At 47.8% G+C, this 109,960-nt stretch carries 124 protein-coding genes and 4 tRNA genes (2 of these 128 cut by a window edge); 84 read left to right on the top strand and 44 right to left on the bottom strand.

Annotated elements, in window-relative coordinates; translation table 11 throughout:
* On the top strand, positions 1 to 505 hold the final stretch of the coding sequence (locus BLT32_RS05195; RefSeq protein WP_053953223.1) for a YifB family Mg chelatase-like AAA ATPase. The gene continues 1,034 nt to the left of window position 1, outside the view; 505 of the gene's 1,539 nt are visible here — the last part of the coding sequence; its start codon lies beyond the left edge, outside the window; it ends in the stop codon at positions 503 to 505.
* On the opposite strand, the gene BLT32_RS05190 is transcribed toward BLT32_RS05195, so the two are convergent.
* The 4 genes from BLT32_RS05190 to ltaE all read right to left on the bottom strand — a co-directional run bounded on the left by BLT32_RS05190 (position 487) and on the right by ltaE (position 3,527).
* Positions 487 to 1,248 carry an HvfC family RiPP maturation protein gene (locus tag BLT32_RS05190; RefSeq protein ID WP_053953222.1) on the bottom strand — a complete coding sequence of 254 codons (762 nt, stop codon included), beginning with the start codon at positions 1,246 to 1,248 and terminating at the stop codon, positions 487 to 489. The genes BLT32_RS05195 and BLT32_RS05190 overlap by 19 nt on opposite strands.
* Positions 1,232 to 2,062 carry an HvfB family MNIO-type RiPP peptide maturase gene (locus tag BLT32_RS05185; protein ID WP_074668903.1) on the bottom strand — a complete coding sequence of 277 codons (831 nt, stop codon included), beginning with the start codon at positions 2,060 to 2,062 and terminating at the stop codon, positions 1,232 to 1,234. The genes BLT32_RS05190 and BLT32_RS05185 overlap by 17 nt, the downstream gene beginning before the upstream one ends.
* Positions 2,052 to 2,477: an HvfA family oxazolone/thioamide-modified RiPP metallophore gene (locus BLT32_RS05180; protein WP_053953221.1), complete on the bottom strand. Its 426-nt coding sequence runs from the start codon at positions 2,475 to 2,477 to the stop codon at positions 2,052 to 2,054. The genes BLT32_RS05185 and BLT32_RS05180 overlap by 11 nt, the downstream gene beginning before the upstream one ends.
* Positions 2,478 to 2,552: 75 nt before the next feature.
* Positions 2,553 to 3,527 (bottom strand): low-specificity L-threonine aldolase, encoded by a 975-nt coding sequence (gene ltaE, locus BLT32_RS05175; RefSeq protein ID WP_053953258.1) that lies wholly within the window; start codon positions 3,525 to 3,527, stop codon positions 2,553 to 2,555.
* Positions 3,528 to 3,707: 180 nt separating this feature from the next.
* Here ltaE and BLT32_RS05170 point away from each other — a divergent pair, with 180 nt between their 5' ends.
* From BLT32_RS05170 to BLT32_RS05150, 5 genes are all read left to right on the top strand, one after another.
* Complete coding sequence (locus BLT32_RS05170; protein WP_053953220.1) at positions 3,708 to 4,673, top strand: cysteine synthase A; 966 nt, start codon at positions 3,708 to 3,710, stop codon at positions 4,671 to 4,673.
* Between the two features lie 29 nt (positions 4,674 to 4,702).
* A complete protein-coding gene (locus BLT32_RS05165; RefSeq protein ID WP_053953219.1) occupies positions 4,703 to 5,875 on the top strand; it encodes a cystathionine gamma-synthase in 1,173 nt (390 codons plus the stop codon).
* 199 nt (positions 5,876 to 6,074) lie between these two features.
* The gene (locus BLT32_RS05160; protein ID WP_053953218.1) at positions 6,075 to 6,293 is read left to right on the top strand and encodes a hypothetical protein; all 219 of its coding nucleotides are present in this window, start codon (positions 6,075 to 6,077) and stop codon (positions 6,291 to 6,293) included.
* A 21-nt stretch (positions 6,294 to 6,314) separates the two neighbouring features.
* On the top strand, positions 6,315 to 6,746 hold the full coding sequence (locus BLT32_RS05155; RefSeq protein WP_053953217.1) for a VOC family protein: 432 nt from the start codon (positions 6,315 to 6,317) through the stop codon (positions 6,744 to 6,746).
* Between the two features lie 33 nt (positions 6,747 to 6,779).
* Complete coding sequence (locus BLT32_RS05150; protein ID WP_053953216.1) at positions 6,780 to 7,388, top strand: YjaG family protein; 609 nt, start codon at positions 6,780 to 6,782, stop codon at positions 7,386 to 7,388.
* Here the strand turns inward: BLT32_RS05150 and BLT32_RS05145 are convergent.
* Positions 7,354 to 7,638 carry a hypothetical protein gene (locus BLT32_RS05145; RefSeq protein WP_053953215.1) on the bottom strand — a complete coding sequence of 95 codons (285 nt, stop codon included), beginning with the start codon at positions 7,636 to 7,638 and terminating at the stop codon, positions 7,354 to 7,356. The genes BLT32_RS05150 and BLT32_RS05145 overlap by 35 nt on opposite strands.
* The gene (rsmD, locus tag BLT32_RS05140) at positions 7,635 to 8,231 is read right to left on the bottom strand and encodes a 16S rRNA (guanine(966)-N(2))-methyltransferase RsmD (protein ID WP_200906799.1); all 597 of its coding nucleotides are present in this window, start codon (positions 8,229 to 8,231) and stop codon (positions 7,635 to 7,637) included. The genes BLT32_RS05145 and rsmD overlap by 4 nt, the downstream gene beginning before the upstream one ends.
* 101 nt (positions 8,232 to 8,332) lie before the next feature.
* Here rsmD and ftsY point away from each other — a divergent pair, with 101 nt between their 5' ends.
* The 5 genes from ftsY to BLT32_RS05115 all read left to right on the top strand — a co-directional run bounded on the left by ftsY (position 8,333) and on the right by BLT32_RS05115 (position 12,444).
* On the top strand, positions 8,333 to 9,517 hold the full coding sequence (gene ftsY, locus BLT32_RS05135; RefSeq protein ID WP_053953213.1) for a signal recognition particle-docking protein FtsY: 1,185 nt from the start codon (positions 8,333 to 8,335) through the stop codon (positions 9,515 to 9,517).
* Position 9,518: 1 nt separating this feature from the next.
* The gene (gene ftsE / locus BLT32_RS05130; protein WP_053953212.1) at positions 9,519 to 10,196 is read left to right on the top strand and encodes a cell division ATP-binding protein FtsE; all 678 of its coding nucleotides are present in this window, start codon (positions 9,519 to 9,521) and stop codon (positions 10,194 to 10,196) included.
* Positions 10,193 to 11,182 carry a permease-like cell division protein FtsX gene (ftsX, locus tag BLT32_RS05125; protein ID WP_053953211.1) on the top strand — a complete coding sequence of 330 codons (990 nt, stop codon included), beginning with the start codon at positions 10,193 to 10,195 and terminating at the stop codon, positions 11,180 to 11,182. The genes ftsE and ftsX overlap by 4 nt, the downstream gene beginning before the upstream one ends.
* Before the next feature lie 143 nt (positions 11,183 to 11,325).
* Positions 11,326 to 12,186, top strand: coding sequence for an RNA polymerase sigma factor RpoH (rpoH, locus tag BLT32_RS05120; protein ID WP_053953210.1), 861 nt, complete (start codon positions 11,326 to 11,328; stop codon positions 12,184 to 12,186).
* A complete protein-coding gene (locus BLT32_RS05115) occupies positions 12,187 to 12,444 on the top strand; it encodes a YkgJ family cysteine cluster protein (RefSeq protein ID WP_074668899.1) in 258 nt (85 codons plus the stop codon).
* Here BLT32_RS05115 and BLT32_RS05110 read toward each other — a convergent pair.
* The 3 genes from BLT32_RS05110 to gpmI are packed head-to-tail and all read right to left on the bottom strand — an operon-like array spanning position 12,401 to position 15,836.
* On the bottom strand, positions 12,401 to 13,156 hold the full coding sequence (locus BLT32_RS05110; RefSeq protein ID WP_053953209.1) for a divergent polysaccharide deacetylase family protein: 756 nt from the start codon (positions 13,154 to 13,156) through the stop codon (positions 12,401 to 12,403). The two genes, BLT32_RS05115 and BLT32_RS05110, sit on opposite strands and share 44 nt — an antisense overlap.
* On the bottom strand, positions 13,156 to 14,304 hold the full coding sequence (locus tag BLT32_RS05105; RefSeq protein ID WP_053953208.1) for a murein hydrolase activator EnvC family protein: 1,149 nt from the start codon (positions 14,302 to 14,304) through the stop codon (positions 13,156 to 13,158). The genes BLT32_RS05110 and BLT32_RS05105 overlap by 1 nt, the downstream gene beginning before the upstream one ends.
* Positions 14,301 to 15,836, bottom strand: a complete 1,536-nt coding sequence (gene gpmI, locus BLT32_RS05100) for a 2,3-bisphosphoglycerate-independent phosphoglycerate mutase (protein ID WP_053953207.1) — start codon at positions 15,834 to 15,836, stop codon at positions 14,301 to 14,303. The genes BLT32_RS05105 and gpmI overlap by 4 nt, the downstream gene beginning before the upstream one ends.
* A 164-nt stretch (positions 15,837 to 16,000) precedes the next feature.
* Here gpmI and BLT32_RS05095 point away from each other — a divergent pair, with 164 nt between their 5' ends.
* From BLT32_RS05095 to gpsA, 3 genes are read left to right on the top strand one after another with little or no spacing between them, the layout of a single operon-like run.
* Positions 16,001 to 16,429: a rhodanese-like domain-containing protein gene (locus BLT32_RS05095; protein ID WP_053953206.1), complete on the top strand. Its 429-nt coding sequence runs from the start codon at positions 16,001 to 16,003 to the stop codon at positions 16,427 to 16,429.
* Positions 16,430 to 16,471: 42 nt separating this feature from the next.
* The gene (gene secB, locus BLT32_RS05090) at positions 16,472 to 16,975 is read left to right on the top strand and encodes a protein-export chaperone SecB (RefSeq protein ID WP_053953205.1); all 504 of its coding nucleotides are present in this window, start codon (positions 16,472 to 16,474) and stop codon (positions 16,973 to 16,975) included.
* A 12-nt stretch (positions 16,976 to 16,987) separates the two neighbouring features.
* Positions 16,988 to 17,989: an NAD(P)H-dependent glycerol-3-phosphate dehydrogenase gene (gene gpsA / locus BLT32_RS05085; RefSeq protein ID WP_053953204.1), complete on the top strand. Its 1,002-nt coding sequence runs from the start codon at positions 16,988 to 16,990 to the stop codon at positions 17,987 to 17,989.
* Between the two features lie 27 nt (positions 17,990 to 18,016).
* Here gpsA and slmA read toward each other — a convergent pair whose 3' ends face one another.
* From slmA to coaBC, 3 genes are read right to left on the bottom strand one after another with little or no spacing between them, the layout of a single operon-like run.
* Positions 18,017 to 18,607 (bottom strand): nucleoid occlusion factor SlmA, encoded by a 591-nt coding sequence (gene slmA, locus BLT32_RS05080; RefSeq protein ID WP_053953203.1) that lies wholly within the window; start codon positions 18,605 to 18,607, stop codon positions 18,017 to 18,019.
* Between the two features lie 28 nt (positions 18,608 to 18,635).
* Positions 18,636 to 19,091, bottom strand: a complete 456-nt coding sequence (gene dut / locus BLT32_RS05075; RefSeq protein ID WP_053953202.1) for a dUTP diphosphatase — start codon at positions 19,089 to 19,091, stop codon at positions 18,636 to 18,638.
* 11 nt (positions 19,092 to 19,102) lie between these two features.
* Positions 19,103 to 20,341, bottom strand: a complete 1,239-nt coding sequence (gene coaBC, locus BLT32_RS05070; protein ID WP_053953201.1) for a bifunctional phosphopantothenoylcysteine decarboxylase/phosphopantothenate--cysteine ligase CoaBC — start codon at positions 20,339 to 20,341, stop codon at positions 19,103 to 19,105.
* Positions 20,342 to 20,441: 100 nt separating this feature from the next.
* Between coaBC and radC the strand changes: the two genes are divergently transcribed.
* From radC to rpmG, 3 genes are all read left to right on the top strand, one after another.
* Complete coding sequence (gene radC / locus BLT32_RS05065) at positions 20,442 to 21,116, top strand: RadC family protein (RefSeq protein WP_053953200.1); 675 nt, start codon at positions 20,442 to 20,444, stop codon at positions 21,114 to 21,116.
* 181 nt (positions 21,117 to 21,297) lie between these two features.
* On the top strand, positions 21,298 to 21,534 hold the full coding sequence (gene rpmB, locus BLT32_RS05060; RefSeq protein ID WP_053953199.1) for a 50S ribosomal protein L28: 237 nt from the start codon (positions 21,298 to 21,300) through the stop codon (positions 21,532 to 21,534).
* Between the two features lie 12 nt (positions 21,535 to 21,546).
* Positions 21,547 to 21,702 carry a 50S ribosomal protein L33 gene (gene rpmG, locus BLT32_RS05055; protein ID WP_008489399.1) on the top strand — a complete coding sequence of 52 codons (156 nt, stop codon included), beginning with the start codon at positions 21,547 to 21,549 and terminating at the stop codon, positions 21,700 to 21,702.
* A gap of 65 nt (positions 21,703 to 21,767) precedes the next feature.
* On the opposite strand, the gene BLT32_RS05050 is transcribed toward rpmG, so the two are convergent.
* Positions 21,768 to 22,385 (bottom strand): 2OG-Fe(II) oxygenase, encoded by a 618-nt coding sequence (locus BLT32_RS05050; RefSeq protein ID WP_053953198.1) that lies wholly within the window; start codon positions 22,383 to 22,385, stop codon positions 21,768 to 21,770.
* A gap of 93 nt (positions 22,386 to 22,478) precedes the next feature.
* Between BLT32_RS05050 and BLT32_RS05045 the strand changes: the two genes are divergently transcribed.
* The gene (locus BLT32_RS05045) at positions 22,479 to 22,973 is read left to right on the top strand and encodes a hypothetical protein (RefSeq protein WP_053953197.1); all 495 of its coding nucleotides are present in this window, start codon (positions 22,479 to 22,481) and stop codon (positions 22,971 to 22,973) included.
* A 3-nt stretch (positions 22,974 to 22,976) separates the two neighbouring features.
* Positions 22,977 to 23,789 carry a bifunctional DNA-formamidopyrimidine glycosylase/DNA-(apurinic or apyrimidinic site) lyase gene (gene mutM / locus BLT32_RS05040; protein ID WP_053953196.1) on the top strand — a complete coding sequence of 271 codons (813 nt, stop codon included), beginning with the start codon at positions 22,977 to 22,979 and terminating at the stop codon, positions 23,787 to 23,789.
* Here mutM and bioH read toward each other — a convergent pair.
* Positions 23,786 to 24,553 carry a pimeloyl-ACP methyl ester esterase BioH gene (gene bioH, locus BLT32_RS05035; protein ID WP_053953195.1) on the bottom strand — a complete coding sequence of 256 codons (768 nt, stop codon included), beginning with the start codon at positions 24,551 to 24,553 and terminating at the stop codon, positions 23,786 to 23,788. The genes mutM and bioH overlap by 4 nt on opposite strands.
* Positions 24,554 to 24,594: 41 nt before the next feature.
* Between bioH and BLT32_RS05030 the strand changes: the two genes are divergently transcribed.
* Positions 24,595 to 25,278: a ComF family protein gene (locus tag BLT32_RS05030; protein ID WP_053953194.1), complete on the top strand. Its 684-nt coding sequence runs from the start codon at positions 24,595 to 24,597 to the stop codon at positions 25,276 to 25,278.
* A gap of 72 nt (positions 25,279 to 25,350) precedes the next feature.
* Positions 25,351 to 25,929, top strand: a complete 579-nt coding sequence (gene nfuA / locus BLT32_RS05025; protein WP_053953193.1) for a Fe-S biogenesis protein NfuA — start codon at positions 25,351 to 25,353, stop codon at positions 25,927 to 25,929.
* Here the strand turns inward: nfuA and BLT32_RS05020 are convergent.
* Positions 25,892 to 27,229 carry an MATE family efflux transporter gene (locus BLT32_RS05020; RefSeq protein WP_053953192.1) on the bottom strand — a complete coding sequence of 446 codons (1,338 nt, stop codon included), beginning with the start codon at positions 27,227 to 27,229 and terminating at the stop codon, positions 25,892 to 25,894. The genes nfuA and BLT32_RS05020 overlap by 38 nt on opposite strands.
* Before the next feature lie 60 nt (positions 27,230 to 27,289).
* Here BLT32_RS05020 and BLT32_RS05015 point away from each other — a divergent pair, with 60 nt between their 5' ends.
* Complete coding sequence (locus BLT32_RS05015; protein WP_053953191.1) at positions 27,290 to 28,372, top strand: polysaccharide deacetylase family protein; 1,083 nt, start codon at positions 27,290 to 27,292, stop codon at positions 28,370 to 28,372.
* A 10-nt stretch (positions 28,373 to 28,382) separates the two neighbouring features.
* On the opposite strand, the gene BLT32_RS05010 is transcribed toward BLT32_RS05015, so the two are convergent.
* From BLT32_RS05010 to BLT32_RS04990, 5 genes are read right to left on the bottom strand one after another with little or no spacing between them, the layout of a single operon-like run.
* Positions 28,383 to 28,997: an SCO family protein gene (locus BLT32_RS05010; protein WP_053953190.1), complete on the bottom strand. Its 615-nt coding sequence runs from the start codon at positions 28,995 to 28,997 to the stop codon at positions 28,383 to 28,385.
* A gap of 8 nt (positions 28,998 to 29,005) precedes the next feature.
* Positions 29,006 to 29,902 (bottom strand): heme o synthase, encoded by an 897-nt coding sequence (gene cyoE, locus BLT32_RS05005; RefSeq protein WP_053953189.1) that lies wholly within the window; start codon positions 29,900 to 29,902, stop codon positions 29,006 to 29,008.
* Positions 29,903 to 29,914: 12 nt separating this feature from the next.
* On the bottom strand, positions 29,915 to 30,904 hold the full coding sequence (locus BLT32_RS05000) for a COX15/CtaA family protein (RefSeq protein ID WP_053953188.1): 990 nt from the start codon (positions 30,902 to 30,904) through the stop codon (positions 29,915 to 29,917).
* 12 nt (positions 30,905 to 30,916) lie between these two features.
* Positions 30,917 to 31,462 (bottom strand): redox-active disulfide-containing membrane protein, encoded by a 546-nt coding sequence (locus BLT32_RS04995; RefSeq protein ID WP_053953187.1) that lies wholly within the window; start codon positions 31,460 to 31,462, stop codon positions 30,917 to 30,919.
* Positions 31,459 to 32,214, bottom strand: coding sequence for an SURF1 family protein (locus BLT32_RS04990; RefSeq protein WP_053953186.1), 756 nt, complete (start codon positions 32,212 to 32,214; stop codon positions 31,459 to 31,461). The genes BLT32_RS04995 and BLT32_RS04990 overlap by 4 nt, the downstream gene beginning before the upstream one ends.
* On the opposite strand from BLT32_RS04990, the gene BLT32_RS04985 reads away from it, so the two are divergent.
* On the top strand, positions 32,192 to 32,407 hold the full coding sequence (locus BLT32_RS04985) for a DUF2909 domain-containing protein (protein ID WP_074668897.1): 216 nt from the start codon (positions 32,192 to 32,194) through the stop codon (positions 32,405 to 32,407). The genes BLT32_RS04990 and BLT32_RS04985 overlap by 23 nt on opposite strands.
* Before the next feature lie 14 nt (positions 32,408 to 32,421).
* Here BLT32_RS04985 and BLT32_RS04980 read toward each other — a convergent pair whose 3' ends face one another.
* The 6 genes from BLT32_RS04980 to lexA all read right to left on the bottom strand — a co-directional run bounded on the left by BLT32_RS04980 (position 32,422) and on the right by lexA (position 37,947).
* Positions 32,422 to 33,297 carry a cytochrome c oxidase subunit 3 gene (locus BLT32_RS04980; RefSeq protein ID WP_053953185.1) on the bottom strand — a complete coding sequence of 292 codons (876 nt, stop codon included), beginning with the start codon at positions 33,295 to 33,297 and terminating at the stop codon, positions 32,422 to 32,424.
* A gap of 11 nt (positions 33,298 to 33,308) precedes the next feature.
* Positions 33,309 to 33,878 (bottom strand): cytochrome c oxidase assembly protein, encoded by a 570-nt coding sequence (locus BLT32_RS04975; protein ID WP_053953184.1) that lies wholly within the window; start codon positions 33,876 to 33,878, stop codon positions 33,309 to 33,311.
* Positions 33,879 to 33,883: 5 nt separating this feature from the next.
* The gene (gene ctaD, locus BLT32_RS04970; RefSeq protein ID WP_053953183.1) at positions 33,884 to 35,470 is read right to left on the bottom strand and encodes a cytochrome c oxidase subunit I; all 1,587 of its coding nucleotides are present in this window, start codon (positions 35,468 to 35,470) and stop codon (positions 33,884 to 33,886) included.
* A gap of 10 nt (positions 35,471 to 35,480) precedes the next feature.
* A complete protein-coding gene (gene coxB / locus BLT32_RS04965; RefSeq protein WP_053953182.1) occupies positions 35,481 to 36,602 on the bottom strand; it encodes a cytochrome c oxidase subunit II in 1,122 nt (373 codons plus the stop codon).
* Between the two features lie 299 nt (positions 36,603 to 36,901).
* On the bottom strand, positions 36,902 to 37,333 hold the full coding sequence (locus tag BLT32_RS04960) for a hypothetical protein (RefSeq protein WP_053953181.1): 432 nt from the start codon (positions 37,331 to 37,333) through the stop codon (positions 36,902 to 36,904).
* Positions 37,330 to 37,947 (bottom strand): transcriptional repressor LexA, encoded by a 618-nt coding sequence (lexA, locus tag BLT32_RS04955; RefSeq protein WP_053953180.1) that lies wholly within the window; start codon positions 37,945 to 37,947, stop codon positions 37,330 to 37,332. Before lexA ends, BLT32_RS04960 begins: the two co-directional genes overlap by 4 nt.
* Before the next feature lie 132 nt (positions 37,948 to 38,079).
* On the opposite strand from lexA, the gene plsB reads away from it, so the two are divergent.
* A complete protein-coding gene (plsB, locus tag BLT32_RS04950) occupies positions 38,080 to 40,533 on the top strand; it encodes a glycerol-3-phosphate 1-O-acyltransferase PlsB (protein WP_053953179.1) in 2,454 nt (817 codons plus the stop codon).
* Between the two features lie 14 nt (positions 40,534 to 40,547).
* Here the strand turns inward: plsB and ubiA are convergent, their stop codons facing one another.
* The gene (gene ubiA, locus BLT32_RS04945; RefSeq protein ID WP_053953257.1) at positions 40,548 to 41,369 is read right to left on the bottom strand and encodes a 4-hydroxybenzoate octaprenyltransferase; all 822 of its coding nucleotides are present in this window, start codon (positions 41,367 to 41,369) and stop codon (positions 40,548 to 40,550) included.
* A 32-nt stretch (positions 41,370 to 41,401) separates the two neighbouring features.
* Positions 41,402 to 41,989 (bottom strand): chorismate--pyruvate lyase family protein, encoded by a 588-nt coding sequence (locus BLT32_RS04940; RefSeq protein ID WP_053953178.1) that lies wholly within the window; start codon positions 41,987 to 41,989, stop codon positions 41,402 to 41,404.
* Between the two features lie 76 nt (positions 41,990 to 42,065).
* Between BLT32_RS04940 and BLT32_RS04935 the strand changes: the two genes are divergently transcribed.
* Positions 42,066 to 42,464, top strand: coding sequence for a flagellar basal body-associated protein FliL (locus BLT32_RS04935; protein WP_053953177.1), 399 nt, complete (start codon positions 42,066 to 42,068; stop codon positions 42,462 to 42,464).
* On the opposite strand, the gene BLT32_RS04930 is transcribed toward BLT32_RS04935, so the two are convergent.
* Genes BLT32_RS04930 through BLT32_RS04915 form a run of 4 tightly spaced genes read right to left on the bottom strand, consistent with a single transcriptional unit; the run spans position 42,458 to position 45,881 of the window.
* The gene (locus tag BLT32_RS04930; RefSeq protein WP_053953176.1) at positions 42,458 to 43,309 is read right to left on the bottom strand and encodes a rhomboid family intramembrane serine protease; all 852 of its coding nucleotides are present in this window, start codon (positions 43,307 to 43,309) and stop codon (positions 42,458 to 42,460) included. The two genes, BLT32_RS04935 and BLT32_RS04930, sit on opposite strands and share 7 nt — an antisense overlap.
* Positions 43,310 to 43,312: 3 nt before the next feature.
* Positions 43,313 to 43,648 (bottom strand): thiosulfate sulfurtransferase GlpE, encoded by a 336-nt coding sequence (gene glpE, locus BLT32_RS04925; protein WP_082343175.1) that lies wholly within the window; start codon positions 43,646 to 43,648, stop codon positions 43,313 to 43,315.
* 5 nt (positions 43,649 to 43,653) lie between these two features.
* Positions 43,654 to 44,679 (bottom strand): L-threonine 3-dehydrogenase, encoded by a 1,026-nt coding sequence (gene tdh / locus BLT32_RS04920; protein ID WP_053953175.1) that lies wholly within the window; start codon positions 44,677 to 44,679, stop codon positions 43,654 to 43,656.
* A gap of 11 nt (positions 44,680 to 44,690) precedes the next feature.
* Positions 44,691 to 45,881 (bottom strand): glycine C-acetyltransferase, encoded by a 1,191-nt coding sequence (locus BLT32_RS04915; RefSeq protein WP_053953174.1) that lies wholly within the window; start codon positions 45,879 to 45,881, stop codon positions 44,691 to 44,693.
* Positions 45,882 to 46,038: 157 nt separating this feature from the next.
* On the opposite strand from BLT32_RS04915, the gene coaD reads away from it, so the two are divergent.
* Positions 46,039 to 46,536, top strand: a complete 498-nt coding sequence (coaD, locus tag BLT32_RS04910) for a pantetheine-phosphate adenylyltransferase (protein ID WP_053953173.1) — start codon at positions 46,039 to 46,041, stop codon at positions 46,534 to 46,536.
* A gap of 17 nt (positions 46,537 to 46,553) precedes the next feature.
* Here coaD and BLT32_RS04905 read toward each other — a convergent pair whose 3' ends face one another.
* The gene (locus BLT32_RS04905; RefSeq protein ID WP_053953172.1) at positions 46,554 to 47,873 is read right to left on the bottom strand and encodes a sodium-dependent transporter; all 1,320 of its coding nucleotides are present in this window, start codon (positions 47,871 to 47,873) and stop codon (positions 46,554 to 46,556) included.
* A 210-nt stretch (positions 47,874 to 48,083) separates the two neighbouring features.
* On the opposite strand from BLT32_RS04905, the gene pckA reads away from it, so the two are divergent.
* Positions 48,084 to 49,685 carry a phosphoenolpyruvate carboxykinase (ATP) gene (pckA, locus tag BLT32_RS04900; protein WP_053953171.1) on the top strand — a complete coding sequence of 534 codons (1,602 nt, stop codon included), beginning with the start codon at positions 48,084 to 48,086 and terminating at the stop codon, positions 49,683 to 49,685.
* 90 nt (positions 49,686 to 49,775) lie between these two features.
* On the opposite strand, the gene BLT32_RS04895 is transcribed toward pckA, so the two are convergent.
* Positions 49,776 to 51,794, bottom strand: coding sequence for a S9 family peptidase (locus BLT32_RS04895; RefSeq protein WP_053953170.1), 2,019 nt, complete (start codon positions 51,792 to 51,794; stop codon positions 49,776 to 49,778).
* Positions 51,795 to 51,826: 32 nt separating this feature from the next.
* On the bottom strand, positions 51,827 to 52,438 hold the full coding sequence (gene fabR, locus BLT32_RS04890; RefSeq protein ID WP_053953255.1) for an HTH-type transcriptional repressor FabR: 612 nt from the start codon (positions 52,436 to 52,438) through the stop codon (positions 51,827 to 51,829).
* Between the two features lie 152 nt (positions 52,439 to 52,590).
* Here fabR and BLT32_RS04885 point away from each other — a divergent pair, with 152 nt between their 5' ends.
* From BLT32_RS04885 to BLT32_RS04875, 3 genes are all read left to right on the top strand, one after another.
* Complete coding sequence (locus BLT32_RS04885) at positions 52,591 to 53,730, top strand: fatty acid desaturase (RefSeq protein ID WP_053953169.1); 1,140 nt, start codon at positions 52,591 to 52,593, stop codon at positions 53,728 to 53,730.
* A 106-nt stretch (positions 53,731 to 53,836) separates the two neighbouring features.
* Positions 53,837 to 54,148: a flagellar basal body rod C-terminal domain-containing protein gene (locus BLT32_RS04880; RefSeq protein WP_053953168.1), complete on the top strand. Its 312-nt coding sequence runs from the start codon at positions 53,837 to 53,839 to the stop codon at positions 54,146 to 54,148.
* A gap of 15 nt (positions 54,149 to 54,163) precedes the next feature.
* A complete protein-coding gene (locus BLT32_RS04875) occupies positions 54,164 to 55,027 on the top strand; it encodes a putative metalloprotease CJM1_0395 family protein (protein ID WP_235443960.1) in 864 nt (287 codons plus the stop codon).
* Positions 55,028 to 55,040: 13 nt separating this feature from the next.
* Here BLT32_RS04875 and BLT32_RS04870 read toward each other — a convergent pair whose 3' ends face one another.
* Together BLT32_RS04870 and greB are read right to left on the bottom strand one after the other, a co-directional pair.
* On the bottom strand, positions 55,041 to 57,368 hold the full coding sequence (locus BLT32_RS04870) for a Tex family protein (RefSeq protein ID WP_053953166.1): 2,328 nt from the start codon (positions 57,366 to 57,368) through the stop codon (positions 55,041 to 55,043).
* A 63-nt stretch (positions 57,369 to 57,431) separates the two neighbouring features.
* Positions 57,432 to 57,911, bottom strand: coding sequence for a transcription elongation factor GreB (greB, locus tag BLT32_RS04865; protein ID WP_053953165.1), 480 nt, complete (start codon positions 57,909 to 57,911; stop codon positions 57,432 to 57,434).
* 272 nt (positions 57,912 to 58,183) lie between these two features.
* On the opposite strand from greB, the gene BLT32_RS04860 reads away from it, so the two are divergent.
* The 8 genes from BLT32_RS04860 to BLT32_RS04825 all read left to right on the top strand — a co-directional run bounded on the left by BLT32_RS04860 (position 58,184) and on the right by BLT32_RS04825 (position 62,302).
* Complete coding sequence (locus tag BLT32_RS04860) at positions 58,184 to 58,720, top strand: hypothetical protein (protein ID WP_053953164.1); 537 nt, start codon at positions 58,184 to 58,186, stop codon at positions 58,718 to 58,720.
* Between the two features lie 56 nt (positions 58,721 to 58,776).
* The gene (locus BLT32_RS04855) at positions 58,777 to 59,148 is read left to right on the top strand and encodes a hypothetical protein (protein WP_053953163.1); all 372 of its coding nucleotides are present in this window, start codon (positions 58,777 to 58,779) and stop codon (positions 59,146 to 59,148) included.
* 71 nt (positions 59,149 to 59,219) lie between these two features.
* Complete coding sequence (locus BLT32_RS04850; RefSeq protein WP_053953162.1) at positions 59,220 to 59,675, top strand: hypothetical protein; 456 nt, start codon at positions 59,220 to 59,222, stop codon at positions 59,673 to 59,675.
* 69 nt (positions 59,676 to 59,744) lie between these two features.
* Entirely contained in the window at positions 59,745 to 60,110 is a 366-nt protein-coding gene (locus BLT32_RS04845) for a hypothetical protein (RefSeq protein WP_053953161.1), read from the top strand.
* Between the two features lie 33 nt (positions 60,111 to 60,143).
* The gene (locus BLT32_RS04840; protein ID WP_053953160.1) at positions 60,144 to 60,470 is read left to right on the top strand and encodes a hypothetical protein; all 327 of its coding nucleotides are present in this window, start codon (positions 60,144 to 60,146) and stop codon (positions 60,468 to 60,470) included.
* Positions 60,471 to 60,571: 101 nt separating this feature from the next.
* On the top strand, positions 60,572 to 61,081 hold the full coding sequence (locus tag BLT32_RS04835) for a hypothetical protein (RefSeq protein ID WP_053953159.1): 510 nt from the start codon (positions 60,572 to 60,574) through the stop codon (positions 61,079 to 61,081).
* A gap of 111 nt (positions 61,082 to 61,192) precedes the next feature.
* On the top strand, positions 61,193 to 61,567 hold the full coding sequence (locus BLT32_RS04830) for a hypothetical protein (RefSeq protein ID WP_053953158.1): 375 nt from the start codon (positions 61,193 to 61,195) through the stop codon (positions 61,565 to 61,567).
* A 63-nt stretch (positions 61,568 to 61,630) separates the two neighbouring features.
* Positions 61,631 to 62,302 (top strand): HAD family hydrolase, encoded by a 672-nt coding sequence (locus tag BLT32_RS04825; protein ID WP_074668893.1) that lies wholly within the window; start codon positions 61,631 to 61,633, stop codon positions 62,300 to 62,302.
* Here the strand turns inward: BLT32_RS04825 and BLT32_RS04820 are convergent.
* On the bottom strand, positions 62,247 to 62,537 hold the full coding sequence (locus BLT32_RS04820) for a type II toxin-antitoxin system RelE/ParE family toxin (protein ID WP_053953157.1): 291 nt from the start codon (positions 62,535 to 62,537) through the stop codon (positions 62,247 to 62,249). The genes BLT32_RS04825 and BLT32_RS04820 overlap by 56 nt on opposite strands.
* A complete protein-coding gene (locus tag BLT32_RS04815) occupies positions 62,530 to 62,751 on the bottom strand; it encodes a TA system antitoxin ParD family protein (RefSeq protein ID WP_053953156.1) in 222 nt (73 codons plus the stop codon). The genes BLT32_RS04820 and BLT32_RS04815 overlap by 8 nt, the downstream gene beginning before the upstream one ends.
* A gap of 108 nt (positions 62,752 to 62,859) precedes the next feature.
* Here BLT32_RS04815 and BLT32_RS04810 point away from each other — a divergent pair, with 108 nt between their 5' ends.
* The 4 genes from BLT32_RS04810 to sugE all read left to right on the top strand — a co-directional run bounded on the left by BLT32_RS04810 (position 62,860) and on the right by sugE (position 64,233).
* Positions 62,860 to 63,249 carry a GNAT family N-acetyltransferase gene (locus BLT32_RS04810; protein ID WP_235443959.1) on the top strand — a complete coding sequence of 130 codons (390 nt, stop codon included), beginning with the start codon at positions 62,860 to 62,862 and terminating at the stop codon, positions 63,247 to 63,249.
* Positions 63,250 to 63,372: 123 nt separating this feature from the next.
* The gene (locus BLT32_RS04805) at positions 63,373 to 63,627 is read left to right on the top strand and encodes a type II toxin-antitoxin system Phd/YefM family antitoxin (RefSeq protein ID WP_053953154.1); all 255 of its coding nucleotides are present in this window, start codon (positions 63,373 to 63,375) and stop codon (positions 63,625 to 63,627) included.
* A complete protein-coding gene (locus BLT32_RS04800; RefSeq protein ID WP_053953153.1) occupies positions 63,620 to 63,883 on the top strand; it encodes a Txe/YoeB family addiction module toxin in 264 nt (87 codons plus the stop codon). The genes BLT32_RS04805 and BLT32_RS04800 overlap by 8 nt, the downstream gene beginning before the upstream one ends.
* A gap of 32 nt (positions 63,884 to 63,915) precedes the next feature.
* The gene (sugE, locus tag BLT32_RS04795) at positions 63,916 to 64,233 is read left to right on the top strand and encodes a quaternary ammonium compound efflux SMR transporter SugE (protein WP_053953152.1); all 318 of its coding nucleotides are present in this window, start codon (positions 63,916 to 63,918) and stop codon (positions 64,231 to 64,233) included.
* Here sugE and BLT32_RS04790 read toward each other — a convergent pair.
* Positions 64,224 to 64,508 carry a type II toxin-antitoxin system RelB/DinJ family antitoxin gene (locus BLT32_RS04790; protein WP_053953254.1) on the bottom strand — a complete coding sequence of 95 codons (285 nt, stop codon included), beginning with the start codon at positions 64,506 to 64,508 and terminating at the stop codon, positions 64,224 to 64,226. The two genes, sugE and BLT32_RS04790, sit on opposite strands and share 10 nt — an antisense overlap.
* A 240-nt stretch (positions 64,509 to 64,748) precedes the next feature.
* On the opposite strand from BLT32_RS04790, the gene BLT32_RS04785 reads away from it, so the two are divergent.
* The 13 genes from BLT32_RS04785 to envZ all read left to right on the top strand — a co-directional run bounded on the left by BLT32_RS04785 (position 64,749) and on the right by envZ (position 76,580).
* Positions 64,749 to 65,111: a DUF6404 family protein gene (locus BLT32_RS04785; RefSeq protein ID WP_053953151.1), complete on the top strand. Its 363-nt coding sequence runs from the start codon at positions 64,749 to 64,751 to the stop codon at positions 65,109 to 65,111.
* A gap of 61 nt (positions 65,112 to 65,172) precedes the next feature.
* Positions 65,173 to 65,463, top strand: coding sequence for a hypothetical protein (locus tag BLT32_RS04780; protein WP_053953253.1), 291 nt, complete (start codon positions 65,173 to 65,175; stop codon positions 65,461 to 65,463).
* Positions 65,464 to 65,627: 164 nt separating this feature from the next.
* Positions 65,628 to 66,527 carry a lipid kinase gene (locus BLT32_RS04775; protein ID WP_053953150.1) on the top strand — a complete coding sequence of 300 codons (900 nt, stop codon included), beginning with the start codon at positions 65,628 to 65,630 and terminating at the stop codon, positions 66,525 to 66,527.
* A 1-nt stretch (position 66,528) separates the two neighbouring features.
* Positions 66,529 to 66,969 (top strand): ferritin family protein, encoded by a 441-nt coding sequence (locus BLT32_RS04770; protein ID WP_053953149.1) that lies wholly within the window; start codon positions 66,529 to 66,531, stop codon positions 66,967 to 66,969.
* Between the two features lie 105 nt (positions 66,970 to 67,074).
* Complete coding sequence (locus BLT32_RS04765) at positions 67,075 to 68,259, top strand: GGDEF domain-containing protein (RefSeq protein ID WP_053953148.1); 1,185 nt, start codon at positions 67,075 to 67,077, stop codon at positions 68,257 to 68,259.
* A gap of 67 nt (positions 68,260 to 68,326) precedes the next feature.
* Positions 68,327 to 68,752 carry a helix-turn-helix domain-containing protein gene (locus tag BLT32_RS04760; RefSeq protein ID WP_053953147.1) on the top strand — a complete coding sequence of 142 codons (426 nt, stop codon included), beginning with the start codon at positions 68,327 to 68,329 and terminating at the stop codon, positions 68,750 to 68,752.
* Positions 68,753 to 68,828: 76 nt separating this feature from the next.
* Positions 68,829 to 69,074: a HigA family addiction module antitoxin gene (locus BLT32_RS04755; protein WP_053953146.1), complete on the top strand. Its 246-nt coding sequence runs from the start codon at positions 68,829 to 68,831 to the stop codon at positions 69,072 to 69,074.
* A gap of 227 nt (positions 69,075 to 69,301) precedes the next feature.
* Positions 69,302 to 70,432, top strand: coding sequence for a Fic family protein (locus tag BLT32_RS04750; RefSeq protein WP_053953145.1), 1,131 nt, complete (start codon positions 69,302 to 69,304; stop codon positions 70,430 to 70,432).
* A 132-nt stretch (positions 70,433 to 70,564) separates the two neighbouring features.
* Positions 70,565 to 71,335, top strand: a complete 771-nt coding sequence (locus BLT32_RS04745) for an SDR family NAD(P)-dependent oxidoreductase (RefSeq protein WP_053953144.1) — start codon at positions 70,565 to 70,567, stop codon at positions 71,333 to 71,335.
* Between the two features lie 152 nt (positions 71,336 to 71,487).
* Positions 71,488 to 74,004 (top strand): EAL domain-containing protein, encoded by a 2,517-nt coding sequence (locus BLT32_RS04740; RefSeq protein WP_235443958.1) that lies wholly within the window; start codon positions 71,488 to 71,490, stop codon positions 74,002 to 74,004.
* Positions 74,004 to 74,426: a potassium channel family protein gene (locus BLT32_RS04735; protein ID WP_053953142.1), complete on the top strand. Its 423-nt coding sequence runs from the start codon at positions 74,004 to 74,006 to the stop codon at positions 74,424 to 74,426. The genes BLT32_RS04740 and BLT32_RS04735 overlap by 1 nt, the downstream gene beginning before the upstream one ends.
* Positions 74,427 to 74,529: 103 nt before the next feature.
* Positions 74,530 to 75,255 (top strand): osmolarity response regulator transcription factor OmpR, encoded by a 726-nt coding sequence (gene ompR, locus BLT32_RS04730; protein WP_143020940.1) that lies wholly within the window; start codon positions 74,530 to 74,532, stop codon positions 75,253 to 75,255.
* Entirely contained in the window at positions 75,255 to 76,580 is a 1,326-nt protein-coding gene (envZ, locus tag BLT32_RS04725; RefSeq protein WP_053953140.1) for a two-component system sensor histidine kinase EnvZ, read from the top strand. Before ompR ends, envZ begins: the two co-directional genes overlap by 1 nt.
* On the opposite strand, the gene sthA is transcribed toward envZ, so the two are convergent.
* On the bottom strand, positions 76,561 to 77,979 hold the full coding sequence (gene sthA / locus BLT32_RS04720) for a Si-specific NAD(P)(+) transhydrogenase (RefSeq protein ID WP_053953252.1): 1,419 nt from the start codon (positions 77,977 to 77,979) through the stop codon (positions 76,561 to 76,563). The two genes, envZ and sthA, sit on opposite strands and share 20 nt — an antisense overlap.
* A 126-nt stretch (positions 77,980 to 78,105) precedes the next feature.
* Between sthA and nudE the strand changes: the two genes are divergently transcribed.
* Both nudE and cysQ read left to right on the top strand, forming a co-directional pair.
* Entirely contained in the window at positions 78,106 to 78,666 is a 561-nt protein-coding gene (gene nudE / locus BLT32_RS04715) for an ADP compounds hydrolase NudE (protein ID WP_053953139.1), read from the top strand.
* Positions 78,659 to 79,471 carry a 3'(2'),5'-bisphosphate nucleotidase CysQ gene (gene cysQ / locus BLT32_RS04710; RefSeq protein WP_053953138.1) on the top strand — a complete coding sequence of 271 codons (813 nt, stop codon included), beginning with the start codon at positions 78,659 to 78,661 and terminating at the stop codon, positions 79,469 to 79,471. The genes nudE and cysQ overlap by 8 nt, the downstream gene beginning before the upstream one ends.
* On the opposite strand, the gene BLT32_RS04705 is transcribed toward cysQ, so the two are convergent.
* Together BLT32_RS04705 and BLT32_RS04700 are read right to left on the bottom strand one after the other, a co-directional pair.
* Positions 79,443 to 79,679, bottom strand: a complete 237-nt coding sequence (locus BLT32_RS04705) for a YheU family protein (RefSeq protein ID WP_053953137.1) — start codon at positions 79,677 to 79,679, stop codon at positions 79,443 to 79,445. The genes cysQ and BLT32_RS04705 overlap by 29 nt on opposite strands.
* A 12-nt stretch (positions 79,680 to 79,691) precedes the next feature.
* A complete protein-coding gene (locus BLT32_RS04700; RefSeq protein WP_053953136.1) occupies positions 79,692 to 81,605 on the bottom strand; it encodes an ATP-binding cassette domain-containing protein in 1,914 nt (637 codons plus the stop codon).
* Positions 81,606 to 81,662: 57 nt separating this feature from the next.
* Here BLT32_RS04700 and BLT32_RS04695 point away from each other — a divergent pair, with 57 nt between their 5' ends.
* Positions 81,663 to 81,866 carry a YheV family putative zinc ribbon protein gene (locus BLT32_RS04695; protein WP_053953135.1) on the top strand — a complete coding sequence of 68 codons (204 nt, stop codon included), beginning with the start codon at positions 81,663 to 81,665 and terminating at the stop codon, positions 81,864 to 81,866.
* On the opposite strand, the gene queG is transcribed toward BLT32_RS04695, so the two are convergent.
* On the bottom strand, positions 81,863 to 82,990 hold the full coding sequence (queG, locus tag BLT32_RS04690) for a tRNA epoxyqueuosine(34) reductase QueG (RefSeq protein WP_053953134.1): 1,128 nt from the start codon (positions 82,988 to 82,990) through the stop codon (positions 81,863 to 81,865). The two genes, BLT32_RS04695 and queG, sit on opposite strands and share 4 nt — an antisense overlap.
* A gap of 14 nt (positions 82,991 to 83,004) precedes the next feature.
* On the opposite strand from queG, the gene BLT32_RS04685 reads away from it, so the two are divergent.
* The 26 genes from BLT32_RS04685 to fusA all read left to right on the top strand — a co-directional run.
* Positions 83,005 to 84,537: an NAD(P)H-hydrate dehydratase gene (locus BLT32_RS04685; RefSeq protein WP_053953133.1), complete on the top strand. Its 1,533-nt coding sequence runs from the start codon at positions 83,005 to 83,007 to the stop codon at positions 84,535 to 84,537.
* 1 nt (position 84,538) lies between these two features.
* Complete coding sequence (gene tsaE, locus BLT32_RS04680; RefSeq protein ID WP_053953132.1) at positions 84,539 to 84,997, top strand: tRNA (adenosine(37)-N6)-threonylcarbamoyltransferase complex ATPase subunit type 1 TsaE; 459 nt, start codon at positions 84,539 to 84,541, stop codon at positions 84,995 to 84,997.
* Entirely contained in the window at positions 84,994 to 86,304 is a 1,311-nt protein-coding gene (locus BLT32_RS04675; RefSeq protein WP_053953131.1) for an N-acetylmuramoyl-L-alanine amidase, read from the top strand. The genes tsaE and BLT32_RS04675 overlap by 4 nt, the downstream gene beginning before the upstream one ends.
* The gene (gene mutL, locus BLT32_RS04670) at positions 86,304 to 88,097 is read left to right on the top strand and encodes a DNA mismatch repair endonuclease MutL (RefSeq protein ID WP_053953130.1); all 1,794 of its coding nucleotides are present in this window, start codon (positions 86,304 to 86,306) and stop codon (positions 88,095 to 88,097) included. Before BLT32_RS04675 ends, mutL begins: the two co-directional genes overlap by 1 nt.
* Entirely contained in the window at positions 88,084 to 89,034 is a 951-nt protein-coding gene (miaA, locus tag BLT32_RS04665) for a tRNA (adenosine(37)-N6)-dimethylallyltransferase MiaA (RefSeq protein WP_053953129.1), read from the top strand. The genes mutL and miaA overlap by 14 nt, the downstream gene beginning before the upstream one ends.
* A 180-nt stretch (positions 89,035 to 89,214) precedes the next feature.
* Positions 89,215 to 89,472, top strand: coding sequence for an RNA chaperone Hfq (gene hfq, locus BLT32_RS04660; RefSeq protein ID WP_053953128.1), 258 nt, complete (start codon positions 89,215 to 89,217; stop codon positions 89,470 to 89,472).
* Positions 89,473 to 89,500: 28 nt separating this feature from the next.
* Positions 89,501 to 90,793, top strand: coding sequence for a ribosome rescue GTPase HflX (hflX, locus tag BLT32_RS04655; protein ID WP_053953127.1), 1,293 nt, complete (start codon positions 89,501 to 89,503; stop codon positions 90,791 to 90,793).
* A 30-nt stretch (positions 90,794 to 90,823) separates the two neighbouring features.
* Entirely contained in the window at positions 90,824 to 91,975 is a 1,152-nt protein-coding gene (gene hflK, locus BLT32_RS04650) for an FtsH protease activity modulator HflK (protein WP_053953126.1), read from the top strand.
* The gene (hflC, locus tag BLT32_RS04645) at positions 91,975 to 92,868 is read left to right on the top strand and encodes a protease modulator HflC (RefSeq protein WP_053953125.1); all 894 of its coding nucleotides are present in this window, start codon (positions 91,975 to 91,977) and stop codon (positions 92,866 to 92,868) included. Before hflK ends, hflC begins: the two co-directional genes overlap by 1 nt.
* 104 nt (positions 92,869 to 92,972) lie before the next feature.
* On the top strand, positions 92,973 to 94,268 hold the full coding sequence (locus BLT32_RS04640; RefSeq protein WP_053953124.1) for an adenylosuccinate synthase: 1,296 nt from the start codon (positions 92,973 to 92,975) through the stop codon (positions 94,266 to 94,268).
* 133 nt (positions 94,269 to 94,401) lie between these two features.
* Positions 94,402 to 94,477: transfer RNA gene (locus tag BLT32_RS04635), tRNA-Thr, on the top strand.
* 149 nt (positions 94,478 to 94,626) lie between these two features.
* Positions 94,627 to 94,701 (top strand) — tRNA-Gly (locus BLT32_RS04630).
* A gap of 12 nt (positions 94,702 to 94,713) precedes the next feature.
* Positions 94,714 to 94,789: transfer RNA gene (locus tag BLT32_RS04625), tRNA-Thr, on the top strand.
* Between the two features lie 87 nt (positions 94,790 to 94,876).
* A complete protein-coding gene (gene tuf / locus BLT32_RS04620; protein ID WP_074668891.1) occupies positions 94,877 to 96,061 on the top strand; it encodes an elongation factor Tu in 1,185 nt (394 codons plus the stop codon).
* A 133-nt stretch (positions 96,062 to 96,194) separates the two neighbouring features.
* Positions 96,195 to 96,271, top strand: a tRNA-Trp gene (locus tag BLT32_RS04615).
* Between the two features lie 45 nt (positions 96,272 to 96,316).
* Positions 96,317 to 96,697 (top strand): preprotein translocase subunit SecE, encoded by a 381-nt coding sequence (secE, locus tag BLT32_RS04610; protein WP_053953122.1) that lies wholly within the window; start codon positions 96,317 to 96,319, stop codon positions 96,695 to 96,697.
* Between the two features lie 3 nt (positions 96,698 to 96,700).
* On the top strand, positions 96,701 to 97,240 hold the full coding sequence (nusG, locus tag BLT32_RS04605) for a transcription termination/antitermination protein NusG (RefSeq protein ID WP_053953121.1): 540 nt from the start codon (positions 96,701 to 96,703) through the stop codon (positions 97,238 to 97,240).
* 137 nt (positions 97,241 to 97,377) lie between these two features.
* Positions 97,378 to 97,806: a 50S ribosomal protein L11 gene (gene rplK / locus BLT32_RS04600; protein ID WP_011233603.1), complete on the top strand. Its 429-nt coding sequence runs from the start codon at positions 97,378 to 97,380 to the stop codon at positions 97,804 to 97,806.
* A 3-nt stretch (positions 97,807 to 97,809) separates the two neighbouring features.
* On the top strand, positions 97,810 to 98,505 hold the full coding sequence (gene rplA, locus BLT32_RS04595; protein ID WP_053953120.1) for a 50S ribosomal protein L1: 696 nt from the start codon (positions 97,810 to 97,812) through the stop codon (positions 98,503 to 98,505).
* Between the two features lie 248 nt (positions 98,506 to 98,753).
* A complete protein-coding gene (gene rplJ, locus BLT32_RS04590; RefSeq protein ID WP_053953119.1) occupies positions 98,754 to 99,272 on the top strand; it encodes a 50S ribosomal protein L10 in 519 nt (172 codons plus the stop codon).
* Positions 99,273 to 99,325: 53 nt separating this feature from the next.
* Positions 99,326 to 99,703 (top strand): 50S ribosomal protein L7/L12, encoded by a 378-nt coding sequence (gene rplL / locus BLT32_RS04585; protein WP_053953118.1) that lies wholly within the window; start codon positions 99,326 to 99,328, stop codon positions 99,701 to 99,703.
* Between the two features lie 216 nt (positions 99,704 to 99,919).
* Positions 99,920 to 103,948, top strand: a complete 4,029-nt coding sequence (gene rpoB / locus BLT32_RS04580) for a DNA-directed RNA polymerase subunit beta (protein ID WP_053953117.1) — start codon at positions 99,920 to 99,922, stop codon at positions 103,946 to 103,948.
* Positions 103,949 to 104,020: 72 nt separating this feature from the next.
* Positions 104,021 to 108,256 carry a DNA-directed RNA polymerase subunit beta' gene (gene rpoC / locus BLT32_RS04575; protein ID WP_053953116.1) on the top strand — a complete coding sequence of 1,412 codons (4,236 nt, stop codon included), beginning with the start codon at positions 104,021 to 104,023 and terminating at the stop codon, positions 108,254 to 108,256.
* 206 nt (positions 108,257 to 108,462) lie between these two features.
* Positions 108,463 to 108,837: a 30S ribosomal protein S12 gene (rpsL, locus tag BLT32_RS04570; RefSeq protein ID WP_006956845.1), complete on the top strand. Its 375-nt coding sequence runs from the start codon at positions 108,463 to 108,465 to the stop codon at positions 108,835 to 108,837.
* Between the two features lie 76 nt (positions 108,838 to 108,913).
* On the top strand, positions 108,914 to 109,384 hold the full coding sequence (gene rpsG, locus BLT32_RS04565; protein ID WP_053953115.1) for a 30S ribosomal protein S7: 471 nt from the start codon (positions 108,914 to 108,916) through the stop codon (positions 109,382 to 109,384).
* Positions 109,385 to 109,414: 30 nt separating this feature from the next.
* Positions 109,415 to 109,960 carry the start of an elongation factor G gene (fusA, locus tag BLT32_RS04560; protein WP_053953114.1) on the top strand. It continues 1,584 nt past the right edge of the window, so the window shows 546 of its 2,130 coding nt (coding positions 1–546); its start codon is at positions 109,415 to 109,417; the stop codon falls past the right edge of the window.

Below are 109,960 nucleotides of genomic sequence, written 5' to 3'. Positions count from 1 at the left end.
TGTTTGCGCATTGAACCCTTCCCCCTGTGGTCAGTTCGATGGCTCGTTAGCTAATTGCCGCTCTACACCCGACCAAATTCTCAAATACCTAAATAAGCTGTCGGGTCCATTGTTAGATCGTATCGACATTCAGGTGGCGGTACCCCGCGAAACATCGAGCCTGCGGTTAGATGGAACTCAGGTTACGGGAGAGACTAGCGAACAAATGAAGCAACGGGTTATTGCAGCAAGGCAGCAGCAATATCGACGCCAGGGATGTCTTAACAGCGAGCTAAAAGCAAGCGAAGTTGTGTCTCATTGTATGCTAACTGACGCTGACCACGAGTTTCTTATCACTGCGATTGAAAAACTAAAACTGTCGCACCGGGCGTATCACCGAACATTGCGGTTGGCACGCAGTATTGCCGATCTGGATAATCAGAAAAAGGTGCAAAAACCTCATTTAGCCGAAGCGATGGGCTATAGAGCATTGGATCAGCTAATTGATCAAGTGCGTTCGTTATGAGCACCCAAAATGGCGCCCCATTCGAACAGTTCCTGTAGCGCTTGCTGTGCGTGGTGATGGAAGCTGGTATCAGCGTTTATACCAAGCTGCATGGCCAATTGCTCGATGGCATCCTGCCCTGAACTAATGTCTTTTTGCTGTAATTGCTGCCAAAGCAGACCAAATATGGGGGTCATGAGACGAAAACCGATGCTCAGATCAGGCTTACGATAAACCAGTACCAGTGTATCCTTTTTTTCCTGCAAAGTGGGCTGCCGTTCAATACTGATCTCATGCACCGGGTATTCGTAACTTAACAGCCAGGCGGCGTCGGATAACACCGGTTTACCATTAACAAGGTCATCGCTAAGCTGTTGTCGCACCGCTAAGGTATCTTGTGGAATGTTGTCTAGTGCCAACTCTACCCATTCGTAATGCATCAGTTCGAGCAGAAAGTCGGGCTCGGTGGTGGTAACTGCGTCACTTTCTCTTAGAAAAGACAAAAACTCGGCGGCAATCTCATTAAAATAAGGGGACTGGCTGCGGTGGTGAATTAGAAACTGGCGCACAGCATGCTGCCACCAATCACTACTCATAATTGAGCATGCGACTGGAAAAGCGGACCGGGTAAAATTGATGAGATTATTAAAAACCAGTTCCTGGTACACGCTCATCCGTCGTGGTTCAATACCAAGCGTGTTATGGTCACTTGGGTTTCTGACCGCGGCAGTAAACTGTTGCTGGATATTACGAAACGATGGCATGCTGCGTTGCCTGCGTCTTGCGAATAGTTGCAAGTTCGTTGCTAAGCGTATCAAGCGATGGAATATTAAAATCGCGCTCAAGCAACGTCGGATGACATCCAGCGTATTGATAACTGGTCTTTAATAATTGCCAGACCGGATCGATAACATCGGCGCCATGGGTATCTATAATTAAATCCGCTTGCTGCTGATAGTGTCCGGCAATATGCATATAGCGTATCCGTTCAGCGGGCAGTCCAGTAATAAACTGAACCGGGTCATAGCAATGGTTGATGCTGTTAACATACACATTGTTTACGTCTAGCAACAAATCACAGTCGGCTTCAGCCAATACCGCATTAATAAACTCAAGCTCGTTCATATCTCCGTCGGGCATCGCATAAAAAGAGACATTTTCAAGCACCAAAGGGCGTTCCAATACGTCGCTGACGGTGCGGATACGCTCGCTCACGTGTCCGATTGCATCGGCTGTAAACGGGATTGGCATAAGGTCGTACAAATGCCCCTCGTCCGAACAGTAGCTTAAGTGTTCGGAATACAGTTCTATGTCGTAATCATCCAGAAAGGCTTTCAGGCGCCTCAAAAAAGGAAGATCGAGCGGCGCGAAACCGCCGATAGATAACGATAGGCCATGCGTAGTGAACGGCACGCGCTCACGTAGCGCCCTTAATTGGTGTTGTAAGCGCGGTCCACTGTTCATCCAGTTTTCGGGCGCAATCTCGAGAAAGTCGAAGGGGAACTGATCACACTGGATCAGCTCCTGATACATCGAACGACGATAGCCTAAACCAACAGTATCGCTGTTAAGCGGCACCGCACTTGCCTTCTTTGGACTTCTCTTTTGCTTCTTTGGCTTTATCTGACATTTTTTCCTTTGCTTTGTCAGCCATCATGGCTTCACCGCACTTGCCTTCACCGCATTTTCCTTCTTTGGCTTTTTCCGCCATTTTTTCTTTTGCTTTGTCAGACATCATGGCTTCACCGCACTTACCTTCGCCGCATTTTCCTTCTTTGGCTTTTTCCGCCATTTTTTCTTTTGCTTTGTCGGACATCATGGCTTCACCGCACTTGCCTTCGCCACACTTACCCTCTTGCTGTGCGGTAAACGCATAGCCGGAGGTTAACTCTGTGGAAGCAAAAGGATTTTCCGCACTGGTTGCGGGTAAGGATGCACCCAGCGCCATAGCAGCGCCCACAGATGCAATTAGGGTTTTATTTGCGTAACTCATGTTGTTAATTCCTCTTTGGCAATAGCTACAATGGCTATTCACTCAATTAGCTTAGCAAATAGCAGCGTGCTTGACCTAATTGTTTGCGTAAAATTTTTGCAAATGTGTCACGAATTTTTCTAGTTCGGCGCGTTCGACATCCATATGTGTTACTAATCGCAGCGTCTTGCCGGCCGGCACAATGATATTTTCTGCGGCCATATAGCGTTGTAATGAAGCGCCGACTTCTGCAGAGGGCAAATCAAGATAAACCATGTTGGTTTGCACCGGCCGCACCGAAAAGTCGTGAGCCTGGCCAATTTCCGCGAGAGCTGCCGCAAGCCAGGCAGCATTATCATGGTCGACCTTAATACGTTCAATGTGATTATCCAGCGCATGGTCAATAGCAGCTGCGATAACGCCCGCCTGACGCATACCTCCGCCCAACATTTTGCGCCAGCGTCTTGCCTTTGCTATCAATGCGTTCGATCCGACCAGTAGCGACCCAACTGGTGCACCAAGACCTTTAGAACAACAGATTGAGACACTATCGAATGGCGCAGCAAGTTCACTAAAGCTACGATCGGACGCTACCACTGCGTTAACCAAGCGAGCGCCGTCTAAGTGCATCGACAAGCCATGTTGATCAGCGATGCGGCGCGCCTTATTCAAGTAGTCCTGGTCGATGACCTGACCGGCATGGGTATTCTCAAATGCCAATAACCGCGTGATTGGAAAGTGCGGGTCGTCGGGTTTGATGCGACTAACTAATAAGTCTAGATCCAGCGTTCCCGTTGCCTGTACTTCGAGTGGTTGCGGCACGATACCGCCGACAACGGCAGCGCCGCCGCCCTCATAGCGATAAGTATGGTACTCCTGACCAACAATATATTCTTCGCCGTTACGGCAGTGTGCCAGCAAACCACATAAGTTACTTTGTGTTCCCGAGGCGCAGAGTAACGCGGATTCTTTGCCCAGCATTTCAGCAACCCGTTGTTCGAGTGCATTGATAGACGGATCTTCTCCATAGACATCGTCACCAACCGGGGCATTGGCCATAGCCTCCCGCATTGCGGATGTCGGCTGGGTTACGGTATCACTGCGTAAATCGAGGCGCTTCACTCTGTCTCTCCATTAGTCTATTCGTTATAACCTCAAGCAAAGCATTCTAAGCCTGTGGTTGTTATGCAAGCCAAGTATAGGGATAATGAGTACAATTCAAACAGACACTTAATAAAAAAGCGACCGCATATGAAAGTTTTCGATAACGTTTTGGAAATGATTGGCAACACGCCACTAGTGCGTGTGAATAATTTAGACACCGGCCCGTGTGAGTTGTATTTAAAATTAGAGCTACAAAACCCGGGTGGCTCGATAAAAGATCGTATCGCGGTGGAGATGATTAACGCTGCTGAGCGCGACGGTAAATTAAAAGCCGGCGATACCATCATCGAAGCGACGGCTGGCAATACCGGACTTGGGTTGGCGCTGGTAGCGGCCAGCAAAGGTTATCCGTTAAAAATTGTGATGCCCGACAAAATGAGCCAGGAGAAAGTCAACAATCTGCGCGCGATGGGCGCCGAAGTCGTGCAAACGCGCTCTGACGTGCAAAAAGGCCACCCAGAATATTATCAGGACATGGCAGCGCGCATGGCGGAAGAAAACGGTTACTACTATGTGAACCAGTTTGAGAACCCGGCAAACGTTGATGCTCACTATAAAACCACCGGTCCTGAAATTTGGCAGCAAATGGATGGCAAGTTAGACGCCTTTGTTTGTGGTGTCGGCTCGGGCGGCACGTTGACTGGCATTGGCCGTTATTTGCGTGAGCAGAACAGTGACGTGGATCTGGTACTGGCTGACCCGGAAGGCTCTATTCTGGAGCCGCTTGTGAACCGCAACGAAGAAGTGGAAGCAGGAAGTTGGCTGGCAGAAGGCATCGGTGAAGACTTTGTACCGAAAATCTGTGACATCAAATTGGCGAACACGGCATTTGCTATATCGGACAAAGAGGGTCTGACAACCGCACGTAAATTACTGGAAAAAGAAGGTGTTATGGTGGGCTCTTCAAGTGGCTACTTAATTGCCGCGGCGCTGCGCTATTGCCAACAACAAACCGAACCTAAACGCGTTGTAACGCTAGCTTGCGATACGGGTAACCGTTACTTGTCCAAGCTGTTCAACGACGACTGGATGCGTTCTCAAAACTTGCTGTAACCCTTGCTGTAAATTAAGGAACCTGAATCATGGCAAATGAAAAAACAATGAAATTCGCGACGCGCGCCATTCATGGTGGGCAGTCTCCTGAGCCGGTAACAGGCGCGGTTATGCCGCCAATTTTTACCAGCTCAACTTACGCACAGGAAAGCCCGGGTCAGCATAAAGGTTTTGAATATTCGCGTTCACATAACCCAACGCGTTTTGCCTGGGAGCGTTCTGTTGCCTCTTTGGAAGGTGGCAAGCAAGGTCTGGCTTTTGCCTCAGGTATGGCAGCAACCTCGACTATTCTTGAGCTGCTGGACAGTGGCGACCACGTGGTTGCAATGGACGACTTGTACGGCGGCAGCTTCCGTTTATTCGATAAAGTGCGCGGACGCTCTGCTGGTCTGAAGTTCTCTTATGTCGACTTAGCCGACTTAAGCGCAGTGGAAGCCAGCATTCAGGACAACACCCGCATGATTTGGGTGGAAACGCCAAGCAACCCCATGCTGAAGTTGGTCGATATTGAAGCCATTGTGAAGCTGGCTAAGAAAAAGAATCCGGATATTATTGTGGTGGTGGATAACACCTTCGCGACTCCGTTTAACCAGCGTCCGCTGGAAATGGGCGCAGATATGGTGATGCACTCGGCTACCAAATACCTTAACGGTCACTCTGATATGGTCGGCGGTATCGCGGTTGTTGGCGACAATGACGACCTGGTTGAGCGCATGCTGTTCTTACAGAACTCTGCAGGTGCTATTGCCGGTCCGTTTGACTCGTACTTAGCGTTGCGAGGCGTGAAAACACTGGCCTTGCGTATGCGTCACCACAACGAAGCGGCAATGGAACTGGCCAAGTGGCTTGAGCAACACCCGAAAGTGGAAAAAGTCATTTATCCGGGACTGGAGAGCCACCCGCAGCATGAGCTGGCTAAAAAGCAAATGCAGGGTTTTGGCGGCATGATTTCTATTTTGCTGAAAGGCGATTTAGAATCTGCGCGCAAATTCCTGGAGTCGGTAGAAGTGTTCGCATTAGCGGAAAGCTTAGGCGGTGTCGAGTCGTTAATTGAGCACCCGGCTATTATGACGCATGCGTCAGTGCCGAAAGAAAACCGCGAGAAGTTAGGCATTTTAGATAACTTTGTTCGCGTATCAGTTGGTATTGAAGATCTGGATGATCTGAAAGCCGATTTAGACAAGGCGCTCAACGCATTTTAATCGCCACCAACGATTAAAAGTATAACGTTTAATAAATAAAACCGGCTATCGAGCCGGTTTTTTGCTTTTTAATTCAACAATTTATACAAAATTTTACACTTTCGTCATAATTCAGTAGAGTTATCTCAGCCGGAAAAACGTCGGCAATAAATAAGAAAAACGCAAAAAGCGTTACATACATAACGAGAAGGAAAGACTTATGCTATTGAGCCTAATGGTACTCCAGGGACTCGTAGCCGCATTGTTGTTTTACGTATTAGTGGGCCAACACCAGAAGAAGCCTTTGTGGAATTTACTTGCCGTGCTTACCGCCGGTTTCATTCCACCATTAAATTGGGCGCTACTGGTATTGTCGATTGGTGTCAGAATGTGGCGCCGGTCTCCCGATACAGTTGCGGCGGCAAAACTCAGTCACTAACCGGTAAGGCAAGTTAGCAGTATGTCAGACACTACCAACGTACGACCTTTTCATTTAGCCATTCCTGTTAGTTCGTTGGACAATGCCCGAGAGTTTTACGGCGATGTGCTTGGGCTTCCACAGGGCCGCAGCAGCGACGACTGGATAGACTGGAACTTCTTCGGTCACCAATTTGTCACTCACGTAGCACCCGACGTTGCAGGCATGAAAAACCACAGCGGCGTTGACGGTCATTCAGTTCCCGTTCCTCACTTTGGCGTGGTACTATTGCGCAACGACTGGGAAGCATTGGCTGAGCGAGTTAAAGCTGCGGGTATCGAGTTTGTTATCGAACCTTATATTCGTTTTAAAGGTAAACCCGGCGAGCAGGGTACTATGTTCTTCTACGATTACTGCGGTAATGCGCTGGAGTTCAAAACCTTTAATGACGACAGCCAAATCTTCGCAACCTAAACGCTTCAGCGACCGCACTTTCGGAGTTTCAACGTGAGTCAACTTAATACGTTCCAACGTATTCGCGAGCTGCCTCGTGATCAGCAAATTGTTCTGGCGCTTTATTTGTGCGAGCGCATGGTGCCCAACTATGACTTTTTCCACCACCTCACAGGCTTTGGTGACAGTAAACCGCTGCACGGCTCGCTCAATGCGTGCTGGGACTGGGTAGTAAACCCGAAGAAAACCAAAGTGAACTTTGCTCGTTGGCAGGAAAAGGTCGACGAACAAACCCCGAGTGAGCATGGGCATGACATGTTGGGCGTGTACCCAGCGATGGACGCCTGCACGGCAATAAGTACCTTACTCCAGGGCCTACTGGACGATAACGCAGCCAATTTGCTGGACGTTGCAAAAATATCCCAGGCGAGTGTGGCGAAATTTATCGAGCTGAACGACGCTGAAGATATTGGTACTGAGCATTTAAAAGAGCACGTCGATAACCACGAGCTGATGGAGTACGAAATTGCCATTCAGCAGGCCATGCTCAATTTTCTGGAGCAACAGCCTGCAGTAAATAGCGCGCTAGTGAAACAACTAAAAATGATGCTCAGTGACGAGGGGGTGTCTAACCTTGGTCTTGCTTTGGACGCTGAAGAATAGACAACCAGGCGAAAATACCAAACGCAAGAATTTGCCAACTGTCGCCTTTTTTCCACGGTAAATGCTGCTTCATAGTGCCAACGAATACGCCCAGAAGCAGCAAGTGCATAATCACCAGAACCGCCAGCAATACACTTAAAAGCCCTATGGACTGACTACTCAGCTCACCAGTAGCACCGCCTAAAATAGCAAACAAACCTAGCCAAATTACGGCAAACACAACTTTGCCGGCAATAATGATAACTTTCATGCGATGTCCTTTGTCAGTAAACGAAAACACACTTGCCCATGTGTCTTCTCTTTTAAAAGCTGCCAACCTGCGGGCAATTCCAATTCATAGTCTTTTTCGGTTTCCAAATAAACCTGATTGTCGGGCGCCAACCATGAATGCTCATTGAGCAGAGTTATAGCTGACGTAGCGAGCCCCTGACGAAATGGTGGATCAATAAACACAATATCATAGCGGCTGTCGCTGGGCTTTTTCAGCCAATCGAGAGCATTCGCAGTAACGACTTCCATACCCTTAGCGTGCAACAGTGACGTATTGTCTTGTAATTGTTTGCTGACTTTATTCTCAGACTCGATAAGCGTAACCTGGGTTGCCCCCCGTGACGCTGCTTCAAACCCTAAGCTGCCACTGCCAGCAAATAAATCCAATACCTTAGTGTCGACAATATCCCACTGCAGCCAGTTAAACAGGGTTTCACGCACACGGTCCGTGGTTGGCCTTAGTCCGGGACTGTCGGCTATGGGCAAGCGTCGGCCGCGCCATTGTCCGCCGATAATGCGGTAGTCGCCGGTTGTTTGAAAGGGGCGGGTCTTTCCTGCACGCTTTCTGGCCACAATGAGTTCCTTTATTCAGACCGTCGTCAGTTTCTAAACAGCATGGTAAACTAAAGCCATAAGTTTAACGATTCCTGCGTGTCAGTTCCAAGGAAACCTATATGTCGATGTTTTCGCTGTTTAAAAAGAAGCGTGATAAAAAAGAGTCTGAAGAAGATAAGGTAAAAGATGAAGCCGTTGTTGACGAGCAAGAGTCGTCTGACGGTGAGCAGCAGGCCGAACCGGAAGCGTCCGATGAAGCGCAGCAAACAGAGGTAGAGCCTGAGAAAGAGCCAGCAAAAGCCGAGACTCCGAAAGCAGAACCCGTCGACACAAAAACTCAGGAAAAAGGTGAGAAGAAAGGCTTTTGGGCGCGCTTAACGCAAGGGCTGCGTAAGACATCTGGCTCTATTGGTTCTGGCCTTATCGGCGTATTCCGCGGTAAGAAAATCGATGATGATTTGTTTGAAGAGCTGGAAACTCAGCTGCTGATGGCTGACTTAGGTGTCGCGACCACGACAAAAATTATCGACAACCTGACACAGCAAGCCGATCGCAAGCAACTGAAAGACGCTGAAGCACTTTACGAATTGCTGCAAGAACAACTAGCTGACATTTTAAAGCCGGTCGACAGACCACTAGAAATTCCGAAATCTGACTCGCCATACGTCATTCTTATGACGGGCGTAAACGGCGTGGGTAAAACCACCACCATTGGTAAGTTAGCAAAACAATTCAAAGCCGAAGGTAAGTCAGTCATGCTGGCAGCCGGCGATACTTTCCGTGCGGCCGCTGTCGAGCAACTAGAAGTGTGGGGAGAGCGTAATAACATCCCCGTTATTGCTCAGCATACCGGTGCCGACAGCGCCTCTGTTTTGTATGACGCTTTAGAAGCCGCGAAAGCTCGGGGCACCGACGTGCTTATTGCAGATACGGCAGGGCGTTTGCAGAACAAAGCGAACTTAATGGAAGAGCTCAAAAAGTTAGTTCGTGTGATGAAAAAGCTCGACCCGGAAGCGCCGCATGAGGTTATGCTGACACTGGACGCAGGCACGGGACAAAACGCCATTAGCCAGGCTAAGTTGTTTACCGAAGCGGTAGGAGTGTCCGGCATTGTCATGACCAAACTCGACGGTACCGCCAAAGGTGGTGTTATATTTGCCGTTGCTGATCAGTTTGCCATTCCAATTCGCTATATTGGTGTCGGCGAAAGTTTGGAAGATTTACGCCCATTTGTAGCGAAGGACTTTATTGCGGCGTTATTTGACCGTAATGTAGAAGCATCAGAAACCACAACGGCGAACTAACATGATCCGCTTTGAGCAAGTCAGTAAAACGTATCCGGGAGGTCATCAGGCACTGAGCCATGTCGACTTCCACGTAAAGCCCGGAGAAATGGCTTTTTTAACCGGTCACTCGGGGGCGGGGAAAAGTACGTTACTGAAGCTCATTAGTTTGATGGAACGGCCGACAGCGGGTCGCGTACTTATTAACGGGCATGACTTACGAAAAATTAAGCCGTCACAGGTGCCTTATGTGCGCCGGGACATTGGCATGATTTTTCAGGACCATCGTCTGCTAATGGACAAAACGGTTTTCGATAATGTTGCCTTACCGCTTATTATTGAAGGCTATAGCGTTCAGGAAGCGCGCAAGCGGGTACTGGCAGCACTGGAAAAAGTTGGCTTAGCCGACAAAGTGAAGCATTACCCACAAATGCTGTCCGGCGGTGAACAGCAACGCGTTGGAATTGCCCGCGCCATTGTCACGAAACCGCCATTGCTACTTGCCGATGAGCCCACCGGTAACCTCGACCCTAAGCTGTCGATGGAAATTATCCGTTTGTTTGAGGAATTCAATAAAGTGGGTGTTGCGGTGCTTATTGCAACACATGACTTAGGCCTCATTGCGCGACTGCGCTACAGAACGTTGACATTGAAAGACGGACGCATGATAAACGACGGTTTGGAGGATAACGAGCTATGAGTTTGTTATTTCGCAACCGCAGCGTCGAAAAAGGAGCGAGTAATCGCGGACGTTTACCCTGGTGGCGGCGCGCCATTATGGTACCGGTACATCATGCTCAACAAGCAGTTGCCAGCCTCGGTGAGCTGTGGCGTAACCCTTTCGCGTCGTTAATGACCATGGCCGTGTTGGGCCTAAGCTTAACGCTGCCGTCGTCGCTGTATGTGTTGGTCAAAAACACCAGTAGTATTACCGACAGTTGGCAGCAGGCGTCCGAAATTACGCTGTTTTTGAAGAAAGACCTAAAAACCTCGGAAATTGAAACCTTCAAAACTCAGACGAGCCTGTCTGATAAAGTTGAATCGGTACGCTGGGTACCCAAAGACGAAGGGCTGGAGCAGTTTAAAGAGCAGTCCGGCTTTGGCGAAACGCTCGATTATCTGTCGAATAACCCGTTGCCCGATGTGTTGGTCGTGATACCGGCCGAAAACTACCGAGCTGCTGAGCAGGCCGAGGCGTTATTGCTGGAATTCCAGAATAAGCGTGAAGTAGAGCATGCCAAACTGGATATTGAATGGCTCAACCGGTTGCAGGCAATACTCGACTTAATTGAAGACACCTTAGGTGCGTTAGCCTTAGTGCTGTGTTTATCAGTCGTTCTGATAGTTGGTAACACCATTCGTTTGAACATACTCTCGAAGCGCGATGAAATTGTCATTATGAAATTGGTGGGTGCCACTAATGCGTTTATTCAACGTCCATTTTTGTATACCGGTGCCTGGTACGGGTTTATAGGTGGTATTTTCGCCTGGGTAGTGACGCTTTTATTGATCTGGTGGATTGAAAGCGCCGTATTAACTGTCACAAACTTATACGATAGTCAGTTTCAGTTAGACGGTCTGACATTCGGCGAATTAATCGCCATTTGGGTTATTGCAATTGGGTTGGGTCTGACAGGTTCTTACTTAGCTGTAAGACGTCATATACAAAGTATCGAACCAGAATAAATTAGAGTTGCGAAAGCCATAGTCTTAGTTATACTAATTTGTCCGATCGCCAATGATCTGAACGGAACTTTTAGACCTAAAAACGGTCTTAGACACTGACGGTTAAGCGGTATTTTGTCGGTATTTTTACTAGAGGTTGTTAAATGAGCACTGAATTAAGCACCATGGCATTATCGGTTCCCCAAGGGGGAGGACTCGACGGTTATATTCAGTCAGTCAACCGTATTCCTATGCTAAGCGCTGAAAAAGAGAAAGACTTAGCAACTCGACTGTATGAAGAAAGTGACTTAGATGCAGCGCGTGAGCTTATCATGTCTCACCTGCGCTTTGTTGTGCATGTCGCCCGCAGCTATTCTGGATATGGTCTGCCACAAGCCGACTTAATTCAGGAAGGTAACATTGGCTTAATGAAAGCTGTGAAGCGCTTCAACCCGTCTGTTGGTGTTCGTCTGGTCTCTTTTGCCGTTCACTGGATTAAAGCAGAAATTCATGAATATGTACTGCGTAACTGGCGTGTTGTAAAAGTTGCGACCACCAAAGCGCAGCGTAAATTATTCTTCAACCTGCGCAAAATGAAAAAGCGTTTAGGTTGGTTCAGCCAGAAAGAAGTTGAAACTGTTGCTGAAGAGTTGGGCGTGAGCACCAAAGAAGTGCTGGAAATGGAAGCGCGTATGAGCGCCCACGACCAGGCTTTCGAGCTAAGCTCAGATGACGACGACTCAAAAGAAGGCAGCACTTATTCTCCGGCCATGTATCTGGAAGATAAGCGCTCGGACTTGGCCGCTGAAGTTGAGGCCGAAGACTACGAGTCTCATAATCAACAGAAACTGCTGACAGCAATGAGTGAGCTTGACGAACGTAGTCAGGACATTGTGCAGTCACGCTGGCTGTCTGAAGATAAAACCACATTACATGACCTTGCCGCGAAGTATGAAGTCTCTGCCGAGCGTGTTCGCCAGTTAGAGCAGAACGCCATGAAGAAACTTCGCGTCGCTATGAGCTAAATGCAGTGCCGCGTTGGTTGCGGCGCTTGCTGCATAGCTCCTTCCATTAGTTCTCCTATCCCCGGTATGCCAAATGGCAAACCTGCCGGGGTTCGTTGTGTTCAACTCGATGACAATAATTTGTGCCGGCTATTTGGCAAACCAGAGCGTCCAGATGTCTGTGAAGCTTTTACGGCGGACTACGATATTTGCAAAGATACCCGCGAAGAAGCGCTTATTTTGCTGACGTCACTGGAAGAAGCGACATCGAACGATTAGGTGCAACAGTAAGCTCGGACGCAAAGACTAACTCTATGCCTTGCTCCTCTAACTGGGGTAAATGCTGCTTCAGGAAATCTAACGTTTCTGGGTAAGGGTGCCCAATACCAACGGCAGAGCCGTGCTTCCTGGCATGCCGTAACAAAGTTTTGAATTGTTGGGCGAGATAAGCTTTGTCGGTTTCGTTATCAAGAAATACATGGCGTCGACTCGACTTAACACCGACCGATTTGGCGGTGTCTTCTGCCACACTAAACTCTGAGGTGCGGCTGTCCAAAAAGAACAGCTGTCGAGAGGACAGGGTTTCCATTACTGCGTGCATGGGTACGGGTAACTGTGTTAGCTTGCTGCCCATGTGGTTATTTACACCTGCAACGTACGGAATAGACTCCAGGGCATCGGTTAATTGCAGTTTTATCTGTTGTGCGCTCATAGTTGAGGTAATTTCACCCGGCCCGGACCAGATGTTGTCGACCGCTTCCATTGGCATGTGCAGTAAAATTTGTTTTTGCTGATGGTGCGCCCGCAGCGCAAATGAACGGGCGTAAGGCGTATAAGGTAGTACGGCAAAGGACACCTTACCCGGCAGCAACGCTGCATCCAGGTGGCTTCGGTGATTCCCGATATCGTCAATGACAATGGCAATTTTTGCGGCCTGTGCGCTGCTGCAAGTCAGAAGTGCCAGTGCGATTATCACATGAAAGAGCTTCATTAACGTATCCAGTGACTTGGGTTCTGCGGTTTGCCCTGATGACGAATTTCAAAGTACAGAGACGCTTTGTCGCGAGAGCCGGATTGACCCATAAGTGCTATCTCTTCGTCTTTTTTGACTTTCTCACCAACGGTTCTAAGCAATGCCTGGTTATGTCCGTATAAGCTCATGTAGTTTTCACCATGGTCGACTACAATGACTAAACCAAAACCGCGCAACCAGTCCGCATAAACAATGCGGCCATCGGCAATAGAGCGTACTTCCTGTCCGTTATTGCCTTCTATCAATACGCCTTTCCATTCAACCGGGCCTTCGCGGCGCTGGCCAAAAACGCGACGGACTGTGCCGTCACTGGGCCATTTTAACTGTGACTTGATGGGCTTTAAACCGACTAAGCGAACATCGCCCTGACGCTTAAGAGCCGCCTCAATAGCGGCCAGAACCTGTTCTAACTGAGCGCGGCTTTGCTCTAGCTGCTTTATTTTAGCTTTGTCACTACGCTGCTCGGCTTGCAGTTTTGCTAAGGTTTCTTCCTGTTCTCGTTGCTGACTCTCCAGCTGTTGCTGTTGCTCTGCCTGCTGTTCACGAAGTGAGACAACGTCAGCTTTTTTATCCGTCAGTTCTGCTGTTAATTGTTCAATATCGGCTTGAGTCTGCTTAATTTGCTCAATTTCTTCGACGCGAGCGTCATTCATGTACTGATAATAAGTGAGTAACCGCTCTAGCTTTGCGGGACTGCCCTGGTTAAGCAGCATTTTCAGGAAGTCGTTATCGCCATTAACGTAGGCAGAAACAATTTGCTCTTCAAGCAGGGCGAGTTGTTTTTGCTGCTCTGCCTGTAAGCGTTCCAGTTCTTGTTGTGCTTTTTCAATTTCTGAATTAATACCACGAAGTTCTGTTGAGGTCTTTTGAATAGCACCCGCAATTTCAGCGGTTTTCAGCTCTAACCGCCGCAACTCGCTTTCAATATCAGACAGTTCTTCGTCACGGCTCTCAATGGCCTGCAGATGTTTATTTAACTCCGCATTTAACGCTTCAATTTCGGCCTGCGTAGCGGCTTTGTCCTCTTCACTATAAGACTGTGCAAACGCCTGACCAGAAAAGCTGAGCCAGGCGAGTGCCAGAATTAAAGCAAAGGTTTTTATCATGACTGTTTCAGCGTCATTAAGGTTTGCCCGGTCATTTCGTCAGGCTGCTCCATACCCATTAAGTGAAGAATGGTTGGTGCCACATCTGACAAGCGGCCATCGCGTGCCTGTGCGTCACGGCCCACATAAATGAAAGGAACCAGCTCATTGGTGTGCGCAGTATGCGCCTGACCAGTTTCAGCGTCACTCATTTGTTCCGCATTGCCGTGGTCTGCGGTAATCAAACACTCTCCACCAACCGCCTCCAGTGCTGAAACAACACGACCAACGCTGTGATCAACTGCTTCACAGGCTTTTACTGCCGCATCGAAGTCGCCGGTATGCCCTACCATATCACCGTTCGGGTAGTTACAAATGATGACATCAAAGGCTTGCGACTCAATGGCGCCTACCAATTCATCGGTGAGTTGCTCAGAGTTCATTTCTGGCTGTAAGTCGTAGGTTTTGACCTTAGGTGATGGAATTAAAACACGCTTTTCACCTTCAAACTCTTCTTCACGACCACCGCTAAAGAAGAAGGTCACGTGTGCGTATTTTTCAGTTTCTGAAATGCGTAACTGGGTTTTGCCATGTTTTTCCAACCATTCGCCCAGTACGTTATTGAGTTGCTCAGGCGGGAATGCACAGGAGGTTTTCAGGGTATCTGCATATTCGGTCAGCATGACAAAGTCTGAGGTCTTTGCACGAGGTCCGCGTTCGAAGCCGTCAAACTCTTCGTTAATAAAGGCTTGGGTCATTTCGCGAGCGCGGTCAGCACGGAAGTTCATAAAGAAAATAGCGTCGCCGTCTTTCACGGGCGCAGGTGCACCAATAATGACAGGCTTCACAAACTCGTCAGTTTCACCGCGCTCGTAGGCGTCTTCTAACGCATCGGTTGCGTTCGGGCTGGTTACGCCAGATACGCCGTGATAAATCGCTTTGTAAGATTCTTCAATACGCTCCCAGCGCTTGTCTCTGTCCATTGCGTAAAACCGGCCACTAAGCGTTGCAAAACGGCCTTTACCTAAACGTGCAAACAGCGCTTCAAAGCGTTCTATTGACGCTTTTGCCGACTTCGGTGGCGTGTCGCGACCGTCTAAAAACGCATGTACGTAAACCTCAGAAGCACCTTGCTCGACTGCCATCTCTACCATCGCAATTAAGTGGTCTTCGTGGCTGTGTACGCCGCCCGGAGACAGCAGCCCCATAACGTGCACAGCGCCGGATGCGTCTTTTGCTTTTGCTAAAGCGTCACACAGCACTGGGTTTTTAAAGAAACTGCGATCAGAAATTGCCTGACTAATGCGCGTCAAATCCTGATAGACGATACGGCCTGCACCTAAATTAACGTGACCGACTTCTGAGTTGCCCATTTGTCCGTCAGGAAGTCCCACTGCGCCGCCCGAGCCATCGACTAAGCAATGTGGATATTGCTCCCAAAGACGGTCCATCACAGGTGTTTGAGCATTTGAAATGGCATTGTCCGGTGCGTCTTCTCGGTATCCCCAACCGTCAAGAATCAATAGAACCAAAGGTTTAATCGTACGACTCATAAAGGGCCTCTTCGTTTAGCTTTTGCAATGCATTGTTGAGAATTATTCTACTTTATTTCTGGCGCATCCGCATCCATTCAAGATTTTACTGGCAACTGAAATTTGTACAGGTATACTCTTTGCCCGCGAGATTTTTCTGAAACCCTCTGGTAGTGGTAGCTTATATGCAAGAACTGTTAGATTTCATTAGCCGAAACCCCATGATGAGTGGCCTGTGGGTGGTGTTATTGGTTGCGCTTATTATTACTTATGTGCGTTCTGCAATGTCACCTATTAAGAGCCTACAGCCGCAAGAGGCAACGGTTTGGGTTAACCGTGGCGATGGCATTTTTGTTGACATTCGTAACCAGGATGAATTCAAAAAAGGCCACATTCACGGCTCAAAGCACTTAAGCATGGACAAAATTAAGCAAAAAAGCTTAACGTCTATTGAAAAGTTCAAAGACGCCCCCATTGTGTTAGTCTGTGCAACAGGAATGACGGCAAAAGCAGCCGCATCTCAGTTAACCGCTGAGGGCTTTAAGCAAGTGGCGGTATTACAAGGTGGCATGAACACCTGGCGTAATGAAAAGCTGCCGGTTTCGCAGAAATAATAACAACGAATTGAAAACTCATAGTGAATAGGAAGTAAAATCATGGCTGAAGAACAGCAAGCAAACGGCGCAGCAGCCGAAAACCAACAGCAGCAAGCACAATTTGCTATCCAGCGTATCTATGCAAAAGACATTTCTTTTGAAACGCCAAATTCTCCTAGCGTATTCCGCAAAGAGTGGAAGCCAGACCTTAAACTGGATTTGAACGTTAAGCACGAGAAAATCGAAGACGGCGTTTACGAAGTGGTACTGACGTTAACAGCAACAAACAAAGTTGAAGACGACGTCGCTTTCCTTTGTGAAGTGCATCAAGCAGGTATCTTCTCAATTGGTGAAGAAGTTCAGGAAGGCCAACTGGCACACATGCTGGGCTCTTTCTGCCCGAACATCTTGTTCCCTTATGCACGTGAGTGCGTAGCGAGCTTGGTAAACCGTGCAACTTTCCCTCAGTTGAACTTAGCACCAGTTAACTTTGACGCTATCTTTGCACGTCACATGCAGCAGCAAGCAGAGCAAGCTCAGGGTCAACAGACTGCTGACGCCTAAGCGAACGCTATAATGCAAACACCACAGGTGACGATATTAGGGGCGGGCTCTTACGGGACCGCCCTTGCTATTTGTTTTGCGCGAAAAGGCATCCCGACAATGTTGTGGGGACGGGACTCTGAGAAAGTTGCGTTAATGACGTCGGCTAGAGAAAACGCCGCGTATTTACCCGGCTGTCCATTTCCTGAGTCTCTGCAAGTAACCGATGACCTTGAGCTCGCGCTGAAAGACGTCGACAACGTGGTCGTTGTGGTGCCCAGTCATTCATTTTCCAGCATGTTAAAGCAGGCGAAGCCTTTGCTGAAAGAGAATGCCCGCGTTGCCTGGGCAACCAAAGGGCTGGAGCCCGATACAGGCCGACTTCTGTATGAAGTTGCCGAAGAGATTCTGGCTGACAAGCATCCGCTGGCGGTATTGTCAGGGCCCACGTTTGCTATTGAAATGGCGAAAGGTCTACCTACCGCTATCTCTATGTCATCGACCGACCAAACCTTTGTCGATGAACTGTCTGACATGCTGCATTGCGACCGCTCCTTCCGTGTTTACACCAACAATGACTTTATTGGTGTTCAGTTAGGCGGGGTGGTAAAAAACGTGATAGCTATTGGCGCCGGTATGGCCGACGGCATAGGCTTTGGCGCGAATGCACGTACCGCCCTAATTACCCGCGGTTTAGCTGAGTTAACTCGACTGGGTCTGAAGCTAGGGGCAAAAAGCGACACCTTTACCGGTATGGCAGGTCTTGGTGACCTCATTTTAACTTGTACTGACAACCAGTCGCGCAATCGCCGTTTTGGTTTGGCTTTGGGTGAAGGTAAGTCGGTTGAGCAAGCGTTAAAGGATATTGGTCAGTCTGTAGAAGGGTATCGTAACACCAAAGAAGTGGTTGCACTGGCGTCCCGAAATGGTGTGGAAATGCCCATTGCTGAGCAAATTTATGCTGTTCTTTATGAAGGTAAAGAGCCGCAGCAAGCAGCTATCGACTTATTAAGCAGGGAGCGTAAAACGGAATAACCGTTCTACGCCCCAGGCTTAATTAACTTAAGCACCTGCTAATTGCTGTTCCATGACCTGCCATTGCGCCGCCAGGTGCTCAGTAGGTAAGCGTTTAAAGTTAGAGCGAACAAACTGACTGATTTTACCGTCGGCATAACTTAGCAGCATATTTGCCAGAACGGCCTCATCGACAATAAACTTCTGCTGTTCCCGCATCGCTTTTTCACGCAGAACCTGCTTAATTGAGCTTTCAATACGATTAAACAAGTCTTCCATGCGACTGCGCAGGCGGTCATGTTCACCCATGAGTGCGTCGCCCGTCATAACTCGGGTAATGCCCGGGTTGCGTTCAGCGAAAGTCAGCAGTAGCTGTAAAATCATGTAGCAACGAGACAGCGTATTTTTTTCTTCATTCATAATGAGGTTTATACGCGTCAGCAGGGTGTCTTCCACAAACTCAATAAGGCCTTCAAACATTCGCGCCTTAGAAGGGAAGTGACGATACAAAGCGGCTTCGGAAACGCCGAGGTTAGCCGCCAACTTAGCGGTGGTAATACGCTGACCCGGGCTGGTTTCCAGCATTGCGGCCAAAGCCTGAAGTATTTCTTCGCGACGGTTGCGTTTTTGTTCTGCCATGAGTGGTTATTTCCTTATGTATGGACAGTTAAGAACGACCAGAGTGACCGAAACCACCTTCGCCACGGTCTGATTCTTCGAATTCGTCGACAATGTTCATGCTGGCTTGTACCACTGGCAGAATCACCAACTGGGCAATGCGGTCGCCCGGTTCCATGGTGTATGCCTTATTGCTGCGGTTCCAGCAGGATACTTTCAGCTCACCCTGATAGTCAGAATCGATAAGACCCACCAGGTTACCCAAGACCAAACCATGTTTATGACCGAGGCCTGAGCGCGGCAGAATAGTAGCGGCATAGCCCGGGTCACCAATGTACATAGCAATGCCGGTGCCAATGAGTTGGGTTTCGCCTGGCTCTATGGTCAGTGGCTCGTCTAAACAAGCACGCAAATCCATGCCGGCAGAGCCGCTGGTTTCATATTTAGGAAGAGGGATAGACTGACCGATACGTTCGTCGAGAATTTTAACGTCCACTTGCGTCATGAGTTGTTCACTTAGCTCCTGTTGGATGTATCAAAATAGCGCTTTGCAATAGCATCGATAATGGCAACAGCCATATCATGCTTGCTCATGGTTGGAAGTGACTGCTCACTGTCCTTGCTTAATATCAACGCACTGTTCTGGTCACTATTGAACCCCTGATGAGGCTCACTGACGTCATTGGCGATGATCATTTGCAGTTGCTTACGCTGTAATTTGCTTAAGGCATTTTCTTTTAAGTTCTGGGTTTCGGCAGCAAAGCCCACGGTAAAAGGGGCGTTGGCAGACTGTGCCACCGTTTTTAAAATATCAGGGTTTTGCACCAGTGACAGTTTGGGTGGTTCACTGTTTTGTTCTTTCTTAATTTTGTGTTCGGCGATGTCTTCTACGCGATAGTCGGAGACCGCGGCGCAGCCTATAAAAACATCGCAGTCTGTAAGCTGTTGTTGTACTGCTGTCAGCATTTGCTCAGCGGTTTCAACATCAATACGTTGCACGCCTTTCGGTGTGGCAAGCTGGGTGGGTCCGGACACCAATACAACCTTTGCCCCGGCATTCGCAGCTGCCTGAGCTAACGCGTAGCCCATTTTCCCTGAGCTGTGGTTACTGATATAACGCACGGGGTCGATAGCTTCGCGCGTTGGGCCTGCGGTAATGACAAAGGTTTTACCCTGCCAGGTACAGGAAGCTGTAGAACCGTTGTCTGGCAACTTTTCGTTGAGTAGCGCTTTAACAATATCGGTGGGGTCGGTCATGCGACCATAGCCAATGTCGCCACAGGCTTGTTCACCGCTCTCAGGGCCGATAAAGGCAATACCGCGTTCGTGTAAAATGGAGACATTATTCTGCACTGCAGTTGCCGCCCACATTTGTTGGTTCATTGCTGGCGCAACGCAAACAGGTGCTTTACTGGCTAACACCAGCGTACTGAGCAGGTCGTCGGCAAAACCGTGGGTAATGCGGGCCAGAGTATTCGCCGTGGCCGGGGCTATAAGAATAAGGTCGGCCCATCGTGCCAGTTCAATATGGCCCATAGCGGCTTCTGCTGTGGGATCAAGCAAGTCATCGCTGACCGTAAAACCAGACACTGCTTGTAAGCTAAGTGGGGTTACAAAGGCTTTGGCACTCTCGGTCATGACACAGCGCACTACTGCACCTTGTTCACGCAATCGGCGCACCAGGTCAGGTGTTTTATAGGCTGCAATGCCGCCGGTAATACCCAAAAGAATGTTTTTGTTCTGCAGTTGTGTCATGCGAACCCCTCAATGTTAACTCATGTAAAGATAACACGAGACCCGGAAACACGGTAGATGCTCGTTATACTTATCCGCTGTTCAAACGAAGGAGAGAATAATGAGAGTCAAGGAGTGGCCAGTTGCTGAGCGTCCGCGCGAAAAATTGCAGTTACAGGGAGCGCAGTTTCTCAGTGACGCAGAATTACTAGCGGTATTACTGGGCAGTGGCCGACAAGGGCAGGATGTAGTGACTTTTGCGCGCAAGTTGCTGCACCATTTTAATGGCATTGGACCCTTACTCGTTGCCAGTCGGGAACAGCTGCTTGAATGTGATGGTATTGGACCAGCGCGAGTGAATCAATTGCAGGTCGTTATGGAATTGTCCCGGCGATATTTAAAATGGCAACTGGAGCGCACCGACGGCTTTACAGAACCAAGCCTGGTCAAAGATTTTTTGACGTCGAAGTTAAGGCACCAGTGCCGTGAACTGTTCGTGATACTGCTACTTGATAGCCAACACCGGCTACTGCGTTATGAAGAACTATTTCAGGGGACTATTAACGCGGCGCCAGTGTACCCTCGGGAAGTGATTAAGCTGGTTATGAAGCACAATGCAGCGGCGGTTATCTTAGCGCATAATCATCCGTCGGGCGTGGCAGAGCCAAGCCAGGCGGACCAACGAGTGACCGAACGGGTGAAAAAAGCCCTGAATTTAATTGATGTTTCTTTGCTCGATCATTTCGTTATTGGGGCTGGCGCACCCATTTCCTTTGCCGAGCGTGGATTGTTGTAGTTTTATACTGGCAGTTTGGTGAAAAATCACGTAAAATCCGCCCGAACGATCGTTAAGGATCATATTTCCGTCGTATTAGCTTGATTAGAAGGGCAGTTTGCTGTATAAAATGCGCCCTCGGATTTATAGGCAAGGTCACGTTGGGCGACAGGCGAGCTTGCAGCAATTTTGGAGTAAAGACATGTCACAAGTATGCCAAGTTACAGGTAAGCGTCCGGTAGTCGGTAACAACCGCTCGCACGCACGCAATGCGACTAAACGTCGCTTTTTGCCGAACCTTCAATCGCACCGCTTTTGGGTAGAAAGCGAGAAGCGTTGGGTTAAGCTGCGCATTTCTACTAAAGGTATGCGTATCATCGATAAAAACGGTATCGACTCGGTATTAGCGGATCTCCGCGGCCGTGGTATCAAGGTGTAAGGAAAAGATATTATGCGCGATAAGATTCGTTTGGTGTCGTCTGCGGGTACTGGTTACTTCTACACGACAGACAAAAATAAACGCACTATGCCAGAAAAAATGGAAATCAAAAAGTACGACCCAGTGGTTCGTAAACACGTGATTTTCAAAGAAGCTAAAATCAAGTAATTGGTTTTATCGCTTACAAAAAACCCAGCTTCGGCTGGGTTTTTTATTGCCTGTTACTCAGCTAGTTAACGCGGTGGGTCAATAATACCGGAAACACTGGCATTAATACGGAACCAGCCGGTGACACTAAACCGGTCGCGTTTTGATGGCAGTACTTCATGCACAAATCGGTCACTTAAAAACACGACTAAGCGGCCTTGTTGGGGTAATACAGTCTCTAACACTTCGCCTTTTGCGCCGTATATAACGAGTTGTCCGCCATCTTCTTCCCGCCATTCCGGGTTTAAATAAAATACCGTGGTTAGCACTCGGTTACTGCGTCCTTTAAATGCGTCTAAATGTTTTTTATAAAACGCGCCGTTTGGGTAGTGCGCCAGGTGGCATTCGTAATCGAACAAACCCATAAACAGCGACCGGTTAAATTCAACACGCAGCTCTTCCATAATAGCGAGATAGTCAGCGTGTTCAGGCTGGTCCGGGGTTAGCCAGTAAATACGGTCGTTACGAACCATAGTGTTTATGGTTTGTGACTGCTGTCGGCCTATGCCAGCCATATTCCAGTATTGTGCGGGCAGTTGCTGAGAGTAGTCATACAAAGCTTGTGACTGCTGCTTTGGCAGGAAATTATCGACAATGCAGTATCCGTTGTCGGCAACACGGTCGATGATAGTAGGTAGCAGCATAGTAGTAAGACCATATTCATTTTTTGTCGCGCGAAATATAGGGTATTCTTAACACAGCGACAAGCAAAAAATAACACAGCTGGGTGCCCTTTTATGAAGGTAAATGAGAAACGCAAACTCTTTGGCGTGACAATGACAAAACGTGCCTGGAACAATGTTCTGGTGTACGTCATTCTAATTATTATGTTTGTGTTCTGGTACGTAGCGCCGCCATTGAAAGAAACGAATGAAGCAGCGCCTGAGTCTGCGGAGCAAATGGGGTTGATTCCTGACAACGGCTCTTTATCTGCCATAGAAATGCCCGATTTAACTCTACAACTGGCAAACAGCGAATGGCAGTGTGCAAACGACTGTCGCCTGACAAATCAGCAAATCAGTGGAGTGGTCAATAACTGGTTGTCGATAAAGATGACACCGGTTGATGTGCAGGCTACCGATAAAATTACCGATGTTTTACTGTCGTTTAATGACGGTAATACCGCCCGGGTAGAGTTGTATGCGTCGCCGTATTTAATTCTACGGTTACCGAACCAGCAGCAGAATTTTAAAATTGAGAATTTACACGTAAGTCAGTTATTAGGACGTTAGTACATGCCTGAATTACCAGAAGTTGAAGTCAGTCGGTTAGGCATATCGCCGCACATAGAAGGTCGCCAAATACGTCACGTTAATGTCCGTGATAGCCGTTTGCGTTGGCCTGTACCTGAGACAGTGAAAGAAGTTGAAGGGCAAACGCTGTTAAATGTTAAAAGGCGAGCGAAGTATTTGCTATTGGAGACCCATGCTGGCACCTTAATTTTGCATTTAGGTATGTCCGGAAAATTACGTGTGGTACCTGTTGAAACGCCTTTCTACAAGCATGACCACATCAGTATTGAGTTCGACGACGGGCAGAGTTTGCGCCTGAACGATCCGCGTCGCTTTGGTGCCTTGCTATTTACCAAAGAGCAGCCTGACGTTCATGATTTATTGAAACACTTAGGGCCTGAGCCTTTAACAGATGCGTTTCATGCGGACTACTTGTTCGAGCAGTCACGCAAGCGCACGCAGCCGGTCAAAACCTTTATTATGGATAACCGGGTGGTGGTTGGCGTCGGTAATATCTATGCGAACGAAGCTTTGTTTAAAGCCGGTATTAATCCTAAACGCGCCGCCGGAAAAATCAGTAAACAGCGCTACGAGAAGTTAGTACCTATTATCAAAGACACTTTAGCGCAGGCAATAGAGCAGGGTGGCACGACACTTCGTGATTTCACCCAAGTAGACGGCGCGCCGGGCTACTTTGCACAAAAGCTTCAGGTATACGGCCGTGGTGGCAAATTGTGCATGGTCTGCAGTCAGCGTCTGAAAGAAATTCGGCTGGGTCAACGCAGTACTGTATATTGCACGACCTGCCAGCGCTAACGCTGCGTAAACTCAGTGAGTATACGGCAGAAGTCGCCTGGCTCTGATAAAAACGGAGCGTGTGAACTTTTATTAAAAGTGAATGATGTCGACTGCGGTGCCAGTGCGTCAATGTTTGTAATGGCGCGCTCCGGCACTAAGCTGTCCAGGCGACCATAAAGCCGTAAAAAAGGTACCTCTATATTGGCGAGCTGTTTGCGAAGGTCGCACTCCTGCAGTAGCCGTAATGTCTCTTTTAGCACCTTTTGCTCTGGTGTTGGTTTACTGAAAATAAGCTCTCTTACTAATTTTATTTGTGCTTTGGCGTCGCTACTGCCCATTGCCTGTATTGCCAAAAAGCGCTCTATGGTTTTGCGAAAGTCGGAATCGAGCTGGCGCTGAAACTGCTCAAGAACGTTAGGCTTTATACCTGGCCAGCTGTCCAATTCAACAAAGTGTGGTGAAGATGCCACGGTTGTCAGCGATAATGTTCTATTTGGATGCTTCAGGGCAAACTGTGTAGCAACTAAGCCACCCAGTGACCAGCCCATAACATGGCACTTTTCAGGCAATGCAGGCGTTATTGCGTCGACTAAAATCTCTAAATTAACCGCTTCTTCGAACGGCCATGAGGAGTCACCAAAGCCCGGTAAGTCAACAGAGTACACCCTGTGTTTATCACTTAAGGAAGGAATAACCGGCTGCCATATATTCGAGTTCATTCCCCAGCCATGGATTACAACTAAAGGCGTTCCTGCCCCGTGGCACTGAATAGATAGACTCACTATACTTCCTCAACGTTAATAGCAAACGGTTAACTGCGCTTATGCTAGCGTTTTTAAAAGATATCGCCAACCAGTTTGGTCGCGGCAAGTGTTGGAGTTGTGGTACGAACCGAGCTGGCAACAGCGGCTTTTGCAGCTACTGTGAGCTGGCGTTACCTCGCTGGTATCCAGCTTGTTGTCAGCACTTGGCAGACTTAAGTCATGCACTAACCGAACAGCAGTGTCGCTATTGGTTTGCCAGTCTGCGCTGGGAACCTCAAACCCGGCAACTGATGCAACTTTATAAGTTTCAGTATCGCGCTGAGTTGTCTTCAGTGTTCGCTCGAATTCTGGCGGCGCATATCACCTTGTGTTATCAGGGCAAGCCGCTGCCGGACTCTATTGTCGCTATGCCCATGACTGAAACTTCCTGGCATAAGCGCGGCTTTCATCAAACTGCACTTGTTGCGCGTGAAGTCGCTAGCTTACTAAATATTCGGTATGTATCTAATGCGTTGAGAGTCGTGCGAAAAAAGCCAATGCAGCATTTAACCAGTAAACGAGAGCGTTGGTATAACAGCCATAAAAGTCAGTTGGCCCTGGGTGACTTTAACGGACAGTCAGTTGCGGTGATTGATGACGTTATCACCACCGGAGCCACGGTAATGGCAGCGGCAGATGCACTTTACAGAAAGGGGGCCAAGTACGTTGACGCCTGGGCGGTTGCTTATAATCAGGGTGACTAGAAAGTGAGTGGGATGTCAGGTACACTATACCCTAGTAATTTACTCAGGTATAAGCCGTGAGGTAACCAGTTTATGATTCGTATTTCAGAAGCCGCGCAGTCGCATTTTCAAAAGCTATTGGCAGAACAACCAGAGGGCACCAACATTCGTGTGTTTGTGGTCAATCCGGGTATGCCAAACGCAGAATGCGGTGTTTCTTATTGTCCACCAGACGCAGTTGAACCAGACGATGAGCGCTTACCGTTTAACGGTTTTGACGCTGTTGTCGATTCTGGCAGTGCGCCGTTTCTTGAAGACGCCGTAATTGATTTTGAAGAGCAGGAATTAGGCTCTCAATTGACGTTGAAGGCGCCCAACGCAAAAGCGCGCAAAGTAGCTGACGATGCACCGTTAGTAGACCGTGTTGAATATGTCATTCAGGTGGAAATTAACCCGCAGTTGGCAAACCACGGTGGTCAGGTAATGGTCACTGAAATTACCGATGACGGTGTCGCGATACTTCAATTCGGTGGCGGCTGTAATGGCTGTAGTATGATTGATGTGACGCTGAAGAACGGCATTGAGAAGGAGTTGCTGGAACGTTTTCCGGATGAAATCACCGGCGTTCGCGATGTTACCGAACATGAGCACGGTGAGCACTCTTATTATTAGTATTAGTTCGCCATAACCAAATAGCCTGGGTGACACCACGCATTAGTAAAAAGCCGCTGAGAGCCAACCACAAACCGTGGTTCTCCAGCGGCAATCCTAACCACCACAACGGCATAAAACCGATTAAAGCGGATAGGAGCATGGTATTGCGCATCCCTTTGCTCATGGATAAGCCAATAAACACCCCGTCAAACCAATAACTCCAGTGCGCGATAATCGGCATAAGAATTATCCATGGAAGATAGTTCATGGCGGTATTCACGACCTCGGGAATGTCTGTAATTAAACGAACGATTTGCTCACCGGCAATGGCAAACACTAAGGTGTAACTGACGGCAAATAACGACGACCAAAGCAGGGTTATCTTGCACCAGTAGCGAATTTTATCAGGTTTTTTCTGTCCTTTTGCAGCTCCGGCTAGCGCCTCGACCGCATAAGCAATACCATCTAACCCCAAAGATATCAGCATTAAAAACTGCATAAGTACGGCGTTAACAGCAACCAGTGTACTGCCGTAACGAGTTGCGTAACCGGTCATGGTGGCCATACACAGCTGTAGAACCAAACTTCGAACGAAGATATTACCGTTAACACCAAGAAAGCGCCTTAGTGCCTGCCCGCTAATAGCGAAATGCGGCAGTGACCATTGCAGCGCCCGGGCTGTCCAGTAGAACCCAATAAGTGCGGTGACCCACTCAGCTATCAGCGACGCCCAGGCCGCACCTTTCACGTTGAGGTCGAGGCCGATAATCAGCACTACGTCCATCACCACGTTAACGGCGTTGGTGATAATAACCAATAACATGGCTTTGCGGCTATTTTGGCGGCCCAGTAGCACACCTAAAGCTACCAATGTCATAAGAGCGGCAGGGGCTGACCATAAACGAATACTAATGTACTCGCGGGCGTAGGGCTCTAATTCAGCCGAAGGAGCGACAACCCACATGGCGGCGTCGTTAATCCAGGGGCTGGCAAAGGCAATCACCAAACCCAGAATGACTGCAATAATGACACCATTGTTGAAATGCTGGCGCTGTGCACTCAAGTCTTTAGCCCCATAAGACTGCGCTATATAGCCCGTGGTCGCCATACGCAGGAACACAGCCAGCAAATAAATAAAACTGACAACCATTGCACCTACCGCAACCGCCGATAAGTAGATAGCATCGGGTAAATGACCTATGATGGCCGTATCAACCAAGCCGAGAAGCGGCGCGGCGATATTGGACACAATCATTGGTAGGGCGATGGCAAACACATGCCTGTGGTCAACGGTTGGAAACCCCAAAAACGTTCGCATAAACTTTTCGTGATTTTTTAAAGTATTAATTCAAGTACCTATACTGTATCAGGAGTGACTATGAAGGTGTTGAACAAATTACTGGCGGGCAGTTGCGCTGTGTTAAGTCTGGGCTGCTCCTCTGACAGCCTTGCCGCAAACGACAGTGTGGTTGTTTTGCAGTACCACCACGTGAGTGACAGTACGCCGGCGGTTACCTCTATTGATCCTGACACGTTTAAAGAGCACCTGAACTACTTAAAAGACAATAACTTTAACGTCATTGATATTAAGCAGGCCCAGGAAGCCATTGAGGGTAACGGGCAGTTACCTGAAAAAGCAGTCGTCATTACGTTCGATGACGGCTACCAAAATGTCTATGAAAACGCGGCTGACTTGCTAGAGCAATACGAAATGCCGTATACCGTCTTTGTGAACCCAGACTTAATGGCTAAGCACCAGGGTCACTATATGGGCTGGGAAGAGCTGAAAGACATTGGGGCTCGGGGAGCCCGCATTGCTAACCACGGTCAGACTCACGCACACTTAATTCGCCGTGAGCCCGATGAAACCAAAGAGCAGTGGGTTGAGCGTATGCATTACGATGTAGTCAGCGCACAAGAGGCTATCGACGAAAACTTAGGAGAGCAGGAAAAGTATTTCGCGTACCCATACGGAGAGTACGATAACGAACTCAGAGCGCTGCTCGATGACTGGGGCTTTCTGGCGTTTGCTCAGCACTCCGGGCCCTGGTCGCAGTGGAGCGAAGAAACTGCGATTACTCGTTTCCCGGCATCGGGTATTTATGCCAACTTAGACACCCTAAAGACGAAGCTGCGTTCCAAGGCGATGCCGGTGGTCAGTTACAAGCCTGAAGAGCCATTGCTCGATTATGAAAACACGCAACCGACACTGGAGGTTACTCTAACGGGTGATGAAGCGTTAAAAGAGGTGCGCACGAATCAGCTACGGTGTTTCTCAGGTGGCCAGGTGTTAGAGCCGGAATGGCAAAGTGATACGCGTTTTACCGTAGAAGTAACCACTGACTTACCGGTGGGTCGTTCGCGTGTTAATTGCACCGCGCCCAGTGCGTCAGAGTCGCGTTACTATTGGTATTCAATAGCCCTTATTCGTCCCGACGCACAAGGCTCCTGGCCAGACTGAGTCTGGTCCGTTAATCGGTAATAATAGCGAAGTCGCGTTTTAGCTGTTCCATGTCGACCACAGGTATTTCCCCACGCTTGTGGTCGGCATTGAAAATAGCTTTGCGGTGGCCATTAGGGTTCACCAAAATAATGGCGGCCCTGTGATTCACCAGGTAATTCTCTTCACCTTCTTCCGGTATGGAGTACATAAGCCCTAAGTCGCGTACGAAGGGAAACAGCGACTTATGTTCAGCGCGCACACCAACAAAGTTGTCGCCGAAATAGCCAACGTATTCTTGCAGTCGCTCTATGTTGTCACGTTTAGGGTCTACCGAAATCATCCAGACTTTCACCGGTGCATCGGCACTGTTTTGCAACTCAGGAAGTGCCTGCTTCAGGTCTGACATGGTTGTCGGACAGATATCGGGGCAAAAGGTGTAGCCGGTGAATAGCAGAGTCCACTGACCTTTCAATGCGTTGTTTGAAACCTCACCGTCATTAGTGCTGGTTAAGGTAAAAGGCTTCAATGCGCGAGGCGGCTCGTAAATAAGCGCTTCAGGTTTCGCCTGTGGTAAGTTGCTATACACCAGCCAGCCGGCAATTAACGCAATAACAGCAACACTAACGGTAATGAAACGACTCATAAATTACCCTATACGTAGTGATCAACCAGCAAAATAACGAACAGCAGCATCAGGTGCCAAATAGAGAAGGCAAACATGTTAAAGGCTGTTTTCTTATTCGGTGCGTATTTCAGTTTCCACGCATAAGCCAGGAATATAGCGTTCAACGCTGTAACACCCACCAGATAAATCATACCGGTCATGCCAATAAGGAATGGCATAAGGCAAACCACGCCCAGCAAAATGGTATACAGGAAAATACAGGTCTTAGTGAACTCGATACCATGAGTTACTGGTAACATCGGAATTTCTGCCCGTGCGTAATCTTTGGCACGATGTACAGCTAGCGCCCAGAAATGTGGTGGCGTCCAGGTGAAAATAATCATTACCAACAGAATAGGGAAGGCCGATATTTCATTGGTAACCGAGGTCCAACCCAACAGCGGCGGTGCGGCTCCTGCCAAGCCACCAATGACGATATTCTGCGGTGTCGCACGCTTCAAAAACATGGTGTAAATAAAGGCGTAGCCGACCATAGACGCAAAGGTTAACCAAGCAGTTAACGGATTTACCCAAGCGTACAAGGTGACAAAACCGATAACACCGATAGTGGTCGCAAAAGTGATGACTTTAGCGGGCGATAAGTTCCCCTGAGGCAGCGGACGACGAAGCGTTCGAGCCATTTTTGCGTCTATGTGGCGATCAACCAAGTGGTTAACCGCTGCGGCGGCAGCGGACATTAAGCCAATACCGGTTAAGGCTGGCACTAATACCGACAGAGAAACAAGTTGCTCAGTGGCCAGGCACATGCCAACAACGGCAGTGAGCAGTAATAACGCGACGACACGAGGTTTGGTTAACTCAAGGTAGTCTCGCCAATGTGCGTTGCGCGTTTTTGTTATTTGTTTTGTGGCAACGGATTGCATAACTACAACTCCTTACGCTTTTCTGGACAGGTTGTAATTCAACCCGACCAAAGACAGCAGCAATAATGCCCCAACGGCATTGTGAGCTACCGCATTCCAAAGCGGTAATTGAAAGACTACGTTACTAATACCTAGCGCAATTTGCAAAACTAATAACAAGCCTATAACAGATAGCTTACTGCGGAAAAATTGAGACTTCGCTTTGCGCCAACATTTGAACAGTAACGTGCACAACACTAAGAAGGTCACAATAGCGCCTATACGATGAATAACATGCATGGTCATGCGGTCATCATAGTCGTGAGCACCAAATTGGTAGGTGTCGGCTTCCGGAATACTAAACGCGCCGGCAAAGTCTAAGTTTGACGTCCAGTCGCCCTCACAAAATGGCAGCTCGGTACAGGCAACAGCGGCGTAGTTGGCTGCGACCCAACCGCCCAGAGCTATTTGTCCAATAACGACCAGCATCGCAAAAAGCGCCAGGCCCCGGTATCGTCGAAGTTCGGGGTCGCCGCCTGTTAACCGGAAGTCGGACAGCCTCAGTGACAGCAGGTAAAGCAGTGATATGACCGAGAACCCTCCCAGCAAATGGCCCATGACTATCAGCGGCTGTAAGTTCATAGTCACCGTCCACATACCCAACGCGGCCTGGAAAATGACCAGGCCTAGCAGCAACGTCGGCAATTTCACTGGTGGTGGGTAGTGACTGGGTTTGCGGCTTCTTATCCAGGAAGCAACGGCAATCACCAAAATGAGAATGCCAAGTGTGCCCGCGAAATATCGGTGGATCATCTCATTCCAGGCTTTGTCCTGCTCAACCGGGGCGTCCGGAAAACGAAGCTCCGCCTGCACAATATGCTCTTCCTGCGAAGGCACTTTCAAAAAACCGTAGCAGCCCGGCCAGTCGGGGCAACCGAGCCCGGCTTCAGTAAGGCGGGTGAAAGCGCCTAAAACAATAACAACAAAGGCAAAAAATACGCTAATTTTAACCAGAGTTCTCATCTGCTAAGCTCCTTATCCAATTCGACTGAGCTTAAGCAGCTTGCGAAGATCAGCCAGTACGTTTTTACCTTCTTTAATCATCGCCTCTTTGTCGCTATGCGTTGGGTAGTACAGCATAACGTTGTGCATAGGGTCGATGATGAACAGCGTATTGGCGGGTAAATTGTGAAGCTCGCGAATGATAGCCGGCGCTGTTATTGGAGTTATTTGCGGCGCATCACGCTCATAATCTGAAAGCTGGTCATTGTTGTCGTGAAAAGTGACCGGAGTTAAGCGATCGGTGTCCTTGCCAATGGCTACATCAACCTGATTCATGACGTAGAGAGCATTTTTGCAGGTTTGGTCGCAGTTTTCGGGAGGTATATAGCCCAGTTTCCAGCCTTCCGGCAGTGTATCGACTTCTGAACTCAGCGTAACAGGCGGCTGTAGTAAGGTGCCTTTGTTGGTGCCTGCTTCATACCAGTTCTGCGATAAAATAACCCAGGCAGCTATGACTGGTAATAGGAATAACGCAAACACCGTTAAAATAGCTTTTCTTGAGCGATTTGGGGAGCTCATTGGGTCTCCTCTTCTTTTTTTGATTGTTTGTTAAGTTTTATAACAGCAATTACGAAAATCACCAAACATGCGACCGCAAGAGAGAACCATTGTGTCGCATATCCATAATGTTTTTCTGGTTTCATGACTTGTGGTTCCCAGTCTCGTTGCCAGCCGATATTTTTTGGCGTTTCAAGCAGTAGCAGGTGAGAGCGGGGGATCAGGTTGAACTCCTGAGAAAGTGCATTTGGTGCCGCTTCCTGAATACGAACGGAATCATTATTTGTGGCGTATTCGAAGGAATTCTGGGTTAGCTCGTTTTGACTCGGGAAATACAGATAGGCGGTGAGTGTTAACCTGCCTTTAGGTAATTCGACCTCGGGAATATCGCTGCGTAACGTGGGAGCTGGTATCCAGCCCAGATTAACCAGTTGTGTTGGCAGTTCGGACGAGTCTGGTTGAAAAAAGCCCAACACATTGTAGCCAACAGTTCCGTCCTGAATTTGATTATCCAGCAATAACACCGGTGTCGGCTGAAATTCGCCACTGACTGACATATAAGTAAACCGGTGCATATCTGCGTTTAAGTCTTTGATAGAACTTAAGAGCTTCGCTTCACTGGTTTGTTGCGACTCGTAGTCGTCAAACAGCTGCTGTTTTTCCTCGGCTCTATCTAGCTGCCAAAAGCCAAGCTTGACCAACACCCCAATTGCCAGCAAAGTAATGATTGTTGCAACAAGGGGAATTTGTATGTTGGTCGTTTTTAAGGTCATTATTGTTCTACTGCTCGTGTATATGGTGGTGAATTTGTTTCGCGCATTATTTTCGATGCTACGTAACGATCCCAACAAGCCACCAATGTCTTATTATCTGGGAAAACGAGTGGGAATAGCCGCTATTATTTTAATTGCCCTAATAGCGGCCGCTTACGGCGGCTTTTTGCCGTTAAATCCACGCCCCTATTAAACGGGGCGCTTTTCTTACAGTACGTAAACCACTACAAATAAGCATAACCAAACCACGTCAACAAAATGCCAGTACCAGCTGGTGGCCTGGAATGCGAAGTGATTGTCTGGCGTAAAGTGCCCCTTCAGTACTCGCAGGAACATAATAATGAGCATGACGGTACCTAACGTCACGTGCAAACCGTGGAAGCCGGTAAGCATGTAGAAGGTATTACCGTAAATGCCTGAATCCAGTGTTAAACCCAACTCTTCGTAGGCATGTATGTATTCCGCACCTTGCAAATACAGGAATATCATACCAAGGATAATGGTTACGCCGAGCATTGCGGTTAGCTGCTTGCGTTTACCTTGCTCAAGCCCTGTGTGTGCAAAGTGACAGGTTACCGAACTGACTAACAGTATAATTGTGTTGATAGCCGGCAAGCCGTACCAACCCATAGCCTGTGTCTCAGTTCCGCCCGGGGTGTTCACTAATGGCCAATGTGCGACAAACTCGGGCCAGAGTACTTCATTGGTCATGGCGTTGTTACTGTCGCCGCCTAACCACTGAACCGCAATAACGCGGGCATAAAACAAGGCACCAAAGAAGGCGGCGAAGAACATAACCTCAGAGAAAATAAACCAGCTCATGCCTTGTTTGTAAGAAACGCCTAACTGGTCGCTGTACAAACCTTTCATGGACTCGTTAATTTGATCGCGGAACCAGCCAAATAGCATAACCGCCATAACAATAAGGCCGGCAATAAGTACTGTGCTGCCGTAGCCGTCTTGTTCTTTCGACATATCAATAACGGTGTGGCCTGCGCCCCACGCAATAAGTCCCAGGCCAACCGCGCCGACTATCGGCCAAGGGCTGGAAGCAGGAACATAATAACTTTGTTGTTCTGCCATAACGTCTTTCCTTATTCTGTTTTTAATAACTGAGCCATTTGCTCAGCGGACGTATTGGCTGTCATATCGTACAGCGTGTATGACAGGGTAAAGGTTGTAATGTGGTCTGGAATGTCCGGGTCGACATAAAATTGCATCGGCATTTCGGTATCTGAGTTAGCTGCCAGCGGCTGCTGATTAAAGCAGAAGCATTCCACTTTATTCAAATAGAGAGAGGCCTCAGCCGGCGCTACAGATGGAATTGCCTGGGCAACCATATCGGACTCGGTTGGGTTTGCTGCCAGGAAATTAACGACTTTGGTTTCGCCTGGATGAACACGAACCTCTTTTACTGACGGCTCGAACTTCCAGGGAATGCCTTTAGCATTACGCGTAAGGAATTGAACCTTGATAGTACGTGATTCGTCTACCTCGACCATTTCATAAGTCGCAGCTTCATTACTGGTACGGCCGTTGAAGCCAGTCACTTCACAGAACACGTCATACAACGGCACCAGCGCGAACCCAAACGCAAACATCCCAGCGACTGTCAGTAACAGTCGCTTAACCAGAATGCTGTTATTCGGACGTTCTTCAGACATAGGTCCTAATCCACTTTCGGTGGTTTTTCAAAGGTGTGATACGGAGCCGGAGAAGGTACTGTCCATTCCAGGCCTTCCGCGCCTTCCCACGGCTTAGCGTCTGCTTTTTCGCCGCCTTTCACACATTTGATTACTACCCACAAGAAAATCAGCTGCGACAGACCGAACGCAAAACCACCAATACTGGTAATTTGGTTCACATCCGCAAACTGAGTCGCATAGTCAGGAATACGACGAGGCATACCGGCCAGTCCCGCAAAATGCATTGGGAAGAACAGTACGTTCACTGAAATGACCGACGCCCAAAAATGGGTTTTCGCCAATGTCGAGTCGTACATGTGACCTGTCCACTTAGGTAGCCAGTAATAAGCTGCCGCCATAATCGAGAAAATCGCACCGGACACCAATACATAGTGGAAGTGTGCAACCACAAAATAGGTATCGTGATACTGGAAATCAACAGGTGTAATTGCCAGCATTAGCCCAGAGAACCCGCCGATGGTGAAGAGAATGACGAAGGCCAGTGCGAACAGCATAGGCGTTTCGAACGTCATCGAGCCTTTCCACATGGTGGCGACCCAGTTAAAGACTTTCACCCCGGTTGGCACTGCTATGAGCATGGTGCAGTACATAAAGAACAGCTCAGCGAAGACCGGCATGCCTGTTGTAAACATGTGGTGAGCCCACACCAGGAACGACAGTAATGCAATGGCCGCGGTTGCGTACACCATCGAGGAGTAGCCAAACAGCCGTTTTCGGGTAAATGCAGGAATAATGGCTGAGATAATACCGAAGGACGGCAGAATCATAATGTAGACTTCAGGATGCCCGAAGAACCAGAAAATGTGCTGGAACATAACAGGGTCACCGCCGCCTGCGGCATCAAAGAAGCTGGTACCGAAGTACTTATCGGTCAATACCATGGTGACTGCCCCTGCCAAGACCGGCATCACAGCAATTAGCAAGAATGCGGTAATTAACCAAGTCCAAACAAACAGCGGCATTTTCATGTAATTCATGCCTGGCGCGCGCATGTTCATTATGGTCACAATGACGTTAATAGCACCCATAATGGATGAAATACCCATAATGTGAACCGAAAATACGAACAGTGCGGTAGAGTCTGAACTGTAAGTGGTTGAAAGCGGTGCGTAGAATGTCCAACCGAAGGCAGGACCGCCACCTTCCATAAACAAAGAGCCCAGCAGAATAATGAAAGCAAATGGAAGAATCCAGAAGCTCCAGTTATTCATACGGGGCAATGCCATATCCGGCGCCCCAATCATCATGGGAATCATCCAGTTAGCCAAGCCGGTAAAGGCAGGCATGACGGCACCAAAGACCATGATTAGACCGTGTACCGTGGTCATTTGGTTAAAGAACTGGGGTTCAATTAACTGAAGACCCGGTTGGAATAGCTCTGCGCGGATAACCATTGCCATGGCGCCGCCAGTTAAAAACATAATAAAACTGAACCATAAGTACATTGAACCAATGTCTTTATGGTTGGTTGTAAATAGCCAGCGACCAATACCAGACGGCTTATGATCGTGGTGTGCGTCGTGATGTGTTGCTTCGACTGCTGTGCTCATCACCGTCTCCTTATTGATTCATGACTTTGTTGATGTCGGCTGCCTGAATAAGGTCGCCGGTTTCGTTACCCCAGGCATTACGCTCGTAGGTGATAACCGCGGCGAGCTCTTGCATGCTTAACTGTTGTCCGAATGCCTGCATGGCCGTTCCGGATACACCATTAACAACAATGTCGATGTGTTTTGATTTCGCTTCAGGGTCAACGGCAACGCCACTTCCCGCGAGTGCAGGGAATACACCGTTAACACCTTGACCGTTAGGTTGGTGACAAGCTGCACAGGTACTGTTATATACTTTTTCACCCAAATCCATGAGCTCTTCTTTCGACATTTCCATAGAGAGTAGCTCTTGTTCTCGCTGACGAGCGGCCTCTTGTTTAGCTTCAATCTCAGTTATCCATTTTTCGTATTCGGCCGGCTCTTTTGCAATAACCACAACCGGCATGAAACCGTGATCTTTACCACAAAGCTCAGCGCACTGGCCGCGATAAATCCCGGGTTCATCGACTTTGGTCCAAGTCTCGTTAATAAAGCCAGGATTAGCGTCCTTTTTAACGGCAAAGTCAGGTACCCACCAACTATGAATAACGTCGTCCGAAGTCACTAGGAAACGAACTTTTCTGTCGGTAGGAATAACCAATGGACGATCAACTTCCAGAAGGTAGTTTTCGCTTTTAGTGAACTTATTATTGATCTGCTCTTGCTGTGTCGCTAAGCGGCTGAAAAACTCAACGTCATTCTCGAAATACTTGTAGTGCCACTTCCACTGAGAACCTGTTACCTGGATGGTGACATCGGCTTCTGAGGTGTCTTCCATAGCAATAAGTGTTGTCGTTGCCGGAATAGCCATACCTACAAGAATAAGGAGTGGAATAATGGTCCATGCAATTTCAACTTTTACGTTCTCGTGGAAATTCGCTGGTTTGGGGTTTTTCGATTTGCGATGGCGAATCATCGAAATGAACATTAAACCGAACACAACCACACCAATAGCACAACAGATATAAAATATCGTCATGTGCAGGTCGTAAACTCGGTTACTGACTTCGGTAACACCTTTGGTCAGGTTGAGTTGATTTTCCGCGCTAGCAGGTAAGCTCAACATAGCCAATAGTGCCCACAGAGGCTTCATTTTCACGTGACTTCTCCTCTTATTCTTCAATGAGACCGAAAGACTAATTCCGATCAAAATTCGAAGAACAAAGAGGTAAGCAGAAAAAGGAACAGCATCTCCCCAGAAATCACTTTCTCCACAGACTCTTTGTTATAATTATCGTTGTTATAATATTTTTATAGTCGGGTAGTACATTTATTAACTAATTTACAAAGAAAGATCCAGATCAAATCAAACAATTGGTTAATAAATGAGCGAATCTGTTAAAAAAAGGCTACCGAAGCAGCCTATCAAGGAAGAAACACACTAACGAGGATTTAGTGGAGGTGGGATGTTAGTGTGTTTTTATCAAACAGGAAGTATTGAGTGTGACTTAATTTACTTGCCATTTTTGCGCGCTGCCATGTGCGGCTTGAGACAGAGTCGAGATAGGCAATAACCATACTGCTGTTTCCCGCTAATAGCGCTTGCTCCAATGCCCACTCACAACGTTCGGCAGAGTGACTGCGTAACCAACGAATTTGATGCTCCGCAACACCGGATTCAATAAGCTGGGCAATGACATTTTTGTCACCGCCGATAACGGTGACCCATTCACTTGGCTTTTGTTGTAAAGCATTCTGAACAGCTGGTGATAAGGCGTCTGTCTCGACTGCCTCTGCGCCTGTTTCTTGTTCAAATTTAATATCAGTCGGTGCAGCTTTCCACAAACCCGGGTGGTGCAATTTGTTGTTCTGTTGAATTTTCATAGTGCAGCTCCATTTCTGATAACACCAACTGCCAGACCTTCAATCGCGAATACTTGCGATGCCAAGTCAACAGTGATGGTGGAGAATTCTGGATTTTCCGGATGTAACAAGACGGTGCGACCTTTGCGCTCAAAGCGTTTTACCGTGACTTCGTCTTCAACTCGAGCAACAACAACCTGTCCATTTCTGGCTTGCTCAGTTTTGTGCACGGCAAGTAAGTCACCGTCCAAGATACCGATGTCTCTCATGCTCATACCGTTGACTTTCAATAAGAAGCTGGCGGCAGGCTGAAATAACGATTCGTCGACTTTGTAATGCCCTTCAACATGCTGTTCCGCGAGTAAAGGCTCACCGGCAGCGACCTGACCAATCAGTGGCAAACCTTCGGCGACATCGAAGTCGTCGCCGACTAAGCGAATGCCACGAGACATACCTGGCATAATTTCAATAACACCTTTACGTGCTAACGCCTTTAAATGTTCTTCGGCGGCGTTGGCAGAACGAAAGCCCAGCTTGGAGGCAATTTCCGCACGTGTCGGCGGCATACCGGTTGCGTGCAGATTGTCTTTAATAAGCTCTAGTATTTCCGACTGTCTTGGTGTTAAAGGGCGCATATTCGAACCTGTGTTTATGTACAGTGATACTGTGAGTATATACAGGTATTTTTATTTCGCAAGTCATTTCACCAACGACTTTTATTTTTTAAGTTGGTATCCTATAGCTCTGTTTAAAACAGAGGTTGGTGTATGAGCAAAAAAAGCCCTTTTTACGCGGTGTTGAAGTATCCGTTACGTTGGCTAACACGGTTCGAAGATATTTGGGACGGCGATGAAACTGATCACAAAACCACGGTGCAAAAGCCGGTGGCTTACGTTATGCGTTCAACCTCCACTGCTGATTTGTCCATATTGCAGCGTGCAGCTAAGCGCCGAGGCCTGCCTGATCCTCTCGAACCGCTTGAAATTAATGGCAAAGAATACAGCCGGGTTATGTATTTGGAAGAATTTGCCAACGAAACCTCTGAAAAAGCGGTGGAAGAATTCCATCAGTTATTGAAGTTACATAAAGACAATAGCAACCTCGACTTACAGCTGATACCCGCTGGGGTGTTCTGGGGGCGCCAGGCAGGCCAGGAAGCAACTGCCGGCAAGGCAATGACGGGTGACCTCGATAACCCAGGCGCTATTCGTAAATTCTGGCTTGTGCTTTTTTCAGGTCGTCAGGTCTTGTTGCGCTTCTCGCGTAGCGTTAGCTTAGGTCAAATGGCTAATGATTACGGCGCAGACATGCGCATAGCCCATAAATTGGCGCGTGTTGCCCGTGTTCACTTTGTTCGCATGCGTCATGCAGTTGCCGGACCCAAGCTTAGTCATCGGAAAGAGCTTATGGCGCAGCTTATTAACACGCCAGCGCTCAAGAAGGCCGTTGCCGACGAGGCCAAAGGCAAGAAAATTAGTGAAGAGGAAGCTCGCAAAAAAGCACTCTCTTACATTGACGAAATTGCGGCGAATTACAGCTCGACATTAGTGCGAGTACTCGATCGCTTTATGACCTGGATGTGGAACCGTATTTATAACGGTATTCATGTAAAAGGCGGTGAACGCATACGTCGTCTTGCTCAGCAGGGACACGAAATTATCTACGTGCCGTGTCACAGAAGTCACATGGATTACTTGCTACTGAGCTATGTTATTTATAAAGAAGGCTTGGTGCCGCCGCATATTGCAGCAGGGGTGAATCTGAACTTCTTCCCGGTTGGCGGCATTTTCCGTCGTGGTGGAGCGTTCTTTATACGCCGCAGTTTCCGGGGAAATAAGCTTTATTCCGCGGTATTTCGCGAGTACTTGTGCTGGCTGTTTCAAAAAGGCTACCCGGTGGAATACTTCAGTGAAGGCGGCCGTTCCAGAACTGGGCGTTTATTGCCGCCAAAGACTGGCATGCTCGCTATGACCGTTCAGGGTATGCTGCGTGATCAACAACGCCCAGTGTCGTTGGTGCCGGTGTATCTCGGTTATGAACACATCATGGAAGTCGCCACTTACCTGAAGGAGTTAAAAGGTAAGGACAAAGAGAAAGAATCCGTTTTTCAAATTCTAAAAACAATTACCAAATTGCGTAATTTTGGTCAGGGCTTTGTAACTTTCGGTCAGCCTATCGATTTAAAGCATACGCTGGACTGTAATGCGCCCGACTGGCATAAGTCGGTAACGCGAGGGGCCGAAGAGCCGCTAAGACCGAATTGGTTAACCCCTGTGGTCAATGGTTTGGCTGAGCGTGTTATGCAGGGCATAAACGACTCTGCAGCCGCAAACAGTGTGAACCTAACGGCTCTGGCATTACTCAGCTCTGAGCATCATGCGCTGACGAAAGAAGAGCTATTAGCTCAGCTGGAAGTGTATCTGGGTGTGTTAAAAGAAGTGCCTTACAGTACCGATATTAGTGTGCCTAAAGAAACGCCGGAAGAATTGTGGCAGCAGGCGCTGCGCACCGATAAGTTTAAAGTTGAGTCAGATACTATGGGCGAGGTTATCTCGCTCGAACGTATGTCGGCTATTGCGATGACATATTACCGTAACAACATACTGCACATGATGGTTGTGCCGGGCATTATTGCCTCAATCATTATGGCGAAAAAGCGCGTGTCGGTAGATGAAATTGTCGAGCGCATTCAAGCAATTTACCCCATGCTAAAAGCTGAACTTTACCTGAGTCATACCGCCGAGGATATTCCGCTGTGGGTAGAGGCGCTGTGTGAGGAGCTGGCACGTCAGCAATTAATTACCCGCGAAGGTAGCGACTGTGTCATTGCGAAGCGTGAAAGTGCGCAGTGGTATCGTTTGCGCTTGCTAGCCAACAGTGCCAGTGAAACTCTGCAACGCTACTGTATTGTGTTAGAGCTTCTGCAGCAGGCACAGCCAATAATGCGGGCAGAGCTTGAGAAACAGTCTATTACCCTGGCAGAGCGTTTGAGCTCTATTCATGGTATTGACGCGCCGGAGTTTTATGACAAAAAAGTCATGGCAACACTAATTGCTAGTCTTAAGCAGCAAGGGCTGGTCGAAATTGATGACGACGGTCAGCAAATTGCTGCTGAGCCGGTTGGGCCGTTAAGTGACCAGGTTGATGAGCTGATTGACGGGCCTGTCCTGCAAACGATAAGGCAGTCGGTGCAGCAGTTCGTCAATCAGCCGAGTGAATAGCCTTTAGTGTAAACTTAGTACCAGTAATGTAACGCCAGGCCTATCGCGAAAACCATACCGACGTAATGGTTGTGCAAAAAGGCCTGGAAGCATTTCATTGGCTCGCGATGGCGTATTAACCAGTGCTGGTACATAAACAACAGCACACTTATCGCAAGCGCCGCCCAGGCTATCCAGTCCGCTGTGAGTATATAGAGCACCCATGCCAGCAAGCCGATGACAATCAGCTGCAATAACGCAATAATGAGTTTGTCGTAACGGCCAAATAAAATAGCCGTGCTTTGCAGACCAATTTTTAAGTCGTCTTCCCGGTCGGCCATGGCGTATTCGGTATCGTAAGCCACGGTCCAAATAATATTGGCGATAAACAACAGAGCAGCGATAAACCACTCACTGGACTCTAGTGCCGTAAACGCCATGAGTATGCCGAAACTGAAGGCTATGCCCAGTACCACTTGGGGTAGGTGAGTCCAGCGTTTGCAGAAAGGGTAAAGTGCGGCAACGCCGGCAGCCAGGAAGCTCAGCATAACGGTGTTGGTATTCAGCTGAAGCACCAGTCCAAAAGCAATAGCCAGCAAAATAAAGAAACCAATAATAGCTTCCGTTGCGGAAATTTTTCCGGCGGGAATAGGGCGTTGCTTAGTGCGCCTGACATGACCATCAAAGTTGCGGTCGGCAAAGTCATTGATCACACAACCGGCGGAACGCATCACAAAAGTGCCCAGCAAAAATATCACCACAATTTTCAGTGGTGGGTTACCAGTGCCGGCAATTAGCAACGCCCATATTGTTGGCCACGCCAGCAAATAAGTACCAATGGGGCGGTCCGCCCGCATTAACTGCCAAAAAGCCTGAAGTTTTTGTGCTATCACTTGCTCTGTACCTCTAACACATGGTCGTAAAGTGGTGACGACGTTAAGAATATCTCGCTCACTAACAATTGCTCGCCTGCGGTCGAGAATATTCGGCGGCGGCCTAATAAGGGTTTCGACTGACTAAACCATTGCTGGTTCAGTTTGCCTATAACATGAGATTCCGCCACAGTCGCTACTTCAATGGGCCCTGAAGTTAAGTCTTCTCGTTGAAATAACGAGTCGCCCAATGAACGGTTACCTAATTCTGAAAGTTGCAACTGCTCGTTGTTTTCGGCGCTTTTTGCGAAAATACTGCGGGCAAACACCCAGGGTTTACCATCACAGTATAGCAGTACTTCGCGCACTACCGCGGGCTGACTCTGCTTTAAGCGACGGCACTCTTCGTTATGAGGCAGCATTTCCTGTTGCCCTAATAAACGAACCTCAAAATGCCCGCAATTACTTTTCAGACGCTGGGTTAAAGAGCCCTCGAAGCACAGCCAGTCATGCTGTGTAGAGGTTAGCTCGACCTTATCAGGAGCCTGCCATTTAAGCGGTTCACTGACAGGAAATGTTGGTGCTGGGTATAACTCTGTTGTCATTTGTATTGGCGTTATCAAGCTCTATCGCTATGATAGCAAAGAGGAAACAATTGAACAGCGAAAGCTGGGTGGCTATATGAAACTGATTCGGACATTGGGTTTACTGCTAACAATGTGTTTATTAAGCACAGTTGCAAGCGCGCAAGACGAGGTTGCGTACTATGGTTTTGAACCCGACATAACAACAAACTTTTTAAAAGAAGGGAATGATTACCGCCTGGGGTTTGTGCGCGTTGCGGTAGAAGTTATGGTTCCGGACCCTAGCTACGTGAGTGTGGTCGAACATCATGCACCGTTACTGCGGGATGCCTTTATAAACATATTCAGTACGGCAACGGAACGTCAGGTTCGGACTATGACAGGACGTGACCAGCTGCGACTCAAATGCCTGGAGCGCGCCAAAGAGTTAATGACTCAGGAAACCGGCAACCCGGTCATAAAAGAAGTTATTTTTACCAAGTATATTTATCAGTAACGAATTTTGGGTGTCGGGTTTAGCGCCCGCACCACAAAGCCCGCTAAGCACCCTGACAGTAATCCGGCTAAATGCGCCTCGTTGGCTACGTTGACCCAAAGTACGCCGGTGTAACCCAGCACTAGCCAAAGCAGCATAAAGACAATGAGCCCCGGCGGCAGATACAGCGGTGTCGCCCGGCGGAAGCTATACACCCAGCAGAAACCAAGCAGACCATAAACCACACCGGACATGCCACCAAAGTTAGGACCATTCATTAGGTACTGAATAACATTGGCGGTAATGCCGGAAAACAAGAATAGGGCCAGTAGCCAGGAAGTGCCCAGTGTCTTCTCTATACGACCGCCTAAATACCACCACCAAAATACATTAAACACAATATGAAGCAGCGTGAAATGCATGAAGACCGGAGTGACAAAACGCCAGGGCTGGTCAAAGGGCAGTGCGTTAAAGAAGCGACTGATTTTTAGAGCTTCTAACGTAGCTTCAGGCCACATATTCAGAACTAAAAAGACCAAAGCCGCTAGTGCTGCGACTATTCGTGTGAGCCAGCCACTTTGCGCTAAAAGTGTCAAGGAAATAGGCGCTGAGCGACGCGACGTTGAAGAAGGTTGGTTTGAGTCTTGTGTTGAAGCCGACTGCTGCGGCTCTTCGTCCAGCAGCTCAGGGTTCGCTTTGCATTGTTGAACAAGATCTTTAGCGAGCGCCTCGTAGCTGCTTTGGTGCAGCCATAGTTCAAGTTGCTCGCCTTTTTCCGTGACGCTAACCGGTATGCCGTGCTGACGCAGATATTGGTAGAGCTTTCGCATCCATTCCGGGTCTTTACTGCTCAGCAATCGGCGCATGGTTTATTCCTTGTTAACGTGCTCGGGGTAAGACATTGACCAGGCGGTAAAACCGCCGTTCATGCTACTGACATTAGTAAAGCCCTGCGCCGCAATATATTCTGCGGCGCCCTGGCTACTAATACCGTGATAACAAACCACAATAATAGGGGCGTTTTTGTCGACAGACTCCAAAAATACGCCCAAATTACTGTTGTCGATGCGCTGCGCACCCGGAATGTGACCCATCGCAAAAGACTGTGGGTCGCGAATGTCGGCAAACACCGCATCACCGGCTTGCCAGTGCTCTGCCGCGGTGTTTAGCTCCACTAATTCGTAGGTACGTTCGTCTGCACTCATAGGGTTTAGTCCCAGTTCAGAATGACTTTACCCGACTGACCTGAAATCATGGTTTCAAAGCCTTTTTCGAAGTCGTCGACTGACATTTCGTGCGTTAATATCGGCGAAATATCTAAGCCTGACTGTAGCAAGCTCGCCATTTTGTACCAAGTTTCGAACATTTCACGACCGTAAATGCCTTTAATGACCAGACCTTTGAAAATAACTTCGTTCCAGTCAATGGCGACATTCTCTGGCGGAATACCTAACATAGCAATTTTGCCGCCGTGGTTCATGGTCGCCAGCATTTGTGAAAACGCAGAAGGCACACCAGACATTTCAAGTCCCACGTCAAAGCCTTCTTTCATGCCGAGCTCTGTCATTACGTCAGACAGCTTTTCTTTGCTGACGTCGACCGCACGGGTGACACCCATTTTACGGGCTAAGTCCAGGCGGTATTCGTTAACATCGGTAATAACCACATGGCGCGCGCCAACGTGACGAGCCACCGCTGCCGCCATAATACCGATAGGGCCAGCGCCTGTAATCAATACGTCTTCGCCGACTAAGTCAAAAGCGAGAGCCGTGTGTACGGCATTACCGAATGGGTCAAAAATAGACGCCATTTCGTCGGTCACATCGTCTGGCAGTTTAAACGCATTTTCTGCGGGCAGTGCTAAATACTCAGCGAATGCGCCCGGACGGTTAACACCAACGCCATACGTATTGCGACATAAGTGACGGCGGCCGGCGCGGCAGTTACGGCAGTGGCCGCAAGTAATATGGCCTTCGCCAGAAACGCGATCACCAATCTCAAAACCACGAACACCGTCGCCCATAGCAGCAACTTCGCCCACGTATTCGTGACCGACCACCATAGGTACCGGAATCGTTTTTTGCGACCAGTCGTCCCACTTGTATATGTGTACGTCGGTACCACAAATTGCCGTTTTCTTAATTTTAATCAGAATATCGTTATAGCCGCATTCCGGCTTCTCGACATCGGTCATCCAAATGCCGGGTTTGGAATGCAGTTTCGCCAAAGCTTTCATTTCAATACTCCTTAAATCACACCCAGCTCTTTACCAATGCGGGTAAAGGCTTCAATGGTGCGATCCAATTGTTCGCGTGTGTGAGCCGCTGACATTTGCGTGCGGATACGAGCTTTGCCTTTAGGAACGACAGGGAAGGAGAATCCGATCACGTAGATATCTTCTTCCAGTAGTTTGTCTGACATCTCGGAGGCTAAGCGTGCATCGCCAACCATAACCGGAATAATGGCGTGATCAGCACCGCTCAGGGTAAAGCCAGCTGCGGTCATTTTCTCACGGAAGTACTGGGCGTTTTCCCACAACTGAGCGCGCAGTTCATGGCCATTTTCCAGCATTTCCAGTACGCGAATAGACGCCTGAACAATGGCTGGTGCTACCGAGTTAGAGAACAGGTATGGGCGTGAACGCTGACGTAACCAATCAATCACTTCTTTCTTGCCTGAAGTGTAGCCACCAGATGCACCGCCTAATGCTTTACCTAAGGTGCCGGTGATAATATCGACACGGCCCAATACGTCACAGTATTCGTGTGTACCTTTACCGTTCTCACCTAAGAAACCAGTGGCGTGACAGTCGTCCATCATAACCAGTGCGTTGTATTTATCGGCCAGGTCACAAATGCCTTTTAAGTCCGCAATAACACCGTCCATAGAGAACACGCCGTCGGTAGCAATAAGCTTATGACGCGCGCCGTCAGCGTCAGCCTGCTTAAGCTGTGCTTCCAGGTCTTCCAGATTGTTGTTTTTGTAACGGTAACGCTTGGCTTTGCTTAAACGGATGCCGTCAATGATGCTGGCGTGGTTCAGCTCGTCACTAATAATGGCGTCTTCCGGCCCCATCAGCGTTTCGAACAAGCCGCCGTTCGCATCAAAGCACGACGAATACAAAATGGTGTCTTCGGTGCCTAAAAAGTCACTCAGCTTTTGTTCCAGCGTTTTGTGAATGTCCTGTGTACCGCAAATAAAACGGACAGAAGCCGTACCAAAACCATGCTCGTCCAGACCTTTTTTGGCTGCCGCAATAAGGTCAGGGTGGTTCGCCAAACCTAAGTAGTTATTGGCGCAGAAGTTAAGCACACGGTGGTCATTAACAGTAATTTCAGAACTTTGGTCAGAGGTAATAATACGCTCTTTCTTGTAAAGCCCTTCGGCTTTGGTTTCAGCCAGTTGGTCGGCCAGTTGCTGGTAAAACGCAGAACTCATGTTCGACTCCATGATTTGAAAAATTCGTTACCCTCTAGTTTACTGATGTTAGCCCCAACTCGCATCCTTAATTTCAATTTCAGACTTTTGTTTGGTGTCCAATTGCGTGTACTCTTTAGGGAAATTTGAGCGATAATTTGTCGGTTTAGGAGAGTTTATGCATCGCCGAGCTATTTACCCAGGCACTTTTGACCCTATTACCAATGGGCATGCAGACCTTATTGAACGCGCAGCAGCGCTATTCAACGAAGTGGTTGTTGGTATAGCAGAAAGCCCCAGTAAAAAACCTTTATTCACGCTAGAAGAGCGGGTTTTACTGGCGCAGCAAGTGACCGAAAAGCTCGATAATGTCAGTGTGGTCGGTTTTTCGGGTCTTTTGGTGGACTTTGCTCACGAATACGATGCAACGGTGCTTATTCGTGGACTGCGTGCGGTGTCCGACTTTGAGTATGAATTCCAGCTGGCGAACATGAACCGCCGTTTGGATCCTAATTTGGAAAGCGTCTTTCTAACACCAGCTGAAGAAAACTCGTTTATTTCATCGTCGCTGGTAAAAGAAGTGGCATTGCATGGCGGTGATGTATCTGGCTTTACCGACGCGCGAGTGGCGTCGGCTTTAGAGCAGAAATTTGCGGGGAAACGTCCGGGTCAGTAATGCCTGACCCGACAGTATTAGCTAAGGGCTACGTGGTAAAATACGATACTCATTAGAACCGGGCATAAGTAACGAATGTGCCAGCGCAATAACGTAAGCCCGAAACTGCCCGCAGCAATTTCTTTTAAGTGGTTGCTGCGGCGCCATAACCAACCCACTACCAGTAAATAGAATAAGCCAGACAGCGGCAGCTGGAACTGTGTCACAGCGGTGACGACCCAACCAAACAGTGGCTCGAAGAATAAAATCAGTAATAGTGAGAACACACCAATAAGCGCTAATGACGCGGCGGTTGCAACCGGGCGGCTCAGTTTGCGCTCTTCAATGCAATAAGACACAGGAACTTCCGCCTGAGCAATGGTCGAGGTTAGCGCGGCAATACTCAGTAAGCTAAAGAATGCAAACGCGACAAACGGCCCGGCAACGCCCATGCTGTTGAATAGCTCCGGCAGTACCGCAAAAATGAGCTGTCCTTCGCCAACCAGCTCGGTGCCTTCACCAACGGAAACGCCTAAATGAATGCCTGCGTATAGTGCTGGAATAATCAGTAAGCCGGCTAAAAACGCTATGAAGGTATCAAGCGCTGCAACTGAAAGGCTCAAACGACCCAGTTTTGCACCGGGCTTTAAGTACGAGCCATAAATCATCATGCCGCCCAGGCCAATCGACAGTGAGAAGAATGCCTGACCCATAGCGGCAACCAAAATACTGGTATTGGTTATTTGTGTGAAGTCCGGTATCAGGTAACGTTCTAAACCGACGCTGGCGCCTGGTAACGTCAGCATGTAAATAATCAGGCCGACTAGCAGAACCACCAATGTTGGCATTAAACGCTTGGACCAACGCTCAATACCTTTTTCCACGCCCTGGAAGACGACTAATGCGGTGGCGGTTAAAAACAGCCCCGTGAATATTAAGTCGCGCGGCATAGAGCTGTTCAGCAGGAATTCGGACACCGATGTGAGGCCAACGCCTTTGGCTAAGAAGCCGAGTGCGTGAACCACCATCCAACCGGCGACTACGTGATAGAAGCTCAGCATTAAGCATGAGCCCAGTACGTTCAAATAGCCCATTAACCTACCGACCGGGCGAGCTTTACCGCCGGAAAGCAGAGTCAATGACTTAACCGGGTTAGCCTGTGCGCTGTGACCTATGAGCAGTTCGCTATAAAGGGCGGGAATAGCCAAAATAAAAATAACGCACAGGTACACGAGTAAAAAAGCGCCACCACCATGGTTGGCGACTTGCGTCGGAAAGCCCCAAATGTTGCCGAGCCCGACAGCGGAACCCGCGGCCGCTAAAATAAAGCCAATGCGGCTATGAAATGAATCACGCATAAATGTCCAAAAAGCTTACTGCCCCTACTTAAGTCAGGCGGGCATTCTAACGAACTGAGAAAATTTTGCCCTATCTTTTTTTAGTCAATCGGGTTACTATTCGCGCCCTGAATTTCAGCCGGTTGCCCAATTACTGAACAGGATGTTTCAAGTAAGCGCAACTGACCTAAACGTTAACGTACAAGACCGTAATCTCAGGAGCCTTACGTCATGCCAAATCTGGATCTGAGCCGCTACGGCATCACCGATGTCGAAGAAATCGTCCACAACCCGTCCTACGACCTGCTGTTTGAAGAAGAAACTCGCGATGACCTGCAGGGTTACGAAAAAGGCACGGTAACGGATTTAGGAGCGGTTGCTGTCGATACCGGAATATTTACCGGCCGTTCACCAAAAGACAAATACATTGTTCGCGACGACACCACACGAGACACTGTTTGGTGGGCCGACCAGGGTAAAAACGACAATAAACCACTGTCGACTGAAACCTGGAAAGAACTGAAAGGCTTAGTAACTGAGCAGCTGTCGAACAAACGCTTGTTTGTCGTCGACACCTATTGCGGTGCTAACGAAGATACACGCTTAGCGGTTCGCTTCATTACTGAAGTGGCATGGCAGGCGCATTTCGTGAAAAATATGTTCATTCGCCCAAGCGAAGAAGAACTGGAAACGTTCGAGCCAGACTTCGTGGTCATGAACGGTGCGAAATGCATTAACCCTAAGTGGCAAGAACAAGAGCTGAACTCTGAAAACTTTGTGGCGTTTAACTTAACTGAGAAAATCCAGTTAATTGGCGGTACCTGGTACGGCGGCGAAATGAAGAAAGGTATGTTCTCAATGATGAACTACTTCCTGCCGCTAAAAGGCATTGCGTCAATGCACTGTTCAGCAAACGTTGGTAAAGAAGGTGACGTTGCTATCTTCTTTGGCTTGTCGGGTACCGGTAAAACCACGCTGTCGACTGACCCTAAACGCGCACTGATTGGTGACGACGAGCACGGTTGGGACGACGATGGTGTCTTCAACTTTGAAGGCGGCTGTTATGCGAAAACCATCAACCTGTCGAAAGAAGCAGAACCGGATATTTACAACGCGATTCGTCGCGACGCGCTATTAGAAAACGTTGCGGTTGATGAAAATGGCGTTGTCGACTTTGATGACAACTCGAAAACCGAGAACACTCGTGTTTCTTACCCTATTTACCACATCGACAACATTGTTAAGCCGGTGTCTAAAGCGGGTCACGCGAAGAAAGTTATTTTCCTGACGGCTGACGCGTTTGGCGTATTACCTCCAGTGTCTAAGCTGACTAAAGAGCAGGCGCAGTATCACTTCTTGTCTGGCTTTACCGCGAAATTGGCGGGTACTGAGCGCGGTGTGACTGAGCCAACACCGACTTTCTCAAGCTGTTTTGGTGCGGCATTCTTAAGCCTGCACCCAACCCAGTATGCAGAAGTATTGGTAAAACGTATGGAAGCAGCTGGCGCAGAAGCTTACCTGGTTAACACGGGTTGGAACGGTACTGGCAAGCGTATCTCTATTAAAGCAACGCGCGCTATCATCGACTCTATCTTAGACGGCTCTATTGAAGACGCTGAGTTTGTTGAACTGCCATACTTTAACCTGGCCATGCCAACTCAGTTAGCTGGTGTTGAAGACAGCAGCATTTTAGACCCACGTAAAACTTATGAAGAAGACGGCGAGTGGGACGTTCGTGCGAAAGACTTAGCGGAACGTTTCGTGGCCAATTTCGAGAAGTTTACCGACACCGAGAACGGTAAAGCCTTAGTGGCAGCTGGTCCTAAGCTTTAGCCAACGGTATAAGGTTAAATACTAAAAACCCCGCAACACACTATGTGCTGCGGGGTTTTTTAATGCCCCGATTGAACGGGGCGATAAGACTTACTTCAGTTGTTCTGCGTGTGGCAGTTCGAACGGAGGCTTCTCTTCTGATTTTTCCATTAAGAAGGTATCCATCCAACGCATGAAACGCATGCCGTAGTCCAACTGTGCCGCTACTTTGCGGTTACCGTGACCTTCGCCCGGGTAGAACACCAAGCGTACTGGCACATTACCGTGAGTTTTCAGGTAACGATACAATTCCATCGACTGTGACGGGTGTACACGCGTGTCTTCTTTACCGTGCATAATCAGAATTGGCGTACGCGCTTTCTCTGCATGATAAATAGGGCTGCGCTCTAAGTACCATTCCCACTTGTCCCAAGGGTAGCTACGCGCGTGAACGGCGTGCATTTCTTTAGGAATATCGGTGGTGCCGAATTTTGACAAGTTATTGCTAATACCGACGAACATAACGCTAGCTGCGAAGTGCTCAGTCTGCGCCGTTGCGCCCCAGGCAGAAGCATAACCACCGTAAGAGCCGCCGGTAATACCAACGCGAAACTCATCAGCAATGCCCATGGCCACTAGGTGCTCTTTGGCATCAACAATGTCGTCGAATTCTTTACCCGCGTAGTCGTTTTGGCCAAGCTTTGAGAACTCAACGCCACGTCCGGTGCTGCCACGGTAGTTAGGGAAGAACAACGCATAGCCCTTAGATGCTGCATGCTTAACTGGCGACGCATAGCGATCTAACCAGCCATTGCTGTAATGCGATTCAGGACCACCATGAATGACCATAACGGTCGGGTAGCTTTTGCCTTCTTCGTAGTCTTTAGGGTAAACCAAAATACCTTCCAGCTCTAACCCATCGCGCGCTTCATAGGTAATGGTTTCCTGACGTGGCATATCAATTTCTGACAACCAAGGGTTCGAGTCTGTTAAGCGCTCTAACCCACCGTTGGCGTACTTAAAAGCTTCGCTTGGGTGAGAAGGGCGGTGTGCAGTCAGTACAAATTCAGATTTACCTGCTTCGCCGTCAATGCTGGTCACAATGGCTTCACCCGGTTCAATCAGAACGCGGCTTTCCAGGAATTTAAGCGTTAACGCCTGAACTTCTGACTCTGTACCACGGTGGCCAAGCCAGACTAGCTCTTCACCGGTACGCCAGGTAAAGTCTTTTACCGAGCCTTCGTAGTTCGGTAATACGTTGCGATGCTCTTGTTCGCGAGTATCGTAAACAAACAAAGAGCCGGCAGACGGGTCATTATAGTCCGCTGCACGAATCATGGCTAAGTAGCGACCGTCCGGTGAAAACTCAGCACGACCCAACTTGCCTTCAGCCTCAAAAGTAGCAGCCACTTCGCCACCTAAACCAATGAGCTGGTACTGGCTGCTCATATAGTTGTCATCGATAAGCGGTGTGGGCGCAGTGCGAACTAATAGCTGTTCGTTGTCCGGGTGAAATGCTACTGAGTAGACTTGCTGATCATCCGGCGTTACCGCCTTAGCTTCAGCGTCTTCTTCACCAAGCGTTACGTGGTAAGCCTGGGTGTAGGTTAAGTCTTCTTCATAAACTTCGGCTTTAAAACCTTTTTTAGACAGCTTTTCTTTGTCGCTGTCTTTAGGGCCAGAGGACAAGAACACTAACTGTGTGCCGTCTTCGCTTAAATCGTAGCTGCCAATATTACCGTCGAATTCAAACACCGACTGTACGCCACCACCATTAACCGGCATGCGGTACAATTCCTGGTAGTCGTCGCCGTCTTTTTTAGCGGTGAAATAAAGGTACTCTCCTTTGGGGCCAAAGCTAACGCGGCTGAACTTGTCATCTTTGCTCAGGTAAGACGTAGCTTCGCCTTGCGCGTTAATAAGCGCTAACTCAGTGTGTCCGTAACCATCGTCGTCTTCATACGGCACACGTGGAATAGAGCGAAGAACCGCAGTAAATTCGCCCGTTGGCGAGAGGTCAGCCATACGTACTGACTCTGTTGTTACGGTATCCATTAGCGTCATTTCACGGGCGTCGGCATCGACCGCCCAAGCCGCTAACGCGATACCCCCTGCTACACGTAAAAGCATAGTTGTCTCCGTTGTTGTTCTAATGTTTAGGTTTACTTCATAAATCGTTTTGTTGCTTCGGCGCCACGCGCAACCAGGCGCACTTGCGCTATAGTCGTTTCGGTAATGCGTTCGCGTTCTTCTTCGTTTACGTCGAAACAGTCAGCCCCGGCACTGAATACAATCTTGGCAATAGTGTCTGACTGCAGCTCTGCTAATTCACGAGAAAACGACTGCTCATTCACTAAATACTCTTCCAGCTCAGCTTTAAAATGCTCAATTTCACGCACAACCGCTAAACGAAAGCTGCGCGAACGGCCTGAGCGCTCCTGCAGAAGTAGCCGAAAAATTGCCGTGTTTTCCGCCACAAATTGCATAAAGGTTTCTACTGACACTCGGATAATAGAGCCGCCGGTTTCAATGCGTTGTCGCGCCTGGCGAAGTAGTTGACGCAAGGCTAAACCGCACTCATCAACCAGAGTGAGTCCTAACTCATCCATGTCGCGAAAGTGCCGGTAAAAAGACGTTGGTGCAATACCTGCCTCGCGTGCTACTTCGCGTAAACTTAAGCTGGAAAAGCCGGCTTCAGCGCTAAGCTGATTCATCGCTGCGTTAATCAGTGCGCGGCGCGTCTTTTCTTTCTGTTTTGCTCGAACCCCAGCCATATTTGTTGCCATCCTTCGCTGTTATTGAACGAATAGTAACACAGGTCTTTACACATTTTCCGCTTGTAATTTGAAAGCAAAACCCGTACATTCAGCGAACAGGTGTACGCTGTTTTGTCACCTGACTTTTTTGATTGTTTTAGGTTATATACATGCAAAAGAATTTTGAAAAACCCCCTCTTATTTGGCTTAACACCCTAGTGTTCTCCATTACTTTCGCTATAGCCGCCATTGGTGTTCCTTTATATGCGTTCACCGTCGGTATTGGCGCAGAATTTTGGTGGGTTATGTTTGGTACCGCATGTTTTGCGGGTATTTCCATTACTGCGGGCTACCATCGTTTATGGGCGCACCGTACGTACGACGCTAACCCGGTATTGCGCTTTTTATTCGCAATAGGCGGTGCTGTGGCGCTGCAAAATAGTGCCTTGCACTGGTCGTCCGATCACCGAGTGCACCACACACATGTCGATGACAACGACAAAGACCCGTATTCGGCGAAGCGCGGTTTTTGGTATTCGCACATTGGCTGGATGCTGCGTGAGTATCAGGCGAGTCGTTATTCCGACTACGACAATGTCAAAGACTTACAGAAAGATCCTATCGTTATGTGGCAGCACAAGTATTACCTGCCGCTGACGCTGTTCGTGAACTTCGGTTGGCCAATTGCCGCCGGCTTTATGCTGGGCGATGTTTGGGCCGGCTTATTGGTTATTGGTGTATTGCGCCTAGTGCTTAACCACCACACCACGTTCTTTATTAACTCGCTGGCGCATATTTGGGGCAAACAGCCTTACACGGACAAAAACACGGCGCGCGACAATGGCGTACTGGCGTTTATGACCTTCGGCGAGGGCTATCATAACTATCACCACATTTTTGCGAGTGATTATCGCAATGGCATTCGCTGGTGGCAGTTTGACCCGACCAAATGGCTTATTCGTGCCAGCAGTTGGTTCGGTTTAGCGCGTAACCTAAAACGCAGCTCGCCGTATCAAGTCGAGCGTGCGAAGCTGCAAATGCAGTTAAAAGTGGCTCGTCAGAAGGCCCTGAGCGCACCAGAGTCATTGTTCGAAAAAGCGCACGAGCACTACGAACAACTGGGTACGCAGTTACGTGAATACTACAAAGCGCGTAAAAAGCTGCTGGACTCTAAAGCTCAGGACTTAAAAGATCACTTAAACCATGACATTGATGCATTGAAAAAACAGGTCGATGACATGCGTGAATCTCTTGCTGAGCAGAAGCGTCACTGGAAAGCTTTGTTGAACCAAATTCAACAACACGCGTAAAAGAATTTAACCCTTCAGCACTTGAAAATGAACAAAATATAATCAATACTGGAGGGTAGGTTCTTCGAAGTAAGCGCAATGATCTCCTTGCGCAAGAGAGGTGAGTATGGAAATTGGCGCAGCTATGAATACAGGCCTGCAGGGTATGCAACGTGCAAACCAGCAAGTATCTGAAGCAAGCCAGGAAATTGCATCTGCAGCGGGTCGTAACGACGTGCAGCAGCAAGACAATGCCAATACAAATGGTGGTCAGCCAGCTACCGAAACAGCGACTGAAACGGCGCAAAGTGTTAACGCCGCCAGTACAACTGACTCGCTGGTTTCGTTAAACGAAGGGCAGACTAACTTTGAAGCCAATACTCGTACAGTAGAAACCGCTGACGAAATGTTGGGCACTCTTATCGATACTAGTGCGTAACTGAATGTTCTAGCCATGAATATCACCACAGCGCTACCGGCTATTCCTGTTACATCGGCTCCTCCTATGGAGTCGATGCAGACGGACAATGCCGCTAAGGCGCTGGTTAGTGAACCTACCGCAACTGAAAAGCAAAACAACAGCACTGACAGCGCAGCTTCAACCTATTCACCAAACGGCAAAGCTGCCAAAAAAGGCAAAGAGACTGCTGAAGGTGAAAAAGGTGCTGAGGCTAAAGGCTCTGAGTCCGAAGAAACTAAGGGCGAGAAAAAAGCTGACGCGACCGAAGAAAAGAAACCGAATGGCCAAAAGCTCGACGAGCAGGAGCTCGAAAAAGTTGATGAGCTAAAAAGTCGTGATCAGGAAGTGCGTGTGCACGAACAAGCGCATGCGGCTGTTGGCGGGCAATATGCCGGTTCACCTTCTTATGAATACGAACGTGGTCCCGATGGTAAGTCTTATGCCGTTGGCGGTGAGGTTCAGATTGACGTTAGTCCGGTTCAGGGCGACCCTCAAGCAACCATTCAGAAAATGCAGGTGGTACGTCGTGCTGCAATGGCACCGGCAGAACCGTCTGCCGCTGACCGAGCCATAGCTGCCGAAGCAACTAATAAAGCAACGCAGGCGCGTGCTGAGTTGGCGCAGCAGCAAATTAAGTCTGGTGAAGAGGGAGAAAATAGCAATCCTGATATCAGTATTAATGCGCCATTTAAGAAAAGCTTAGAAGGTGAAGGCTCGGACAAAGGCTCTTCTGGCAGCGCAGCACCCGCTGAGCAAGGCAAGAAAACTCTGTCTGCGCCAGAACGCGGCGCTATGGTTGCTTCTTTCTACGACAATAAAGTTCGTCCATCCGTGGACTCATTCAGCGCTACCGCTTAATCCTTTCTCTTATTTATTTCTGTTTCGCTTTTGCGAAAGCGTCTGCTAAAGCATTACCCATAGCGGCATTTTGCGGCGGCTTGTTTTGCTGACCACGGTCACGCTGAGGCTTGCCTTTATTTGAACTGCCGCCCTGCGGCTTAGTCTTAGCGGCCGGCTTCGCAGACACTTCGTCATTTAAACGCATGGTTAAACCAATACGGTTACGCTCAATGTCCACTTCCAGCACTTTTACCTTCACAATGTCGCCGGCTTTAACCACTTCACGCGGGTCGCTGACAAACTTGTCCGCTAAAGCTGAAATGTGAACCAGGCCGTCCTGATGTACGCCAACATCGACAAAGGCACCAAAGTTCGCAACGTTAGTTACGACACCTTCTAGCAACATGCCGGGTTTCAGGTCGCTGACTTTCTCAACACCTTCTTTAAACTCCGCCGTTTTGAATTCAGGGCGCGGGTCGCGGCCTGGTTTTTCAAGCTCAGACAAAATATCAGTGATCGTTGGCAGACCAAAGCGCTCGTCGGTGTAGTCGGCAGCGTTCAGGCTTTTAACCAATGAGTGGTTGCCAATAAGCTCTTGTACCGGCAAATCATTCGCTTTTGCCATCCGCTCTACCACTGAATAAGCTTCTGGGTGAACCGCTGAGGCATCTAACGGTTGCTCGCCATTGTTAATACGTAGGAAGCCCGCTGCCTGTTCAAAGGCTTTCGGTCCCATGCGTGGCACATCGAGTAACTGTTTACGGTTAGCAAAGGCACCGTTGGCGTCTCGGTAGTCGACAATGTTTTTCGCTAGCGTTTTCGACAAACCGGAAACGCGCTGAAGCAAGGCCGCAGAAGCCATGTTGGCATCCACGCCTACTGCGTTTACACAGTCCTCAACCACGGCATCCAGGCTTTGTGCGAGTTGCGACTGGCTAACGTCGTGCTGATACTGGCCCACACCAATAGACTTAGGCTCAATTTTAACCAGCTCGGCCAACGGATCCTGCAAGCGGCGGGCGATAGACACCGCGCCACGCAGTGACACGTCCATATCCGGAAATTCTTGTGCCGCCAATTCAGAAGCCGAGTAAACCGACGCACCGGCCTCGTTGACTATAACCTTGGTGGCTTTAATTTCGCTGTGCTGCTTCAGCATGTCACCGACCATTTTATCGGTCTCGCGCGAGTGAGTGCCGTTACCAATGCTGATAAGCTCAACCTTGTACTGTTTGCACAAAGTCGCCAGCGTGCGCATGGCTTTGTCCATTTGGTTTTGCGGCTGGAACGGGAATACCGTGTTAGTAGCAACCGCTTTACCAGTTTCGTCCACGACCGCAACCTTAACACCGGTACGAACGCCCGGGTCCAGGCCCATAGTGGTTTTAGCACCGGCAGGCGCCGCCATCAGCAAGTCTTTTAAGTTGCTGGCAAATACCTGAATAGCCGCTTCCTCGGCACGCTCACGCACACGAGCCATGAGTTCAGTTTCCATGTGCAGCGACAGTTTCACCCGCCAGGTCCACTGAATCACCTGGCGCAGCCAGTCATCGGCAGCACGACCTTTGTGGTCAAAGTTAAGGAAGTCGGAAATAATGACTTCGCAGTGCGAGCCGGAGGTTTTGTCTTCACTACCCGGGTCGGCGTCCATAGAAAGTTGCAAAAAGCCTTCGTTACGGCCGCGCAGCAATGCCAATGTGCGGTGCGACGGAATGGTCTTAAACAGCTCAGAGAACTCAAAGTAGTCGCGGAACTTAGCGCCTTCTTTTTCTTTGCCCGGCGCAACGGTGCTGGTTAAGTGCGCGTTCTGCCACAAGTGTGAACGTAAACGCTTCAGCAATTCCGCCTGTTCGGCAAAGCGCTCCATTAAAATGGCGCGGGCACCGTCTAGTACCGCTTTGGCGTCAGCAAAACCTTTGTCGGCGTCAACGTAGTCAGCGGCCGCTTGCTCCGGGTTTTGTGTTGGGTCTTTCCACAGTAGGTCTGCCAGCGGCTCAATACCGGCTTCAATCGCAATTTGGCCTTTGGTGCGGCGCTTAGGCTTGTAGGGCAGATATAAATCTTCCAGCTCGGTTTTCGAGTCGGCGGTTTTAATGCTTTGAGCCAGTTCGTCGGTTAACTTACCTTGCTCGTCAATCGACTTCAGTATCACCTGACGGCGGTCGTCCAGCTCGCGCAGGTAGTTAAGGCGCTGATGCAGCTGACGCAATTGCGTGTCGTCTAAACCGCCGGTTACCTCTTTACGGTAACGGGCAATAAAAGGCACCGTCGAGCCTTCGTCCAGCAACTGGATAACAGCGGCAATCTGACGCTCGTCGACCTTCAGTTCATTAGCAAGTAATTGCGGTATCTGGCTCATAGTACATCTCTTGGTTTTAAAACGTTACGACAAATAATGGGGACGAATACTATCACGAATTGGCTACGCGGGCTGTTGGTAACTTATCTTATTAATAAACCAGGTCTTGGTGCCCTGCGGCGTACGAACCTCGGCCTCGTCGTCCACCTCTTTCTTCAGCAGGGCACGCGCCATGGGAGAATCGATTGACACCGCGTCTTTGCGATCATAAATCTCATCCGGACCAACAATTTGAAAGGCGCGAACGTTCTCGTCTTCGTCCTCAATTTCCACCCACGCGCCAAAAAACACCTTACCGTCCTGCTGTGGCGAATAATACACCACCTTCACCTGCTCCAGACGTTTGGTTAAGTAGCGAATGCGGCCATCAATTTTGCGTAGCTTCTGTTTATTGTATTTGTAATCGGCGTTCTCTGACCGGTCACCCAGGCTCGCCGCCCACGACACCTTCTCTACGGTTTCGCGACGCTCAACCCGCCACAGGTGCTCGAGTTCCTGCTGCAACTTTTCATAACCGCCAAGGGTAATTAAATTGGTTTTCATACGCTGATTCGTTGTGCCTGCGTTGAATGATTAGGGGATTTTACTGGGTTATGGGTTCGAGGGAAATGGCGGATTAGTAAGGGTATGTAAGTTTCAAATATGAGCTATTGCTTAGATTATTGTAATTTAGTTTTAACTTGTTTAATGTTGGTTGGATAGTTTGTGAGCGTGTTGGGCAGGTGGGAAGTAGAAATCAGAGAGGTGATACTTGTCACTAACCGTTTATTAATCGGCATTTAGCCCGTCCGCAGGTAATAAAATGATACTCAATTATGTTTAAGAAGCTTAAGGAAATACTACTCGGCCGCTCGCCTAATAATGTGCTCGAATCAAAGGTTGAGTCAAAGCAAAACCAAGTGCGCTACACAATGCGGGATGAGCAGCTTGTAGAGACTGATGCGGTGTTCGATGCATGGACATCCGGTGATATAGCAAAGATGCGAGCGGCTTTGTCAGAGAAAACGAATCTTATTGATAGGCACTTTCTGCTAATGGGACTCGTTGATCAATCATACAAACATCGGAAAGAGGACAAGGAGTGGGAAAGGTTTTGTGCAGAAATATCGGAGCTGCATATTAAAGAGTTTCCAGAGATAAAGCCGACGCTTGTTAAAAGCTTAAACGGAATACTTCCAAGGGTTACAACCTTTCAAAAATATGCCACGTTACTCACGGAACAGAATGATTTTGACCGCGCTGTGGAAGTATGTGAAGTAGCTCTCTCGTATGGCCTCCGTGACGGAACGAAAAGCGGTTTCGAAGGACGTATTGAACGAATTAAGCGAAAAGCGGCGAAGCATAGTGCATGACAAGTACAGGCACGGCAACGTGAAAATTACTGTCGTTATATATTAAGGGTAATCACATGAAACTCGATTTTATCGTTATGGTTTCATTAACTGTTTTATTGTTATCTGGATGTGCAACATCCTCTTATTCAGTTGGTGAGAACTTTGCTAGTGAAAACGTATCCCAGATTGTTAAGGGTAAAACCACCAGTGACGATCTGATTGAGCTTTTGGGTGAGCCGTACTCGAAAACTGTTCTATCCGGCACTGATGAGAAATGGCTCTATATGTACTCTGAAGGACAAGCTAAAGCGCAAAGTTATATAGTCTCGATGGATGTGAAAACGACCGGAACTCAAAAAGTGCTAGACGTGCTGATTTCAGACGGAGTTGTTGTTAACTTTGCGTATACAGAAGGTGAAAACCCTTACAATATCCAAGTCAATTAACTGCGCACCATCAATGCCGGCAGTGCTAAAGCATATCGATGATTTATGGCGTTATGACAAAAGGAGAAACAATGAACAAGTCAATTCTAATCGCCTCCCTAGTTCTGATAGGTGGTTGCTCCACTACTTATCAAGCGCCTTCGACTGACAGTCAGCACTTTTCCGGACAGCATGACTCGGATAAAAAGGCTGTTATTGAAAAGGCTAAGAAAATTCTGCTGATGGATGGGTATCAGATTCAATCGGCCAGCAATACAGAGGGCTATATATCTACTTCGTACAAAAACTGGAAGTTAAGCCCAGAGCAGGCTAGTTGCGGTTCAACAATGGGAATTGACTATCTGAAAGACAACCGGACAAAAACAGAAGTAGCAATAAATATCATCGTTGATGAAGAAACGCTTAGTGTTCGGTCAAACATCAAGGGCGAGTATAAACCAGGTACTGTGAGCCAGGACATCACATTAACATGCGTATCCAATGGAGTTATTGAAAGTGATATCGCAGAGCAAATTATTTCAAATTAAACAAGGAGCAATAAGGTAAGACAGTTCGATGCCATTAAAAGGGCGTTAATTTACTAAAAGAGATAAAACATGGAACTTAAAGATTTTATTAAAGAAGCAATAAGGGATATTTCGGAAGCTATTGATGAGTCCAATACAGAGCTTTATGATTTAGATGTTATCTCTAACCCTTCGGCTGTCAGTGTTGATAAAAGAGAAGATATATATGGTCATACGTATCTAAACTCCGATAGCGATAAAACGAGTAGACCTGTTCACCTACTTAAATTTGATGTAGCTGTTTCTGCAACAAAAAAAGATAATGGCGAAGAAGGAATTGGTGTAAAAGCTCTTGGTATTACGCTAAATAAAGGCGGTGAAACTTCAGACGAGCTTAGTAATAGCAGCAGGTTGAAATTTAGTTTACCAATTGCTTTTCCTACAGGTAGGAAGTAATCCAAATACGATAAATGTTAATAAGGGAACGTAATGAGAAAGTTAATTGCTATTGTTGTATGTGTTGCAACTCTCTATGGCTGTGCGTCGAGTGGCTCTAGCTCTAAAGCTGCACCCTTGCCTATAAAGTTAATTAATTCAGAGATGGCAAAGGATTGCACCTTTGTAGGAGTATCGAGTGGTCATGTGTATAACGCTTTCCAGTATACTGCAGATAATATTAATGACGCTCGTTTAAAAGCTGCAGAAGAAGCCTTAGCTTCAGGTGCGAATTCAGCTGTAATAACTTCTACTGATGTCGAAAACCCTGGACATAATGTTACGGTACATATGGAAACTTATAATTGCTCCAAAAACTAACAAGCCAATCAAGATTGACGCGTAACGCTTGGCTTGCGGTTTTTCGTCGCTGAGTTTAGTTCGGTATTACTTGCCACTTATTGGGGTATTAGGAAATCGTAATGATTGAAGAGCCAGACTGGTCTACGCATGCAATAACCTCAGCAATCTCACCGAGATTCTTGGAGCTGTATGCTTCCATAATGATGCAACAGGCCGTAATCGAGTATGAGTTGCAGATCTGCATTGCTCTCCTCCTAAAATTAGACTATGAAAGGGTGCAAATTCTGACCGCAGAGCTCTCCTATCGCCAACTAGTGGCATTAGTTTCATCTTCAATGCTCAAGTTCAACGATTCTTCTTCTGAAAGATTCAAGGAGTTTAGGTACGCATTGGCGAAGCTTGATGAATTTGAAAAGCTCAGAAACGATTTGGCTCACTCGATTTGGATGCACTCTCCTGATGGCATCGGAAAGTCAGGTGCAAAGAGGATGAAAACCACGTCGAAGCGAAAAGCTGGCCTCAAAGTCCTGGAAGAAGAGTATTCTGAAGAAGAGCTTGAGAAACAGTGGAAGCGTGGAAACTTCTTTATTCGGGAACTTAGGAAGAGGGTTGAGGCCACCGTTTCCTAACAAACCAAGTTAGCGGGACAATTACACACAGGCTCCCGTCACTTCGTTCCGTATTATAGCTTGCGTGTAATTACCCCTTCTTGGGGCGTTATATAAACAGGAACCACTCCGGTGAAAATTAAAAGTAGCTGTATCGTTTTCGCGTTAGCTTTATTCGTATCGGCGTGCACATCCGGACGTTTGGAGTATTTCACCGCCGAGGGCGAGCGAAAGGTTGCATGCGAAACGGAATACACATGGCAGCCGAGTGTTGATAAGTATGCGGTTGAATATGTGCTAGCGCATTGCGCTCAAGAGGCAGTATCCAGAGGCTACACGGTCGAAGATGCTGCTCTTCTTGAAAAGGATTTGTCGGTTCCGTCCCCTCCCGAAGGAAGAGCGTGGAGCCATGAGCTGGCAAAGCAGTATCACTCAAAAGGGACGCTTACGGATAAAGAATATGGGTATCTCATCGCTTATTTAGATCTCGGTCATGATAGTGATTGAGCGTGCGGTGAGTAGTAAACGTAACAAGTTGCAACAGTATGCGCTTTCGGTGTTGAGGTACAAATGAACCTTGCTCTCTTCGATTTTGATGGAACAATCACAACGCGAGATACATATACCAAGTTTGTCTTTTCCTCGACGAAATTGGCTCGTCTAGTTATTGGCGCTTGTCTTCTTTCTCCGGCAATCATCTTACACAAAGCTAGGCTTCTTTCTGCTCCTAAAGTTCGACCTCTCATATCACGAGTTGCTTTCATGGGCGTTTCTGAAAAACAACTTGATGCTAGTGCTGAACGTTATGTTTCTGAATATTTACCCTCTGTGATTCGGAGCGATATGCTGCAGAAAATAGCTGAGCATAAAGAGAACGGCGATCACGTGGTCATTGTGTCTGCATCTATCTCTCCTTATTTAAAAATTTGGTGTAGAAATCACGAGATAGATTTAATTTGTAGTGAACTTGAAGTGCGTAATGGTCGATTTACCGGAGCCTACCTGAGCGGCGATTGCAGTAACGAGAGAAAGGTCGAGCGCATAAAAGAACGCATCGATTTATCTCTTTATAGCGAAATTTTTGCGTATGGAGATTCTGAAGAAGATTACCCTATGCTAAACCTAGCCAATACGAGTTTTTATCGGGGAGAGCTCGTTCACTGCCGCACAACCGAGCGTTACAACCTTAGAAAATTCGTTTCACATCACGATAAAAGTTTTCATGGCTGCCCAAAGTCATAAGTTCTAAAGCAAAAACTCCGTCATCATAACTATAGCCAAGTAAAGTGAGCTGCTTATTCATTTTAAATTTGTGAACCCGTAAAAAACTTAAATCCCCCTTTTTCTGCTGTCCTATAAATGGATCACTCATCAGCTCCCTGATTGCACTGTCGAGATCTTTCTTTTGGTTAGGCTTTAACTTTTTAACGGCCTTCTTAAAAGTTGGCGTTTGTAATACTGTTTTAACTTTAGTCAAAATCGTAACTCTCGAGCTTACCCGCATCTTTTTCAGTTTGCGCAATAATAGCTTGTTTCACAAACTCATATGGTAGCTCTGGGTTATCTTCCATAATTTCACCAATCCTAGCCCAGTGCTCAATTTGTTTAGGCGGCGTTCTGTTATAAGCCTTGGCTATAATAGTAGCTTTTTCCACAAGTTCTTGGTCTAATCTTATGCTCTTTGTAGCCATAATTAGAGCTCCTGTATCATTTTGCATCAAATGTGGCATGTTGCCACAAAATAGCAGTTATAACAAGCGCGTGATTTATGGGCAATTTTTTATCACACCATTCGCAATGTGAACTCACGTGACTACACGCAAGCGCAAGTCGAAGCATGGGCATCGGATGACGCCTCTCCTGAGGCATGGCAGCGAAAAATGAATGCTATTTCTCCTTTTGTTGCGGAAATTGACGGAGAAGTTGTCGGCTATACCGACCTGCAGGAAGATGGACTAATTGATCATTTCTTTTGCCACCATGAGCATCAGGGTAACGGTATCGGGCGTCACTTAATGGAACATGTGCTGAGAGTGGGTGAGTTACAAGGAATTACCCGGTTTTACTCTGAGGTGAGCATTACGGCTCGTCCGTTTTATGAGAAATTTGGTTTTAAAGTCGTAAAAGAGCAAACGATAGAAATTCGAGGTCAGAAGCTGCGTAACTTTGTTATGGAAAAATTTAGCTAACAAATAGTAGCAGAGTACCAGACCCATTTATCTTATCCCTCAATACTTACCTGCACAGAATATTGTACATCTAGCAAGCTTCATCTATACTTGTCCAATAAGTTGAACATGTTGAGGTGACACATGAGAATCGTCTCTTTTACTGAAGCCAGAAACGGCTTAAAAACTGTATTAGACAGCGTAATAAACGACGCTGACACTACGGTCATTACCCGTCGCGACTCGGAAGATGCTGTGGTGATGTCTTTGGATTACTACAATAGCTTAATGGAAACCGTCCACTTGCTTCGTTCGCCAGCAAATGCTGAGCACTTGAATAAATCGATTGCTCAATACAAAGAGGGCAAAGCTAAACAGCGAGAGTTATTAGATGAGTAATCGGTTGCTGTCATGGACGGATGCAGCCTGGAAAGACTACTTATATTGGCAAACCCAGGATAAAAAGACCCTTAAACGTATTAACCGATTAGTTGCCGATACTAAACGGTCGCCATTTGATGGTATTGGCAAGCCTGAACCGTTAAAAGAAAACCTTTCAGGATTCTGGTCTCGACGAATTGATGACACTAACAGGCTGGTTTATGCGGCAGACGATAGCGCAATTACCATTATTTCCTGTCGTTATCATTACTAATAGTCTACTCCAAAGATCAAGCAGAGGTACTCATGAGTTGGGTCATTCTATTTATCGCCGGTCTTTTGGAAGTCGCTTGGGCTGTCGGCCTTAAGTATACCGACGGCTTTACCAAACTTTGGCCAACCGTTGGCACCACCGTTGCCCTTGTCGGCAGCTTTGTCTTATTAGGCTTGGCACTGAAGATTTTACCCGTCGGCACTGCCTACGCTATTTGGGTGGGCATTGGTGCTGTAGGCACAGCGATTATGGGTATGTTTTTGTTCGGTGAGTCAGCGGACGTTTTGAAATTGGTCAGTTTAGGGTTAATTTGTGCGGGTATTGTTGGTCTTAAGTTGGCTCATGGCTGAGCATTTTGGACTTTGCCCTCAGTCAATTCGTTAATCAACTCGTCAACAGACTGACTTTTATGACCTTTACCCTCAGCTAACTCTTTGATAGCAGCGACGGTTGCCGCATTTGGCTGGCGCGCTTTTAGTTCAAAAGGTATTCCTCCGTGATTAATGACTGCTCGGGCAAACAGCTTAAGTGCTTGTGAAGGGCTTAAACCTACTTCATCACAAATATTAGTGAATGCGACTTTCGTGTCATGATCAATTCGCGTGCTTAGCATCTCGGTTTTCATAATAAGTACCTTATAATGTGTTGCATTGTTATCTATTGTAGCACACTGTGGTACTTTTGAATCGCAAAAGCTGCTATTCGAGTTACTTGCCATAAGACTCCTCCATGAGCTGTTAATGACTGTATTTTAGCCTAAGTAAAAAACGTCTTCTGTCATCAATATCGTATAACTTGCTGTTTTATTGCGTATTTAATTACTTTAGAGTTAGCTATATAAAATACTGAAGTAGGGTCACAAAAAATGTCGTTCGAAGCACAAAAAGAGGCCGCTCTAAGAGAGCTTAAGGAAGCGGGAATTTCGGAAATTAATTCTAAGCCGCCGGCTTTGCTGCTTTTGTGGTGGCTGGGCTTAAATGTAAGACCCTTCCATTACAACAGCTTCTCCCGAAATACACTGTTTATGGGTTTGGGCTTCACTGCCTTCTGGGCGCCATTATGCTGGTTTTTGCAGCTATACTCTTTCAATATGCCGTTGACGCATTTCGTCACCACCGTGGTAGTTGTTGGTTGTGTATTCGGGCTTGCTATGGGTATTAATTATAAGATCGCAGCCAGGAAGCATAACTTATCTGCGTGGGATGAACTTGAAACAAATGCTGGTTGAAAAGACTACTAATGATGTGGCTGAGCGTTGTTCTCGTCGCCCTTATCAAAGGGATAGAACCATGAGAGAAACATTGCAACAAAAAACCGCATTTGCCTGGGTCTTACTTATTACTTGCTGCCTTCTATTTATTCCGCTGGTTGCCATGCAGTTTAGCAACGAGGTTCGGTGGGCTCTCGCCGACTTCGTGATAATGGGTGCGTTATTGTTAGTGGTTGGCTCTTCACTAATACTTCTCGCTCGAAAGCTGTCCAAAAAACAATTCCAGCTTGCAGCCATTGTTGTCTTATTGGGCTTTATTTATGTTTGGGTGGAGCTTGCTGTCGGTGTCTTTTTCTCTTTAGGCAGCTGAAGTTAGGTAACACAGCAATGTAAAAGAGCCCCCAGAGGCACAATGCTCAATGCGTATTGGTCTCCCTATCAGAAATTCCAACGTAAATATTCCGTCAGCGCTTTGAAGCTCCCCAATAAACCGCTTATATTAAAATCAGCACTTGTTAAAGAGGACCTGAAGCAATGCAGCATGCGTTGTTAGTGGTGAACCCGAAAAGCCGCAATGGCCACTCTGAAGAGCTTGATCAAGCAACTGATTTGCTTCAGAGCGCTGGCGTTGAAGTAGACGTGTGCGTTACTGAAAGCCCCTCGGACATGGTGTCCTGTATTGAGAGTTACAAACGGGAAGATGGTGTCATTATTGTCGCCGGAGGGGACGGAACCATTAGCGCAGTGCTGGAGTCGGTGCATAAAACACAACAAACCCTGGCAATTTTGCCCATGGGCACAGCGAATGATTTGGCGCGCTCCTTGGGTGTGCCGCAGGATATAGTGCCGGCGGCCCAGGTTATTGCTAATAACAAGCGAGAGCGCATTAACCTTGCGAAGGTGAATGACCATTACTTTGTGAATGTGGCTCATATCGGCTTGGGAGTAGAGGTTACGCACGAGCTTACCTCAGACATGAAAAAGTACTTTGGTGTGTTCGCGTATTTGGGGGCTTTTATTAGCGTTATTAAGCGTAATAAAAGCTTCAGGGTGAGTATAAAGGCTGACGGCTGCGAGGAATCCTTAAGAGCAATTCACTTGGCGGTGGGTAATGGTCGTTTCTATGGTGGCGGCAATATTGTGGATGAAGACTCAACTCTGCTAGACGGCCAGCTGAACTTATTTTGTCTGAAGCCGCAGAGGTGGTGGCAGTTGTTATTGTTGGGGTTTAATTTGCGAAACGGCAACTTGCGGGTGGCGGAGCGCGTTGTATGTAAAAAAGCGAAGAAAGTCAGTATTAAGACGTCTAAACCCAAACAAATTCATGCCGATGGTGAACATAAAACCGATACGCCCGCTGAATTTGAGGTGATACCGAAAGCAATAGAGGTTATTGTGGGCGATATGCCAAATTCAACGAAGAGCAAGGAATAATATGCCGATTTTACGCACAGATGACCAAGCCGATAGCATCGAAATTCTAAAGCTGATTGTTGAGACCAAGGACTACTATCGCGAAATAACGAACGTGGTAGAAGACGGTGAGTTAGCAAATAAGCTGGAAGCCATTGCTAATGAGCGGGAGTCTTTTATTGAACCGTTTCAAAATGTTGTAAAAGATCTGGGTGAGTTGCCGGCCAAACCCGACCCCGACAAAACGTTGATGCAGGTTATTCAAGGTGAACTGACAAAGTTGTTCTCGGTCGATGAGAAAAACGCGATTTTAGATAAGTGCTTGCAGGAAGATGGGGCGTTAGAGACAGCAGTAAAGAACACTAAGCTGGGACAAAAATCTGCGGAGTATCAAAAGCTGCTTAATGAATTAGCCGAGAACATCAATAACACGAAAAAGACCGTTCAGGCGCTGAAAGGTTAGTGTTTTTGTTCATTAAACGTTAAAAAAGTACTGCAAAACGGTGAAGAAAAGGTCAAAATCAGGGTGGTTGGCTAATAATTGACACCGTTTTAACAGGAAAAGTATTTGTCACAACAACAAAAACAAAATGACATACACTGGCTGACAGGCCAGTTTAGTGACCGCCAAAAAGAAGTAAGTTATCGGCATTCTATAGAATCAAACGTTCGGTCCGACGCTCGGCTGGCGTTAATTCTGGCGTCTGCTATTTTCGCCATGTTTGGCATTACCGACTACAACCTTCTAGGGCTAACCCAAGAGTATTATTTACTGTTGGCTATGCGCATTACGGTGGTGAGTTCTTGTGTGGCAATAGCATTCATTATTGGCAAAGCCGGTGGTTATGCTGACAAAGCTTGGTTACACGCACTACCTCTCTGGATTTTTGCCATAGGTATTATTCTTATTGTGCCGCTTCGTCCTGAGAGTCTCTCAACTCAGGTTACCTCTATTGCCGTTGCGATAGTCGCGTTCTATTTGCTGATTCCGAATTTATTGACGGTAGCAGCGCTGGCGAGCGCGTTTGTCAGTATTACCTTTTTAGCTACAGCCATGATCTATGCCGGAGTGACTGCAGAAGGCGCTGTTCGCATTGGGCTATTACTCGCAATGGCCAATATTGTCGGCTACTCCTCACTGAGACGTCTGGAGCGGTTGCAGCGTCAACAGTATGCCTTGCTCAATGAGGAACGCGATCAAAACCGTGAACTGCTGCAGGAAATAAAACACCGCAAGTCATTAGAAGCACAGCTTCGTATGGTGGCGGAGCGTGACACCCTCACCGGTGTGGATAGCCGTAGCTACTTTATGAAACGCGCTCAGGCGTTATTGCAACGCTCGCGCCTGGAAGAAACGCCGTTTTGTTTGTTCATGATAGACGTGGACCATTTTAAGAAAATTAATGACACTTGGGGCCACACTCAGGGCGACGTGATATTGACTAAAATAGCTGAAGTTTGTCAGCACTCACTCCGCCCAACCGACATTATTGGTCGTTTCGGTGGAGAAGAGTTTGTGGTTGGCTTACCACACACCAGCCCTAATGACGCCACCGCTGTCGCCGAGCGCTTAAAGCAGGGAGTCGAAGCGTTGTCGTTAGATGGCGAATTTAAAGACCTGCAACTGAGCGTGACTATAGGCGTTGCCGTTGCTACCCCAGAAGACGACCTCGACACACTCATTACCCGCGCCGACAACAGGCTGTATGAAGGTAAGCGCGATGGGCGGAATCAGGTGGTGACGTCATCGTGACGTACTGCTGTCGTTACCGACAGCGTAGTAATTTCGGTAGGTTAGCCCCTCACCGAGGAGTAGAATTATGATTATAAAAACACTTCGTAAAAAAAGAGGATGGTCTCAGGACCACTTAGCGACATTGTCTGGTTTAAGTCTTAGAACTATTCAGCGTGTTGAAGCTGGTCATGCGGCGAGCATGGAAACCATCAACTCACTCTCTTCGGTATTTGAAACTGATATTACAAAGTTAACCGAGGAGATTGACGTGATTGATAAAGATGCAGAAGCCTGGAAAGAAGCTCCACTGTGGGTTCGTATGGGCGTATGGGGTATTCGTAAACGGAGCGCAGTTTTAAGGTGGGAGCTAGCCTGCTTTGTGATTGGGTTCTTAGGCTTGGTTGGCATGTATTTCCATCCTTTCCTGCTCATATTTTTAGTATTTTGGGGCTCCGCTTACTGGTATGCTGTTTCTATTCGTTGGATCGATAGTAAGAAGTTGTGGCTGTAAGACCTAACGTATAATGTTTCTGATTATTTCGTAAACTTAAACTAGCGAAATAGTCGATTATCACTGAGGGGTAGTCATGCAAAAAATTACTGCTGTAACGCCTGGGGAGCTATTAAAAGAAGAGTTCCTGGAGCCTATGGGCATTTCTCAGTATCGTCTGGCAAAAGAAATTAATGTCCCTGCTCAGAGAATTGGGCAAATTGTTGCTGGAAAGCGCTCTATAACGGCGGACACTGATCTGAGGTTATGCCGATTTTTTGGTTTATCTAATGGATACTGGCTACGCGCGCAAGTTGCTTATGACACTGACGTAGCTAAATAAGAGCTAAAAGAGCAGCTTCAGAATATAAAACCATGGAAATCGACTTCGAACATTAGCGAAAGTGGGTGAAAGGCCGCTGATTCGCCTCCTTCTGTTTTGTTCTTATAAATTCTCTTGTTGTAATTACCACATAAGCTACAATGTAAATAACTGAGTTTTACTTACTTTATAAAGTTTATATAAATCAATCACTAAAGTTAAATTGGTGTATTTCCTATGGTGGCAAAATGGAATTCTCGTTAAGGCTTGTTAGTCCAAGTTTCGACTCTCAGTTAACAGATACGTTAATTGAGTTAAACCACTTGCGAAAACTGCGCTTGCAAGGAACGACGGCTCCGTGGATTTTTTTTCAACTTAAAGAAATTTTCCATATTTTGGAAAGTGTTGGCTCGGCAAGAATCGAAGGCAACAGAACGACAATTTCTGAATATATTGAAAAGAAAATTGAGAGTAGTGAACGTTCAAATGAACGATTCTCAGAGATTGCTAATGTTGAAGCTGCCATGGACTTTATTGAAGAGAATATTGATGAAGGCTCTGACATTACTCACCATTTTATTCGAGAGTTACACCATTTAGTCGTTGGTGACTTGGGGCGCGAAGGCGATCGAACGCCCGGAGCTTACCGAACTTGGAACGTGGAAATTACTCAATCAAACCACGTTCCACCTGAATCATTTCGGGTGCAGTCTTATATGGATGAACTGGTTGAATTCATCAATGAAAAAAGCGCAGATAAATACGACCTTCTGAAAACGGCACTCGCACACCACCGGTTTACTTGGATCCACCCTTTTGGTAACGGGAATGGCAGAGTTGTTAGGCTGTTGACCTATGCATTACTTATTAAATATGGGTTTAACGTAAAAGACGGCAAGATACTCAATCCAACAGCCGTTTTTTGTAACGATAAAGACTTTTATTATCAGCGACTATCAGATGCAGATACAGGAACAGACGAGTCTTTACTGAGCTGGTGTGATTACGTGCTTACGGGTATTTTGCACGAGGTAACTAAAGTCAATAAGCTTTTGGACTTCAAGCTTCTCTATAAAAAAATTCTGGTGCCGACTCTCGAGCTCGCTATTGAAAGAGGCTATATCAACAGCGAAGAGGCCAGAGTATTGAGTGTGGGGATAAAAAAGCAGCACTTTAAAGCCGGTGAACTGAAAGAGGAATTAGGTGCTTTAAGTGCTCGACAACGAACGCATTTGGTGTCTAAGATGAAAGAATCGGGTTTTATTCGTCCTCTCAAGGAAAATGGGCGTACCTATAGCGTGAGCTTTATGAATAACTTCTTGATGAGAAGCTTAATTCAAGTGTTGGAAAAAGAAGACTTTATTCCGGCAATTAACTAATGTCTTTGTTTTCAAAAAGCCTGGCTAGGCACAGCTATTCAGTTTTTATTTATTCTTCATTTGATGCCTGACTAAATCCTTGTTTCTGGCTAATACTAAACTGAGTACTGGGTCAGTAAATAGGAGACCATTATGAAAAGAGTAGAAGGTAAAGTTGCTATTGTTACCGGTGGCGCGTTGGGTATTGGCCGCGCGGCCTGCCTGGAATTAGCAAAAGAAGGCGCCAAAGTGGCTGTAACTGACATTGCGGACGCCGAAGGGCAAAAAGTCGTTGATGAAATTAAAGGTCTTGGCGGCACTGCTAAATACTGGCATGTCGATACTGCCAGTGAAGACGAAGTAAGTCAGGCGTTTGTAGAGGTCGCGAAGGAATTCGGGTCAATCGATGTTTTAGTCAATAACGCGGACATTGCTGGGGTTAATAAGCCCACCCACGAAATTACCAAAGACGAATGGGACAAAGTCATTAACGTAAACGTCAGTGGTGTTTTCTATTGCACGAAACACGCTATTCCGGCCATGAAAAAAGCCGGTGCAGGGAGCATTATTAACCTCTCATCCATTTATGGAATGATAGGCGCTGCTGACTTACCGCCTTACCATGCCTCTAAAGGTGCGGTCAGGTTAATGAGTAAAAACGACGCACTCATTTACGCCAAAGATAAAATCCGAGTGAATTCAATACATCCGGGCTTTATTTGGACGCCACTTGTTGAGCAACTGGGTAAAGAGTCAGCTGAAGGAGTCGATGCGTTTAGAAAACAGTTGGATAGCTTACACCCGATTGGCCATGTTGGAGCGCCTGAAGACATTGCTTACGGTGTGTTGTATTTGGCGTCTGACGAGTCCAAGTTTGTGACCGGAACGGAGTTAGTGATAGATGGCGGTTATACCGCGCAGTAACATTGCTCGGGTTAGAAATAGGCGTCTGGCTGAAACTTAAAAGCTATCTTGTAAATATTTTGATCTGCCTTATTCTAGGGCTATACAAGTTATAAAACTAAGGCGCTTATTTGCGAAACTTCATTCCCTTTGTCTTACTACTGCTGCTTGTAATGCCAGCCACTGCGCAAGACGTTGTCTTGAAGGTGGGGGTATACCATAACCCGCCGAAAATCATGTTCGATGAAGATGGCGACTTAAGTGGTATTCATGCTGACTTACTGACGGTTATTGCGGAGCGTCATGGCTGGCAGCTCATTCCCGTGGAATGCGACTGGGATGAATGCTTGCGGCAGCTGGAAAGTGGCGACATCGATATAATGCCGGATGTTGCCAAAACAACTGCACGCAACGAATGGATGTCCTTTCATAGTGAGCACGCGCTGCTCAATTGGTCACAAATTTATGCCGATGAAAAAGAAGGCATTACCAGCGTTCTCGACCTGGATAACAAAAAGGTTGCCGTGCTCAGAGGCTCGGTTCAGCAAGAGTATTTGAGCGATATTATCGCTAGTTTTGAACTATCGACTGAATTGCTGCCAGTTAACTCCTTTACTGAAGGTTTTGAAGCCGTTAATAACCAAGAAGCTGATGCGGTAGCAACGAACCAGTTTTTTGGGAATCAGCAAGTTGCGACCCGAAAAATTGAAATGACGCCCATTATGTTTTTACCTAATAAGTTGTACTTTGCTATGCGTCAAGGTAAAGGGAGCGCGGTGCTGGATATTATCGATCGTGATATTCGCCAGCTAAAAGCCAATAATCAATCTGACTACTACCAAATCATTAAAAACTGGAGCTCGAAGCAACAGCCCCTCCGTATTCCGACTTATTTCTGGTGGTTACTTGGGCTGTTAGTGCTGGCACTATGTATTGGTCTGCTATTTAATTACGAATTGCGCAAAAAGGTCCGTGAGAAAACGTCTGAGTTAAAAGAGAATAAACAGCGACTGGACATTATTTTAAGTAGCGTCGATGCGTATATTTTTATTAAAAACACCGAACTACGCTACGAATACGTGAATCAGCGAGTGATTGATCTGTTTGGCATGGACGCGGCCGATATTATCGGAAAGGATGATTACGATTTATTTGATAAAATGACAGCCGACGAGCTTGTCGAATTGGACAAAAAAGTACTCTCTACCCGCGAACGTTCCGCGCAGGCCGAGGTGAATTATCTACCGGGTGATAAAACGCCACACCATTATTGGTCGGTGAAAGTGCCTTTATACAACGCTAAAGATGAGTTGGTGGGTATTTGCGGTATTTCCACCGATGTCTCCGAATACAAGCAAATGAAAGAAGAGCTGGATTCTTTGGCGTATTTTGACCCGCTTACAGGGCTTGGCAATAGACGCTTTATGCTAGATAGGCTACGCCAGGGGTTAAAGCGTTATGCGAAAGAGCAAAGTGACGGCGCGTTAATTCTGCTCGATATCGATCACTTTAAGCAGTTGAATGATAGGCGAGGTCACGGAATTGGCGACGAACTGTTGATTCAATTTGGACAACGTTTGGAACAAGAGTTACGGCAGCAAGATGACGCGGGGCGTTTGAATTCTGATGAGTTTATGGTGTTTTTACAGCAACCCCGTAATGGCAATTATGTCATGGTGGAAGAGCTGAGAGAACGCCTCACGACCTTGTTGAATAAGTTGACTGCACCTTATGTACTGGATGGGGAAGAAGAGCAAGTGTCTGTCAGCATGGGCGTTGTGTTGTTGTCAGATGCCGCTTCCGAGAAAGAGATATTACAAGCCGTTGACTTGGCATTAACTCAGGCAAAAGAAGCAAGCGGGCCGCACTTGCAGTTCTTTAATGCTGGTTTGCAGAGACGTTTTGCGCACCAGCAGGCATTGTTGTCTGCATTAAGAAAAGCGATAACTGAGGAAGCACTGCAAGTCTATTATCAACCTCAGTACGAACGTATGAGCGGCTCGAATCAAATAACGTGCATGGGTTACGAAGCGTTAGTGCGCTGGCATGATGACGAATTAGGTTGGGTATCGCCGGGTGAGTTTATTCCGCTGGCGGAAAGTGAGGGGTTAATGCGCAGTGTGCATAAGCTCGTAGTAAAAAAGGTACTAGCGGATACACCAACGTTGCAAACTTTGAACCCAGAGAAACCAGTGCGAGTAGCTATTAACGTGAGTGCTAGTCAGTTTAAGCACAGTAAGTTCGTTGATGACATGAACCAACAAATGAAAGTTGCCGGGGTATCAGGGTCTGCCATTGAGTTGGAAATTACAGAGAGTTTACTCATTGATGATATTGAGCAAACGGCTAAAACCATGCACGAGCTGAAAGAATCAGGCATCACATTCGCTTTGGATGACTTTGGAACGGGCTATGCGTCGCTGGGTTACTTAAAAGAACTGCCGTTGAATCGCCTTAAAATCGATCAGTCGTTTGTGCAGGATCTCACACAAGACAGAAACGATACAGCAATAGTACAAACGATTTTAGCCTTGGGGCGAAGCCTTGAGATGGAGGTTATTGCCGAAGGTATTGAAACCGAAGAGCAGTTAGTAACACTTGAAAAGCTTGGCTGTTCGCAATTCCAGGGGTTTTATTTTTCTCTCCCCGAGCCCTTGGATGCATTAACGAATGCAAAGGAAACGACATAATGTTGGTCTCTTTTCTGTGTAACTCAATAGTTGTGGGCTTAGCGGTATTGTTCCATTACGAGGCGTTAAATCGTATTGGTTGGCTAATCACTCATATACGACTTTTCACGCAAATCCGCATCATGTTTGGTGTCTTTCTCGCACTTACCGCCCATACCGTTGAGGTCGCTATTTTTGCGGTCGCTTATTACCTGATGCACCATCGAGATGGCTTTGGCGATTTAACAGGCAATTTTGACGGCAGCTTTTTGGACTCGCTGTATTTTTCCTTTACGGTTTTTACTACTGTCGGCTTCGGTGACATAGAGCCAAACGGAGCGTTACGCTTTTTAACTGGCATTGAAAGTTTAACGGGCCTTGTTCTTATTACCTGGACGGCATCTTTCCTGTACGTTGAAATGCAGCGCTACTGGCATCGATAGCCGAAAAGATAACTGAAACATTTGTTAACAGAAGCTGGCTTCTCTCGGTATGTAAAGCGGTGTATCTTTATGGGTAGGCATGGCAGCTTGAGATACTAAAATTATGATGCAGGAAACATTAAAAGTTCTGGTAGTTGATGACGACGCACGGCTTCGTAGCTTGCTTGAGCGCTATTTAACGGAGCAAAACTTTATCGTTCGCGTTGCGCAGGACTCTGACCAGATGGACCGTTTACTGACGCGTGAAAACTTCCATTTGATGGTGCTTGACCTCATGCTGCCCGGAGAAGATGGCCTTTCTATTTGTAAGCGTTTGCGTAACGAAGGTAATAATATTCCCGTCATTATGCTGACAGCCAAAGGCGACGAAGTTGATCGCATTATTGGTTTGGAGCTGGGAGCGGATGACTACCTTGCAAAACCCTTTAACCCGCGTGAATTATTAGCACGTATTCGAGCGGTATTACGCCGTCGTGGCTCAGAAGCTCCTGGCGCTCCGTCGCAGGAAGATCAAGAAGTCGAGTTTGGTGAGTTTCGGCTTAACCTGGGCACTCGCGAAATGTTTCATGGCGATACACCCATGCCGTTGACCAGTGGTGAATTCGCGGTACTTAAAGCCTTAGTGACTCATGCCCGCCAGCCGTTGTCTCGTGACAAACTCATGCACTTGGCGCGCGGCCGTGACTACAGCGCACTTGAGCGTTCTATCGATGTGCAGGTATCACGGTTACGCCGTATGCTGGAAGAAGACCCTACTAAGCCACGCTACATTCAAACGGTGTGGGGGCTCGGCTATGTATTTGTGCCCGACGGCAAACTGAAAAACTAATGAAGTTGTTTCCAAAGTCTGCGTTTGCCAGAACGGTTGCGCTGCTTGCTCTTATCTTGCTAATAAACCAAGTCGTTTCTTACGTCATGGTTAGTAACTATGTGGTTAAGCCTTCTATTGAGCAAATTAATGAGCTCGTCGCTAAGCACATTCGTACGATGTTTATCCCTCGCCAACATTCGCCTGAAACCGAGCGAGAGCTTATCGAACGCTATCGGGAAGAAACGGGTATTGAGATATTCAATGATCTAGAAGCCAGAGAAAATGGTCTGACTAACTCAACGTACTACGGCTACCTGTCAGATGATATGAGTAACATGTTAGACGGCGAAGCTATTGTGCGCGTATCTCAGGGCAATGAGTTTTTTATCTGGGTGAAGCCGCCAAAAGCTCCGGACTTTTGGATACGAGTGCCTTTAGAAAGTATGCAAAAAGGGCAGTTTTCACCACTAATTATGTATTTGCTGCTTATTGGCGTGTCGAGCGTTTTAGGGGGAATGCTGTTTGCGAACTGGTTAAACCGACCGTTAAAAGCACTGGAAGAATCGGCACGTAAAGTTGGTAGAGGCGAGTTTCCTGAACAGCTACAAGAGAAAGGCGCTAGCGAAGTGATGGCTGTGACCCGGGCGTTTAACCATATGTCAAAAGGCATTCGTGAGCTGGAAAACGATCGCAACCTTCTGATGGCGGGGGTTTCCCACGATTTACGCACACCGCTGACACGCATTCGATTGGCGGCAGAAATGATGCCCGAAGACGATACGCTGGCGCAGGGCATTGTTGAAGACATCGATGATATGAACGACATTATCGATCAGTTCATTGACTATGTTCGCCTCGATCAACAAGAGAAAAGCAGCCGAGAGTCATTGAATGAGCTGATAGAGCAAACGGTTGCCAATGTACCTGACAGTTGGGAAAAGAACTTTGAACTGGCGTTGGGTAACTTACCGTTAGTTTGGCTGCGGCCTTTGTCTATGAAGCGCGTCATTGTGAACTTACTGGAAAACGCAGAACGTTACGGTAAGCAAAACGTATTAGTCAGTTCCGGATACAATAAAAAACAAAAAAGTGTATGGTTTAGTGTCAGCGATGATGGCCCTGGCATTCCCGAAGAGCAACAAGCGAAGTTATTTCAGCCCTTTATGCAGGGCGATAAAGCTCGCGGTGGCGTGGGCTCCGGGCTGGGCTTGGCAATTATTAAGCGTATTGTTGACCGTCACGATGGTTGTATAACATTAAAAAACCGCCCGGAAGGCGGTTTGTGTGTGCGTATTGAGTTACCTCTGCAGGCGGTTTCAAAAGTTACAAAGCAAGCCGATTAATACCATTCAAGGCAGCTACTCGATACGCTTCTGCCATGGTTGGGTAGTTAAACGTGGTATTCACAAAGTAGTCGATAGTGTTGCCGCCGTTTTTCTGCTCCATAATAGCCTGACCAATGTGAACAATTTCCGATGCTCGTTCACCAAAGCAGTGCAGCCCCAATAACTCACGAGTCTCACGATGAAAGAGTAGCTTCAGGCAACCGACGTCAGCTCCGGAGATTTGAGCACGAGCCAGGTGTTTGAATTGAGCCCGACCGACTTCATAAGGCACTTTCATTTCGGTTAATTCTTCTTCCGTTTTACCGACTGAGCTAATTTCAGGAATGGTGTAAATGCCCGTGGGTATATCACTGACTAAGGCTTTGTCACTTTCGCCATTAATAATAGCTGACGCACAAATACGGCCTTGATCATACGCCGCGCTGGCTAGGCTTGGGTAACCAATAATATCGCCCACGGCATAAATGTTGTCGACCGCGGTTTGGTAGTTTTCATTCACTTCCAGTTGGCCACGGTAGTTCGGCTCAAGTCCTACAACATCACAGCTTAAATCTTCAATATTACCGGAACGGCCGTTGGCAAAGAGCAGGCAGTCTGCCGCCATAGTCTTACCCGACTTAGTTTTCAGAACCACTTTGTCGTCGTAGCCGGTAATGCTTTCATACTCTTCGTTATGGCGAATAACGACGCCGCTGTTACGCAAGTGATAACTTAGCGCGTCGGATATCTCCGCATCTAAGAACGAAAGTAGTCGGTCGCGTTGGTTTATCAGGTCGACTTTAACGCCCATGCCGCGGAAAATACTGGCGTACTCACTACCGACAACACCGGCACCATAAATTAAAATGGTTTTTGGTTCGTGCGACAGTGACAAGACTTTGTCAGAGTCATAAATACGTGGGTGATCAAAGTCGATATCTGCCGGGTGATACGGGCGCGAGCCTGACGCAATAACCACGTGCTGCGTAATAAGGTCGTCGACGGAGCCGTCGAGCTTAGTCACACGAATACGGTTTTTGTCTAAAAATGACGCCGTACCGTGTACAACAGTAACCCCGTTACGGTCATAAAAAGAGCTGCGCAATTTCACTTGCTTGCGAATAACAGACTCTGCGTAGTGCAGAATATGACTAAAGGTCATGCCGCTTTGCCAGCCCGGGCCTGAGAACAGTGGGTTATTGTTGTATTCAATGAGTCGGCTAACCGAGTGACGCAATGCTTTAGAAGGAATGGTTCCCCAGTGAGTACAGCCGCCGCCCAGCGCTTTATGACGCTCGACAATGGCGACGTTATAACCACTTTTGGCAAGTTGCATTGCGGCGCCTTCACCGCCGGGCCCCGTACCTATTACAACAACATCAAATTCAGTTTCCGTCTCGGGTTTTTGGCCTGTCATAATGCTCACTTCTATATTCGCTACAATGGCTTGAATACTAGCACTCATTCTAAAAACCGTAAATTCAGACTGTTTTCTGTACGCAGAGTCGTTATAGTAAAGAGAGACAATGACTTGGATGGTTGTATGACAAAGAAGCAAGTCCCTCAAATTTTATCCCGTCGCGTGGTGGCGCAAAGTCGGCTTTTGCGCATTGAAGCGGTTGATTTAAAGTTCAGCAACGGAGAACTGCGCCAGTTTGAGCGCATGAAAGGCAGCGGTCGTGGTGCCGTTATGATTGTGCCTTGTCTCGACGAAAATACGTTGTTGCTTATTCGTGAATACGCAGCTGGCTCACACGATTACCAACTGGGCTTCCCAAAAGGGCTGATTGACCCGGGAGAAACGCCGGAAGAAGCGGCGCAGCGAGAGTTAAAAGAAGAAGTGGGCTATGGTAGCCATAATCTGGAGTTTTTAACGGAAGTATCGATGGCCCCGCAGTTCTTCTCAGCAAAAATGCATATATTCGTGGCAACCGACCTTTATCCTGAAAGTTTGCCCGGCGATGAGCCGGAGCCTCTGGAAAAGGTCACCTGGGCGGTAGATGATGCAGACAACTTATTAACTCAGCCGGATTTTACTGAAGCTAGAAGTGTGGCAGCGCTATTAATGCTACTGAGAAAGCGAGGGCAGTCAGCCAATGCTTGAGACACTCAAAGCTATCGCGAAAGAAGCCGGCGAAGTCATTATGACCATGTACGAGCGCCGTGACTACAAAACCTCGGAAAAACACGATGATTCCCCGGTGACGACCGCGGATATCATCGCCAGTGAACTGATTGAAGACCGGTTAAAACAGCATTTCCCTCACATTCCGGTGTTGTCAGAGGAAAGTGACCACGAGAATTACAACGAGCGGCGCAAATGGTCGTCGTATTTTCTCATCGACCCTATCGACGGTACGCAAGAGTTTATTGCGCGCTCCGGTGACTTCGCCGTTAATATTGCCTACGTGTCTAATAACGAGCCTGAAATGGGCGTCATTTTTTGGCCGGTTGGTGAGGCAATCTATTACGCAGAAAAAGGCCGTGGCGCTTATAAAGAAGATGCTGTCGAGCGGCAGAAAATTTCGGTGCGTCAGCTGCAAAACCCGGAATCTGACCCTTTGATTATTGCCATAAGCCGCCGTCAGGCACGGGAGCCGGTGTTAAGCCGTATGCAAACACAGCGTGATATTCAGCCACTACCAACAGGCAGTTGTTCCTTAAAGTCGTGCTTTATTGCCGAGGGCAAAGCTGATTGCTTTTTACGACTAGGGCCGACCGGAGAGTGGGACACAGCCGCCTCGCAAGTGATTGTTAGTGAGGCGGGAGGTCGTATTGTAAATGAGAACTTTGAGCCGATAACTTACAACCGAACGGTCAGTTTGCTGAACCCAAATTTTTTAGTGTTGGGTGACCAAAATGTTCCCTGGGAAGAGGTGTTTATTGCTCGTCGTCCGCGTTTCCGGTGACGCTGTCTTTGGGCACTACGTCGACGCTTTCGTGTAGCTCCGAGAAAACAATAACGGCTTCACCGCTTTTCACCTGCTTTCGGAGTTGCTCGACTTTGGCGTCAAACGACATTTCCTGCGAGCCGTAGTCGGTGCCTTCACGCAGCACCACGGACTCAAGCAGGTTGTTCAAGGTTTCAGTGTCCACTTCTTGCCATGGAATAATCATAAGTACTCCTGTTTAGTCGTTCTCTGACTGAAGCTCTTCGGTCAACTCGGTCAGTGACTCTTCTGCTTCCATCCAGGTTTCTTCTAATTCACTCAGCTCTTTTTGCGCCGCCGTTTGCTTGTCTAACAATGCCTGTAAGTCAGCTTTGCGGTCGTCGTTATAAAGACTGTTATCGGACAGCTGGTCATGCAGATCAGCTAATTCGTTTTCTAAGATCTGTATGCTTTTTTCGGCTTTTTCAATGGTCTGGCGCAGGGGCTTAGTCTTTTGACGCATTTCCGCTTCTTTGCGCTTTTGTTCTTTGCGGTTATCGCGCTGACGACTAGGCGCTGTTTGCTCTGAGCGTTTGTCACTGGCGGCACGCTCCTGCAACCAGGCATGATAAGCATCTAAGTCGCCATCGAAGGTCTCCGCCTTTTTATCGGCCACCAGACAAAACTCATCGACCGTCGTGCGCAGCAGGTGGCGGTCGTGCGACACCACAATTAAAGCACCTTCGTATTCTTGTAAGGCCGCAACCAGAGCGTCGCGAAGCCCTAAATCTAAATGGTTGGTAGGCTCATCGAGCAGCAATAAATTAGGTCGCTGATAAATAATGAGCGCCAACGCTAAACGCGCTTTTTCACCCCCGGACATAGGTTCAACCGGGCGTGTTGCATGGTCACCGGAGAACCCGAAACCACCCAAAAAGTCCCGTAGTTTTTGTTCGCTGGCAGCGCTGTCCATACGCTGCAAATGCAACAGCGCCGATGCTGACATATCCAGAGTTTCCAGCTGATGCTGTGCAAAATAACCAATACGCAAGCCTGGGTTCGCAATACGCTCGCCGGCCATGGGCTCAAGCTCGCCGGCAAGGAGTTTAATTAATGTCGACTTACCCGCACCATTACGGCCGAGAAGCCCTAAGCGCGTGCCCGGCACCAAGTTCAGCTTAATATGTTCAAGAATGGTGGTGTCGCCGTAACCGGCTTTTGCATCGCGGAGTGTCAGTAATGGGTTCGGCAGCTTTTCCGGCTCTAAAAAGTGAAAATCGACACCGCTTTCAGCACGAAGAGGCGCCTGCGTTGGTAATTTTTCAATGGCCTTCAAGCGGCTTTGCGCCTGCTTAGCTTTACTGGCTTTATAGCGAAAACGGTCAACGTACTTTTGCAAGTGCTGGCGCATGACCTGCGCTTTCTCAAATTCACTTTGCTGCTGGGCTAAATGCTCAGCGCGCTGGCGTTCAAATTGAGAGTAGTTGCCTTTATAGGTATTCAGCTTGTTATGTTCAATGTGCACAATATCCGTGGTGACAGAGTCGAGAAAGTCACGGTCGTGCGAAATAAGAATCAGCGTTCCTTCGTACTGTTTCAGCCAACCTTCCAGCCAGAATATCGCATCGACGTCGAGGTGGTTGGTTGGCTCATCGAGCAGCATTAAATCAGCTCGGGCTATCAGTGCTTGCGCCAGGTTTAAACGCATACGCCAGCCACCGGAAAAGGCTTTCACTGGTTGTTGCAGTTGCGATTGTGTAAATCCCAGCCCGGCCATTAGTGAGGCCGTGCGAGCTTGTATATCGTAAGCTCCAATAGCCGCCAGTTTATCGTGGCAGTGCGCAATTTGTTCGCCGTTGTTAGAAGCTTCCGCGGTGGCCAGTTGTTCTTCCAACGCGCGAAACTCTGTGTCCCCGTCCATGACATAATCAATCGCGGACTTCTCGAGTGCAGGAGTATCCTGTGCGACGCTGGCTATGCGCCACTCTGCGGGTACGTGTAAGTCGCCCGTGTCAGCATGCAGCTCGCCCCGCAACATTGAAAACAGTGACGACTTACCGCAGCCGTTGCGGCCCACCAGACCCACTTTGTGGCCGGGGAAAACTTGTAAGTCACTGTCCTCAAATAAAACATCGCCACCACGCATTAGGCTGATGCTTTGCGCTCGAATCATAAATCACTCTGCGTTATCATTAGTTACGTTGAAGCCAATTCTAACACAGGAGTTGTCGTGGCTAGACAAAAGAAACGATTTATCGCTGGCGCAGTGTGCCCCAAATGTGAGGCCATGGACACGCTCATGTTGTTTATCGAAAACGATATTGAGCAGGTAGAATGCGTGCAGTGCAAGCACCGCTTTAGCGAACCTAAAGAGCAGGGCGGTGGCAGCGAGCGTCAGTTTGATCAGGTCATTGGTGTTTTCAAACCCGATTAGGCGTCGCGGGGTAGGCCTTTTTCTACCGCACGCACCAATCGTTTCAGCTGTTTGGTAACCTCTGCAACACCGGTGCGCTGACGCTCCAATGCCCAGTCAATGTGCTCTCGCACCATATCGGTTACGCCTTCGGTTTTATTCTCAAGCGCTTCTATAATGGCGGCATCTGAGGGCGCGTTGCCTAAAGCCACGGCCAGGTTCCGCAGCCAGCATTCGTAGCCTATGCGACGAATGGGGGAGCCTTGTAAATTGTCCAGAAACTGCTGTTCAGTCCAGGCCCAAAGCTCGAGTAACTGTGGCGAGTGCAGTTCTTGTCTGGGACTAAAGTCGTCTTCATCGGTGAGTTGGGCGTAGCGGTTCCACGGGCAAATGAGCTGACAGTCGTCACAGCCGTAAATACGATTACCAATAAGCGGGCGAAACTCTTCAGGAATGGCGCCGCGCAGCTCAATGGTTAAATAAGAAATACAACGCCGTGCGTCCAGCTCATAGGGAGCGACAATGGCTTGAGTCGGACAGATGGTCATACAGGCCGTGCAGCTGCCGCAACCTTCCTCAACAGGCTCATCGACCGGTAGTGGCAGGTTAATTAAAAGCTCACCTAAGAAAAACCAGGAGCCACTATCTTTGTCTAAAATAAGGGTGTGTTTACCGGTCCAGCCTAGCCCGGCCTTTTCCGCTAACGGCCTTTCCATAATGGGGGCTGAGTCAACAAAGGGCCGAAAGTCGGCGCCGTCAAACTCTGACTGTATTCGGTCACCCAGTTGTTTTAAGCGTTTACGCATGAGTTTGTGGTAGTCCCGCCCTAATGCATAACGGGAAATATAGCCTTTGCTGCCATCTTTTAGCGTCTTTGCAAAGCCGGCTTCAACGGGTAGGTAGTTCATACGCACGGAAATCGCTCTGACCGAGCCCGGATGCAGCTCCGCCGGACGCGCCCGCAGCATGCCATGGCGTTCCATAAAGTCCATTTCGCCGTGATAGCCATTGTCCAGCCACTGCTGTAAAGTGGCTTCATGTTTACTAAGATCTAAGTCAGTAATACCCACTTTTTGAAAACCCAGCTCGGCACCCCAACGCTTAATATCATCGGCCAGCTGTTGATAGTTAATGGAATTGGACATGGTCAGGAGTAGCTATGACGGCAATTGATAACGTCAGTTTAGCACAACGCGTGTACACCGTGGAACAGGTACAAAAAGGCGAAAAACCAGCGGCTGAAGCGTGCTCAATAAGCATGATGCAACTAATGTCTGCTGCCGGAGCAGCTGTGTTTAAACACTTACAGCAGGATGTAAAAGCACCGGCGAAAATGGCGGTATGCTGTGGTGAGGGTAACAATGGCGGCGACGGTTATATTATCGCTCGACTGGCACAGGAAGCTGGGTATCAGGTAGACGTGTTTGCCCTGTCACCGAACAAGACTATTTCGTCCAAAACGGACAATAATGCGGAGCGCGCACGTTTGGCCTGGCGTGACAGTGGAGGTCAGGAAAAGGCGGTTAATGATTGTGAACCGCAGCGTTACGATATAGTTGTCGATGCGCTTTTCGGCGTTGGCCTTAACCGCGCCCTTGAAGGCGCTGCGGCTGCGCTTGTCCATACCTTAAATGAGGCTTCTGCAAAGGTTCTGGCGGTGGATGTCCCTTCAGGTCTGAATGCGGATACGGGCTCAGTGCCGGGAGTCGCCGCTCACGCCTACAAAACGGTGTGTTTAGTTGCTCATAAACGAGGGCTGTTAACGGGGAAAGCAAAGAATCATGTTGGGCAGTTAGTGTTGGAAGACCTGGGTATTGGTGATGCGTTTGCGAAACAAAGCAAAGCCACCTATGTGAGAGTGACGACAGAGCACATTCAAAATTGGCTGCCACGAAGACAGCCCTGTGAACACAAAGGCGATAATGGTCATGTCCTTATCGTTGGTGGTCAGCCGGGCATGTCTGGGGCTGTTGTGCTGGCAATGCAAGCGGCACTGCGCTGCGGTGCCGGTAAGGTGTCGGTGGCCTGCCACCCTGAGGTTCAGGCGATGGTTGCTGCTGCCCAACCTGAAGCTATGGTGCGCGCCGTAAGCTCTCAGAAAGACTTACAGGCAATGATGGAGCTGGCGAACGTTATAGCCTTAGGCCCGGGACTTGGGCAAAGCGAATGGTCGCGAGAGGTTTTCAGCTGGGTGGCAGACCATTGCATTAACACTAACAAAGCTTGGGTTATTGATGCCGACGGGCTGAATATTTTGGCCGCTCATGAACAAAAAGAAAGGCTTGGCTCGCGAGTGATATTGACCCCGCATCCAGGTGAAGCCGCTCGATTATTAAATATTGACTCAAATAAGGTAGAATCCGACCGCTTTTCGGCATTAAATGCGCTGCGTGATAACTACGAAGCGCAAATTTTATTAAAAGGCGCCGGTTCGCTAGTGACCAGCGACGCAGGGCAGTTTATTCTGGATGCCGGCAGTCCGGCAATGGCCAGTGGTGGTATGGGCGACTTGCTGACTGGTCTGGTAAGCGGCTTAGTTGCACAAGGTATGCCTGAAGCCGAAGCCGTAGTTGCGGCAGGTATATGGCATGGCAGAGCCGGAGAATTAGCGGGCAACGAAGGTGAACGGGGAACCTTAGCTTCAGATTTGTTGCCATACATACGTCAATTAGTGAATGGAAAAATAACGTAAAATGAGTGTGGTTTTCGAGCAAGAGTTGCCGAATGAGGAAGCTACGTTAGCTTTGGCGAAGCGTTTTGCAGAAAGTATTAAAGAGCCGGTGGTGGTTTATCTGGAAGGAGAACTGGGCGCGGGTAAAACAGCGTTTTGTCGAGGGGTGATTCAGGCTATGGGTCACGAAGGCGCAGTAAAAAGCCCAACGTACACCCTGGTAGAGCCTTATCAGTTAAGTGGCTGGCGTATTCATCATTTCGACTTGTATCGCCTGGCTGACCCGGAAGAGCTTGAGTATATGGGTATTCGTGATTACTTTGCCGAAGACACTCTAAATTTTATTGAATGGCCGGAAAAAGGTGCAGGCTGGCTTCCGGACGCAGACATTGAAATTGCCTTAAGCTATTATGAGCAGGGCAGAAAAATAATTATAAATGCGCTAACTAACACCGGGACAACTATCGTTCAGTCATTATGATAAAAAAGTTTTGGGTCGTGCTTCTTGCCTTATGCTCGTTCAGCGTATGGGCAGATAACAGTATTGAGAGTGTCAGGGTTTGGCCGTCGCCGGACAAGACGCGTGTGGTTTTTGATTTATCGGAGACGCCAGAGTACTCCTACTTTATGCTGAACCAGCAGAAGCCGTACCGCTTAGTCATAGACTTTAACAACACTAAGTTAAACACTGGCTTAACCAACCTGGGTAAAGACTCCTTACTTGTGCGCAAAGTGCGTACCAGCAGCCCTAAGAATAATCGCAGTAGCCGCATTGTCATTGAACTGAACTCGAAAACAGAACCAAACCTATTTGTACTCCCCGCGAATGAGTCATACAAAGACCGCCTGGTGGTCGACCTACCGGGTAAGTCAGTTGAACGCAGCGGTCCGGCAAAGTCGATTGACGAACTCAAAGATCGCAAAGTCACTATTGCAATAGATGCTGGTCATGGCGGGGATGACCCCGGCTCAATAGGGCCACGTGGTACTTACGAAAAAAACGTGGTGATAAAAATAGCGCGTGCTTTGGCAAAGATGATTAATGATGACCCGGGCATGCAGGCGTTTTTAGTGCGCACAGGCGACTATTATTTGGGCTTGAATGAGCGTCCGCAAAAAGCCTGGGATGCTAAAGCCGACTTCTTCGTATCGATTCACGCTGATGCGTTTAGAACGCCTCAACCTCGGGGCGGATCGGTTTGGGTCTTGTCTAAGCGACGGGCGGACTCAGAAGTGGGTCGTTGGTTAGAGAATAGAGAGCAAGAGTCTGAGTTACTTGGCGGTGTTACCGATATTTTAAGTAAAAACAGTCACGAGCCTTATTTGGCCGAAACCTTGCTTGATATGTCGATGGACAGCTCTATTGCCGGCGCCTACAGTGCAGCGCGACACATTATTGATGAAATGTCATCCGTTACTAAAATGCACAAGACAAAACCTCAGGCGGCCAGTTTGGCAGTATTAAAGTCACCGGATAAGCCGTCGCTTTTGGTCGAAACTGGGTTTATTTCTAACCCGGACGAAGAACGCTTATTGACCAGTAATGCGCATCAGCAAAAAATGGCGCGGGCGCTGTATAACGGTATTCGTCGGTATTTTGTCAGTAACCCGATAGACAACACCTACCTAGCCAATCAGAACAGCTTTACTTATACGGTGAAGTCGGGCGACTCATTGTCTGTTCTAGCACAGCGTTACAATACGACAGTGAAAGCGATAAAAACGGAAAACAATTTAAGAAGTAATGTCCTTAAAATTGGACAAAAAATCACTATTCCGAGCCGCTAATGCCGATTCAACAACTGCCTATAGAACTTGCTAACCAAATTGCCGCCGGTGAGGTGGTCGAGCGCCCATCATCGGTCGTAAAAGAGCTGGTAGAAAATGCCTTAGACGCCGGTGCAGACGAGCTTGTTTTAGATATTGAGAAAGGTGGCAGTAAACGTATTCGCATTCGCGACAATGGCTGTGGTATTTCTCGAGACGAACTGACGTTGGCGCTGAGTCGTCATGCAACCAGTAAAGTTCAGTCATTAGAAGACTTGGAACGTATTGGTAGTTTAGGTTTTCGGGGAGAAGCTTTAGCCAGTATTAGCTCGGTATCACGATTGCGCTTAACCTCAAAACCGGCGGAGCAAAGCGAGGCTTGGCAGGCGTGGACAGAAGGTCGCGACATGCAGGTTAATGTCGAACCTGCGGCTCACCCTAATGGCACAACCGTTGATATTCAGGATTTATTTTTTAACACGCCAGCCCGGCGTAAGTTTTTACGTACAGAAAAAACCGAGTTTAGCCACATTGATGAGGTTATAAAGCGTATTGCGTTAAGTCGGTTTGATGTGGCATTTCAACTCAGCCATAACGGCAAAACGTTGCGGCGCTATCCCAGGGCGGATTCAGAAAAGCAGCAGTTGCAGCGCGTGGCAAAAATTTGTGGCGGCCAGTTCGCTGAGCAGGCGTATCAGTTACAAAGCCCGGAAGGTGATTACAAATTAAAAGGCTGGATGGTGGCACCGGAGCACTGTCGGTACCAGGGCGATGTTCAGCATTTTTTTGTTAACGGCCGTATGATGCGTGACAAGCTTCTAGCGCACGCCGTGCGGCAGGCTTACGAAAAGTACTTACCGACTGACCGCGTGCCGACTTACATTCTTTATTTTGAGCTACCTGCTGAGCAGGTCGATGTAAACGTGCATCCGGCCAAGCATGAAGTGCGCTTTCATTATCAGCGGCAAGTGCACGACTTTATTCTTACTCAGGTTGAACGCGTATTACGCTCACTGACTGAAATGTCAGTAAGCGCTGGCGCCGAAGACGCATCGGTTGATTTTAAAGGCGAGCCTTACGAAAGTGCCCACCGCCATCAGTATCAGTCGAACGATACGTCAACCATGAGGGAGAGCAGTCGTTACTCAACAGCGCCAAGAAAAGCTATGGGGTCGTTACTGCCTAACGCGGTAACAAGTTCAGCAGGAAGTTCTGAGAGTCAGCCTGCATCAACAGGGAATGCATCGGCATTCTCCGCATCGGCTTCTGTAAGTAGACAAGAAGCAAGTTCCCCGAGCGAAAGCTGGCGCTTACTGTCACTGTTTAACGGGCATCAGGCTTTAGTTAGACACTCAAACCGGTTGGCCTGGCTGAATGTACGACAGGTGCATGCAGTTTGCGCACAGGAGAAGCTCTCTCAGCAGCTTGAGGACGGCTTGTCTGGACAGCCATTGTTGGTTCCCGTAACGGTATCAGCAAAAGAGTTTAAAACGCCGGTTAGCCAATGGCCAGAGCAACAACTGAACCGCTTAGGGGTCATGTACTATCGTCAGAAAGATATGGTGGTTATCGAGCAAATGCCGGAAATGCTTCGTAAAGGCAATGTCGCACTGTTATTTAAGCAATTACTTGAGCAAGTGTCAGAGAACTCCGATACCCAACTGTTAAAATGGCTGACTACTTTTGTTGCTAAAGGTGAATACAGTACAACGGAGGCCGAACATTGGGTGAAACAGTGGCGCGATCAACTACACGAGCCTGCCGACTACCTCCAGTTTATTGAAGTGCCGGAGGCTTATAATGCAAACCACTAATGCGGTTATTAACATTTACGGTCCAACAGCTGCCGGAAAAACAGCCCTGTCGCTGGCACTGTGCGACAAGCTGGACTGTGAAATTATTTCTGTCGACTCGGCGCTTATTTACCGCGGAATGGATATTGGCACCGCAAAACCAACACCGGAAGAGCAAGCCAAAGTACCACACCATCTTATTGATATTTGCGACCCGTCAGAGACGTATTCAGCGGCCGATTTTCAACGCGATGCACTACGTTTAATTGAGGACATTCAGTCGCGGGGGAAGGTCCCTTTGCTGGTTGGTGGCACTATGTTGTATTTCAAAGCTTTGCTCGAAGGCTTGTCGCAGTTGCCTGAGTCTGATGCGTCGGTTAGACAAAAACTTACCCAAGAAATGGAAGCAAGTGGGCTTGCCGCTTTGCATGACCGGTTGAAAACGGTTGACCCCGTCAGTGCCAAACGAATACACCCGAATGATCCTCAGCGAACTATGCGCGCGCTGGAAGTTTATGAGGTTAGTGGAAAAACACTGACTGAACTGACGAAAGAGCGCTTTGGCCAACTGAATAAACCCGTTTATCAGTTTGCGATTGCGCCAAAGGAGCGCTCAGTACTGCACCAGCGCATTGAGCAGCGCTTTGATCAAATGTTGTCAGAGCCATTCGAAGACGAAGTTAGCAAGCTGTTTGAACGTGGCGACTTACATGAAGACTTACCGTCCATTCGTAGCGTCGGCTACCGGCAAATGTGGCAATACCTAAATGGCGAACTGTCGTATGAGGAAATGCGAGAGCGCGGCATTATCGCTACCCGGCAGCTTGCAAAACGCCAACTAACCTGGCTGAACGGCTGGCCAGGTGTGACTTGGCTGGAAACTGATGACCCGCAAATGAACGACAAAGTTGAGGCGGCTTTAGCTCAATCGGCGCAAAAATTCCCTCCCAAGGATTGAAATTTTCAGTACCGCCCACAGATCCGATTAGCAAATAAATGAGTAATTTTTAACGTTTTTCTGGTTGCAAAAATTCTTTACTGGTCTAGTGTGTGTTTACAGGTGATAGCAAATTGGCGGTGCTGTCACTTTTTGTATTTCGCATTGGATAATGAATAACGATAAAAAAAGGAATCCAAGATGGCCAAGGGGCAAACTCTACAAGACCCGTTTTTAAATGCATTGCGCCGCGAGCGCATCCCGGTATCCATTTATTTGGTCAACGGTATTAAGCTACAGGGGCAAATTGAGTCGTTTGACCAATTTGTTGTATTGCTGAAAAACACTGTGAGCCAAATGGTTTATAAGCACGCTATTTCGACTGTCGTCCCGGCTAGAATCCCGCAAAACTACTTGCCTCAGCAAGCGGCTGAAGGCGTGGCTGAGTTCGACGATTAATTTTAAGAAAAGAGAGGTCTGATACAACTTGTTCGATAGGTATGAAGGTGGCGACTACGCAATTTTGGTTCATGTGGACTTTCCCACTGAAGTAAACCGAGAAGATCTCTCTGAACTTAAACTTTTAGCAAACTCTTCTGGTGTTGAGACTCGCGGCGTTATAACAACAAGCCGCGGTTCACCGACGCCGAAATACTTTGTTGGCAGTGGTAAAGCAGAAGAAATAGCCGAGCAAGTGAAGGCGCTGGATGCCAATATTGTTATCTTTAATCATGCGTTATCCCCAACGCAAGAGCGTAACCTGGAAGCTATCTGTAAATGCCGGGTTCTGGACAGAACTGGGCTTATTCTTGATATCTTCGCTCAGCGAGCGCGTACTCACGAAGGTAAACTGCAGGTAGAGCTGGCACAATTACGTCATATCTCAACGCGTTTGGTACGAGGCTGGACTCACTTGGAGCGCCAAAAAGGTGGTATCGGTTTGCGCGGCCCGGGTGAAACGCAGCTTGAGACCGACCGACGGTTAATTCGCGGACGTATTAAGAATATTCTGCGGCGTCTGGAAAAAGTTCAAAAGCAACGCGAGCAAGGACGGCGTGCCCGTCAGAAAGCCGAAATTCCTACAGTTTCGTTAGTGGGCTATACCAACGCCGGTAAATCAACGCTGTTTAATCAGTTAACGGAAGCGGGCGTTTACGCAGCAGACCAATTGTTTGCGACGTTGGACCCCACTCTTCGTAAGCTCACTATTGAAGATGTTGGCGACTTGATTCTGGCGGATACTGTTGGTTTTATCCGGCATTTGCCGCATGACTTAGTCGCTGCTTTCAAGGCGACGCTTCAGGAAACCCAGGAAGCCGACTTACTTTTGCATGTGGTTGACGTCGCTGATGACCAGCAGCAAAGTAATATTGACCAGGTGACAGAAGTACTCGAAGAAATTGACGCTGGGGATGTGCCACAACTGATTATTTGTAATAAAATAGATCAGATAGATGGCGCAAAACCACGTATCGATTACGAGGATGGCAAGCCAGTAAGAGTCTGGGTATCGGCTCAGGAAGGTATTGGTGTCGAGCTTATCTTAGAGGCATTAACCCAGTTACTGGGCCCTCAAATGATGGACGCCACACTAAAAATACCGCCGTCTATGGGTAAATTACGTGGTACATTGTACGAACTCAACAGTGTGACATCGGAAGATGTCGACGAAAACGGACAACTGGCGTTGCATGTGCGTTTATCATCGGTAGACTGGCAGCGCCTGAAAAAACGATTTGATAGTAATTTGGATGAGTTAATTGTCCAAAAGAACAATTAATATAAGTTAAACCATAAATTGGAGCAGTCCATGGCTTGGAATCAACCGGGGAACGGCGGTAACAACAACGACCGTGACCCATGGAAAAATCAGGGCGGTAAAGATCAGGGACCACCTGATCTTGACGAAGCAGTCCGTAAACTCTTTTCAAAGTTCGGCTTTGGCGGCAATAAAGGTGGAGGCTCTGGCGGTAGCTCAGGCATTCCAAGTAAAGGTATTGGCATTATTGCTATTATCGCCCTTATTGTTTGGTTCATTGCGGGCTTTTATACCGTAAAAGAAGCTGACCGTGGCGTCGTGCTTCGTTTTGGTCAGTTCCACACAATGGTTGAGTCAGGTCTGCATTGGCGCCCTGTTTTTGTCGATACCGTTGAACATGTCGACGTTAACAACGTTCGTTCGGATAAAACCGAGGGTTACATGCTGACTCAAGATGAAAACGTTGTTCGTGTCGAGCTTGATGTTCAGTACCGTGTGGTCGATCCCCGCGCTTACTTATTCAATGTTCAGGACGCAGACGGCGTATTGTCACGCGCAACTGACAGTGCGTTACGTTATGTTGTTGGTCATACAACAATGGACGAAGTGCTGACTCGTGGTCGTGAGCAAGTGCGTGCAGACACTTTAGATATGCTTGAGTCGACAATGAATCCTTACACGGTTGGTCTGCAGGTTGTCGATATTAACTTACTGCCAGCACGTCCGCCTGAAGCGGTTAAAGACTCTTTCGATGACGCTATTTCTGCGCAAGAGGATGAAGAGCGTTACATTCGTGAAGCCGAAGCCTATGCGCGTGAAGTTGAGCCGTTAGCACGTGGTCAAGTTCGCCGCATGTTGCAAGAAGCTCAAGCGTATCGTGAACAAATTATTTTGGAAGCTCAGGGTGAGGTTGCACGCTTTAACGAGCTATTACCTCAGTACGAGCGAGCACCGGAAGTGACGCGTGAACGCATTTACTTAGACACACTCCAAGACCTTTATGCGAAGACACCAAAAGTCCTGGTGGATGTCGAAGGTGGCAACAACATGATGTACTTGCCGCTTGAAAAACTATTAGAGAAGCAAGGTCGTAATACTGAAACCTTCTCGCCTCCGCGAGTTCCAGAGCAAGGCGCAGGAACGTCTTTTAACTCGGAACCGCAAAACACTCGCAACAGCAACCGTAGCGGAGGTCGAAACTAATGAAAAACCTAATCGCAATAATAGTTGTGGTCCTGGTCGCGCTGGGTTTGTCCTCCATCTACGTGGTGAAAGAGGGTGAGCGAGCCATTTTGATTCAATTTGGTAAGGTTGAACGTAACGCCCAAACGGGTGAAGCGATGGTATTCGAGCCAGGCTTACACTTTAAAATACCCTTTATCGAGCAAGTTAAAAAGCTGGATGCGCGCCTGCAAACTTTGGACGGTGACCCAGACCGCTTTGTAACCAGTGAGAAAAAAGACTTAATTGTTGATACCTATGTCATGTGGCGTATTAATGATTTCTCTACGTTCTACCTGAGTACAAACGGCGGTAATATTCTGCAAGCAGAAGCTTTACTTACTCGTCGAATCAACAGTGGCTTGCGTAGCGAGTTTGGTAATCGCACCATTTCAGATATTGTTTCTGGTGAGCGTGACGAGCTTATGCGTGAAGCGTTGCTTCAGGGCGCTAAAAGTGCTTCAGATTTAGGTATTGAAGTGCTTGACGTACGGGTTATGCAAATTAACCTGCCGACCGAGGTCAGCCAATCGATTTATCAGCGTATGCGTGCTGAGCGTCAAGCGGTTGCGACAGAGCACCGGTCAGAAGGTAAAGAGCAGGCTGAGTTTATCCGTGCCGACGTCGATGCCCGAGTGACCGTTATGCTCGCTGATGCTAAGCGTCAGTCGCGTGAACTGCGTGGTGAAGGTGACGCAGAGGCCGCTCGTATTTATGCTGAAGCGTATGAAAAAGACGCTGAGTTTTTTGCATTCATCCGCAGTATGGAAGCTTATACCAACTCCTTTGGTAACGGTAATGACATGCTAGTCCTGGATGCGAACAGTGACTTCTTCCGTTATCTGCAAAATATGATGGGTTCGAAAGAAGACTAAAAGTCCAACCAGTGCCCAATGACTCTATTGGGCACTTTTCCCTCATGTACAAACTCCCCGATACAAGGTAAGATCGCCACGCTTTTTTTTTACGCGGGGCAATCATGAGTCAGAACGTTGTTATTTTAGGCACCCAATGGGGTGACGAAGGCAAAGGTAAAATCGTCGATCTGTTGACCGACAAAGCGAGCTTAGTTGTTCGTTATCAAGGCGGTCATAACGCAGGTCATACACTGGTTATTGACGGTGAGAAAACGGTTTTACACCTTATCCCATCAGGTATTCTGCGCTCAAATGTTCGGTGTGTTATTGGTAATGGCGTAGTGCTATCGCCGGAAGCATTGATTGAAGAAATTGATATGCTTGAAGCGCGCGGCGTGCCTGTTAAAGAGCGCTTGCGAGTGAGTGAAGCTTGCCCGTTAATTTTGCCTTTCCATATTGCTCTAGACCAGGCTCGTGAAAAAGCACGAGGTAAAGAAGCTATTGGAACTACCGGTCGAGGTATTGGCCCTGCGTATGAAGACAAAGTCGCACGTCGTGGTCTGCGGGTTGGCGATTTATTTAATGCTGAACGTTTTGAAGGCAAACTAAAAGAGCTTGTCGATTACCACAACTTTGCCTTGACTGAATATTATAAAACCGATGCCATCGACTACGATACGGTTCTTAAGCAATGCAAAGAGTTTGCTAAATTGCTGAAGCCAATGGTTGCCGATGTACCGGCAATGCTTGATCAGGCTCGTAAGAACGGCGACAAAGTCATGTTCGAAGGTGCTCAAGGCACATTGTTGGACATTGACCACGGTACTTACCCTTATGTGACATCATCTAACACCACGGCAGGTGGGGTAGCGACAGGTGCCGGCTTTGGTCCTCGTTATATTGAGTATGTATTAGGTATCGTGAAGGCCTATACGACTCGTGTCGGTAGTGGTCCATTCCCAACAGAGCTCGGCTGCGATGTTGGCCAGCACTTAGGCGTTAAAGGTCATGAGTTTGGTGCAACAACTGGTCGTAAACGCCGCACAGGTTGGTTAGATGCAGTGGCAATGCGTCGTGCGGTGCAAATTAACTCAGTCAGTGGGTTTTGCTTAACCAAACTAGACGTGCTTGATGGTCTGGATGAGTTAAAAATTTGTACGGGCTATAAGTTGGCTGATGGCACAATCAGTGAGTATCCGCCATTGGCAGCTGAAGACTATGACTTGGTCGAGCCTGTTTATGAGACCTTAGAAGGCTGGCAGGAAAGTACGGTTGGCGTGACGGAGCATAACCAGTTACCGCCGCAAGCATTAGCGTACATATCCAGAATTGAAGCGCTGACAGGCGTACCGGTTGATATCATCTCAACGGGCCCTGACCGTAACGAAACTATTGTACTTCGTCATCCGTTTGAATAAATGGCTACTTCGGTCGGTTTTTACTCAAAGGAGTTAAAAACTGACCACTTGGTCGCGAATTTTTAAATTTTTTGCGCAAAGCTATTGCACTATCAAATTTAGTACCATAGAATGCGCTCCACCTAACCGGGGTGCCGGCATAGCTCAGCTGGTAGAGCAACTGACTTGTAATCAGTAGGTCGGGAGTTCGACTCTCTCTGCCGGCACCAATTCAAATTGCAAAATGCGGGAGGGGTTCCCGAGTGGCCAAAGGGATCAGACTCTAAATCTGACGGCTCCGCCTTCGCAGGTTCGAATCCTGCCCCCTCCACCACGCAATTTCCTTGGTTTTGAGGTGGCCTCACAAAATTGTGAATTTGCGGGTGTCGTATAGTGGCTATTACCTCAGCCTTCCAAGCTGATGACGCGGGTTCGATTCCCGCCACCCGCTCCAAATTCAAGTCGTGCTGATATAGCTCAGTTGGTAGAGCGCACCCTTGGTAAGGGTGAGGTCGGCGGTTCGAATCCGCCTATCAGCACCATTTCTTTTTAGGCCATTCTAACGAAACCTTGGTATGCAAACGTAAGTTTAGGTAAAACACCAAAAGAATTTTGTTAGAGAGGCTGCAATGTCTAAAGAAAAATTTGAACGTTCGAAGCCGCACGTAAACGTCGGCACCATTGGTCACGTTGACCACGGTAAAACTACCCTGACCGCTGCTATTACAACTGTTTTGGCAAAAGTATACGGTGGTGCGGCGAAAGACTTCGCAGCCATCGATAACGCGCCAGAAGAGAAAGAGCGTGGTATCACTATCTCAACGTCTCACGTTGAGTATGACACTCCAACTCGCCACTACGCACACGTAGACTGCCCAGGACACGCTGACTATGTTAAAAACATGATCACCGGTGCTGCACAGATGGACGGCGCAATCCTGGTAGTAGCGGCAACTGACGGCCCAATGCCACAAACGCGTGAACACATCCTGCTTTCACGTCAGGTTGGCGTACCTTACATCGTTGTCTTCATGAACAAATGTGACATGGTCGACGATGAAGAGCTGTTAGAGCTGGTAGAAATGGAAGTTCGTGAGTTGTTGTCAGAGTACGACTTCCCGGGCGACGACCTGCCAGTAGTTCAAGGCTCAGCACTGAAAGCGCTGGAAGGCGACGAAGAGTGGGCTAAGAAAATTGTTGAGCTAGCAGATGCGCTTGACCAATACATCCCAGAGCCAGAGCGTGACATCGATAAGCCATTCATCATGCCAATCGAAGACGTATTCTCGATTTCAGGTCGTGGTACAGTTGTTACCGGTCGTGTAGAGCGCGGTATCATCAACACTGGCGATGAGTGTGAAATCGTTGGTATGAAAGAAACGACTAAGACGACTGTGACTGGTGTTGAAATGTTCCGTAAGCTGCTTGACGAAGGTCGTGCAGGTGAGAACATCGGCGCGTTGTTGCGTGGTACTAAGCGTGACGAAGTTGAGCGTGGTCAGGTATTGGCTAAGCCAGGTACAATTACTCCGCATACTAAGTTCGAAGCGGAAGTTTACGTACTGAGCAAAGACGAAGGTGGCCGTCACACGCCATTCTTCAAAGGCTATCGTCCACAGTTCTACTTCCGTACGACTGACGTAACGGGTGCAGTAGAATTGCCGGAAGGCGTAGAAATGGTTATGCCAGGCGACAACCTGAAATTCGTTGTAGAGCTGATTGCTCCAATCGCAATGGACGAAGGTTTGCGTTTCGCAATCCGTGAAGGTGGTCGTACTGTAGGTGCAGGCGTTGTATCTAAGATCATCGACTAATACGGTTTAAGTATCGTATAGAGAGAGCCCGGCTTCGCGCCGGGCTTTTTTATGGCTTGCGCCAAGCGCTGTCTTAGGTATAATACCGCGTCCAATCCTGCACCAATTAAGATAAGAGTGAAGGACATTATTTAGGGGCGTAGTTCCAATTGGCAGAACAGCGGTCTCCAAAACCGACGGTTGGGGGTTCGAATCCCTCCGCCCCTGCCAGATTTTAAGTTCAAAGCGAAGACCGGTCGCAATTAGGATTAAAGAATGAGCGCAAATAACGAGACGCAGAGCAGTTCATTAAACAGCTTGAAATGGATAATCACTATCGCCTTGCTAGTTGTAGCTATCGGCGGTAATCACTACTACGCAGAAGAAATCTCAGTACTCTATCGCGCTATAGGCGTTGTCGTATTAGTGGGACTGGCTGGCTTTTTCGCTAGCACCACAATTAAGGGCAGAAAGTTTGTGTCTTTCGCTAAAGAAAGTCGCACTGAGGTTCGCAAAGTCGTTTGGCCTTCTCGTCAGGAAGCAACTCAAACAACGCTTATTGTTGTTGTCGCGACCGTTATTGTTGCGTTAATTCTCTGGGGTCTTGATGGCATCCTTGTGCGTGTCGTTGGCTTCTTAACCGGATTGGAGATTTAATCTATGAGCGATAAGAAACGTTGGTACGTCGTACAGGCATTTTCCGGTTACGAAGCTCGTGTTGCTGAATCTCTAAAAGAACATATCAAGCTGCATGGCATGGAAGACAAATTCGGTGAAATATTAGTACCGAAGGAAGAAGTCGTAGAAATGCGTGGCGGCGTACGTCGCAAAAGCGAACGTAAATTCTTTCCTGGCTACGTGCTAGTTGAAATGACCATGGACGAAGATTCATGGCATTTAATTAAGAGCGTTCCGCGTGTCCTTGGGTTTATTGGTGGTACAAGCGACCGTCCAACGCCTATTTCTAAAAAAGAAGCGGACGCTATTCTTGACCGCTTGCAGGATTCTGCGGACAAGCCGAAGCCGAAAACATTGTTTGAGCCGGGTGAAGTGGTTCGTGTTACCGACGGTCCGTTTGCTGACTTTAACGGAACTGTTGAAGAAGTTGATTACGAGAAAAGTCGCGTAACGGTTTCCGTCTCTATCTTTGGTCGTGCAACACCTGTCGATTTAGAGTTTGGTCAAATCGAGAAGTCGTGATCAAAAAATCATCAATCTAGCATTGATCAACGGCGCGAATTCACTTATAATTCGCGTCCTTTTTTAACGGGGAGCCGATTGAGTAACTTTACTCTGAAAAGTTACGAGGCGTTAAACCCACAACAGAGGAAATAATCATGGCGAAGAAAGTATCAGCCATTATCAAATTACAGGTAGCTGCTGGTTCAGCTAACCCGTCACCGCCAGTTGGTCCTGCTTTGGGTCAGCACGGTGTAAACATCATGGAATTCTGTAAAGCATTCAACGCGCAAACAGATAGCCTGGAAAAAGGCGCGCCTGTTCCTGTTGAAATTACAGTATTTGAAGATCGTTCATTCACGTTCATCACGAAAACGCCTCCTGCGTCTTTCTTGCTTAAGAAAGCAGCGGGTATCAAGAGCGGTTCTGGCGAGCCTAATACCAAAAAAGTTGGTACTGTGACTCGTGCGCAATTAGAAGAAATTGCAAAAACTAAAGAACCAGACCTTACTGCTGCCGACATGGACGCAGCTGTACGCACTATCGCCGGCTCTGCTCGCGCGATGGGCTTGAACGTGGAGGGCTAATCGATGGCTAAATTAACAAAACGCGCTCGCATGATCGCAGAGAAAGTTGAAGCCCGCGATTACGACGTGAATGAAGCAATTGCACTGTTGAAAGAACTAGCAACAGCAAAGTTCACTGAAAGCGTTGATGTTGCAGTAAACCTTGGCATCGATGCTCGTAAATCTGACCAAAACGTTCGTGGCGCGACTGTATTACCAAATGGTACAGGTCGTGACGTTCGCGTTGCAGTCTTTACTTCTGGCGACAATGCAGACAAGGCGAAAGAAGCGGGTGCTGACATTGTTGGTATGGAAGACTTGGCTGAACAAGTTAAGAAAGGTGAAATGAACTTCGACGTTGTCGTAGCATCACCTGACGCAATGCGTGTTGTTGGTCAATTAGGTCAAATCTTAGGTCCTCGAGGCCTGATGCCTAACCCGAAAACAGGTACTGTAACTCCTGACGTAGCAACAGCTGTTAAAAATGCTAAAGCGGGTCAGGTTCGTTATCGCAACGACAAAAACGGTATTGTTCACGCAACAATCGGCCGTGTTGATTTCGATGACGCGAAATTGAAAGAAAACCTTGATGCATTATTAGGTGCGCTTAAGAAAGCTAAGCCTTCTTCTGCAAAAGGTGTTTACTTTAAACGCATCAGCTTATCTACAACGATGGGCGCTGGTGTAAGTATTGACCAGGGTACTGTTAGCGCTGGTTAATTAAGGTTTATGGGTTGGAGCTGCCGTTTGTAATGCTCAAAAGGCAACAAGCAAGGCTCCCGTCCAAGACCGTAGGTGTACCGCGAGAATTTCAGTAGTATCGAATAGCGGCACTTAATTTCCTACGCAGATGGTGATATCCGACTCAGGCTCTCTGGGTAGAGAATCACCGTGACAACGCGGTGGAGGTAACTCCACCTAATTGTAACGTGGAGCTTCGGCTCCAAATTGAAAACGAGGTGATATCAGTGGCAATTGGTTTAGCCGGAAAGAAAGCCATCGTTAAGGAAGTTAACGACGTTGCTTCGAATGCGCTAGCCGTCACCGTTGCTGAATATCGAGGCATCGAAGTTGCCGATATGACTGAGCTTCGTAAAAAAGCACGTGAACAAGGCGTATTTCTGAAAGTTGTTCGAAATACTCTTGCGAAGCGCGCTTTTGAAGGCACTCAGTTCGACGACATGAGCGATGTACTGAAAGGACCTCTTGTTTATGGTTTTTCTTTGGACGCACCGGGCGCTTCAGCTCGTTTGTTCAAAGACTTTGCCAAAGAGAACAAGAACCTGCAGGTAACAGCTCTGTCAATCGGTAATGGCATCATGGGTCCTGAGAAATTGGACGCAGTTGCTTCACTTCCGACTCGTGACGAAGCATTGGCTAAATTGCTCGCCACCTTCAAAGAACCTGTTAGCAAGTTCGTTAAAACAGTTAACGAAGTACCTAGCAAGTTCGTTAGAACGTTGGCAGCAATTAAAGACGCTAAATAATACGTTGGTTTTTTAACCATTTTTTGTAATTATCAACCCAGGAGTTTAGAGTAATGGCTCTGACTAAAGACGATATCTTAAACGCGATCGCTGAAATGCCAGTAATGGAACTGGTTGAACTGATCGAAGCAGCTGAAGAAAAATTCGGCGTTGACGCATCTGCAGCAGTTGCAGTAGCAGCTGGTCCAGCAGCAGGCGGCGAAGCAGCAGCTGAAGAGAAAACTGAATTTGACGTAATGCTGAAAGGCGCTGGTAGCAACAAAGTAGCTGCTATCAAAGCTGTTCGCGGCGCAACTGGCCTTGGCTTGAAAGAAGCTAAAGCTATGGTTGAGTCTGCACCAGTTGCAGTCAAAGAAGGTGTTAGCAAAGACGAAGCTGAAGAGCTGAAAAAGCAGCTTGAAGAAGCTGGTGCGGAAGTTGAAGTTAAGTAAGTCGACTTTTGTACAAAATATGGCTCTTTAGGGCCTTGGGCTGGTGGTTAAATAACCACCAGCCTTTTTGCGCTGTATTGCTTGTATCATTTTTGCCCGAGGTTGGGATACAAGTTTTGCAAAAACAACACGGGATCGACAGATAAAAGATTCATCTGTCTTAACCATCGAACCACTCGTTGGTTAGGGTCATCAATCAGCTAGCTGAGGAACCCCATGGCGTACTCCTACTCTGAGAAAAAACGTATTCGTAAGGACTTTGGTAAACGACCGCAGGTCTTAGAAGTGCCTTATTTGCTGTCTATGCAGCTTGATTCATTTAAGAAATTTATTGAAGTCGATCCAGATGCCAATAACGGCCTGGAAGCGGCTTTTCGTTCGGTTTTTCCTATTGCCAGCTACTCAGGTAATGCGGAACTGCAGTACGTCAGTTATCACATGGGTGAGCCGGCGTTTGACGTTGAAGAATGTCAAATTCGTGGTATTACCTACTCAGCACCTCTGCGTGTGAAACTGCGTCTGGTCCTGTTTGATAAAGAAGCAGCAGCCGGCACGGTTAAAGACATTAAAGAGCAAGAAGTGTACATGGGCGAAATTCCGTTAATGACAGAAAACGGAACCTTCGTTATCAATGGTACAGAACGAGTTATCGTTTCTCAGCTTCACCGCTCTCCAGGTGTCTTTTTTGACCATGACAAAGGTAAATCACATTCGTCAGGTAAAGTTCTGTATAACGCACGAGTTATCCCATACCGTGGCTCGTGGTTAGATTTTGAGTTTGATCCTAAAGACAACGTGTTTGTTCGTATCGACCGTCGCCGTAAATTACCGGCGTCTATTATTCTTCGTGCACTAGACTACAGCACCGAAGAAATGCTCGATATGTTCTTCGAAACAACCTACTTCGAAATCTTGAAAACCAAAGTCAAGATGGAGTTGGTGCCTGAACGTCTTCGCGGCGAAACTGCGAAGTTCGACATCAAAGGTGCTGATGGTGAAGTATTGGTTGAAAAAGGCCGTCGTATTACCGCACGCCATATTCGTCAGTTAGAGAAACTGGACATTAAAGAAATGGACGTGCCGACTGAATACATGGTCGGAAAAGTATTAGCAAAAGACTACGCCGATAAGAAAACAGGCGAAGTTATTGGCCACGCAAATGACGTATTAACGCTTGAGTTAATTGCGGCATTGAGCGAAGCCGGTATTAAGAAAATTGAAACGCTGTTTGTGAATGATTTGGACCACGGTCCTTACATGAGCGAAACGCTGCGCGTAGATTCAACCACAAACCGTTTGGAAGCGTTGGTTGAAATCTATCGTATGATGCGCCCAGGCGAACCACCGACTCGCGAAGCAGCAGAAGCATTATTCGATAACTTATTCTTCAGCGAAGAGCGTTACGACTTATCGACCGTTGGTCGCATGAAGTTTAACCGCCGTTTAGGTCGTGATGACTTAAGTGGTGATAACACGTTGTCGAAAGAAGACATTATCGATGTCATGAAGAAGCTTATCGAGATTCGTAACGGTCTTGATGAAGTGGATGATATCGATCACTTGGGTAACCGCCGTATTCGTTCGGTTGGTGAAATGGCGGAAAACCAATTCCGTGTAGGTCTTGTACGTGTTGAGCGTGCCGTTAAAGAGCGTTTATCTCTTGGCGATTTAGACAACACCATGCCACAAGACCTGATTAACGCGAAGCCAATCAGCGCTGCCGTGAAAGAGTTCTTTGGCTCAAGCCAATTGTCTCAGTTCATGGACCAAAACAACCCGCTGTCAGAAGTCACGCACAAGCGTCGTATTTCTGCATTAGGTCCGGGTGGTTTGACGCGTGAACGTGCAGGTTTCGAAGTTCGAGACGTACACCCGACCCACTATGGTCGCTTGTGTCCAATCGAGACGCCGGAAAGTCCGAACATCGGTCTTATTAACTCGCTGTCGAGCTTCTCAAGAACGAACGAGTACGGTTTCCTTGAGACGCCTTACCGCCGTATTGAAAATGGTGTCGTTACTGACGATGTCGACTACTTGTCAGCCATTGAAGAGGGCAACTATGTTATCGCTCAGGCGAACGTAGGGCTTAATGACAAAGGTGAGTTAACCGAAGACTTAGTGCCTTGCCGACACAAAAACGAATTTACATTGATGAGTAAAGAGCAAGTTCAGTATATGGACGTTGCTCCTCAGCAAATCGTGTCAATTGCAGCAAGCATGATTCCATTCCTTGAGCACGACGATGCTAACCGTGCTTTGATGGGATCAAACATGCAACGCCAGGCGGTACCAACACTACGTGCAGATAAGCCGTTAGTTGGTACTGGTATTGAACGCACTATCGCGGTCGACTCGGGTGTTACCGTTGTTGCTAAACGTGGTGGTGTCGTTGATTACGTCGATGCGAGCCGCATCGTAGTTAAAGTAAATGAAGAAGAAATGGTGCCGGGTGAAGCAGGTATCGACATTTACAACTTAACTAAGTACACACGCTCTAACCAAAACACCTGTATTAACCAGAAACCAACGGTTAATCCTGGTGAGCCGGTAACGCGTGGCGATGTATTGGCAGATGGCCCGTCGACAGACTTAGGTGAATTGGCTCTTGGCCAAAACCTACGTGTCGCGTTCATGCCTTGGAATGGTTATAACTTTGAGGATTCAATCCTTATCTCCGAGCGTGTTGCGCAAGAAGACCGTTTAACCACTATTCACATTCAAGAACTGAACTGTGTTGCTCGTGACACCAAATTGGGCGCTGAAGAAATTACTTCAGATATTCCGAATGTTGGTGAGTCAGCGCTGGGCAAACTTGATGAAGCCGGTGTTGTTTATGTTGGTGCTGAAGTTAATGGCGGCGACATACTGGTCGGTAAAGTGACACCTAAAGGCGAAACACAGTTAACGCCAGAAGAGAAGCTTTTGAGAGCTATCTTCGGTGAAAAAGCGTCAGACGTTAAAGATAGCTCGCTGCGTGTTCCTAACGGTGTTAACGGTACTGTTATTGACGTGCAAGTCTTTACTCGCGATGGCGTTGAAAAAGATAAACGTGCCGTTGCTATCGAAGAGATGCAACTGGCGAAGGTTAAGAAAGACCTGACAGAAGAATTTAAGATTCTTGAAGAAGGTATCTACAACCGTGCGCGCAACTTGCTATTAGCTAATGGCTTCGATGAAGCTAAATTAGCAAGCATGGACCGTAAAAACTGGTTAACTCAGGACTTAGGTTCTGAAGACGCTCAAGCGCAATTAGAACAAATTGCCGAGCAGTACCAGCAAATTAGTGACGATTTCGATACGAAGGACGAAAACAAGCGTCGTAAAATCACTCAAGGTGATGATTTAGCGCCTGGCGTACTGAAAATCGTAAAAGTCTACTTAGCGGTCAAACGTAGCATTCAGCCTGGTGATAAATTGGCTGGTCGTCACGGTAACAAAGGTGTTATCTCTACTATCATCCCAGTTGAGGACATGCCTCACGATGATGAAGGTAACCCGGTAGATATCGTATTGAACCCATTGGGTGTACCGTCGCGGATGAACATCGGTCAGGTGTTGGAAACACACTTGGGTATGGCTGCTCGCGGAATTGGTAGCAAAATAGACAAGATGCTGAAGCAGCAGCGAGCAATGAAAGAGCTGCGCGACTTCTTACAGCAAGTTTATGACCTGGGTGAGTGCCGCCAGAAAGTCGATATCAGTGAGTTTTCTGATGACGAAGTGATGCGCTTAGCAGGTAACCTAAAAGCAGGTCTGCCAACAGCAACACCAGTATTTGATGGTGCGGTTGAAGAAGAAATTAAAGAGCTTCTGAAACTAGCAGATTTACCTGAATCGGGTCAGATACCACTGTTTGACGGTCGCACGGGTGATAAGTTTGAGCGTGATGTGACTGTTGGTTACATGTACATGCTGAAACTAAACCACTTGGTCGACGACAAGATGCACGCTCGTTCTACCGGCTCTTACAGCTTGGTAACTCAGCAGCCATTGGGTGGTAAAGCACAGTTTGGTGGTCAGCGCTTCGGTGAGATGGAAGTCTGGGCATTAGAAGCATACGGTGCTGCATACACCTTGCAAGAAATGTTGACGGTTAAGTCGGACGACGTAAACGGTCGTACGAAGATGTACAAAAACATCGTCGACAATAACCTGCAAATGGAAGCGGGTATGCCAGAGTCGTTCAACGTATTGTTGAAAGAAATTCGCTCTCTGGGCATCAATATCGAGCTGGAACAGAACTAAGCGTCTGTTGCTGGAATTACTGGGGGAGTGATGTTCACTCCCCATAGGTTGAACTCCGACAGGAGATAAATCGTGAAAGACTTGTTGAAGCTTTTAAAGCCGACGAATCAAGCAGACGAATTTGACGGAATTCGTATTGCTTTGTCTTCGCCAGATATGATCCGCAGTTGGTCATATGGTGAAGTCAAAAAGCCGGAAACTATTAACTATCGTACGTTCAAACCAGAGCGTGACGGTTTGTTCTGTGCGCGTATCTTTGGTCCGGTAAAAGACTATGAATGTTTGTGCGGTAAGTACAAACGTTTGAAGCACCGCGGTGTTATTTGTGAGAAGTGTGGCGTCGAAGTCACCTTAACCAAAGTGCGCCGTGAGCGTATGGGTCACATTGAACTGGCGAGCCCTGTTGCGCATATCTGGTTCTTAAAATCACTGCCATCACGTATCGGTCTTATGCTCGACATGACTCTGCGTGATATTGAGCGTGTATTGTATTTTGAATCTTACGTAGTTACTGAAGGCGGCTTAACGTCTTTAGAACAAGGTCAGATTCTGACAGAAGAAGAATATTTAGACGCTTTAGAAGAACATGGCGATGAGTTCGACGCAAAAATGGGTGCCGAAGCGGTGCTTGATTTATTGCGTGCTGTCGACATTGACGCTGAAATTCAAACGTTGCGCGAAGAGTTACCTGAAACCAACTCTGAAACAAAACGTAAGAAAATCAGCAAGCGCCTGAAGTTGTTAGAAGCTTTCCAAATGTCTGGCAACAAGCCAGAGTGGATGATTCTGAAAGTATTACCAGTACTACCACCAGACTTACGTCCGTTGGTACCGCTGGATGGTGGCCGATTCGCAACATCAGACTTGAACGACCTGTATCGCCGCGTTATTAACCGTAATAACCGTCTGAAGCGCCTGTTAGATTTGGCGGCTCCGGATATTATTGTGCGCAACGAGAAGCGTATGCTTCAGGAAGCGGTTGATGCCTTATTAGATAATGGTCGTCGTGGTCGTGCTATTACAGGTTCTAACAAGCGTCCTCTGAAATCTTTGGCAGATATGATCAAAGGTAAACAGGGTCGTTTCCGTCAGAACTTGTTGGGTAAACGTGTTGACTACTCAGGCCGTTCGGTTATCACCGTTGGTCCTAAGTTACGCTTGCACCAGTGTGGTCTTCCGAAGAAGATGGCTCTGGAGCTGTTCAAGCCGTTTATTTACGGAAAATTGGAGCGTCGTGGTTTAGCAACAACCATTAAAGCAGCTAAGAAAATGGTTGAGCGCGAAACCGCGGAAGTTTGGGACGTTCTGGATGAAGTCATCAAAGAGCACCCAGTACTTCTGAACCGCGCACCGACACTTCACCGCTTAGGTATTCAGGCGTTTGAACCAGTACTGATTGAAGGTAAAGCGATTCAGTTACACCCATTGGTCTGTGCGGCATATAACGCCGACTTTGATGGTGACCAAATGGCTGTGCACTTGCCGCTGACTTTGGAAGCTCAGTTAGAAGCTCGTGCGTTGATGATGTCAACCAACAACGTACTGTCACCAGCAAGTGGTGATCCAATCATCGTACCTTCACAGGACGTTGTATTGGGTCTTTACTACATGACCAAAGAGAAAATTAACGGTAAAGGCGAAGGCATGATTTTCAAAAGCCCGTCTGAAGCTGAAAAAGCTTACCGTAATGGTGATGTAGAACTGCATTCACGCGTTAAAGTGCGTATTACGGACACAACCGCTGACGAAGACGGTAACCGTACGACTAAAACTGCGGTACGTGATACAACCGTAGGCCGTGCATTATTGTCATTAATTATGCCAGAAGGTTTGCCGTTTGAGCTTATCGATCAGGCTATGGGCAAAAAGCCTATCGCTCGTATGCTTAACCAGGCTTACCGTAATCTGGGCTTGAAAGACACGGTTATTTTTGCCGATCAAATCATGTACACCGGTTTCCACTACGCGATGGTTTCAGGTGCGTCGGTTGGTATCAACGACATGGTTATTCCTGAAGCGAAGAAAGAAATCGTCGCAGCGGCGGAAGAAGAAGTTGCTGAAATTCAGGAACAGTTTGAGTCTGGCCTGGTAACCGCTGGTGAGAAATACAACAAAGTTATCGATATCTGGTCAACTGCGAACGAGAAAGTCTCGAAAGCGATGATGGATAACTTGTCGAAAGAAATTGTCACCAATAAAGACGGTAAAGACGAAGAGCAAGCATCCTTTAACTCTATCTTCATGATGGCTGACTCAGGCGCTCGTGGTAGCCCTGCGCAGATTCGTCAGTTGGCTGGTATGCGTGGTCTGATGGCGAAGCCAGATGGCTCAATCATCGAAACGCCTATCGTTGCGAACTTCCGTGAAGGTTTGAACGTACTTCAGTACTTCATCTCGACTCACGGTGCTCGTAAAGGTCTTGCGGATACGGCACTGAAAACAGCGAACTCAGGTTATCTGACTCGCCGTCTGGTCGATGTTTCTCAAGACGTCGTTATCATGGAAGAAGACTGTGGTACACACGATGGACTGACAATGAAGCCATTAATTGAAGGTGGTGACGTTGTAGAGCCATTGCGTGAGCGCGTGCTAGGTCGTGTTCTTTGTGATGACGTTCTGAAGCCGGGTAGCGAAGACGTTCTGTTACCTCGCAACACGCTGCTTGACGAAAAGAACTGTGACATTCTCGAAGAAAACTCTATCGATGAAGTTAAAGTTCGTTCGGTTATTACCTGTGACACAGATTTTGGTGTTTGTGCACACTGTTACGGTCGTGACTTGGCTCGTGGCCACATGGTTAACCAAGGTGAAGCGGTTGGTGTTATCGCAGCACAGTCAATCGGTGAGCCGGGTACACAGCTGACCATGCGTACCTTCCACATTGGTGGTGCGGCATCGCGTGCAACGGCTGAGAACAGCGTACAAGTTAAGAACTCAGGTACTATCAAGCTGCACAACGCGAAGTGGGTTGTAAACAGCGATAAAGAGCATGTAATTACTTCTCGCTCGACTGAGTTGACGCTTATCGATGAATACGGCCGTGAGCGTGAGCGTTATAAAGTACCTTACGGTGCGGTATTGAAAAAAGGTGAAGGTGATGCAGTTGAAGGCGGCGAGACTGTCGCTAACTGGGACCCGCATACTCACCCAATCATTACCGAGGTGGAAGGTCGTATCAAGTTTGTCGACTTAATTGACGGCGTTACTATGACGCGTCAAACCGACGAGCTGACAGGTCTTTCAAGCATTGTAGTACTGGAAACTGGTCAACGTACCAGTGCCGGTAAAGACATGCGCCCAATGGTTAAATTGGTTGACGGTAAAGGTAACGACGTGAACATCGCCGGTACCGATATTCCAGCGCAATACTTCTTGCCAGGTAACGCTATCATCAACCTGGAAGATAACGCCGAAGTTAAAGTCGGTGATACCTTGGCGCGTATTCCGCAAGAAGGTTCGAAGACTCGTGATATTACCGGTGGTCTTCCGCGTGTTGCTGACTTATTCGAAGCGCGTCGTCCGAAAGAGCCTGCAATTCTGGCAGAGAAGACAGGTACGGTGTCATTTGGTAAGGAAACCAAAGGTAAGCGTCGCTTAATCATCACACCAAACGATGGTGCTGAGCAGCACGAAGAAATGATTCCGAAGTGGCGTCAGCTTAACGTGTTCGAAGGTGAACAGGTTGAGAAAGGTGAGGTTATCGCCGATGGTCCGGAAGCACCACACGATATCCTGCGTCTGCGTGGCGTAAGCGCTGTAGCAAACTACATCGTGAACGAAGTTCAGGAAGTTTACCGACTACAGGGTGTTAAGATTAACGATAAGCACATCGAAACGATTGTTCGTCAGATGTTGCGTAAAGCGTTAATTCTTCGTGCGAATGATACTAACCTGCTGGAAGGCGAAATGGTTGAAATGGCGGAAGTGCTTGCAGCGAATGCAAAAGCAGAAGCTGAAGGCAAAACGCCAGCATCTTTCGAGCGTCAGCTATTAGGTATCACTAAAGCGTCACTGTCGACAGAATCGTTCATTTCTGCGGCGTCGTTCCAGGAAACAACTCGTGTCCTGACCGAAGCAGCGGTAGGCGGACGTAAAGACAGCTTACGCGGCCTGAAAGAAAACGTTATTGTGGGTCGATTAATTCCGGCAGGTACCGGTTACTCGTATCACAAAGAACGTATGCAGCGTCGCCTCGACGAGTTACAAGTTGATGAAGAGCCATCAATGACTGCAGAGCAAGCTGAGCAACAATTAGCGGACGCTCTTAATGCAGGAAACGAGTCACCAAAAGACGACTCTGCTGAATAAACAAATACGCTTTTAGCCTATTTGTACAGAAGCCAGTACTAATAATAGTGCTGGCTTCTTTTTTATAACCTTGACAGGTGAAAATATGACCATTAGAATTTCGGCTCCCGATTTTCGGGATCCGACTTTGTATGGTCGGAAAAAAGCGATTTTTCACGCACATTGTGCGCGCTAAAAAGCGACATCAACTAAACTAGGAGTAATGAATGGCAACAGTTAATCAGCTGGTGCGTAAAGGCCGTCAAAAGCCCGTTGTGAAAAGCAACGTTCCGGCTCTTGAAGCGTGCCCTCAAAAACGCGGAGTATGTACCCGTGTTTACACCACAACCCCTAAGAAACCGAACTCTGCAATGCGTAAAGTTTGCCGTGTTCGTTTAACCAACGGTTACGAAGTATCTTCGTACATCGGCGGTGAGGGACATAATTTACAAGAACACTCAGTCGTACTGATTCGTGGCGGTCGTGTAAAAGACTTGCCAGGTGTTCGTTACCACACCGTTCGTGGTGCACTTGACTGTTCAGGTGTTAACGATCGTAAACAAGGCCGTTCTAAGTACGGCGCGAAGCGGCCTAAGTCTTAACGGTTCTCCGTTAGTAAGGCCAAACTGTAATTCATAAGTTTTGGGTAATACCCTGAATTAATCGGAGAATATTGAGATGCCAAGAAGACGCGTCATAGGTCAACGTAAAATCCTGCCGGATCCTAAGTTCGGATCAGAGTTGTTGGCTAAGTTTATCAATGTCGTCATGGTTGACGGCAAAAAAGCAGTCGCTGAAAAGATTATCTACGGTGCACTGGACATCCTGGCAGAGAAGTCAGGAAAAGGTCATCTGGACGTTTTTGATGATGCACTAGAAAACGTGCGTCCTACCGTCGAGGTTAAATCTCGTCGCGTTGGTGGTTCTACCTACCAAGTTCCAGTTGAAGTTCGTCCGGTACGTCGTAACGCACTGGCTATGCGCTGGTTAGTTGATGCAGCGCGCACCCGTGGTGAAAAATCAATGTCGCAGCGTCTGGCAGCTGAAATGCTAGATGCATCAGAAAACAAAGGGTCAGCTGTGAAGAAACGTGAAGACGTTCACCGCATGGCTGAAGCAAACAAAGCGTTTGCTCACTATCGCTGGTAAATTCACAGTTAACCTAGAAAGGAGTTTATTGTGGCTCGAGAAACATCAATTGAGCGCTATCGTAATATCGGTATCTGTGCTCACGTAGACGCCGGTAAAACGACGACCACAGAGCGTGTACTTTATTACACGGGTCGTAGTCACAAAATCGGTGAGACTCACGATGGTGCGTCTACAACTGACTGGATGGAGCAAGAGCAGGAACGTGGTATCACTATCACCTCAGCAGCGGTAACAAGCTTCTGGGAAGGTATGGATCGCCAATTTCCTCAACACCGTATCAACATCATCGATACTCCGGGACACGTTGACTTCACTATCGAAGTAGAACGTTCTCTGCGTGTTCTTGATGGCGCTATCGTTGTTCTGTGTGCATCTTCAGGTGTTCAGCCTCAAACAGAAACTGTTTGGCGTCAGGCGAACAAATACGAAGTACCACGTATGGTATTCGTCAATAAGATGGACCGTGCTGGTGCTGACTTCATGTCAGTCGTTGATCAAATGAAAACTCGTTTGAACGCGAACGCAGTACCAATTCAGATTCCAATCGGTGCAGAAGACGAGTTCAAAGGTGTC

It is taken from the genome of Idiomarina zobellii (assembly GCF_900100855.1).
Taxonomy (GTDB): Bacteria; Pseudomonadota; Gammaproteobacteria; order Enterobacterales; family Alteromonadaceae; genus Idiomarina; species Idiomarina zobellii.
This window is presented reverse-complemented; position numbering and strand designations above follow the sequence as displayed.

Excerpts from the sequence above, each read along its gene's own strand:
- BLT32_RS05190 (WP_053953222.1), bottom strand. The coding sequence starts at position 1,248 with ATGCCATCGTTTCGTAATATCCAGCAACAGTTTACTGCCGCGGTCAGA.
- BLT32_RS05180 (WP_053953221.1), bottom strand. The coding sequence starts at position 2,477 with ATGAGTTACGCAAATAAAACCCTAATTGCATCTGTGGGCGCTGCTATG.
- ltaE (WP_053953258.1), bottom strand. The coding sequence starts at position 3,527 with ATGCGGGAGGCTATGGCCAATGCCCCGGTTGGTGACGATGTCTATGGA.
- BLT32_RS05170 (WP_053953220.1), top strand. The coding sequence starts at position 3,708 with ATGAAAGTTTTCGATAACGTTTTGGAAATGATTGGCAACACGCCACTA.
- BLT32_RS05165 (WP_053953219.1), top strand. The coding sequence starts at position 4,703 with ATGGCAAATGAAAAAACAATGAAATTCGCGACGCGCGCCATTCATGGT.
- BLT32_RS05160 (WP_053953218.1), top strand. The coding sequence starts at position 6,075 with ATGCTATTGAGCCTAATGGTACTCCAGGGACTCGTAGCCGCATTGTTG.
- BLT32_RS05155 (WP_053953217.1), top strand. The coding sequence starts at position 6,315 with ATGTCAGACACTACCAACGTACGACCTTTTCATTTAGCCATTCCTGTT.
- BLT32_RS05145 (WP_053953215.1), bottom strand. The coding sequence starts at position 7,638 with ATGAAAGTTATCATTATTGCCGGCAAAGTTGTGTTTGCCGTAATTTGG.
- ftsY (WP_053953213.1), top strand. The coding sequence starts at position 8,333 with ATGTCGATGTTTTCGCTGTTTAAAAAGAAGCGTGATAAAAAAGAGTCT.
- ftsE (WP_053953212.1), top strand. The coding sequence starts at position 9,519 with ATGATCCGCTTTGAGCAAGTCAGTAAAACGTATCCGGGAGGTCATCAG.
- ftsX (WP_053953211.1), top strand. The coding sequence starts at position 10,193 with ATGAGTTTGTTATTTCGCAACCGCAGCGTCGAAAAAGGAGCGAGTAAT.
- rpoH (WP_053953210.1), top strand. The coding sequence starts at position 11,326 with ATGAGCACTGAATTAAGCACCATGGCATTATCGGTTCCCCAAGGGGGA.
- BLT32_RS05115 (WP_074668899.1), top strand. The coding sequence starts at position 12,187 with ATGCAGTGCCGCGTTGGTTGCGGCGCTTGCTGCATAGCTCCTTCCATT.
- BLT32_RS05110 (WP_053953209.1), bottom strand. The coding sequence starts at position 13,156 with ATGAAGCTCTTTCATGTGATAATCGCACTGGCACTTCTGACTTGCAGC.
- BLT32_RS05105 (WP_053953208.1), bottom strand. The coding sequence starts at position 14,304 with ATGATAAAAACCTTTGCTTTAATTCTGGCACTCGCCTGGCTCAGCTTT.
- gpmI (WP_053953207.1), bottom strand. The coding sequence starts at position 15,836 with ATGAGTCGTACGATTAAACCTTTGGTTCTATTGATTCTTGACGGTTGG.
- BLT32_RS05095 (WP_053953206.1), top strand. The coding sequence starts at position 16,001 with ATGCAAGAACTGTTAGATTTCATTAGCCGAAACCCCATGATGAGTGGC.
- secB (WP_053953205.1), top strand. The coding sequence starts at position 16,472 with ATGGCTGAAGAACAGCAAGCAAACGGCGCAGCAGCCGAAAACCAACAG.
- gpsA (WP_053953204.1), top strand. The coding sequence starts at position 16,988 with ATGCAAACACCACAGGTGACGATATTAGGGGCGGGCTCTTACGGGACC.
- slmA (WP_053953203.1), bottom strand. The coding sequence starts at position 18,607 with ATGGCAGAACAAAAACGCAACCGTCGCGAAGAAATACTTCAGGCTTTG.
- dut (WP_053953202.1), bottom strand. The coding sequence starts at position 19,091 with ATGACGCAAGTGGACGTTAAAATTCTCGACGAACGTATCGGTCAGTCT.
- coaBC (WP_053953201.1), bottom strand. The coding sequence starts at position 20,341 with ATGACACAACTGCAGAACAAAAACATTCTTTTGGGTATTACCGGCGGC.
- radC (WP_053953200.1), top strand. The coding sequence starts at position 20,442 with ATGAGAGTCAAGGAGTGGCCAGTTGCTGAGCGTCCGCGCGAAAAATTG.
- rpmB (WP_053953199.1), top strand. The coding sequence starts at position 21,298 with ATGTCACAAGTATGCCAAGTTACAGGTAAGCGTCCGGTAGTCGGTAAC.
- rpmG (WP_008489399.1), top strand. The coding sequence starts at position 21,547 with ATGCGCGATAAGATTCGTTTGGTGTCGTCTGCGGGTACTGGTTACTTC.
- BLT32_RS05050 (WP_053953198.1), bottom strand. The coding sequence starts at position 22,385 with ATGCTGCTACCTACTATCATCGACCGTGTTGCCGACAACGGATACTGC.
- BLT32_RS05045 (WP_053953197.1), top strand. The coding sequence starts at position 22,479 with ATGAAGGTAAATGAGAAACGCAAACTCTTTGGCGTGACAATGACAAAA.
- mutM (WP_053953196.1), top strand. The coding sequence starts at position 22,977 with ATGCCTGAATTACCAGAAGTTGAAGTCAGTCGGTTAGGCATATCGCCG.
- BLT32_RS05030 (WP_053953194.1), top strand. The coding sequence starts at position 24,595 with ATGCTAGCGTTTTTAAAAGATATCGCCAACCAGTTTGGTCGCGGCAAG.
- nfuA (WP_053953193.1), top strand. The coding sequence starts at position 25,351 with ATGATTCGTATTTCAGAAGCCGCGCAGTCGCATTTTCAAAAGCTATTG.
- BLT32_RS05020 (WP_053953192.1), bottom strand. The coding sequence starts at position 27,229 with ATGCGAACGTTTTTGGGGTTTCCAACCGTTGACCACAGGCATGTGTTT.
- BLT32_RS05015 (WP_053953191.1), top strand. The coding sequence starts at position 27,290 with ATGAAGGTGTTGAACAAATTACTGGCGGGCAGTTGCGCTGTGTTAAGT.
- BLT32_RS05010 (WP_053953190.1), bottom strand. The coding sequence starts at position 28,997 with ATGAGTCGTTTCATTACCGTTAGTGTTGCTGTTATTGCGTTAATTGCC.
- cyoE (WP_053953189.1), bottom strand. The coding sequence starts at position 29,902 with ATGCAATCCGTTGCCACAAAACAAATAACAAAAACGCGCAACGCACAT.
- BLT32_RS05000 (WP_053953188.1), bottom strand. The coding sequence starts at position 30,904 with ATGAGAACTCTGGTTAAAATTAGCGTATTTTTTGCCTTTGTTGTTATT.
- BLT32_RS04995 (WP_053953187.1), bottom strand. The coding sequence starts at position 31,462 with ATGAGCTCCCCAAATCGCTCAAGAAAAGCTATTTTAACGGTGTTTGCG.
- BLT32_RS04985 (WP_074668897.1), top strand. The coding sequence starts at position 32,192 with ATGTTGGTCGTTTTTAAGGTCATTATTGTTCTACTGCTCGTGTATATG.
- BLT32_RS04990 (WP_053953186.1), bottom strand. The coding sequence starts at position 32,214 with ATGACCTTAAAAACGACCAACATACAAATTCCCCTTGTTGCAACAATC.
- BLT32_RS04980 (WP_053953185.1), bottom strand. The coding sequence starts at position 33,297 with ATGGCAGAACAACAAAGTTATTATGTTCCTGCTTCCAGCCCTTGGCCG.
- BLT32_RS04975 (WP_053953184.1), bottom strand. The coding sequence starts at position 33,878 with ATGTCTGAAGAACGTCCGAATAACAGCATTCTGGTTAAGCGACTGTTA.
- ctaD (WP_053953183.1), bottom strand. The coding sequence starts at position 35,470 with ATGAGCACAGCAGTCGAAGCAACACATCACGACGCACACCACGATCAT.
- coxB (WP_053953182.1), bottom strand. The coding sequence starts at position 36,602 with ATGAAGCCTCTGTGGGCACTATTGGCTATGTTGAGCTTACCTGCTAGC.
- BLT32_RS04960 (WP_053953181.1), bottom strand. The coding sequence starts at position 37,333 with ATGAAAATTCAACAGAACAACAAATTGCACCACCCGGGTTTGTGGAAA.
- lexA (WP_053953180.1), bottom strand. The coding sequence starts at position 37,947 with ATGCGCCCTTTAACACCAAGACAGTCGGAAATACTAGAGCTTATTAAA.
- plsB (WP_053953179.1), top strand. The coding sequence starts at position 38,080 with ATGAGCAAAAAAAGCCCTTTTTACGCGGTGTTGAAGTATCCGTTACGT.
- ubiA (WP_053953257.1), bottom strand. The coding sequence starts at position 41,369 with ATGCGGGCGGACCGCCCCATTGGTACTTATTTGCTGGCGTGGCCAACA.
- BLT32_RS04940 (WP_053953178.1), bottom strand. The coding sequence starts at position 41,989 with ATGACAACAGAGTTATACCCAGCACCAACATTTCCTGTCAGTGAACCG.
- BLT32_RS04935 (WP_053953177.1), top strand. The coding sequence starts at position 42,066 with ATGAAACTGATTCGGACATTGGGTTTACTGCTAACAATGTGTTTATTA.
- BLT32_RS04930 (WP_053953176.1), bottom strand. The coding sequence starts at position 43,309 with ATGCGCCGATTGCTGAGCAGTAAAGACCCGGAATGGATGCGAAAGCTC.
- glpE (WP_082343175.1), bottom strand. The coding sequence starts at position 43,648 with ATGAGTGCAGACGAACGTACCTACGAATTAGTGGAGCTAAACACCGCG.
- tdh (WP_053953175.1), bottom strand. The coding sequence starts at position 44,679 with ATGAAAGCTTTGGCGAAACTGCATTCCAAACCCGGCATTTGGATGACC.
- BLT32_RS04915 (WP_053953174.1), bottom strand. The coding sequence starts at position 45,881 with ATGAGTTCTGCGTTTTACCAGCAACTGGCCGACCAACTGGCTGAAACC.
- coaD (WP_053953173.1), top strand. The coding sequence starts at position 46,039 with ATGCATCGCCGAGCTATTTACCCAGGCACTTTTGACCCTATTACCAAT.
- BLT32_RS04905 (WP_053953172.1), bottom strand. The coding sequence starts at position 47,873 with ATGCGTGATTCATTTCATAGCCGCATTGGCTTTATTTTAGCGGCCGCG.
- pckA (WP_053953171.1), top strand. The coding sequence starts at position 48,084 with ATGCCAAATCTGGATCTGAGCCGCTACGGCATCACCGATGTCGAAGAA.
- BLT32_RS04895 (WP_053953170.1), bottom strand. The coding sequence starts at position 51,794 with ATGCTTTTACGTGTAGCAGGGGGTATCGCGTTAGCGGCTTGGGCGGTC.
- fabR (WP_053953255.1), bottom strand. The coding sequence starts at position 52,438 with ATGGCTGGGGTTCGAGCAAAACAGAAAGAAAAGACGCGCCGCGCACTG.
- BLT32_RS04885 (WP_053953169.1), top strand. The coding sequence starts at position 52,591 with ATGCAAAAGAATTTTGAAAAACCCCCTCTTATTTGGCTTAACACCCTA.
- BLT32_RS04880 (WP_053953168.1), top strand. The coding sequence starts at position 53,837 with ATGGAAATTGGCGCAGCTATGAATACAGGCCTGCAGGGTATGCAACGT.
- BLT32_RS04875 (WP_235443960.1), top strand. The coding sequence starts at position 54,164 with ATGAATATCACCACAGCGCTACCGGCTATTCCTGTTACATCGGCTCCT.
- BLT32_RS04870 (WP_053953166.1), bottom strand. The coding sequence starts at position 57,368 with ATGAGCCAGATACCGCAATTACTTGCTAATGAACTGAAGGTCGACGAG.
- greB (WP_053953165.1), bottom strand. The coding sequence starts at position 57,911 with ATGAAAACCAATTTAATTACCCTTGGCGGTTATGAAAAGTTGCAGCAG.
- BLT32_RS04860 (WP_053953164.1), top strand. The coding sequence starts at position 58,184 with ATGTTTAAGAAGCTTAAGGAAATACTACTCGGCCGCTCGCCTAATAAT.
- BLT32_RS04855 (WP_053953163.1), top strand. The coding sequence starts at position 58,777 with ATGAAACTCGATTTTATCGTTATGGTTTCATTAACTGTTTTATTGTTA.
- BLT32_RS04850 (WP_053953162.1), top strand. The coding sequence starts at position 59,220 with ATGAACAAGTCAATTCTAATCGCCTCCCTAGTTCTGATAGGTGGTTGC.
- BLT32_RS04845 (WP_053953161.1), top strand. The coding sequence starts at position 59,745 with ATGGAACTTAAAGATTTTATTAAAGAAGCAATAAGGGATATTTCGGAA.
- BLT32_RS04840 (WP_053953160.1), top strand. The coding sequence starts at position 60,144 with ATGAGAAAGTTAATTGCTATTGTTGTATGTGTTGCAACTCTCTATGGC.
- BLT32_RS04835 (WP_053953159.1), top strand. The coding sequence starts at position 60,572 with ATGATTGAAGAGCCAGACTGGTCTACGCATGCAATAACCTCAGCAATC.
- BLT32_RS04825 (WP_074668893.1), top strand. The coding sequence starts at position 61,631 with ATGAACCTTGCTCTCTTCGATTTTGATGGAACAATCACAACGCGAGAT.
- BLT32_RS04815 (WP_053953156.1), bottom strand. The coding sequence starts at position 62,751 with ATGGCTACAAAGAGCATAAGATTAGACCAAGAACTTGTGGAAAAAGCT.
- BLT32_RS04805 (WP_053953154.1), top strand. The coding sequence starts at position 63,373 with ATGAGAATCGTCTCTTTTACTGAAGCCAGAAACGGCTTAAAAACTGTA.
- BLT32_RS04800 (WP_053953153.1), top strand. The coding sequence starts at position 63,620 with ATGAGTAATCGGTTGCTGTCATGGACGGATGCAGCCTGGAAAGACTAC.
- sugE (WP_053953152.1), top strand. The coding sequence starts at position 63,916 with ATGAGTTGGGTCATTCTATTTATCGCCGGTCTTTTGGAAGTCGCTTGG.
- BLT32_RS04790 (WP_053953254.1), bottom strand. The coding sequence starts at position 64,508 with ATGAAAACCGAGATGCTAAGCACGCGAATTGATCATGACACGAAAGTC.
- BLT32_RS04785 (WP_053953151.1), top strand. The coding sequence starts at position 64,749 with ATGTCGTTCGAAGCACAAAAAGAGGCCGCTCTAAGAGAGCTTAAGGAA.
- BLT32_RS04780 (WP_053953253.1), top strand. The coding sequence starts at position 65,173 with ATGAGAGAAACATTGCAACAAAAAACCGCATTTGCCTGGGTCTTACTT.
- BLT32_RS04775 (WP_053953150.1), top strand. The coding sequence starts at position 65,628 with ATGCAGCATGCGTTGTTAGTGGTGAACCCGAAAAGCCGCAATGGCCAC.
- BLT32_RS04770 (WP_053953149.1), top strand. The coding sequence starts at position 66,529 with ATGCCGATTTTACGCACAGATGACCAAGCCGATAGCATCGAAATTCTA.
- BLT32_RS04760 (WP_053953147.1), top strand. The coding sequence starts at position 68,327 with ATGATTATAAAAACACTTCGTAAAAAAAGAGGATGGTCTCAGGACCAC.
- BLT32_RS04755 (WP_053953146.1), top strand. The coding sequence starts at position 68,829 with ATGCAAAAAATTACTGCTGTAACGCCTGGGGAGCTATTAAAAGAAGAG.
- BLT32_RS04750 (WP_053953145.1), top strand. The coding sequence starts at position 69,302 with ATGGAATTCTCGTTAAGGCTTGTTAGTCCAAGTTTCGACTCTCAGTTA.
- BLT32_RS04745 (WP_053953144.1), top strand. The coding sequence starts at position 70,565 with ATGAAAAGAGTAGAAGGTAAAGTTGCTATTGTTACCGGTGGCGCGTTG.
- BLT32_RS04740 (WP_235443958.1), top strand. The coding sequence starts at position 71,488 with ATGCCAGCCACTGCGCAAGACGTTGTCTTGAAGGTGGGGGTATACCAT.
- BLT32_RS04735 (WP_053953142.1), top strand. The coding sequence starts at position 74,004 with ATGTTGGTCTCTTTTCTGTGTAACTCAATAGTTGTGGGCTTAGCGGTA.
- ompR (WP_143020940.1), top strand. The coding sequence starts at position 74,530 with ATGATGCAGGAAACATTAAAAGTTCTGGTAGTTGATGACGACGCACGG.
- envZ (WP_053953140.1), top strand. The coding sequence starts at position 75,255 with ATGAAGTTGTTTCCAAAGTCTGCGTTTGCCAGAACGGTTGCGCTGCTT.
- sthA (WP_053953252.1), bottom strand. The coding sequence starts at position 77,979 with ATGACAGGCCAAAAACCCGAGACGGAAACTGAATTTGATGTTGTTGTA.
- nudE (WP_053953139.1), top strand. The coding sequence starts at position 78,106 with ATGACAAAGAAGCAAGTCCCTCAAATTTTATCCCGTCGCGTGGTGGCG.
- cysQ (WP_053953138.1), top strand. The coding sequence starts at position 78,659 with ATGCTTGAGACACTCAAAGCTATCGCGAAAGAAGCCGGCGAAGTCATT.
- BLT32_RS04705 (WP_053953137.1), bottom strand. The coding sequence starts at position 79,679 with ATGATTATTCCATGGCAAGAAGTGGACACTGAAACCTTGAACAACCTG.
- BLT32_RS04700 (WP_053953136.1), bottom strand. The coding sequence starts at position 81,605 with ATGATTCGAGCGCAAAGCATCAGCCTAATGCGTGGTGGCGATGTTTTA.
- queG (WP_053953134.1), bottom strand. The coding sequence starts at position 82,990 with ATGTCCAATTCCATTAACTATCAACAGCTGGCCGATGATATTAAGCGT.
- BLT32_RS04685 (WP_053953133.1), top strand. The coding sequence starts at position 83,005 with ATGACGGCAATTGATAACGTCAGTTTAGCACAACGCGTGTACACCGTG.
- tsaE (WP_053953132.1), top strand. The coding sequence starts at position 84,539 with ATGAGTGTGGTTTTCGAGCAAGAGTTGCCGAATGAGGAAGCTACGTTA.
- BLT32_RS04675 (WP_053953131.1), top strand. The coding sequence starts at position 84,994 with ATGATAAAAAAGTTTTGGGTCGTGCTTCTTGCCTTATGCTCGTTCAGC.
- mutL (WP_053953130.1), top strand. The coding sequence starts at position 86,304 with ATGCCGATTCAACAACTGCCTATAGAACTTGCTAACCAAATTGCCGCC.
- miaA (WP_053953129.1), top strand. The coding sequence starts at position 88,084 with ATGCAAACCACTAATGCGGTTATTAACATTTACGGTCCAACAGCTGCC.
- hfq (WP_053953128.1), top strand. The coding sequence starts at position 89,215 with ATGGCCAAGGGGCAAACTCTACAAGACCCGTTTTTAAATGCATTGCGC.
- hflK (WP_053953126.1), top strand. The coding sequence starts at position 90,824 with ATGGCTTGGAATCAACCGGGGAACGGCGGTAACAACAACGACCGTGAC.
- hflC (WP_053953125.1), top strand. The coding sequence starts at position 91,975 with ATGAAAAACCTAATCGCAATAATAGTTGTGGTCCTGGTCGCGCTGGGT.
- BLT32_RS04640 (WP_053953124.1), top strand. The coding sequence starts at position 92,973 with ATGAGTCAGAACGTTGTTATTTTAGGCACCCAATGGGGTGACGAAGGC.
- tuf (WP_074668891.1), top strand. The coding sequence starts at position 94,877 with ATGTCTAAAGAAAAATTTGAACGTTCGAAGCCGCACGTAAACGTCGGC.
- secE (WP_053953122.1), top strand. The coding sequence starts at position 96,317 with ATGAGCGCAAATAACGAGACGCAGAGCAGTTCATTAAACAGCTTGAAA.
- nusG (WP_053953121.1), top strand. The coding sequence starts at position 96,701 with ATGAGCGATAAGAAACGTTGGTACGTCGTACAGGCATTTTCCGGTTAC.
- rplK (WP_011233603.1), top strand. The coding sequence starts at position 97,378 with ATGGCGAAGAAAGTATCAGCCATTATCAAATTACAGGTAGCTGCTGGT.
- rplA (WP_053953120.1), top strand. The coding sequence starts at position 97,810 with ATGGCTAAATTAACAAAACGCGCTCGCATGATCGCAGAGAAAGTTGAA.
- rplL (WP_053953118.1), top strand. The coding sequence starts at position 99,326 with ATGGCTCTGACTAAAGACGATATCTTAAACGCGATCGCTGAAATGCCA.
- rpoB (WP_053953117.1), top strand. The coding sequence starts at position 99,920 with ATGGCGTACTCCTACTCTGAGAAAAAACGTATTCGTAAGGACTTTGGT.
- rpsL (WP_006956845.1), top strand. The coding sequence starts at position 108,463 with ATGGCAACAGTTAATCAGCTGGTGCGTAAAGGCCGTCAAAAGCCCGTT.
- rpsG (WP_053953115.1), top strand. The coding sequence starts at position 108,914 with ATGCCAAGAAGACGCGTCATAGGTCAACGTAAAATCCTGCCGGATCCT.